Origin of the sequence: Polycladidibacter hongkongensis (genome assembly GCF_001561995.1) — a bacterium.
Lineage (GTDB): Bacteria > Pseudomonadota > Alphaproteobacteria > Rhizobiales > Stappiaceae > Pseudovibrio > Pseudovibrio hongkongensis.
This window is the reverse complement of the sequence record NZ_LLWC01000009.1, coordinates 1-115,343: the sequence shown is the minus strand read 5'-3', so window position 1 is coordinate 115,343 and position 115,343 is coordinate 1. Positions and strand designations below refer to the sequence as shown.

Below are 115,343 nucleotides of genomic sequence, written 5' to 3'. Positions count from 1 at the left end.
TTGCTGTATAAGACCTAATAAATGGATTTGTTGATTTGTGGTTGACACTTCCTTAACGCCCTGCCCCCATTATTTTCTCGGGTTTCATTTTGGGATATTACGGTCAATGACAGTTTCAACAGCGCGCAAATGCACCGGACGCTTCGGGCTATGCCTCATCGCGTTGCTGTTGGGGCTAGCGACCGCTGCACCTGAGGCCCGCGCTTCAGCAAAAAGCGATGCTGTTGCCAAAGAGCAGCAAGCGCTAGAACAAAAAAGGGCTCGGGAAGCAGAGCTGGAAGAGCTCAACCGCTCTATTACGCTTGGGCAAACGCGCCTGCAGGAGATAACTCGCGAAATTCGTGGGCTTGATCGCGACAGAGAAACTCTTAACAGTGAATTAATCCGTGCAGGTGAGCGCATGAAACGTCTGGAGAGCCAGCTGCTTGCCACCGAGGGGCGGTTGGCGCGCCACCGGGTGAACGAAGATGCCGTTCGCGTGTCACTTAACGAGCGACGGGATGTCCTTGCAGAGGTTTTGGGCGCGCTGCAGCGCATTGGTCATCGTCCGCCTCCTGCCCTTGCTGTTCGGCCTCAAGATGCGCTTTCCGCGGTGCGTAGCGCTATCCTACTCAATGCCGTTATGCCAGAAATCCGCGTAGAAGCAGAGGCTTTGGCTAGTGATTTGGCGGAGTTATCGCGATTGCGCGGCGAGATCGAAGCCGAGCGAAACCGTTACAAGCTTGGCGCAACACAACTGGCGGAAGAACAAACCAAAGTTAAACTATTACTTGAGAAAAAAAGGCAGGACCGCGAGCGCAGCGCGACACAGCTGGCCGCAGAAAAAGCCAAGGCAGAAGCGCTTGCCGCCAAAGCAACCTCTTTGAAAGAGTTACTTGCTACACTACAAAGTGAAATCTCCAGTGCCAAGCTGGCAGCGGAGGCTGCGAAAAAGGCGGAGGAGCAGCAGCTGATTAACCCCGCAGCGGGCGATCCCTTTTCTGATCCGGGGCGGCTTGCCCCCAAAGTCGCCTTCGCAAAAGCCAAGGGCTTGCTGCCGCTACCGCTTTCCGGCACGGTGGTGCAAGAGTTTGGTAGCGATGATGGATTTGGCGGGACAACCAAAGGTGCGCTGCTCATTTCGCGGCCCAAGGCGCAAGTCACCTCTCCTGCGGATGGCTGGGTGGCCTTTGCCGGAGAATACCGCTCCTACGGGCAGATGGTTATCCTGAATGTGGGTGATGACTATTTGCTGTTGTTGGCGGGGATGGATGAGATTGATGTAGAATTGGGTCAGTTTGTTCTGGCCGGAGAACCCATTGCCCGCATGGGCGAAAAACGACTAGCCAGTGCTGCGACTTTGAATATTAGCTCGGAGGCGCCAGTGCTCTATTTAGAATTTAGGAAAGACGGCAAGGCTATAGACCCGACCCCATGGTGGGCCAGTGCCGACAACAAAAAGGTTCGTGGATGATGAGAAATCTCATGCTTATGCTTGCAGGTGTGGCCCTTGGAGCACTTGCTGTTATCAGCACCAGCGAGCAACAGGTTCAGATCACTCAGCCGGCGATGGCTGCGCCAGCAGACACTTACAAGCAACTTAACCTGTTTGGTGATGTTTTCGAGCGTGTGCGGGCGGACTATGTTGAAGAGCCGACAGATTCCAAGCTGATCGAAGCCGCAATCAACGGCATGCTGACAGATCTGGACCCACATTCCAGCTACTTGCCGCCTGAGAACTTCAAGGACATGCAGGTGCAGACCCGTGGCGAGTTTGGCGGGCTCGGCATTGAAGTGACTATGGAAGATGGCTTGGTCAAGGTTGTCGCGCCGATTGACGATACACCCGCCTACAAGGCAGGCGTGCAAGCGGGCGATCTTATCACCCACCTTGATGGCGAGCAGGTCATGGGCCTGACGCTGAACGACGCAGTTAAGAAGATGCGCGGTCCAGTTGATACCGACATCGAGATCACTGTGCGTCGCAAAGGCGCGAATGAGCCGCTAAAAATCACCATCACGCGCGACATTATCAAGATCCGCTCGGTCCGTTGGAACTCTGAGGAAGATGTTGGTTATATTCGCATCACTCAGTTTAACGAACAAACCCAAGTGGGCATAGAAAAAGCCATCAGCGAACTGGAAAAGGAAATCGGCAAGGACAAGCTTAAGGGTTTTGTTCTGGATTTGCGGAATAATCCTGGTGGCCTGCTAGATCAAGCCATTGCGGTATCCGATGATTTCCTTAATCGCGGCGAGATTGTCTCCACCCGAGGGCGCGACCCAGAAGAAACCCAGCGCTACAATGCACGCAATGGCGATCTGAGTGATGGGCTACCAATCATTGTGTTGGTAAATGGCGGTTCGGCTTCTGCTTCCGAAATTGTTGCCGGTGCGTTGCAAGATCATCGCCGGGCCACCATTCTTGGGACACGCACGTTCGGCAAGGGGTCGGTACAAACCATCATCCCACTTGGCGCAAATGGCGCAATTCGTCTAACAACCGCGCGCTACTACACCCCATCAGGCACGTCGATCCAAGCAAAAGGCATTAAGCCGGATATCCGTGTGCTGCAGGAGTTGCCTGAGGAGCTAAAGGGCGCATTGGTTGAAACCAAGGGTGAGGCAGGCCTGCGCGGTCACCTAGAGGGCGATCAGGAAGATGAGGATGGCTCCGGTAGTCAAGCCTACGTGCCGCGTGATAAGACCAAAGACACGCAGCTCAATATGGCCTTGGATCTGCTTCGCGGCACAAAGACCGATGAAGCGTTTCCGCCGGTAGACGAAAACCGCGCATCCAAGTAAGACAATAGCTGGAACAGGGCGCTTGCCGTGCCCTGTTCAATTCGCCTTACGGGGCGCTTTTCTTGACGTTTTTGGGGGCAACATGGCTGGGAGCGACTTAACCGCACCTCTAGGCCTTGATAAGGGCAAGCGACTGTTTCGGCTGCCTTACGGGCTGATCGGTATCGCCGTTATTACGCTGTTGGTGACCACTGGCGCAATCTGGGTATCGGTGGTAGATGATCCATTTGGTGGGGAGCCAAGTGCAGAGGTTGCGCTTTCGCAGCATTTGGATGGCATTTCCCAAAAGGATATCGGCGTTGTTGACATGGATATGGCGCAAGCAGATGGCGCAGATCCAAAGGCGCAAGCGACTGAAGCTGCCAACACATTTACTGCGCCAGCATCCTTGCCGAGTGCCCCTATTCCTGCTTTGGCCGAAGCAGGCCGTTATGGTCTTCTCCCGCAGATAGGCGAGGATGGAACGCGGCCGGTAGATGCCTATGCCCGGCCAGTTTCACCGCTTGCAGCCCGTCAAGCGCGTGTGGCCATTGTTTTGTCCGGCGTTGGTCAAAGCGAAGCGGTGTCAAATATGGCTATCGCAGATTTGCCTGCCGACATTACTCTTGCGCTCTCCCCTTATGGCGATGACCTTATCACTTGGATGAAACAGGCGCGCGACGCGGGGCACGAACTGCTTATGCAAGCGCCGCTAGAGCCGTTTGACTATCCCAACAACGATCCGGGGCCACATAGCCTGTTGATTGGCGCATCGGCAGCCGACAATCTGGATAAGTTGGAGTGGGTTCTGGCACAATCAACCAACTATGTTGGCATTGTTAATGCCATGGGTGGCAGGTTTATGGCCAAGCAAAAACCGATGGAAGATTTGCTGGCCGCGTTGCGCGCTCGCGGCTTGATGTTTATGGATGATGGCAGCGCGGCGACATCGATCGCTTCCAAAGCCGCCAAGAACTTCAAGTTGCCGTTTGCAAAGGCTGATCTGGTGGTTGATTCCAAGCTTTCTAGTGAGGCTATCACCGCGCAGCTCATGGAGCTGGAGAGCATTGCGCGCCGCCGCGGATATGCAGTCGCCTCGGCGACAGCATTTCCGCTGACAGTGCGAGAATTAGCCAAGTGGAGTGAGGGGCTCGAAGCACGCGGGCTCGCATTGGTGCCAGTCAGCGCTTTAGCAACCGACCCTAATATTGCAGTGAAATCCCAATGATAGATTTGAGTTTGTATCGTCCCTGCGTGGGGATCATGTTGATCAACAACTCCGGTAAAGTGTGGATTGGCAAACGGTTTGGCGACAAGACCCCTGTTGATGATGCCTTCGCCTGGCAAATGCCGCAGGGAGGGATTGACGAAGGTGAGGATGCGCAAGCAGCTGCACTGCGCGAACTTTTTGAAGAAACCTCTGTTCGCTCCGTCGAGATCCTTGGGCAGAATTCTGGCTGGTTTAGCTATGATTTTCCGCCGGAGGTGCAGTTTAACAGCAAGCGTGGCCGCTACAAGGGACAGAAACAACGCTGGTTTGCCATGCGGTTTACCGGTGCCGACAGCGAGATTAACATCCTGACCCCACCTGATGGGCACGCGCAAGAATTCAGCGAATGGCGATGGGTGGACGCGGACGAGGTGCCCAAACTCATTGTGCCGTTTAAACGAGAAGTCTACCAACAAGTTATTGCTGCGTTTTCGCAGCATACTGCCTAGGCTGTGGCCTGCTGCCACTCTGCCAGAACTGCTGCATCCTGTTCAAATGGTGCATTAGCGAGCTGAAGGCTGCGCAAAGTTTGTGCATCACACAGGCGCGAGAGTGCCCATACAGCTGCACCACGCACAACGGCGTCTGGTTCGCCCAGCTTGCTTGTTACTTGGGGAATGAGGCTGGCATCCTCGCTGTTACCTGCTGCAATTAAGCAATTGCGAATGAAGCGGTTGCGGCCAATGCGCTTTATGGGCGAGCCGGAGAAGAACTTGCGAAACGTCGCATCATCAAAGCTTAGAAATTGTTGCAGCGGCGGGCGCACCAGATCGGTGCGGGCTTGCAGCTTCATTTCCTTGGCGGATTGGGCAAATTTATTCCATGGGCATGCTGCAAGGCAATCATCGCAACCATAGATACGATTGCCCATTGCGGCGCGAAATTCATGGGCGATTGGCCCAGCGTGCTCGATCGTCAGGTAAGAGATGCAACGGCGTGCATCCAGCTGATAAGGTGCAGGGAAGGCATTGGTCGGGCACGCCTCCAAGCACCGCCAACACTTGCCACAATGATCTATTTCTGCCGTATCTTCTGGCAGCTCGGCGCTGGTGAAAATCGTGCCCAGAAAGAACCAGCTGCCCAGTTCTCTTGAAACAAGGTTGGTGTGTTTGCCCTGCCAGCCCGTGCCCGCCAGTTGGGCGATGGGCTTTTCCATGACCGGCGCTGTATCTACAAAAACTTTGACATCCTCACCACCACGCGAGGCTAGCAAGGACGCCACCTCTTTCAGCTTGCCTTTGATGAGGTCATGATAATCGCGATTGCGAGCATAGACCGAAATATTGCCGCTTGATTTGTGCTGAAGATCAGGGCGCGGATCCTCATCAGGGCCGTAATTCATAGCAAGAACGACAATACTGCGGACTTCATTCCAGAGATTTTGCGGGTGAGAGCGGCGCTCCAAGGTCTCGGGCATCCATAGCATCGATCCATGATAGCCTGCCGCCACGTATTGGCGCAGACGGTCGCCAGCCACACTGCCGATATCAGCGGAAGTGACACGGACAAGATCGAATCCCAGCGCTTTTGCGCGCTTGGAAACTTCGTCCTTCAGCTTTTGACCCTTGGTTTTCTGCACTGTTGCCCTTTCTGCTGAGAATCAGCAGGGCTTAGCAAGTTACCCGCTAAAAATCTAGATCAGCATATGTTGGCGAGGGTGGCATACCCAAGACTTTGTCTGTGAGAATCGGGCGGAAGCTCGGGCGGGATTTGATCTTTGCGTACCAGCCTCTCACTGACTCCGCATTTTGCCAGAGGATTTCACCCAAGTAATCGGCGCAGGATATGTGCGCAGCTGCAGCTAGATCAGCAAATGACATGGTGTCCCCCGCCAACCAACGTCGCGTTTCAGCCAGATAGCCCATGAAGCGCAAGTGATTACGCAAATTCGTGCGCGCGGCCCGCAGGGCCTCGGAATTGGGAGCACCGCCGCCATCAGAATGACGCATCTCCTGCTTATAGATCCGCTCATAAACCAGATATCGGGAGACCTCATCCTCAAACTTGTGCAGGAACCAGTCCACCAAACGACGAACCTCTGCCCGCTGACGCGGGTGATCTGGCAGCAATCGCCGATCCGCGCGGGAATACCCCCATGTTTCATCGAGGTATTCCATGATAGTTGTGGCACCGCACACAGGCTTGCCATCATTCTCCAGTAAAACAGGAAGAGTACCAGCCGGATTGAGCATCAAAAACTCGCGGCGGCGCACCCAAGGAAGCTCAACGATGCACTCGAACGGGATGCCATATTCACTAAGAATAAGACGCGTAAAACGAGATGCCGGAGAAAACGGGTGATGGTATAGCTTGAGCATGACACACCGATAGCAGGAACCAGTAACCAAATAGTTGTTTTTTAACCATAACGTGGCGAATTCATGTCTCTTAATTCACCTGGGTAAAAAAAGCGAAAAGACGCGCGCAAGTTTTTGATGCAAACGGGATAATTATGACAAGCGAAACAATTGTGGGAGCGGTGCTGCTGGGCATCATCGAGGGGTTAACCGAGTTTTTGCCGGTTTCCTCCACAGGCCATCTGCTGCTCATTGGGCATTTTCTCGGGTTTGAAAGCACCGGACGTACATTTGAGGTCTTGATACAACTGGGAGCGATCCTTGCGATTCTCTCTGTCTACTTTGGTCGGCTGTGGCAAATTGCGATAACCCTTGGCAGTGAGCCGCGTTCACGCCATCTAACGGCGGGTGTACTGCTGGCTTTTTTGCCTGCAGCTGTTATTGGCGTATTGGCGCACGGGTTTATCAAGAGCGTTCTATTTGAAACTCCCATGCTTGTTTGTGTGGTGCTGGTGCTGGGTGGGTTTGTGATGCTGTGGGTGGACAAGCGAAAGGCTAGCCCCCTCTACACCGATATCGCAGATTACCCGCTAGGGCTTTGCATAAAAATTGGCTTCTGCCAGTGTCTTGCTATGGTGCCCGGCGTATCGCGCAGCGGCGCGACCATTGTAGGCGCTCTGTTGATGGGAACAGACAAGCGCTCTGCGGCAGAGTTTTCGTTCTTCTTGGCCATGCCGACAATGGCAGGGGCCTTCGCCTACGACCTTTACAAGAACATCGACGTACTAAGCAGCGATGATGCAACGCTCATTGCCATTGGGTTTGTTATGTCGTTCCTGGCTGGCGTATTTGTGGTGCGCAGCTTTCTCGACTTTGTTAGCCGCCATGGCTTTGCGCTGTTCGCCTATTGGCGAATTATTGTCGGCGGGGTTGGCATGGCAGCGCTGCTGGTATTTGGCTAGCTTGCCCTGCCTCACGCAGCGCACAAAAGGCCGCGTGCTCCAATGCATCGCGGCCGTTGTCATTTTATTCAGCGTCAACCTGATCTGGGCGACGTACGTCAAATTGCCCATGGGGCATATATTGCTCAAGGTATGACGGCAGGATCGCCTCTAAAGAGTGTGGCGCAATGCCCAAATCGGCGAGTGTGCGCCCTTCTGTTTTAGCGGCCTCGCTAACGACGTTGTCCTGCTTTAACAAATTGATCTGATCCACTGTCAGTAGTGGATTTGGCAAGATCTGCAAGACGCGCGCTTTCAACCGGGCAATGCCAAATGGTATGGTGACGAGTAAACGTTTGCGCTTGATCTGGCGACACAACAACTCTAGGCACTGGCGGAAAGTGCGTACCTGAGGGCCGCCCAGTTCGTAGGTAGTGCCCGGCTTTGCCCGGCCTTCAACCGCCGCCATCACGGCTGCGGCGACATCTCCAACGAAAACGGGTTGCAGCTTTGTGTGACCGCCTCCGATTAGCGGTAGTGCAGGCGAGACCATCGCCATGCGGCCGAATCGATTGAAGAAATCATCTTCTGGACCAAAAATGATGGAGGGACGCAAAATTATGCTTTCTGGAAGGGTTGCCAGTACGGCTTGCTCGCCTGCGGCCTTTGTGCGGCCGTACTCCGCAGCGCTGTCGGCATCAGCTCCAATTGCAGACACATGGATGAACTGACCAACACCAGCTGTTTTCGCCGCTTCAGCAACCGCTTTCGGCCCTTCGGCCTGCACAGCTGCAAAGCTTTGCTTGCCGGTTTCGAACAGGATGCCCACCAGATTAATCGCGATATCCGCCCCTTTTAATGCTGCTGCAATAGACTGAGGATTGCGCAGATTTGCTTGAACAGGCATGATCTGTCCGGGATTGCCTAGTGGCTGCAGGTGCTCTGCCAGATCAGGCCGGCGTACAGCTGCCCTAACCCGATAGCCCTTTTGCGCCAATGCGCGCACCACGTGGCGCCCGACAAATCCGGAAGCGCCAAACACAACGACAAGCTTGCCGGATTGTGTAGTAGACATGCCTAAGTTTCCTCTATGCTATGGCGGTGAAACCGCTGTTGACTTGCCAGCCTCAAAGCAAGGTCGGTCCTCACCGTCCTTCAGGGTGCATTCTTGCCCCTGCCAAACCTGGGTTGTTTGTCATAAACCTATAACTGCAAGCGCCGCGAAATAACAGCCCAACGCTACGACCTTTGCTTGCTCTCCTGCAATGAAACTTGCACCAACAATCATGAATAACATCCTGTTTTATCCATGTTTTTCCGAGCTAATAAGGCGCATTGTGGATTAATTGCCAAAGTTTTTTTATGGGCAATTGACTTTGCTAGCGCGCACGCTTAGAACCCCACCTCACAGATGAAGTGACCAAACTTCCTCTGTGATGTAGAGCGCTTGCTCTAAAAATTCGAGAGATGTGCCCAGGTGGCGGAACTGGTAGACGCGCTAGCTTCAGGTGCTAGTGCCCTTACGGGCGTGGAGGTTCGAGTCCTCTCCTGGGCACCATTCTCGTTTCATTGCGACTTCCCAAAAGATTTTGCGAATGATACGGGCTTTCGATTTTAGTCAATGCCAAATAGCACGGCCTGCAAGCATCTATTAAATGAGAATATGTGCCCAGATGGCGGAACTGGTAGACGCGCTAGCTTCAGGTGCTAGTGCCCTTACGGGCGTGGAGGTTCGAGTCCTCTTCTGGGCACCATTCTCAATTTACCTTCCCTAGAAATTATCAAATATGTATCGTGTGCAAGCCACTGCTTGCAATTGGCGCGTGAGCCTGTAGTTTTGCCACAATTCGATTTACTTTCGCTTGTGGAGCGCCTTCCCCATGACTATTCGCTATCATCTGCACGATTTGCCGGATCTTTCTGCCTATAAAGACGCCAAGGCTGTGGCTGTCGATACAGAAACACTCGGCCTGAACCCGCATCGTGACCGCCTGTGCGTGGTGCAACTTTCTGCGGGAGATGGCAGTGCAGATGTGGTGCAAATTGCAAAAGGTCAGAGCGAGGCTCCCAATCTTAAGGCTTTGTTTGAAGCGCAGGATAAACCCAAGATCTTTCATTTTGCCCGGTTTGATGTCGCAGTCCTGAAGAAGTATCTAGACATCGATGTTAGCCCGGTTTGGTGCACGAAAATCGCTTCTAAACTATGTCGCACCTACACTGATCGGCATGGCTTGAAAGATATTTGCCGGGAGCTGTTGTCCGTCGACCTTTCCAAGCAGCAGCAAAGCTCTGATTGGGCCGCGGACAAGCTGAGCGATGCGCAACTGGCCTATGCAGCCTCCGACGTGCTGCACCTGCATGCACTGCGCGATAAACTGACCTTTATGCTCGAACGCGAGGACAGGTTGGCCATGGCGCAGGCCTGCTTTGATTTCTTGCCCGTGCGGGCACAGCTTGATCTTGCTGGCTGGCCGGAAAACGATATTTTCGCCCATTCGTAATATGAAATTACGCGCTCTGTTTTAGGGGGCATTGCGTCCCCTTTTTCGTTATTTTGCCATGATATAAAGCTAGAAGGCTGGACATATCCGCTAGATTAGCTAAGCACAAAGCAGGATAGCGACATTCCAAGGCCTAAAGATAGGCTTATGGCGGGATGAGACGAAGGCTTTTACACGACCCAATGAACGAGCATAGTGCCCCCCCTCCCCTCTATGGGATGAGCGCAGAAGAGCGTAACGTGTTTGAACGCGCGAAAAAGGCAGCGTGGCGGCATTCTCTTTTTGTCCGTGTATTAAAGGTGCTGCTGCCGCTTGCCGGGGTGGTGACCGCGATTGGCGTGGTCGGGTTTATTTTCCTGCAAAACGTGCTAGCCAACTTCAATATTGGAGAGCTTAGCTTAACCACGGACGGATTGGTTATGTCCAATCCCCATTTGACCGGGAATGACGGCGAGCGTTCTTATTCGGTGAAGGCAAACCGTGCTATTCAACGTATTACTAATCCCCAGATTATTGATTTGGAAGGCATCAGTGCCAATCTGGTTCTCGATCGCGAGCAAAGCGCGACTGTTACTGCCAAAGAGGGCACTTACAATGCACAGGATGAAACGCTAAGCCTGCGACTGGGGGTAAAGATATCCTACAGCCAAGGTTATTCGGCCTTTTTTGAATATCTCGATATTGATATGAATACGGGCAGGTTTGTCACGCAAGACAAAGTCGCTATCCAATCTGACGGCGGGTATATTGATGCGGGCAACATGGCATTTGACCAGAAAAAGAGCGTGCTTAAATTTTCAAACGGGGTGCAGATGAAGCTGTTCCCTTCCATGCTTGAGGACAAGAAATGATTGGCTTGAAGAAGTTTTCTGCGGCAACTAGTCTGCTTGCGCTATTGGTGTTTTGTGGCGCGGCGGCGGCACAGGAGACTTTTTCCGATGCCTTTGCCGGATTTGGTTCCAACTCCAATGAGCCTATTGAGATTGAGGCAAAGGACCTTGAGGTTCGCGACAAGGAAAAAAGTGCGATTTTCTCTGGCAATGTCGTGGTTGTACAAGGCACATCCAAACTAAAGTCAAACCGCTTAGTGGTTTATTATAGCGGTTCGCTAGAAGGCGGTGAAGGGCCTCAGCAGTCCATTTCACGCTTGGAGGCTTCTGGTGATGTGCTGATCTCTGCTGATGACCAGATTGCAACCGGTGACAATGCCAGCTTTGACATGGAAAAAGAGTTCATGGTGATGACCGGCAAGAAAGTCGTTTTAAGCCAAGGCGATAATGTCATTGTCGGCAAGAAAATCACCGTGAACCTTAAAAGTGGTAAGGTAAATATGGATGCCTCCAAGAGTGGACGGGTGAAGCTGTTGCTCCAGCCAAACTCCATGAAAAAGAACTAGGAACGCCGCTTTGTCCCATTCACACCTGCCGCACTCACAAAATGCTCAAGCGCCTATGCAAACCCGAGGGCATGTACGTGTTGCAGCTCCCGCCGGCGAAGCCCGCCTTGTCGTGGAAGGTATCGGCAAAAGCTATAAGCGCCGACAGGTTGTAAAGCATGTAAGCTTAAGTGTGCGACGCGGCGAGGCTGTTGGCCTGCTGGGACCGAACGGGGCTGGAAAAACGACCTGCTTTTACATGATCACTGGCTTGATCCGCCCAGACCATGGCGCAATCCGGCTTGATGGTTTTGACATGACCCGGTTGCCAATGTACCGACGCGCGCGTCTGGGGATTGGATATCTGCCACAAGAGGCATCTATTTTCCGCGGACTGTCTGTTGAGGAAAATATTCGCGCCGTTTTAGAAGTGGTGGAACCGAACCGCAAGAAGCGTGAGCACGAGTTGGATTCGCTGCTAAATGAGTTTGGCGTCACCCACCTGCGCAAATCACCCAGTATTGCGCTTTCCGGTGGTGAGCGGCGGCGTGTGGAGATCGCCCGTGCGCTAGCGAGCCGCCCCTCCTTTATGTTGCTAGATGAACCTTTTGCTGGAATTGACCCTATTGCGGTTGGTGATATTCAACAGCTGGTGCGGCACCTGACACAACGCGGGATCGGCGTACTCATTACAGATCACAATGTGCGTGAAACACTGGGTCTTATTGATCGCGCATACATCATCGCTGCTGGCGAAGTTCTGACTGAAGGCTCTCCTGAGGGGATTGTTGCAAACCCGGATGTGCGCCGCCTTTATCTTGGTGAGCAATTTACCTTGTAAACCAGTGGTTCTTACCGCAAATTTCCACTAGAATGGCGCTGGATTTATATAGCCCGCTGCAATTGCCATGGAGAAAACAAGCTAGAGATGGTGCTCGCCCCGAAGTTAGTTGTCAAACAAAGCCAGCAATTGGCGCTGACACCGCAACTTATGCAGTCCATCAAGCTGTTGCAGTTTTCGTCCCTCGACCTTAGCGCCTATGTGGAAGGTGAGCTGGAACGCAACCCATTTCTTGAAAGAGATGATGGGGAACAGTCCTCCGCACAAGCGGATGCGTCGTCGCGCAATGATGCTAGTGAACATGGCGAGGATGGGTTTGACCGCGATTTGGTGATGAGCCAGATGGAGACCTCACAAGAAGGGCTGGCCAGCCAACTGGATGCTGACCTTTCCAGCGTGTTTACCGAGGAGCGCTCACAAGAACAGCTGGAAGCGCGCTCTGCCAGCAAAGAAGAGCAATGGCAACTGCCAAGCCACGGCATTACCGGCACTGAGAGTGACTATAATCTTGAAGCGTTTGTTGCATCTAATGCCACGCTTGCAGATTATGTCATGGAGCAAGCCGCTTTAGCGCTGCCGGAACCGGTGGATCAGATGATTGCCCAGCACCTGATTGGCTTCCTTGAAGTGACCGGTTATCTGCAGTTTGACGAGATTGAAGTGGCCGAGCTGCTCGGAACTTCGCCCGCGCACGTTTTGCAGGTACTTGCAGTGTTGCAAAGCCTCGAGCCTAGTGGCGTATGCGCACGCTCCCTTAAGGAATGCCTCAGTATTCAACTGCGAGAAAAAGATCGCTTTGACCCCGCGATGCAGGCGCTAGTGGAGAATATCGAGCTTCTGGCCAAACACAAACTCGCAAAACTACAGCAATTGTGCGGCGTAGATCAGGATGATCTGGCGGATATGGTGCGCGAAGTGCGCGACTTGAACCCAAAGCCAGGAAATGCTTTTGGCGGGGAACCAGTTCAGGCTATTGTCCCGGACGCTGTCGTAAAGGAAGCTCCTGATGGCGGCTGGCAGGTGGAGCTGAACACCGATGCCCTACCTAAAGTTCTGGTTAACCAAACCTACTATTCAACCTTGAATAGTAGCAGTCATGACAGGAAGGATGCCGCCTTTTTTACAGATAGTATTCAAACTGCAAACTGGCTGGTGAAAGCATTAGAGCAACGTGCTCATACTATCCTCAAAGTCGCCACTGAAATTGTGCGCCAACAGGATGGTTTTTTTGCCAAGGGCGTGCAGCACCTGCGACCACTTAATCTCAAGGCCGTTGCAGAAGCTATCGAGATGCACGAAAGCACCGTAAGCCGCGTGACTTCTAACAAATATGTTGCCACACCGCGCGGTATTTTTGAGTTAAAATACTTTTTCACCTCCGCAATCGCCTCCTCTGAAGGAGGAGAAGCGCACTCTGCCGAGGCTGTTCGTCACAAGATAAAAACGCTTATAGATGCCGAGGACCCGAAGAAGATCCTATCTGACGATGCCTTAGTGAAGGCTCTCAAACTTGAGGGTATGGACATCGCGCGCCGGACGGTTGCCAAATACCGCGAGGCCATGAACATTCCAAGTTCAGTGCAACGTAGACGCGTCAAGAACAGTGCATTAACTAACTGATATTGCTTAGAACTTATGGTTAGGTTGAGTTTGGCACACTAGCGCGGCTAGTTAAAAACAGCATGGTTGCAGTTTGTCCGCGGCATGTTGGCGAAACCTAAAAGCGATGCTTTCTGCCGCGTTAGAGCCGTGCTATAGTCGAGGCATGGACAATCATTTATGGTTGTTCTGGTTGCCTGAATACGTCCTATAACAAAATATGAGGTTCCCATGACAATTCAAATTTCTGGGCGAAATGTAGACATCGGCGATGCTACCCGCACCCATATTGAGAACCGGATTTCTGAGGCGTTAGAAAAATATTATCCTGGCGCATTTACAGGACATGTTACAATTGGACGTGAAGGAGGCGGTTTTCGCTCAGAATGCATTTTACACCTGAGCACCGGCGTTGTTTTACAGGTTTCCGGCGACAATTCTGATGCTCGTCAAAGTTTTGATATTGCTGCTGAACGTATCGAAAAACGCCTGCGCCGCTATAAACGCAAGCTGAAAGCACATCATAGTACTCCAAATGGTATTGCGTTTGAGGACGTAAACTCTTACGTTCTCGCGGACCCGGAAGCAGAGGAAGAAGTTCCTGCAGATTACAACCCTGTCGTAGTTGCAGAAACGAAAGCCAAGGTTAAAACGCTCACTGTCGGCATGGCAGTGATGGAACTGGACCTCAGCGAAGCTCCTGTGGTGGTTTTCCGCAATGCTGGCAGCGGAGCCGTAAACGTTGTATACCGACGCGATGACGGCAATGTCGGCTGGATTGACCCAGGCATGAACGGTGCCGAGGCTTCTGCCTAAACCCAAGACTTAGAGTCTTGTAAGATACAAAGCCGGTGTACACCGGCTTTGTGATTTTTTATGGGACAACGGATCAAAGATGGATCTGAACGAACTAATTCGCCCGGAAGGCATAATTGCCAACCTGAAAGCGACAAGTAAAAAACAGGTGCTTCAGGAACTTGCTGGGCGTGCTGCAGCAATTTGCGGTCAGAGCGAGCGCGATATCTTCGACACGCTGCTGCAGCGAGAGCGGCTTGGCTCCACAGGTGTTGGTAGTGGCATCGCGATCCCCCACGGCAAGATGGTGAATCTGGATAGCCTTTACGGCCTGTTTGCACGCCTTGAGAAGCCAATCGAGTTTGAAAGCCTTGACGACCAGCCAGTTGATCTTGTGTTCACTTTGCTTGCCCCAGAGGGCGCAGGCGCGGATCATTTGAAAGCGCTGGCGCGGATCGCACGATTGCTACGCAACAGCGATGTCGCAGAAAAACTGCGCGCAACTACCGATGCGGATGCGATTTATGCGCTCATTACGCAGCCAGCTGTCGCGCCGTCGTAGGTTTGAGCAACCCTTTCCGCCCGCCGTGGCTTGGAAGAGAGAATTTTAACAAAAACCCGCCAGCTGTCGCAGGCGGGTTTTTTAGTACATACAAAAGACCCTCAAACAGCAACCTTGAATGAGGGCGGCTCTTAGGACCGGAGTCATGTGGCTGAAGCCACAGCCTTCGTTGATTTGTGACTGTCGAACGAGCGCTTGCTAATGCAGGCTTAGTGCCTGAAGGTCATGCTCAAAAGCTTCGGCCAAAGCAGCTGGCTTATTGTCTGTCAAAATTAGCGGCGTTCCATCTGCCGAGACCAGCGCCCAGTTTGGCAGCTCGACACCTTCCAGCTCAGCGTCTGGAAACAGAGTCACAACATCCTTGTGGCTCATTTCACGAATATACGAGAGCTTGCCAACACCATAGTCTGTAAACAGCTCTTCAGAGGCAAAGTGACATTGCTGGGATGGGTGACGGGGCATGCACAGCTTTCTGTGTTTTGTTATTCCAAGAGGATCGGAGATACCCGAGTCCGTTTGCCGGGTAAATGGCTGCTGGCCAGTTACACCCGCTGCTTGATTTAGATGGTGAATCCTTTCTTAAAATTCACAGGAGCTATGCTAAGCATCTATAGCAAAAGAAAAACCCGCTCCTTCATGGAGCGGGTTGTTAACTAGTCGGCTGAATTAATCTCGATACGCCGGACGATCCTTTCCGGCTCAGGTCGCGCCAAGTCAATTGACAAAAGACCATCACGAAGATCAGCACCGAGGATTTCGATCCCTTCCGCAAGCACAAAAGCTCTTTGAAACTGGCGGGCCGCAATACCGCGATGCAGGTACTGACGTTCCTTGTCATCTTGTTGGCGTCCGCGAATGACGAGCTGGCTTTCCTCAACAGAGACATCGAGTTGATCACGGGTAAACCCTGCGACAGCGAGCGTTATGCGGATGACATCGCCGCCTTTTGCTGCGGCGGGAATTCGCTCGATGTTGTAAGGCGGGTAGCCATCACTGGCGGCTTTGCTTACCCGGTCCATCACTCTTTCAATATCATCAAAGCCCAGCATGAACGGGCTTGAAAACGCAGATACGCGCGTCATGGTCAAAGTCCTTTCCGAAGCGACCTTGGACGGGCCCATAGTGTGGCACCCGTTGCGGCGTTTACACCGCTATTCCTCCAGAATATGGCGATTATCCGCGCCGGTTTCAAGCTGGGCACAGATGATGCGCCCAGCTTCGCATTATTACTGTGGAGAGAGGGCCGCAAAGCGTTCTGCAAGACCTTCAAATTTTTCTAACTGATCCTGTTTAAGACTGCCGTCTTCTTCACGACCAATGAAGATTTTGAGGTAGCAATCACCTTTGGTGTTAAGCAGCATCAAACATGCCGTCTCTTTGCCAAAGAACTGGCGTCGCAGCAGACCGATTTCTGCACATGCGTCCGCTTTTATATGCCCACTAAACCCGTTTGTGCTCTTTAGGTTGTAGAAGCCGCGTGCGGTACTACCCTCTGGAAACGACGTCGCCACTTCGTAGATCATATCAGGCGTTGAGCAAATAATCCGCATTGTCCCCCAGCTGGGCAGCTCTTGCATCAACTCTAAAAAATGCTCACCTTTGGCTGCGCGGTATAGGCCGCTTGGTAGGCAGTGCAACACATCCCGCATACTGGCTTGATGTTCCTCAGCGAGTGTTTCAAGAAAAGCATCTGGTTTCTCAGCAAGTATTTCTTTCAGTTTTGAGGATTTTTCACTCATATTCCGTCCTTTGGTTAATGCAGACTCAAACGGCAATCGCCTGTTTTGCTAGATAGCTGCGAAATGCAGTTTTCATAGCCATCAGCAAGGTGCTATGCCAAAAACAACCTGCCATGGTTAGCTCTGCCTGATTGTTGCTGGTTATTAGGCCGACTTGCCGCCAGTTATCAAGCAAGGGTTGTATGTATTTAGAATAACCATCCCCTGCTGGGTGGCTTTCTTCAATTTTGGCTAGATCAACACGCATGCGCTCAATTGCCGCTGCGATGGCGTTATTGACTGGTGCAAATTTGTTGACTTCTGTGAGCCGGGCCATTGGCTTTTGTCCATCTGCCAGTTTTTCGTAGTAGGTCTTCAAGTTGCGGTCGAGCGAATAGGATTGCCCGTTTAATGTTCCGCCTGCACCTGATCCAAATGCTAATGTGTGTGCGCCAGACTTTATCAGTCTGTTGTAGAGGTTACGCTCACGCGTAGAGGCCCCCCAATGGCTGCTACTCAGCTGCCTCCAGCCCAGTTCACGCAGCGTTTTCCAGCCTTCACCATACATTGCCGCTTGACGCGGTAGATCAGCAGCGCTTTCACATGCACCTTTCTTCACCGCAAGGTCGAGCGGCGTTCCCGGAAACACAGAGAGGGCATAGAGATCAACACCGTCAAGCTCAAGAGATGCGACTGTTTCCAAATCGCGCCGCCAGATCTGATCGTCTTGGTAAGGCAGGCCAAGCATTAAATCGCAAACCACTGCCGCCTGGTTCCGGCTAGTTAATTGATGAAAAAACTCGACAGCGCGTTCACCAGATACTTTCCGACCCATTCGGCGACGTGTTTTGTCATCAAATGATTGCACGCCAATTGAAAATCTATTGGCGCCAGCTTCCAAGCAAGCTGTGATTTTTTCCTCATCAAAATGGTAGATACGCCCTTCAATGGTGATTTCACAATCAGGTGCCAAAGGGTAGAGGCCCCGAATCTCACGGATTATTCTTGCAAGATCGTCAGCTTCAAGCGCAGTTGGCGTACCACCACCAAAATATACAGCGTTTATAGGTGCAGATTGTGCGTGTTTGCCATCTGCCTCCAACCGCAATTCACTAATTAGTGCGTCCGTATAGGTTTTAGATAAGGTGCGATCCCATTTATTGATGTAAAAGCCACAAAAGAGGCAGTGGTTTGCGCAAAAAGGCACGTGTAGGTACATCACAGATGGGCCTATACGCTCTTTTTGTGTTAGCGCTTTCCAGCGTATTCTCATGTGCTCTTGCGGAACCGGCAAGGCAGAGGCGCCGGGCATATGGCCTATGCGTTTATCAAAAGCATCTGTGAGAGGGTTGCCGTCTGTGGAGGCATAAAATTCTTCAAGTTGCAGCACACGTTTTACTCAAGCCAATTTGCAAATGGCTGGCTAAACGTGACACCTATCGTACGGTTGCGTCTGCTGGCTGTTAAATCTTGACGACCACTCTATTAGAAACTCAGGGGCTGTAAAGATAGCAAATTGACGCGGGCATTGAGCACCCGCGCCCCAGCTCAGGCCGCTAAGCAACAACCCTCATTGGTGTAATCTCCATTCTCTTGCCCGTGTTGCCATCAAACAAATGGAGCTTGTCAGGGGTTGCGGTGACATCCAGCTTTGAGCCGATCGCGAATTGGGCTTTGCCCGGCGCGCGCAAGATAACTTCCGGCCCGCCATTTCCCAATGTGCCATGAACATAGCTTTCGGCCCCAACAGGCTCAACAGCACTGACAATGAGGTGCGCTGTCAGCACACCGTGGGAAGTTTGCCCCTGTGGTATTATGTGCAGATCTTCCGGGCGAACGCCAAGTGTTATTTCCTCAGCAGCTACGTCCAGCTCTATCTCCAGCCCCTCACCTTCTTGGAGTTGCCAAGACTGGCCTTGCTTTTGCAACGCAAGCAGGTTCATGGCAGGAGAGCCGATAAAGCTGGCCACAAAAGTTGAGGCCGGTTTCTCGTAGACATCAATAGGGGCACCGATCTGCTCCACCTGACCACCATTGAGCACGACAAGACGGTCGGCCAATGTCATGGCCTCCAGCTGATCGTGCGTTACATAGATACTGGTAGTACCAAGTGATTTCTGCAGTTTCTTGATTTCAATACGCATCTGCACGCGCAACTTGGCATCAAGATTTGAGAGTGGTTCATCAAAAAGGAACGCTGCCGGATCGCGCACAATCGCCCGTCCCATCGCAACACGTTGCCGCTGCCCGCCGGACAAAGCCCGTGGCTTTCGATCCAGATAATCTTCGATCTCCAGGATACGCGCGGCCTCGCGTACGCGGCTTTCAATCTCCGCCTTGGCCGTACCCCGGTTTTTCAATCCGTAGGCCATGTTGTTGTAAACGCTCATATGCGGATAGAGCGCATAGTTTTGGAACACCATGGCGATGTCACGGTCAGCCGGTTCGACATCATTCACAGTACGCGCGCCGATCTGCGCCGTTCCGGAGGTGATTGCCTCAAGGCCTGCCACCATGCGCAGCAAGGTAGACTTGCCGCAGCCGGAGGGCCCCACAAGCACGATAAACTCACCATCTTCAATATCGATGGAGACACCTTTTACCGCCTCAACACCGCCTGCGTAGACTTTGCGAATGTCGTCTAATTTAATTTTTGCCATTGTTACAACTCACTTTTCGCTTTCTACGAGGCCCTTAACGAACCAAGACTGGAAAATCACCACGATAATCACCGGTGGCAGCATTGCCAGAATGGCCAGCGCCATGGCTTGGTTTGTGTCCGGGATTTGCGCGCCAATCCACACCTGCAGGATCTGCTTCATCCCACGCACCAACGTGAAGTACCCCTCATCTGTGGTGATCAAGGTTGGCCAGAGATACTGGTTCCAGCCGTAAACAAACATGATGATAAAGATGGCTGCGACCATCGTTTTTGAAAGGGGAACCAATATGTCGATGAAGAACTTGATTGGCCCGGCGCCATCAATCCGCGCGGCTTCCACGAGTTCATCAGGAACCGATTTGAAGAACTGGCGGAAGTAGAAAGTACCCGTCGCCGACGCGATGAGCGGGATGATGAGGCCTGAATAGGAATTCATCATGCCCAGCCCCTGAACGATTTCGTAGCTTGGCAAAATGCGCACTTCCAATGGCAGTAGCAAAGTAGAGAAGATGATCCAGAAGATGAACGTCCCAAGCGGCAAGCGGAAGTAAACGATGGCGTAGGCCGCCAGCATGGAGATGATGATCTTGCCTATTGCAAAGCCAAGCCCAAGCACCAGCGAATTCCAAGCCATGGTGAGGCCGGTGACTTCTTTTGTGAAGCCCCCTGCTTCTGTCAGGACAGCGGTGTACGTATCAACAAAGTGTCCGCCCGGGGTAAACTGCAAACCATTTTGATAGACCGAGATTGCATCATGGGTCGAGGTAAAAAACGCGAAGCCGACTGGCACCAACATGAACAGGGCACCAAGGATGAGGATGACGTGGTCGAGTAATTTGATCGATTTCATAGCATCCTCACGAGTAGTGCACACGGCGTTCGATCATACGGAATTGCACAATCGTTAGCGCGAAGACCAACACCATCAGTATGACGGATTGGGCGGAGGAGCCCCCAAGATCGTTGCCTCGGAAACCATCCACATACACCTTGTAGACCAAGGTTATGGGGTTATTGCCCGGCTCACCTTTGAGCACGATATCAATAATGCCGAATGTATCGAACAAAGCGTAGGTGATATTGATTATCAGCAGGAAGAAGCCTGTGGGCGCTAGCAATGGAAAGGTAACAGACCAGAAGCGTCGGGTTCCCGAGCGACAATCGATTGCCGCTGCTTCTTGAATAGATTTGGGCACGCCCTGCAAGCCGGAGAGGAAGAAAATGAAATTGACCGGTATCTGCTTCCAAACTGCGATGATCGCCATTACGAACGCCGTATCCCAGTAGTTTACACCCACTTTCATATCCCAGCCGAAGTGGGCAAGGAAGTCTCTCATTGGGCCGACATGCAGATCAAACAACATGATACCGACAAGGCCAGCCACTGGCGGAGCGATGGCATAGACCCACATTAGCAATGTGCGATAGGTGGCCGACCCATGAATAACGGCATCCGCTTTAACGGCCAATAACAAGGCGATGGAAAGCGAGAAGAACGCAACAATCACCGTGTAGAACAGAGTAAACCACGCGGTGCGCATGTATTCAGCGTTGGTCAGGATGTCGGAGAAATTCTCAAGGCCGACAAACGTGGAGCCGAAACCAAAGGGGTCTTCTAGGTAAAACGAGGCACGAATAGCCTCGCCTGCGGGCCACAAGAAGAAAACGGCTACAATGGCGAGCTGTGGCAGCAGCAACATGTAGGGCAGCAGCGGGTGTGAAAACTGGACGCGTTTCATTCCTATTCCTTGCGCGGTTGGTGCTTACGCTCTTTCAGCTGCAATCAACCTTGGTTATGCAGCGGACGGGTAAACAGCAAACCGAAGGCACCTCAAACAAGGCGCCTTCGGCTATGATTATTTGGCAAGTGCCTCTGGCTTAGCCGGAGGTTTTTTCAAAGCGAGCCAGCAACTTGTTGGCTTCTGCCTCGATGGTCTTGAATGCGTCTTCAACAGTGGTTTCACCAGAGAAGATTTTGCCGTACTCACGGTTCATCACATCACGCACCTGAACATAGAAGCCCATGCGGTAGCCTTTGGTGTTGTCTTGTGCAGGCAGAGACAACTGCTGAATGCCAACTTCGGCAGCCGGGAAGCGATCATAGTGACCATCTTTTTTCGCGGTTTCGTAAGCGGCATTGGTTACAGGCACATAACCAGTTTCTTTGTGCCAGGTGTACTGAACATCAGCAGATGTCAGGTACGAGAAGAAGTTGGCAACACAGTCGTTCTGCGCTTTTTCTTTACCGGACATTGCGAAGAGAGCCGCACCACCGATGAAGGTTTGCGCGCCTTCATCAATAACAGATTTCCAGTAGGGCAGCTGGCTGGCAGAGAATTTGAAATCTGTCGATTTCAAGAGGCCACCGAAGGAACCTGAAGAGCCAAGCCACATCGCAACTTTGCCTTCCTGGAATGGCTTTTGGTTGTCGGCCCAACCGGTGCCGTAGAAGCCATAGAGGCCATTATCCAGCCACTCTTTCACTTTGCCGAAGTGCATTTTGATCGCATCGTTGTTAACGAGGATCTTGGTGCCTTTGGCGCCATCGTAACCGTTGTTATTGGTCGCAAATGGCAGGTTGTGGCGAGACATAAAGTTCTCGGTGAAGATCCATGGGCTATGCGACTGAGACAGCGGTACATAACCTGCTGCCTTCAGCTTTGGTGCAATCGCTTCGAACTCTTCCCAAGTGGTTGGCGCTTCTACGCCAGCTTTAGCCAGAGCCTCTTCGTTGTAGTAGAGTATCGGGGTTGAGGAGTTGAACGGCATGCCGATCATCTTGCCTTCGCTATCCGCATAGAAGTAGCGAACACCCGGGATGTAATCTTCAATTTCGAATTTGGTGCCAGAAGCGTTTACAAGGTCTTCGGCAGCAATAACAGCGCCCTTGGCACCGATGATGGTCGCAGAACCGGCATCAAACACCTGTAGGATGTTTGGCTGTTCGCCAGCACGGAATGCAGCGATGCCTGCGGTCAAAGTTTCTTCGTAGGTGCCTTTGAAGACCGGGGTAAGCCGACAAACGTCTTGAGAGGCGTTGTAGTTAGCGGAGATTTCGTTAACGACTTCACCAAGACGGCCGCCCATAGCGTGCCACCATGCAATGTCAGTTGCGGCAAAAGAAACAGTTGTTGAAGTTGCCAGAGTTGCAAGAGCAACTGCACCGGCGGCAGCAAAACGGAAAGACATGTACCAAATTCCCCAGTAGTTAAATAGAGCTTGAAGCGTCTTCTTGCTCGCGACTTATGTATCGCCGCTACGGCGCCCCCCATAAATCGCTCAGCTACAAATCGGTATCACTGATCAAATAAACAAAACAATGACAGTTATTTGAACTTTAGATGAACCTAGAGGAATCGTTAGATTTTTAGCTTTTATCTCAATCTGTTACGTAAACTTGGTTTTTGTCTTTGGCGTTTCTGCTTGTTATAAATCTAAAAAAAGCACCATCAGAAGCGCATTAGGTGCGCCTTATGCGCTTTCAATAAACCGCGTTTATCTTCATTTGAAACCAAAAGCGATTCTGTAGTTTCACTTAATCACTTGCGTTCAAGCCCATATTTGCCTTCAATACTGCATAGGCTTGCAGGGCCGCTTCACGCGAGGCCTTCAGATCGACGATGGGATTGGGATAGGTTTCGCCAAGAACAATACCGGCTTTTTTTAGGATCTGGGCCGGAGCAAGCCATGGGGCAAATAGGTATTTGTCAGGCAGAGCTGCCAGCTCGGGCAGCAGACTTCTCGTGTAAACTCCAGCACTGTCGAATTTTCCGCCTTGGGTAACTGGGTTGAAGATGCGAAAATACGGTGCTGCATCTGCGCCACAGCCCGCGACCCATTGCCAACTGGCCGTATTGTTGGCGAGGTCGGCGTCGAACAATGTCTGCCAAAACCATTTGGCACCATCGCGCCAATCCTGTCGTAGGTTTTTAGTAAGGAAGGAGGCAACAACCATACGAACACGATTGTGCATATAGCCTGTTTGCCAGAGCTCACGCATGCCAGCGTCGACGATAGGAATGCCGGTCTTGCCCCTTTGCCAAGCAGCTAAAGACTCACTATCTTGCTCCCATGTGAAGCCCTGAAAATTCGCCTGAAAATTCTGGTTGGTCATTCGTGGAAAATGAAACAGCAAATAGTAGGAAAACTCGCGCCAACCCAGCTCGCTTAAAAAATGCTCCGTATCCACGCTTGCTGCCTGTTGCCCAACAGCGTGCCAAACCGTGTGCGGTGAGATCAAGCCATGGTGCAGATAAGGAGAAAGGCGCGAGACATTAGCACTTGCAGGTATGTTTCGCCCTGTTTTGTAATCGACAAGCCCCGAAGCCAGAAAAGTATCCAACTGTTCACTGGCACCTATTTCCGAAATCTTCCAATTTTTTGCTGTGGCCGTCTCCCACTCTTTTCCTAGGGTGAGTTCTAAACTTTGCAGTGTATTCGCATTATCCATCTTAGCGGCGAATTGATGCTCGGCTTTGAAGTACGGGTATGAAAGAGGCGACCTTGGCGGCGCAGCACTCTTGCACCCCTTGCGGTAAAATGGCGTGAAAACGCGATATGGCTTGCCATCAGGCTTTGCCACCTGCCAAGGCTCCCACAGTAACGAACCGTTGTGGCTTTGCACAGTTACCCCGCTATCAATCAGCGTTGCTTTGATTTGCGTGTCCTGATCAATCCGCCAAGGCTCATAACATCTATTCCAGTGAACATGTCTTACATTGTGGCGGGCACAAAGGCAGTTAAGCACCTGCAGCGCATCTCCCTTAAAGAATTGAAGATGCCCTTGCAAAGTGTGCTCTAGGCTTGCCAAGGCATGATGCAGCCAGAGAGCTGACGCACCGGAAACTACGTGTTCCCCCGCAGCAGCGGTATCATGAATGTAAATCGGTAAAACGCGTCCCTGCTGCAAGGCAGCATTGAGTGCCGGATTATCCGCGACGCGCAGATCCTGACGAAACCACATAATTGCATCAATCATTACCACTTTTGCCTCTGACATAATCGCACCATTAAAGGACCTCTTTAACCATTGGCGAAAGACCTCCCTCACAACTAGCTAGTTAGGGCCGTCTTTGTGTTTGTCCCGTTCGACCAAACAAAAAGTGGAAACAAGCCATGAAACCCCAAAGAAAGCCCCTCACCGCAACACTTATGTTCAGCCTAGGACTGCTGCTACCTATCTCCAACGCGCTTGCAGCAGATGCAACCTTGCTCACTCCGTCGGTATGCCAAGATACCAACAACCTGCTAACAACAGAGTGGTTGCGCAAGACAGTTGATAGCAACGAGATCTACTATATGGATGAAGGTGGCACCGTTACCAACATCAACAGCCAGTCTCAGGCAAAGTTTGATGACGCGACGTTTGTTTATGTCATAGCGCATGGCGCTGTAAACAAAGTGGGCGATTGGCCGGGTGAAGTGTTCGCCTCATACTTAAAAAAAGCCCATCCAAGCAAAATGGACTTTATCTATGTAACGTCTTGCGAAGCGGCGGGAACCAACGCTGGAACACAAAACAGTGTGCTGCGATCACTCGAAAAGACGATCAACAATAGCAACACACTTTACATGGGCTTTGAAGGATGTTCGTTTCTGGCAACCGATGGCAGCCTCGATATCACGAAGGGGCAACTGACCGATCGTGGCAAATTTCTGCCACAGCAAGAGGCTGCTCCAAACGAAAACGCCATGACCATTGCAAATCTTAAGCCCTATTGGAACACGCTACAGGGCGTAACTCAAACATTGGGCGACCAAACCATGAAAAAATACTGCGAAACTGCGCTTAACAAGGCTGACATGGCGGCTTTGAGCGAATTTATGAAGGCCTTCAACACCGTGTTTATCGACGGTTCTGAACAAATTACCTATCCACCGCACAACTCCTTGCGCGCTGCTAGTTTCTGGAAAGCAGAGGGTGAGCCGGTTACCTGCGGTGGAACGACAAAGTGCCCAAGTAAAAACTAAACGATGGAAAATGGTGGAGCCTAGCGGGATCGAACCGCTGACCTCTTCGCTGCCAGCGAAGCGCTCTCCCAGCTGAGCTAAGGCCCCATTAAAGTAGGAAGCGTGCCTTTTAGAAGGTGGCTTCCAGTGGGAAATGGTGGAGCCTAGCGGGATCGAACCGCTGACCTCTTCGCTGCCAGCGAAGCGCTCTCCCAGCTGAGCTAAGGCCCCATTTCCACTTCAAGATCTCACAGGAGAGGAGATCCGTTGCTGGAGGCGGAACATAGTCCGGCCGCCTCCTTCGCGCAAGTACAAATCTAAATTTTACTCAGACAATTCAAAAGCCTGTGGAAATTTAGTTTTCGTCGTCATCGTGGCTGACAACAATGCCCGGCACGCTCTCGTCGTCGTCATCTTCGTCTTCCAAGAAAACGTCGCCATCATCTTCATCGATATCGCCGGTATCGATATCATCATCGCCGAGATCAGGGATATCTTCGCTGTTTTCTTCGTCAGCGTCTTCCAGAGAAACCAGCTCTACGTTTGCAGGCGTGGTGTCCTCTTCCATTTCCTCTTCTTCGTCTTTAACTGCTTTAGATGCCTTAGCAGTTTTGACGCTCATACCCAGATCGAACATCTCGCCACATTTAGGGCAGATGATTGGATCGCGGTCAAGGTCGTAGTATTTTGCGCCACAGCCGGCACAGGTGCGTTTGGTTCCGAGTTCCGGTCTTGCCACGGTTCTCACCTTTTGTTGCTTCGTTGACCGCCCCATTAGCCTTGGCGGCTGGTCGTGTCAAAATAATTCTTGTTGATCTAACCGAAGAGTTAGCCGCTGTTTCCAATATTCGCAATAGTTCTGTTGTCACAATGGTGACTGAGCGAATGTTACATGCTAGGAGGGACTACTTTTATCCACGCCGCAACCCCGGATTTGCACATGTCCAACAGTTTGACACCACAGAAAATCGCCACCCGAGGAGGCAACGCGCTTAAGGGTACGCTGAAGGTGCCCGGAGACAAATCAATTTCTCACCGCTCGTTGATGTTTGGTGCCCTTGCGATAGGGCAGACCAGAATCCACGGCCTTCTCGAATCGGAAGATGTTATCGGTACCGCTAATGCAATGAATGCAGTTGGCGCAGTTTGCGAGCGCCGCGAAGACGGCAGCTGGACCGTTGACGGTGTCGGGCTTGGCTCCTTGCTTGAGCCAATAGCTCCGATTGACTTTGGCAATGCAGGCACCGGCGCACGTTTGTGCATGGGTATTTTTGCAGCGCACCCGATTTCTGTGATGATGATCGGTGACGCTTCCCTTTCTGGCCGTCCGATGGGCCGCGTTCTGAACCCGCTTAGAGAGATGGGCCTTGAAGTGATCGCACGTCAGGGCGACAGGCTGCCTGCTGCGATCCGCGGTAGCGACGCACCAGCGCCGATGACGTATCGCGTGCCGATGGCTTCTGCGCAGGTGAAGTCTGCCGTTCTTCTGGCTGGATTGAATACACCGGGCACGACAACTGTGATCGAGCCGGTGGCAACACGTGATCACACTGAGAAAATGCTCAAAGGCTTTGGCGCAGATCTTTCTGTCGAGATTAACGAGGCTGGCGAGCGCGTGATCACGCTGCAAGGTCAGCCAAAGTTGTCCGCACAAGAGGTTGTTGTTCCGGGTGACCCCTCTTCAGCCGCCTTCCCTATTGTCGCGGCTTTGATCACACCGGGTTCTGAAATCACCGTCGAGAATGTCTTGCTAAACGAGCACCGCATTGGGCTTATCACCACGCTTCTTGAAATGGGTGCTGACATCTCCATCAGCAACGAGCGCGAAAGCGGCGGCGAGAAAATCGGCGACATCACAGCGCGCCACTCGCAGCTGAAGGGGGTCACCGTTCCTGCCGAACGTGCCCCAGCGATGATCGACGAGTATCCGATTTTGGCGATTGCGGCTGCATTTGCGCAAGGCGAGACTGTCATGCTTGGTCTTGATGAGCTGCGCGTGAAGGAATCGGATCGCTTGGCAGCGGTGGCACGTGGATTGGAAGCAAACAACATCCCTTGCGTTGAGGGCGAGGACACACTCACCGTCACCGGCGGTGCAAACAATATCGGTGGCGGCACCGTTGTAACGCATTTAGATCACCGCATTGCCATGAGCTTTCTCGTGCTCGGGCTAGCCGCACACAAGCCTGTTGCTGTAGATGATGCGGCCCCGATTGCCACCAGCTTTCCGACATTTCTTGAGCTTGTAGGCACGCTCGGAGGCGAAATAAACGATTTATCTGAGGAGGCCGCATGATTATTGCGCTTGACGGCCCTGCCGCATCTGGCAAGGGCACTTTGGCCCGGCAGCTCGCTGAGCATTTTGGACTTAAACATCTAGATACAGGCTTGACATACCGTGCTGTCGCTGCTGCGCTGTTGGCGCGTGGCTTGCCTCTTGGCGATGAAAAACTGGCAATTTCCGTTGCACAAAACCTAGATCTTGGAGCGCTTGACCGCAATCAACTATCTGCACATGAGATCGGGGAAGCGGCTTCTCGCATCGCTGTTTTGTCGGGTTTGCGCGAGGAACTCGTGCGCTTGCAGCGGGCATTTGCCGAATCTGATGAAGGTGCTGTGCTGGATGGTCGCGATATCGGCACTGTCGTTTGCCCTAACGCAACGGCAAAACTGTTTGTAACCGCTGCGCCAGAGGCGCGTGCCAAACGCCGGACAGATGAGCTACAAAGCAAGGGAATACCTGCTGTTTTTGACGAAATCCTTGAGGATTTAAAACGGCGCGACACGCGCGACAGCACGCGCAAAGATTCTCCATTGCTGCCGGCAAGCGATGCACACTTGCTTGACACGACAGAAATGGATATAGAAACGGCATTCAAAGCGGCTGTGGATATTGTCACGCGCGCTGCGGCGGCCTAGTGCCCCCAAAGCTCTGGCGCAGGAGACACCCCAGTCAACTTTGAATTTTCGTGAGATCAGGCACACCGTTTTCGCCGGCCTGCTGCAAAGCAGTAAAAGCCTAGGCGCCGCAAAAGTGCCTTGGCCGGGATGTCTGGTCTCATTTTTTGCAACACTAGCCCGCCGGCGATGGCCAGACATGGCCTAATGGAGTTTTTATGGAAAACGTGAATCTTGCTGAGGATTTTGCATCCCTGCTCGAAGAATCCTTTGCGACCTCCGACCTCTACGAAGGTACCGTTGTAAAAGGCACCATCGTTGCGATCGAAAAAGACCTGGCTGTTATCGACGTAGGTCTTAAGGTTGAAGGCCGCGTTCCTATGAAGGAATTCGGTGCGAAAGGCCGTGCAGGCGAGATGGCTGTTGGCGACGAAGTGGAAGTTTACCTTGAGCGCGTTGAGAACGCGATGGGTGAAGCTGTCCTGTCTCGCGACAAAGCCCGCCGCGAAGAAAGCTGGGTTCGTCTCGAAGTTGCTTTCGAAGCAGGCGAGAAAGTCACCGGCCAGATCTTCAACCAGGTGAAAGGTGGCTTCACCGTTGATCTGGATGGCGCAGTTGCCTTCCTGCCACGTTCTCAGGTTGACATCCGCCCAGTGCGTGACGTTACCCCGCTGATGAACAACCCGCAGCCATTCCAGATCCTGAAAATGGACAAGCGTCGCGGCAACATCGTTGTTTCCCGTCGTACCGTTCTGGAAGAGACCCGCGCAGAGCAGCGTTCCGAGCTGGTTCAGAGCCTTGAAGAGGGTAACACCGTTGAGGGTGTTGTTAAAAACATCACCGATTACGGTGCGTTCGTTGATCTGGGCGGCATCGACGGCCTGCTGCACGTCACCGACATCGCATGGCGTCGTATCAACCACCCAAGCGAAGTTCTGTCCATCGGCCAGACCGTGAAGGTGCAGATCGTACGTGTAAACCAGGAAACACACCGCATTTCACTGGGTATGAAGCAGCTGGAAACCGACCCATGGTCCGGTATCGAAGCAAAATACCCACTGGATGCGAAGTTCTCTGGCCGTGTGACCAACATCACCGACTACGGTGCGTTCGTAGAGCTGGAGCCAGGCATCGAAGGCCTGATCCACGTCTCCGAAATGTCTTGGACCAAGAAGAACGTACATCCTGGCAAAATCGTTTCTACCTCTCAGGAAGTAGAAGTGGTTGTGCTGGAAGTGGACGCTTCCAAGCGCCGCATCTCCCTGGGTCTCAAGCAGACCTTGCAGAACCCATGGGAAGCATTCGCTGAGAAGTACCCTGTTGAAGCTGTTGTTGAAGGCGAAGTTAAGAACAAAACCGAGTTCGGTCTGTTCATTGGCCTTGAAGGCGACGTTGACGGCATGGTGCACCTGTCTGATCTGGACTGGAACCGTCCGGGCGAGCAAGTCATCGAAGAATACAAAAAGGGCGACGTTGTTAAAGCTGTTGTTCTTGATGTTGACGTTGACAAAGAGCGCATCAGCCTTGGTATCAAGCAACTTGAGTCCGATCCGTTTGAAGCCGCTTCCGGCGATGTCCGCAAGGGCTCTGTTGTAACTTGTGAAGTTACAGAAGTGAAAGAAAACGGTCTGGAAGTTAAGCTGGCAGACAGCGACCTGACCTCCTTCGTTCGTCGTGCAGACCTTGCACGTGAGCGTGGTGATCAGGATCCTACCCGCTTCAACGTTGGCGAAACCTTCGAAGCACGCATTACCCAGTTCGACAAGAAAACCCGCCGCGTTGGTGTCTCCATCAAAGCGCTGGAAATTGCCGAAGAAAAAGAAGCTGTTGCACAGTACGGTTCTGCAGATGCAGGCTCTTCTCTGGGCGACATTCTTGGTGCAGCTCTCAAAGCAAAATCCACCGACGACTAAGATTGGCTTTGATAAAGCCTTTCAAGAAACCCGGCTTTCGAGCCGGGTTTTTTTACGCGCTGTTCACCATGGCAACAGACGATGCGTTTGCTCGCAATTTTGGCGGCAATTTTCACTCTTAAGTGACGAAATACCCCTAAGTATAGCATTGAAGACGCGAGGGAAGCCTTGCTAATCAGATCTCTGCAACCCGCCCGAAGTTGCAGAGTGTGGGAGCTCGTTTTTGTAAGCCGTCCTTGCAGCATTCGGCTCAGAGCCTCCCATCTTAAGCGCGGCAAACTACGCCCCTAGTAGCCCGCGCCAAGTAAGAAAGACCGCTGAAAGAGAGGGACAACCTCCAGATAAAGCGGCAGCAAAGACGAATGTCCACCTGGCCCCATTGGTCAAAGACCCCGTCTCGTTCTCAGCTCCCCCCCACCTCCTGATGAACGAGACGGTTTTTTTTGTCTTGTGCGCAACTTTTAGCCTATCATTGATGTTTCTGCCCGCTTGCCCTAGGGATTTTATCAGTTTACCGCATGAGGAAGAAATGAAACGTCCCGCGCAAGATTGCCAGAACATGGCGCAGATCCGAGAACAAATTGACCGGATGGACAAGGAGCTTATTGCTCTGTTTGCAGAACGTTTTAGCTACATCACCCGAGCGGCGGAAATCAAACCTGCGTTAAAGCTGCCTGCGCGCATAGATAGCCGCGTGGAAGAAGTGGTGCGCAATGTGGAAGACGCCGCAAGCGAGGCGGGCCTGAATGGCGCTTTCTACGGAAAGTTGTGGCGACAGCTTATTGACCAAGCTATTGAACACGAAGAAGACCTGATGCCATCACAAGACAAGGCATAACCTTGCCGATACTTCGTTACTGATAGTTCTATTGGTTTGATGTTGATGGTTTCCTAATAGAAAATATTGACCAAACTCGTAAAATCTCCACTTGGCTTTTGAGTGTGGGCGTTTATGCTAGCAACTTAAACACCTTACACCTGCGAGGCGCTGTGAGTTTGGATAGTGATGTTATCATTGAACGCCGCCGTTTGCGACGAAGCCTGAGCTTCTGGCGCGTATGTTTTTTTCTTGTTGCCATCCTAGCAATTGGCGCTCTTGTGTTTCGCGCTAGCAGTATTGGCGATCCTACCTCCGAGGCACACATCGCCCGCGTTGAAGTTAACGGCGTTATCTTGCAAGACAGGGCCATGATCACCCTGCTTGATGATCTGCGCGAAGATGACAGTGTGCGGGGTGTGATCCTCAGCATCAACTCGCCCGGCGGATCCACAAGCGGCGGCGAACGCCTTTACTCTGCCTTGCGCCGCGTGGCCGCAGAGAAGCCTGTTGTCGCCTCTATTGGCACCATGGGTGCCTCGGCCGGCTATATGATCGCCTTGGGTGCCGACGCCATCTATGCCGATTACAACTCCCTGACCGGCTCGATTGGTGTTCTGTTCCAATATGGAAACTTCAGCGAACTTTTAGAAAAAGTTGGTGTGGAATTTGATGCCATCAAGAGCAGCCCTTTGAAGGCCGAACCTGATTTTTATAGTGCACCTAGTATTGACGCAAAAGACGCCATGCGCACTCTTATCATGGATAGTTACGACTGGTTTGTCGGTATTGTAGCGGAGCGACGGAACTTGGACATGGCACGCGCGCTCGAGCTTGCGAATGGTCAAGTCTATACCGGGCATCAAGCGAAAGAATTTGGACTTGTCGATGGCATCGGCGATGAACTCGCCGCGAGAGCATGGCTGATTGACGAAAAGAAACTTAGTAAAGATCTAGAGGTTGTCACGTGGCGTCCAATACGGCCAGATGACAATTTCCCTATTTATTTGAAAGGTTTTTTGGGAATCAGCCCATCTTCTGATAGTGTTCTGGGAAAGATTTTTTCAAGTTTCGCTGGTTTAGCGACAAATACTGGCGAGGTTGAAGGACTGGTGTCGGTTTGGCAGGCACCGTCTGTTGCGAACCAAGGTATAACGGGGGGCAAGGAATGATAAAGTCGGAGTTGGTGCAAACAATCGCGGAGCGTAACCCGCATCTCTATCAACGGGATGTCGAGAACATCGTCAATGCAATACTTGACGAGGTTACCTCAGCGTTGATGCGGGGAGACCGCGTGGAACTGCGTGGGTTTGGAGCGTTTTCTGTTAAGAACCGCCCCGCACGCATCGGCCGCAATCCGCGCACGGGACAAAAAGTGGAAGTAAGCGAAAAGTTCGTACCCTTTTTCAAAACTGGCAAGGAAATGCGCGAGCGCCTAAATGATGGCGTGGACCACGGCGAAGACGATTAACAAAACCCGGAGACTGGTGTGACTCGTTTATTGAAGCGCTTGTTGCTGTTGCCTATTGGCTTGCTCGTTATTGTGTTGGCAGTAGCGAACCGTCACAGTGTTTCGCTGGCGCTCAATCCGTTCGATCCGGCGGATACAATGCTCACGCTATCTATTCCGCTGTTTTGGCTGTTATTTGGTGCAGCTGCTCTTGGGGTGATATTGGGAGGTGTCGCCACTTGGAACAACCAAGGAAAATTTCGCAAGGAAGCCCGTGTAAATCGCCGGGAGGTGAACAAACTGCGAGCCGAGAGTGATCAACTTAAAACCCTCGGCGAAGGGAGCACCCAAACCGCCATATCGCATCACGCTTAAGCTCTAGAGGTTCGAATGCGCATCATCACAACTGGAGAAATTGACAGTGTGGTTGATGCGCGAGACATCGTAGAGGAACTTAGACACAGCTACCGTGGCCGGACGCGAGAAAGCGGCAAGCGGATCACCCTTGTGGGCAGTCCTGGCGGGTCAGGGTGGATTGAAAACACCTCGGCATGGGCAGACTATTTCTCCCAAGAGGGAAAACAACGCGGCTTTCTCGGCAATCGCGTGTCTTGCTCCCCCCCCTGCAATGGCCCGACAACCGATGGCCGCGCTGATAATGCGAGCTCTGTCTACATTCTTTTTTCTGGAAATAGCGGTGCGCCACTTGCATTAATCGATGGCCTCGCCCTTGATTGTTGGCGCCGCGCAGCGGCGGCGGCACTTGCAAGCGGCTACCTCGCGCGCGAGGATGCGAGACATCTGCTGTTACTTGGTGCCTCGATGCAAAATCTGTATTGCACGCTGACCTTGAGCGCCCTGAGGCGGCTTGATCAAGTTCTCGTTTTTGAACCTGAAAAGGGGCGTGCGGATACAACACTTCGCCGCCTGCATGCAGCGGGTCTACGTGCATCCGCGACACGAGATCTGGAAGGAGCACTTGCAGGCGCTGACATAGTGCAACTGGCGCCACACAGACTATCCGGCTTTCATCTAATTGGTGATCAACTTGCGTCTGGTTGCCATGTGAACGTCCTGTTTGATCCCGTCAATATCCGCCAGTGTTTTGACGCTCACGCGCTAAATGAGTGTCGTTTTTTCAGTGACTACATGAGCGGGACGAGCAGGGAGCCCGAATTTGCAGCAAATTTGCAAGAGCTTTGCCAAGGGCAGCTGGCTGGCCGCCGATACTATCAGCAACGCACTGTGTTTGCTTGTGGGGGGACCGCACTGCAAGACCTCTGCTTGGCTCAGTACATTTTCCTGCGCAGTTGATCCCCCTAGTTGGGCGAATTGACTAAGAAAAAGGGCCGGCAGAATGCCGACCCAGTTTATAGGGGGGATGGGATTGCCTTATGCAAGATTATTATTTGGCAATCCATTCCTGAAAACCGGGCTTCGCAACAGCCGCTTTCATGATTTCCATTGCGTCACTGCCACGAAGCGCGAGCGGTGCACGGGCCTGGCCACAATCAACGCCAATGAGCTGCATCGCAGCTTTTACGCCGGGGATCACGCCAACCTTGATGATCGCTTCCACAAAGTCTTGTGAGATTGCTTGTAGTTCGCGCATACGATCAAGATCCCCTGCGATTACAGCTTCATTGATCGCAGTATAGAGATTACCCAGTACGTTGTAAGTTGTGCCGATCCCGCCATCGATGCCAGATGTTGCCGCATAACCATACATTTCATCGAAACCGAAGAAGTAAGTTTTGTCAGGGCAACGCTCCTTAATACGCGAGAGCGCAAACAGATCATTGCTAGTAAACTTGATGCCTTCAACATTAGGAAGATCGAGGATTTCAACAATTTGGTGGGTCGGCGTCGCCCGGCCAGTGCGAATCGGCACTTCATAAACAATCAGAGGAAGGTCAGTGGCCGATGCAATGGCCTTGTAATAATTGAAGATTTCCTCTTGGGTATGTGGGAAAGCATAGGGCGGCAGCGCTGAGAGAGCATCAAAGCCCAGTTCCTTTGCACTTTCTGCAAGAGCAACCGCATCCTTGATACTAGGCATACCCACATGCGCAATTAGTTTGCCTACCCTACCTTTTGCGCTGTCCATAACAATTTTTTGTTGTACCAAAAGCTCATCAACCGACATAGTTGCAGCTTCTGCGCTACTACCCCCAATGTAAAGGCCCGCAACATTCTGCTTTACGGTGTAGCCTATAATGTTTTCTTGGCGTTTTTCGCAGAGTTTGCCATCATCAGAGAAACCTGACATTAGCGCCACGTGCATGCCAGCCAGTTGTTTTTTCATTGTTTTTTGCCCTGTAGTAGGGTGAGCACACCCACGAATGTCGCTTTGCCCACCAAATCCTTCAAACTCGATATTCTCGCACAGTAATATTTCAATTCTTGATTGACAATACATTTTTTTACGCTTACCAAATTGGATATCAGGCAAGCAGTAGTGAGGAATCGGGAGCTTCCCCTGCAAGTGTCCGCTTGGTAAGAGTGGTCAGTTTGTCGTTTGTGGAGGAGCAGCAATGGTTGCTGAAACATTTTCAAAAGCTGAAGCAGGAACGCAGAAAACTGCCATTGATGGTATGCGTGTCTCAGATCAGCTTTGCCAAGCTCTCATAGAAGAAATTAATAGTGGAACGGTACAGGTCGGAGAGCCTCTCCCCACCGAACGTGAGCTTTGCGAGCGCTTCAATGCGTCGCGCCCGACGGTTCGAGAAGCCCTCTCCCTCATGCAAATCAAAGGGTATGTCGATACAGAGCCGGGCAAGCGCCCGAGAGCTGCGAAGCCATCTATCGAGCAGATCGTTCGTTCTGCAGGAGAATTGATCCGCAATCTGCTGAGTGATGACGAAATCGGCGCACATGTAGAGCAGATGCGACAGTTCGTCGAAATCGGTGCTGTCCGCGAAGCGGCAAAACGGGCGACCAATCTGCAAATCGCCCAGATAAAAGCAACACTTGAGGCGAATTTCAAAGCAATTGAATCCGATGATTTTCCTGCAACTGACATTGCCTTTCACCGCTCAATTGTTGCGGTTATCGGCAACCCGCTCATTCTGACGCTGCACGATATGTTTGTTTCATCGATGGTAAAGCTGCGCCCTGCCGAGCGCGACATCATTGAACATAATCAGATGGTCTACGAAGAGCACCGTCAACTCTACGAAGCAATTCTGGCAGGGGATGTAAACGAGGCTGCGATTATCATCGACCGGCATTTGGCAAGGTCTTATCGCTCTCGTCTTGCTCCTCCAGCAAAGGTTGAGGGGCTGCCTTCTCAGCCCTTTTAACGCCTAACCAGTCTTGGGGCTGGTTTGTCTTTCACACCAAGGAGGAATGGAAGTGAAACTTGCAAAAAAACTGATGGTTGCTACTGCAGCTCTATGCATGACCACCGCTGGCGCACTTGCTCAAAAAGAGCTCAGCTTCGGTATGCAGGACAATGAAGCATCTAACGTTTATAAAGGCGCAGTTGCATTTAAAGAGAATTTGGAAAAGGTATCTGGCGGCGAAATGACCGTTAAGATTTTCCCAAGCTCTCAGCTCGGCGCGTTCAAAGCAATGGTTTCCCAAGTTCAGGCAGGCGCTCTGGACATGGTAATGACCGGCTACCCAGACATGAGCTACATCATTCCCGAGCTGAAGCTGATCGGTGCGCCTTACGTCGTATCTGACTATGCTCACCTGAAAGAGCTGATCAACGGCGAGTTCGGTAAGGAAATGGACAAGAAGTTTGGCGAAAAAGGCATCAAGGTCCTTGATGTTTGGTACTACGGTACACGTCAGACCACTTCTAACAAACCGATCAACTCCATTGATGACATGAAGGGCTTGCGCCTGCGCACCCCGAACGTGCCATTCTTGATCGCATATGCAAAGAACACCGGCGCAAGCCCTGCTCCAGTGGCATTTGCAGAGGTTTACCTGGCGCTGCAGACCAACGCAGTAGACGCTGAGGAAAACCCACTTCCAACCATCGAAGCAATGAAATTCTACGAAGTGCAGAAGTACATTGCAATGACCAACCACTTTGTGGCTTCTTCTGCAATCCAGATCGGCACCAAAGCATGGGACGGTCTTTCTGCACAAGAGCAAAAATGGGTTAATGAAGCTGTTCTTGCAGGCGGTAAAGTATCCAACGACCTTACCTTCAAAGCTGAAAAAGAACTGGTTTCCAAGTTCAAAGAGCGTGGCCTGACCATCACCTACCCAGACACCGCTCCATTCCAGGCTGCCATGAAACCTTACTATGACGAGCTGGAAGCAACTTTTGGTGAAGGTTCTGTTACCTCTCTTCTGAAGAAATAATCACCACCCGCCGCGGTCTTAAGGCTGCGGCGGCTTCTTTTTCATCTACCTCTGCCAAAGGGGGGCAGAATGATAAAAAACTGCAAATTCAGCCTAGAAGGCTGTGTTGCCTCTCTCCTTTTCATGTTTCTTATCTGTGTGATTGTGTTGCAGGTACTTGGCCGCACTAGCCTAGTCGAAGCACCGATCTGGACAGAAGAAGCATCTCGCTGGATCTGGGTCTGGATGGCGTTACTCGGCATTGGCGAAGTTGAGCGAACAAACGGGCATCTACGCATGGGCTTTTTGGCGGATATGCTGCCAACGCGCGTGCAGTGGCTTCTCACACTTACAATCGATCTTGTGTACTTTTACGTGGCTGCGCAGCTGCTCTACTACGGTTACTGGCAGGTTCAGTACTCCTGGTACAATGAAGCGGTGACACTACCGTTTACAGATGCCCTAATGTACGCCGCATTCCCGGTTGCCTTCGTTTTTGTCGTGGCACGAATTGGTATGCGCATTTTCCGTAGTCTGTTCACGTCCCAATCTAAAGCTGCGGGGGAGTAGCTTCATGACCCTTCTCATTGTTTGCGTAACATGGTTGGCCATGGTCTTCATTGGTATTCCTATCGGTATTGCCATGATTTTCGTTTCTATGGCTTATCTTGCCACTGTTGGTATGGCGCCTACATTTGCCGTACAAAAGATGGTGGACGGTCTTGATAGCTTCCCGATGCTTGCTGTGCCTTTGTTCCTGCTGGCGGCAGCTATTTTGAACTCTTCGGGCATTACAAACCACTTGTTTGGTTTTGCACGCGCGCTTGTTGGCCGTTTCCCCGGCGGTCTTGGCCATGTGAATGTGCTGGCTTCCCTCTTCTTCTCCGGCATGTCCGGCTCCGCCATCGCCGATGCGGGCGGCCTTGGAAAGATGGAAATCAAAGCGATGCGTGATGCGGGCTATGATGACAGTTTTTCTGGCTCTGTAACCGCTGCATCCTCGATGATCGGCCCTCTCGTTCCCCCAAGCATCACCATGGTGCTGTATGGCGTTGTTTCAAACGCCTCGATTGGGCAGATGTTCCTTGGTGGCATTGTTCCGGGCTTCCTGTGTACAGTTGCTTTGATGGTGATGGTTTATGTCCTTGCCAAGAAACGTAACTACCCCCGCGATCCCGCTTATGGTTTTGGCGAGGTCTTTACACTGTTTGTGAAGTCCTTCCCGGCCTTGCTAACTCCTGCAATTATCGTTGGCGGTATCTTCAGTGGCTATTTTTCCCCAACCGAGGCCGCTGCGGTAACCGTTGTTTATGCGCTGGCGATTGATATCTTTATCTATCGCGAACTGACCTTGAAAAAGTTCTGGAATGCGATCTACGAGACCACATCCACCTCGGCGTCAATTGCAACGATTATTGCCGGTGTAAACCTGCTTGGCTTCGTGCTTGCACGGGAGCAGGCTCCGCAGCAAATCGCCGACATGTTCCTTACGTTGTCTGATAGCCCGATCACGTTCTTGATTGCGGTTAACCTGCTGATCTTCGTATTGGGGGCGTTTATCGAGTCATTGGCAATCCTGTTGATTGTCGTGCCGATCCTTGTGCCGGTTGCGCTTGGCTTTGGTATCGATCCGGTCCACTTTGGTATCATCGTGGTACTTAATCTGATGATCTCTACGCTAACACCGCCTATGGGTATGGCCCTGTTCGTTGTGGCGAAAGTGGGCAACATTCCTTACAGCCATTTGGCAAGAGGTATTGTGCCTTGGCTCGTCCCACCGATTGTGGTGCTGATCCTTGTTTGTGCCTTCCCTATTCTTGCCACTGGCCTGCCGGGCCTGATGCGCTAGCGAGGAATCTCAAGCACATGACTGTTTTATCTAACTTGCAAAACGGGCTGGTGGTTTCCTGCCAGCCCGTTGACGATGGACCGATGGACCGCGTGGACATCGTTGTAGCTATGGCGCAGGCGGCTGTTGCAGGCGGTGCGGATGCGCTGCGGATCGAAGGTGTAGAAAACCTGCGAGCGGTTCGAAAAGCTGTTCAAGTGCCGATTATCGGGCTGGTGAAGCGCGATCTGGAAGACAGCCCAGTTCGCATTACTATCTATAAGCAGGATGCGCTGGATCTCGTTGATGCGGGTGCCGATGTCGTTGCCTATGACGGTACAGACCGGGCTCGCCCAGATGCTGCGGCTGATGTGCTCAAGAGCATTCTAGCGGCTGGCGTTATCGCCATGGCGGATTGTGCAACTTTGGAAGATGGCAAGCGAGCTTTGGCCGGCGGCGCCGGTATTATTGGCACGACAATGTCCGGCTACACAGCGCAAACAGAAGGCCGTGGCAATGGCGGGCCGGATTATGAATTGCTACAGGCGTACGGCGAATTGGACGGCTTTGTCATGGCCGAGGGCAGGTTTAACACCCCTGCACTTGCAGCCTCAGCCTTCGCTAATGGCGCTGATGCTGTGACCGTTGGCAGCGCTATTACGCGGCTGGAGCATATCACTGGCTGGTTCAAAACCGCGATCGAACGCCAACTTGGTTAGGATGCAACAATATGGTGGCAAAAAAGGACATCAACGGTATCGCTGTTGATTTTGGCGGCACGAAAACGGCTGTTGCACGCATTCATGCAGGTGAATTGGTCGCACGCGAGCAGGTCAGCTCTGATGGTGCGATTGGCGTTGAAGAGCAAGTTGCACGCATGGCGCAGCTGATAAAAGAGCTGGAGCCTCGCCAAGATGAATGCATTGGCGTGGCAGCTACCGGACGGATTGACAGCGATGGCAACTGGTATGCGGTTAACACCAGCACTTTGAATGGCATCTCCAAGGTGCCACTTGCACAAATGCTGCACGAGGTGTTAGGGCAGCGTGTGCGCGTGGTGAATGATGCCTTGGCAGGGGCGCTGGGAGAGTACCACATTGGCGCAGGTACCGGGGCGCGATCGCTCGGGTTTATAACCGTTTCGACGGGTGTCGGCGGCGGATTTATCTTGCAGGGTAATCCGCTGATGTCCGCTAACGGGCTGGCCGGTCATGTAGGCTTTACCACAAGTAGGCAACTAACAACCGAATGTGGGTGCGGGCGCCGTTCGACGGTGGAGAGCATCGCCGCTGGTCGTGCTTTGGCCCGCCTCGCGGCGGAACAGGGACACCCGGGGCTTGATGGGCGCGCAGTGTATGAAGCAGCGCTGGCTGGAGAACCTTGGGCGAAGCAACTGGTTGAGCAATCCGCAGCTGTGATTGCCGAGCTTTGCGCAAATACCTGCGCAACGATGGGTCTTGACCGCATTGTACTTGGTGGCAGCGTTGGGCTTGCGCAGGGCTTTCTGGAACTGGTGCGGTCATATCAGGCTCAAGAACCGGAACTGTTCCACTGCGATGTAGTTGCCGGTTCTCTTGGTCAGGATAGTGCGCTATTGGGTGCATTGCTTGCACAGGACATCTAGCAATCAAATTTCGCTAGAGACGATACAAAGGCGGCGGAGTTTACTCCTCTTCGCCTTTCTTTTTGCTCACATGGGTGAGTTTTTCGTCGCTAGGTGTGTAGCTGGGCCAACTCCAGCCATAAGCGATTGCGCCAGCTCGTAGTGTGAACGCAGCAAGCGCCCCGCAGCTAACAGCAATAAACTGCGCATCAAAAATGTAAATCAGCGTGACATAGGTCGTGGCACCTGCAAAAGCAGCTGCGAGGTAGATTTCACGCTGCAAAAGGGCAGAGGGCTGACCCGCGATCACATCACGGGTTATGCCACCAAATGTCGCTGTCGAGACACCCATTAACACTGCGACCGAGGCTGAGTGCCCAAGACTCAACGCTTTGGCGGCGCCCATTACGGTGTAGGCCGAAATGCCAGCAGCATCGAGCCAGCGCAATGGGCGACCACGCGCTTCGACCCATTCGGCCGTGAACCACATAACGGCGGCAACAGCCGTACAAAGTGCGAGGTAAGAGCTGTTTTCCACCCAAAACACCGGCACCCCGAGTAGTAGATCCCGCAATGTTCCACCACCAATACCTGTTATTGCGCAGAAGAACAAAAATGCGATGAAATCCTGACGCAGGCGCGCCGCGACAAGGCCGCCTGTAACAGCGAAAATGATGACACCAAGGTAGTCAAGGTATTGCCAAAGCGGTTGTGAGAAGAGATCTGGGTTTGCAGTCATGTGATCTTACAGGATGGTTTTCGCGGTTGTTATACATCAAGAATTTTACAATTAAAAAAGGGGCTTGCTTGCCCCTTTTGTGTTCTTGATAAAACTTGCAAGAGTTTGCTGTTAGTTGCCGTCACCCTCGACAGGCTTTTCGACTGGGGCCTGTTTTGGGCCGCCTTTGGCAACACCAACCATGGCCGGGCGCAGAACACGCTCGCCAATGATGTAGCCATCCTGAACAACTTGCACCACAGTGTTGTTCGGTACCTCGGTATTTGGAACTTCAAACATCGCCTGATGGAAATTTGGATCGAACTTGTCCCCTTCCGGAGAGAGGCGCTTAACGCCGTGTTTTTCCAGTTGGTTGAGCATATCGCGCTCGACCATCTCCACACCTTCTATCAAGCTTTTCAGGCCTTGATCACCGCTTTCCTTCGCATCATCCGGTAATGCGGAAATGGCGCGGCCCAGATTGTCGGTGATGACAAGCATATCACGAGCGAAGCTGGCGACGGAATAGGCCTTCGCATCGCGCACTTCTTTCTCTGTGCGGCGACGCAGGTTTTCCATCTCGGCCATAGCGCGCAGGGCACGATCTTTCAGTTCAGTGTTCTCTGCCTGCAAGGCTTCCAGAGACAGGCCGGCTGCCGCGCCTTGCTGGTCTTCACCCGCTGTACCCTCAGAACCCGCTGTGGCGGCCTCTTCATAGGCCTTCGCACCTGCTGCAGCTTCAACGTCTGGCGTGTTTTTTTCCTCGCTCATGGATATCCTACTTGCTTAAGGCATATGCGCCTAGGTCTTTCACGTGTTCCCTATTTAGGGGCAAAAGCGCAAAAACAAAAGACCTCCGGCCAATTTATGACCGGAGATCTGTTAATCGCGAGTTTGCTTCATCTATTTGAAAAACAGAGGCCGTGCCTAAGAGGCGTTCTGCTTAATCCATTCGGCAATTTTGCCTTTCGGCTGCGCACCAACCATCATAGCTTTGGCTTCACCGCCTTGGAACAGGATCATGGTTGGAACCGAGCGCACACCGAAATTCATTGCAGATTGCTGGTTATTATCGATGTCCAGCTTAGCAATTTTAATGGAGCCTTCCATTTCCTCGGAGATCTCTTCAAGTGCTGGAGCAATCATCTTACAAGGGCCGCACCATGTTGCCCAGAAGTCCACCAGAACCGGTTTGTCGCTTTCCAGAACGTCAGACTGGAAGGATGCGTCAGTTACTTGAATTGTAGCCATTTTTGCCTCTTGGGTTTTAAGCGCAGTGCTTTTTCATCAGCGATTTCTAATGTAAGAAACTACCTAGTGAACGTCAAGGAAACGGAATTTCAATTTTCCGTCAAAAAGCGAAAGCTGACATTCTTTCAGGCGGAATCTCTAAAAGCCTCGGCTCAGAGGTGTACAATAACATCGCCCTGATGGTCCAGTGCGGATATAGTTCACTGAGTAAGCGGTGATAAACTGCAAGCTGTGCGGCATACTCGTCAGGCACATCAGCGGCGGTTTTGGGCACGATAACATTGGTTTTGTAATCGAGTATAATGGCCTCACCATCCTGCATAATAAGCCGGTCAATGATTCCGAACACCTCTTTTTGCTTGCCATCCTTGCCTGTTATCACACCCTGAATTGGGACTTCCGCCTTGCCCGCTTTGGAGAAAAGCCCTTTTACTTGTGGCATAGCCAACGTGCCAAAAACGGCGCTGAGCAGAGTTTCCTTTTCAGAGGCATACTCTGGCGGCAAAGCCGAACTTAAAAATCGGTCCGCGGCAGCAGCGTGTTCACTCTCTGGCAAGTCCGGAAGCAACTCGAGCAAGCGGTGTACCAACTGGCCTTTTAACAATGCCCAGTTTTGCGGCGATCTGGCGACCTCAAAAGCATCAAGCGCCGTTGGAGCGGTAGGCTCTTGTTTCAACTCCAAATCATCCAGCAATGAAGAAGGGCGTAAGCGAGAGGGCTTCTTAGGTGCGCTAAGCGAGCTATTGATCCACTGCGGTAATGCAGGGTGCGAAGATACCTCCGGCGAAATAGATTGTGCAGCTGGTACCTCATGGGCTTCTAGATCAGCCGTTCGGCCCCCTAGCGTCCATTGCCATGCAGCAATATCGCCTGCGGCATCGATGATCTCTTTGGCATCAGAGGCCAATGCGGCGTGCACCAATTCATACCAACAGCCATGTGAGGGACCGCGCTTGCCTGCCCAGCCACAAACCAACAAGTGATCTTCGGCTCGGGTAAGCGCGACATAGAGAAGCCGTCTATACTCCTGCTCTTGCTCGGCTTTATAGGCCTCGATTGCTGTTATGTGTGCTGGTGTTTGCTCTTTTTGCGCTGGCGCCCAGACCAAGGCTGGTGGTGTCTCTGCTGCCGAATTGATCGTACGAAGCTGTTCTCTTGGCAGCTCCAACAGGGCTGGCACGTGCTGGGCTGTAAACGGAGCGGCACAATTATCCACCAAGATAACAAAGCGGGCCTCTAGCCCTTTCGAGCCGTGCACTGTCATAATGCGCAGAAGGCCTGTGGCAGCATTTAGCTCGCGCTTCACCTCGGTTGGTGATTCTTGTAGCCATGCAACAAAGCCCTCCAACCCGGGAGTGCCTGTCTGCTCATAACTCATTGTGAGCGAGAGAAACTCATCCAGAACGTCATCCACCTCGCTACCAAGGCGGGCACGAAACCGTTGACGCTGGCCATCCGCGCCGAGAATTTTCGCATAGAACTCAAAAGGCGGGACATAATCGGCGCGATCCCGCCATGTCTCCAGCTGTTTGCGCAGCACCTGCCATTTTGGCTGATCTTCACTCTTGCGCAGTAGCATTTGCCAGAGGGTGCCCGGGCGGGTTTGCTCTGGAGTTTCGCGCGCAATTTCAAACAAGTCAGCATCATCAAGGCCAAAGAGCGGGCTTTTTAGCACGCAGGCGAGGGCGAGATCATCTTCCGGTAGCAATATAAAGCGCGCAAGGGCAATAAGATCCTTCACCGCGATGTGATCTGTTAGCACAAACCTGTCGGCACCGGCTGCGGGAATATCCAGCCGCTTGAGCTCGCGGTTAAGCGCTTCCACAAAAGCGCCACGCTTGCGCACCAACACCAGCACATCCCCCGGGGAGGCGATGCCTTGCGCATTCCAATCTCGTATTTGCTCGGCAATGCGGGTGGCCAGTTGCACCATGGCAGAGTTGCTGGCGACCTTGTCAATCGGCACTGCCCAGTCTTCCGGCTCTGTCAGCTCCTGCTCTGCCGCCAAAGGCCAGATCTCCACTTGCCCAACGTGCTTGGCGCGGATGGCTTCATGCACCGGCGCAACATTCTCCTGCGACAAGCCTTGATAGGCATCGGGTTCGGCAAATACTTTGTCAACGGCGGCAAGCACATCCGGCGTAGAGCGAAATGAGAGGTTAAGCTCCACACCGGCGAAAGGCTTGGCTGCTCTTTCAGCACTGCGAGCGAAAAAGCGGCGCATATCAGCGAAGTAAGCTGGCTTGGCCCCTTGGAATGAATAAATAGATTGCTTTTCATCGCCCACGGCGAAAATGGTGGGTTCAGTGCGGCGGGCGCCTTCCCCTGCGAAAAACTCCTCTGCCAGTGCGCGGATAATTTGCCATTGGCGGGGGCTGGTATCTTGCGCTTCATCGACAAGGATATGATCGAGGCCACGATCCAGCTTATACTGTACCCACTGTGCAGCATCAGAGCGGCTGAGCAAGTTTGCCGTGCGCACCACAAGGTCTTCAAAATCCAGATAGCCGCGCCGGGTTTTTTCTGCCTCGTAAAATCCGATCACGGCTTCAGCAAGGCGCACCAAGGCGCCGGTTACCACAACGCTTTGCACCGCGTTTTCTTTCTGGAGAAGCTCCACAAGGCGGGCTTGCTCTTGGCAAAGTTTTTCGTGTATTTGCGGGTAACCGCTTTGAATTTTCTTTGTTGCAAGGCTTTTGCGTGGTTGGCGCGTGCTCGTCAGGAAGATTTCCAGCCAAATCGCGCTCCATCCGGGTTTGCCTATTTCATCTGCTGCGCTATTAAGCCGGGCGGCACGATCACAATCGCTTTTACCGCCCTCCATGAGAGCAGAAGCGGCGGCGCGCATATCTTCGGCGGAGAAAAGGCACTGCCTTTGAATTTGTTCGGCCAAACTTTGCTTTGTCGCACCTTGGGGCGCACCAAATAGAGGATACAGCTCATCCAATGCGTTTTCCAGCGAGCCAGCGGCCACAATCCAATTACGGAAGCTATCCCGCTTGGTGATAAACTCCCCCAAACATTCGGCAAACGCTTTATCCGAGAGATTATCAATCAGCACAGCAAGTGCTTGCCCTTGCTGGCTTTCCGGCTCCATCTCGGCTGAGAACAGAACACGCGCGCGCGCAGCAGCCAGCAGCTCCCCCGCAAGGCGGTCATCCAGCACCGAGAAATGACCCGCCACATTGGCCTCCAGCGGAAACTGATGCAGCAGCGCTTCGCAAAAGGCATGAATTGTCTGGATTTTCAAACCGCCGGGTGTTTCCAGAGCCTTGGCAAACAGCCGACGTGCTGCGGCGATGTGCTCGGCACTTGGGTGCTGCCCCTCGATGCTTTCCAGCTCATTGGCAAGGTCTGCCTCGGGCATTTCTGTCCAGCCTGCCAGCAAATCATAGACACGGGTTGCCATTTCCGAGGCGGCAGCTTTAGTAAACGTCAGGCACAGGATTTTCGCAGGGTCCGTGCCTTTTAACAGCAGGCGCACCACGCGGCGGGCGAGTACGAAGGTTTTGCCCGAGCCTGCGTTAGCACTCACCCAAGCGGAATTCCCCGGATCTGCGGCGCTGCGCTGGCTATCGAGAGTTTTTGCAGGGATCTGCATCAGCTGTCCTCCCCGTTTTCACTTAGAGACCATTCCGCCACACGGGCCAGATGATCATAGCCACTGGCCCATTGCCGTTCTTTCAGTACCCTCGCGCGGGACATGTAGCCATATGCTGGGTTTTCATAGGCACTAACCAGACGCTCCAGCTTTTGCCATGCTTCTTCTGCCAGTTCGGCCACGCTTTGCTCTTTCGGGGTGATAGCAACCAGCTTCAACGCGGGGCGACCACCGGTAAGCTGCATGTAAGACATGTTCGCTACCGGCATATCCGAAGGGACATCCTCAAACGCGCCTCTGCGCAGCATAGCCACTTCTAGCGGCAACTGGGGCGAGAGCAGCGCCTCGACCTGCTTTTGGGTGGGGGGCACACCGGTTTTGTAATCAATCAGCACCAGCTCCCCTGCTTTGCGCTGGTCAATCCTGTCTGCGCGGCCGGTGAGCTCAAATTCATATCCCGGCCGCTGCATTTTCGCGCTGCCAAAGGTTTCGAGGAAGCGATCATAAACATCTGGGGCATTGCCGTGCTCATAGGCGACAAATTCGCGCGCGATGCGCTCAAAGCGGGGCCACCAGATGGCCCGAATTTCCGGGAAAGCCTCAACCGGACCAAACGCGCGGCGACCGGCATCAAGAAGGGCTGCCACGGCACGCTCATCGTAGGGCCCTTCAAAGTGTTCATCGAGGAAGTTTGCAAGTGCCTCGTGAATAATTGTGCCTTTATCTGCTGCGTTGGGCTCGCCGCCAATGGGGTCGACCTCATCCAGCGCAAGCACCTTGCGGGCGTACACCTCGTAGGGATCTCGGATAAGGGTTTCAACCATGGTGACAGAGAGTTGGCGCGGGCGAGCGACAACCGGTGGCTTGGGGTGTGGCCGCTGCGCCGGGCTTACTGCCATAAAGGCGCGGTCAAGCTCTTCTGCCCAATGCAAGTATTTGCTTCCGCGTGCTTGCATTGCTGTTTGCTGCGGGGCGCCTGCAAGTGTGTTGATGCGTTGTAACCAGCGCGAGGCAACCGTTGGCGCGCCATCAACCCGCTGTGCCCGCGAGAGCACAACCTCTGGCGCGCCCAGATTGCTTAAAAAGTCATGGGCGGCGGTGCCGATGCGCCGCTCTGGCGGATCCAGCCCGATTTGCCCTTTCATCGGGCGATTGAGCCATGGGTCATTTCGTGTTTTTTGGGGCCACGTGCCTTCATTCAGCCCCCCAAGCACAACAAGATCATAGGATTGCAGCCGTGCTTCCATCGGCCCCAGCAAATGAATGCGCGGATCTGCTGGCAAGCGCGAGCGCACTGCACTGCCCGCTGTCAATGCAGCAAAAACGCCGGGCCACTCTTCTGCCGGTATTGCAAGGCCAACAGCTTCCGCCTCCAGTAAGCTGGTAAGCGTTACTGCCAAGGCTTGGCCGTTTTCTCCTTTGAAGAGCTCTTGCGTAGAACCATCAGGCTCTTTGGCAACCGCAAGTGTTGCCTCCACATGCGCTTTGACCAAGTCTGCCAGCGGGATATCGCCATGGCGTTGCAACTGCTCTTCCAATGGCGCAAGGGCTTGTTGTAAGCGTGTTACAAGCTGCTCTATAACTTCCCAGTCTTCCTCAAGCACCTTTTTCCAGCGTGGGACATGGGCATTTTCCTGCTGCTGTGCTTTGGCGGCGGCGATGGCGGCCAGCAAGCCACTCGTGCCCGGGCGCGGTTGCGGCCCGCGCAAAACGCCACGCTCCAGAGCCCGGGCAGCCGAGCGGATCTCTTTAGGCTGCATTTCAAGGCGGGCGAGCGGGTGTTTCAGAAGGGCTAACAGCTCCACCGGCGAGAGGCCCTGCAACGCCAGCTTCGCCACCAGCATACAAAGTACCATCGGCGGGGTGTGTTCCAGTGGTCGGCCGGCCGTGTCATCGACAAGGATTGACCAGCGGGTCAGATCAGAGGCGACCCGGCGGGCCAGCGCACGATCGGGTGTAACCAGCGCTACTTGCTTGCCGCCTTCCACAGCCTCACGCAGGCATAGGGCAATCGCAAGTGCCTCTTGTGCCTGAGTTTTTGCAGTTATTTGGCTAATATCCGCGAAGGCAGCCTGTCGACGCAGTGCAAGTGGGGAGGCAAAGAAATTCCGCCACTTCTCCGTCGTCTCCGCAGGGCGCAGCGCTTCACCAACAATTTCAATGCGATCTTGCAGGTTCGCGCTGGCAGCACCATGCTCGCTATTAGGAGAACCGAGTGGATGCACGTCTTTTCGCTCCAAAGCCAAGGCTTGTAACAGCGCGCGAAGGGAGTATTGCGCATGGCCGGAAATGCGCTTGCCGCTTTCTTCTTCCAGCAAGGCCTGCCAGCTTGGTTCGTCCATCTGGTGATCGAGGCCCGGCAGAACCAAAGCACCATTTGGCAGGGCAAGCACGGCTTTCATCAACTCAGCGGTAGCCGGAAAGGAGCCTGTTGCCCCTGCAATGATTACCGGCCCTGATGGCGGGTCCTCTACCAATCGGCGCGCTTCCTTGCGAATTAGGGCTGAGCGGCGATGCTTTGGATCCATCTTTTGGGCCGCTTGTAAAAATGCGGGCCATTGGTCGGTGACAATTTTTAGGAATTCCAGCGTTATTTGCCAGTATTGTGCGTGCTCTGCTGGCACCAACTCTTGCAGGCGATGCCAATCTGCCTCTTCCGTTTGCACCTCATCCATTAAGGTAAGCAAATTGCTTGCTAACCACGCCGCATCTGCGACGCTGGCAGGAATTTGCGAGATCTCATCCTCTGGCAAACCGAGAATTTGGCTGCGCAACCGCCCCTTCCACGCCCAGACAAGACGTGTCATGGCAAGTTTTCGATCCATTTCATCAATAGCCGGTGGTAATGCCTCGGTATCAGGGCGGCCTCGCAGTACCTGTTCGTCTTCCTCCACATCGCCCAGCGGACGAATGCGCGGGAGCAGCGCAACTTGATTGCCCAGCGCCTTGCGCAGAATTTCCGGCAGGACACGCGCAGCCCGGCGGGTCGGTACATAAATTGTAACATCTGCCAGTGCCAAGGGGTGGGCATGGGGATCGAACCCGGGAACCAACTCTCCCGCAAGCAATGCCTCGACCAAAACAGGCAAAAAAGGCTTGTCTGGCGAAATGCTGAAGATATTGGGTGCCCTCATGTGCCCCTCCTCTTGCGCGCACGCGTCTGCGTCTTAGGCTTTGGTGATGGCCTGCTCTGCTTGCTGGATCGCCGCAGGGTCGCCCACATGCAGCCACTGCCCCTGCCCGCGGATCCCAAACAAGCGCCCACCAGCCAAGGCCTTATCGAAAAACTGATTAAATGAAAATGGCGCACAAGGCGCACCTGTGAGAATACGCGGATGCAGCAGCATCGTGCCAGAATAAACAAAAGGAGCGTTGTTTGCATTGCCTCGCCGCGTTAATCGGCCCTGCGAGTCCATAAAGAAATCACCTTGACCGTGGTAGCCAACAGCGGCTTCTTTGCTGGCAAGCAGCAACAGAACATCCATTGCCTCATCTTGCCATGCCTTAGCCAAAGAGCGGAGGTTAGCGCCGCTCTCCGGTGCCCAGAAACTATCGGCATTGGTGGCAAAATAAGGCGCATCGCCCAGTAAATCACGGGCTTTGATATGGGCGCCACCCGTTTCCAATAGCTGCTCACGCTCATCTGAAATTGTGATTGCAAGGCCTTGCGGAGTGGCTAGGTGTGCTTCGATTTGCTCGGCAAAGTAGTGGCAGTTTACCACGGCTTCAGGCACCTCAGCGGCGCGCGGCGCATCTAACACCCATTGCAACAAAGGCCGCCCGGCAACCTTCACCAAAGGTTTGGGCATGGTGTTTGTCAAAGGCGCCATGCGCGTGCCATAGCCTGCGGCAAGAACAAAGATTTTTTGCGGGAAAAGGGCTGTCATTGTTCGCGGAGTCTCGTTCAATCGCTAATGGTTGCCTTGATGAGTTGGCGTAACTGTTCGAGTTGGCCGCATCGGAGGGCCGCCTCCAGATATCGCTCAATTCGAGGCAACATCTCCAGATATTGCGGCTTGCCATAGTCCTGCGCTAGGCGCACAAAACCGCCCAGTATTTTAGCATTGCGCTGTGCGCCGCACAAATGCACTTGCTGCCTAAACACCCCTGCATCGAACGCTGGCTCCGCCGCCTCTTGTAATTCGCAGTAGTAGGCCAGTAGTTTTTCTGTGAGGCCCTCGGGCATATCCACACGTGCATCCCAGATCAACGATGCGACATCGTAAGCCGCGGGGCCACGTACCGCATCCTGAAAGTCAACCAGTGCGAGGCGCTTTAGCCCTTGCTCTTGCGAGCGCCAAACAATGTTTGGGCTGTGATAATCGCGCAGGACACAGGTGGGCGGTGCGACCTCTAGCTTTGCCAGTTGAGTACGCCACTGTGCTTCCAATGCTTCGAATGCCTCTGAGGCTATCACCCCGCCCTGCGTGAAAGGCAGGTAGTATTGCGCAAAAAGGCGCTGCTCTCGAAGAAGTACCTCAGTACTGTAGGGCAGCAGGCTTACACCAGTTTCCGCTTCCAACGCCTGCCAGTCTTTGCCATGTATGGCGCTCAACTGCTCGATAGCGGCCAGATAGCGCGCCTCTTCCGGATCATTGCCTGTGGTGAATGCCTCGCTCCCTAGATCTTCCAGAAGGGCAAAACCATGAGCTGTCTCAGCGGCGAAAACATCGGGCACCGAGATGTTGGCGCGTTGTAGCAGGCGGGTGATATCCAGATATCGCTGTGTATTTTGTGCCAAGTGAACCAGCTGGCTGTATGGCAGCTTGTCTCCTTCTGCCACTGGCTCTCCCGTTCGTGCGGGGTAGTCCATCAACACAGCTGAATGGGGCGCGCTAACAAGGCGCTGAAATGTTCGCTGTGACGCATCCGCCTTCATTCTGGCGCGCTGCGCTGTGTTCCAAGCGGCCTCTTGCAAAAAATGTCGCCTTTTCTCCAAGCGAGCTAGGCGTTGTTGCCATGTAGGATTGTCACTCGCCAGAGTGAAAACGCGCTGTAGCGGATCACTGGTTTCTTCCAGCGTCATTTCTAATGCGCCGGGCCAGTAGGACGAGTCTCCCATTTGTGGCCACTCGATAAGCGCCGCGCCGGTTTGCAGATAATCTTCAAGGCCAAGCTCCTCCAGCTCTTCTGGCTCTTCAAGCCGGTAAAGATCATAGTGTGCGATGGGCAAAGGTTGGAGATCGTAGGTCTGCACGATTGTGAAAGTCGGGCTTGGCACTTCCAGCGCTTGATCTTGCGCCAAGTAACGCAACAAGGCGCGCGAAAAAGTTGATTTTCCCGTCCCCAGATCGCCGTTAAGGGTAATCACATCGCCGCGTTGTAGCAAGTCGGCAATATCTGCGGCAAGCGCCTCGGTTTGTTGTTGGGTATCAAGTTGAATGCGCATGATATTCCGTTATTCGCCAAAGGGGATACAGGCAGAATTGCCAGTGCTATTCGGCAGCGTCAAGCGAGTTTGTGTTAGGCTGCAGGGGGAAGCGGCAAATCACAGTGGTGCCCATGCCTTCTGATGTCTCGATCTCTACCGAACCACCGTGTAACTCGACGAAGCTCTTAACAATTGGCAGACCAAGGCCCGCGCCCTGCTTTCCGCCATCCCCTTCTTGCGAAACAAAGCGGGAAAAGACTTCTTCCACCATGTTTTCTGGGATGCCGCTGCCATGATCGCTCACTTTAATCACCACCCCAGCGCTGAGGCGTTTGCAGCTGATCTCTACCTTACTGCCATTAACAGAGTGGCGGACAGCGTTTGACAAGAGATTAAACAGGATTTGGCGGATCCGCCGAGCATCTGCGCGCATCGAACCCAGATTGGGCGAGAACACTGTTTCTATCTGGATATTGCCTTCAAGCAGTCGATCTTGCAGCCCTTGGACCGCCTCATCAACCGCTGCCTTGATATCAACGTCATCGAGGTCCAGCTTCATGATGCCTGCATCAAGGGTCGCCAGATCAAGAATGTTATTGATTATTGAGAGCAGCGCCTCAGAAGAGCTTTCAATATGGCTAACATATTCACGTTGCTTGTTTGTCAATGCACCGAATATCGGGTCTGCGAGCAATTGGGAAAAGCCGATAATGTTGGTAAGTGGTGAACGTAGCTCATAGTTCACATGCTCGATAAATGCGTTTTTGAGCTGGTCTGCCTTTTGCAAGGCTTCGTTCTTTTCGGTCAGCGCCCGCTGGATGTTTACCGAGGCGGTCACATCAACAAAATTGACGAGAGTTCCACCATCGGGTAGCGGCAGCAATGCATAATCGGTGACGACGCCATCCGTGCGCTCCATCCGACCTTGTGTGTGAGTACGCGTATCGTCAAGGCCTGTAATGCCGCTGGACAAGTGTTCCCACTTATTTGGTTTGGTGAAATGCGGTTTTGCGCGCAAAACCAACGCGCTTATATGCGGCTCGCCCTCTAGGTCTGTTTCCTTCAAGCGTAGCAATGATGCAAAGGCTGGATTAGAGAGGCGCAGGCGACCATTGGAACCAAACACTGCGACTGCCTCACTCAGATTTTCAAGGGTTTCCCCCTGTACACTCATCAAAGCATTGTAGCGGCTTTCCAGATTAAGCCTTTCAGTCACGTTCTCGTAGATATAGGTGACGCCACCCTGCGGGTGGGGACTGACGATTACGCGTAGCGCCTGTCCATCAGGCAGGTACCACCAGTTTTCTTGGGGCTCAAGAGATTGATAGGCTTCCAAATGCTTTGCGCGCCAAAGGCGGTAGTCGGCCTGCTCTGGCAGTTTACGTGCGGCCCGCATGGCATCAAGCAAAGCGCCCTCTTCAGGGCTGGATTGCAGTAGTGCCTCTTCCATTCCAAACAATTGGGCGAACGCTGCATTGTAAAACTGAAGACGTTTGTCAGCACCAAAAACTGCAACTGCTGTTTGCAAAAGATCGAGCGTACGGCGATGCGATTCCAAGGTGCGGCGTAATTGCTGCTGCACGCGCTCCAGTTCGCTGATATCAACAGCGAGCCCCGCGGCACCATCTTCAGACCTCACGTCCGTGATGTCGAATACGCGACGCTCCCCAGCGGCAACGACGGGCATAGGAGCGGAGAACAAACCGCTGGCATCTCGCATAAGGCTAAGACGTTCCCGGCCCTTTGCATCAAGCAGCTCGGTTGCCCCTTCCAGAGTTTGTTTGCGCGTGCGCGCATCAACGGCCTCAACATAAGCCTGATTAACCCAAACAAGCTTTCCGTATCGGTCGCGCTGCCAAGCGGGGCCGGGCATCGCATCGAGTAAGTTACGCAAGCTTGCTTGCTGGTGGCGCAACAAAACGTTGTTTTCGCGTAGGCGAGCACTAAGCTGGCGGTCATCAGTCAAATCCCGCAGACGTAAGACCAGTGCTGCGCCAGCGGTGCGCCCTAACGCCTCCAAATAGGTGCCATCAAGTGTCGTTAGCGTCGCACGGAACGCCTCACCATGACCATGTAAATGGCGCAGATAAGCGCGCAAGGCTTCTGCGGACGTGCCTTCCAACCAATCTTCAAAGGCTATTATCTGACGTGCCTCTATTGGCACCTCGGCATTACGGATTGCATGGCCGAGCAACTTAGGCGCTGCTTGAGGATGATCCCAAACAAGCATAAGGCAATCTTCTGTTTCCAGAAGGCTTTGCAGATAATCGACACTGCTTGAGTGCAAGCGGGCTTCTTTTGTCTGCTGCATTGACTGTTTTGCAAGCTGCGCGCGCAAACGGAGATTGGATCTTGCGACCAAACCAGCAAAGAGCAGCGCGCCGCCCAGCACCGCAAGGGATACCACTAAAAGTGGCGCCGCGCTTGGCTGCGTCTCGGCGGCATGGGCTGGCAAAGAAGTAGCGGCGAGCAGCAGAACCCAGACGCGCTTAAGCGCTTGCCCTGTAGATATCTGTTGCCGAAGCCTCACGAGCTGGGCACAACAAGCGTGCACCCGCCCCTGCCGGTTCAATGGCATTCATGCCCCCAAATTTTCCGCCGCTATAATGACCAGTCTTCTGATCGGGAACGAGCCGCTCTACCGCCAACAATACGACTGATTCAGCGTTAACCATAACGTGATTGAATGCGCGGCTAAAGCCTTCTGATCGATTATCCTCGCGTTTCCCCAGATCGACGGCGAAATGGCAACAAAAAACCGCGGATTTCAGGGCTTGCGCTGCTGATTTCCGCGGCTTGATATTTAGGTTTTTTCTGGGCAACCTTAGTTACTGAAGTTACCCTGCGTCGCTGACCTATTAATATTTATAGTGCTCTGCCTTGAACGGGCCACTCTTCTCGATGCCGAGGTACGAGGCTTGGTCGTCACTAAGCTCTGTGAGCGTCACGCCAAGTTTTTTCAAGTGCAGGCGTGCGACCTTTTCGTCCAACTGCTTAGGCAGCACATAAACTTCATTTTTGTAGTTGTCGCCATTCTTGTAGAGCTCGATTTGGGCAAGCACTTGGTTGGTGAAGCTCGCCGACATAACAAAGGAAGGGTGACCGGTTGCGTTCCCTAGGTTTACAAGGCGACCTTCGGAGAGAAGGATCAAGCGCTTACCATCTGGATACTCGATCATATCCACTTGAGGTTTTACATTGCGCCATTTGTAATTACGCAGGGCAGCAACCTGTATCTCATTGTCAAAATGACCAATGTTACAAACGATTGCCATGTCTTTCATGTCGCGCATGTGGTCGGCGCGAATGACATCTTTGTTGCCTGTTGCGGTGACGAAGATGTCGCCTTCTTTGACAGCTTCTTCCATGGTTTTGACCTCATAGCCATCCATGGATGCTTGCAGCGCACAGATTGGATCGATCTCGGTGACAATAACACGCGCACCAGCACCTTGAAGTGATTGAGCGGAGCCTTTGCCCACATCGCCATAACCAGCAACGACAGCAACTTTACCTGCCATCATCACATCCGTGCCACGGCGGATACCGTCAACCAAGGATTCGCGGCAGCCATAGCGATTATCAAACTTGGATTTGGTCACGCTATCATTAACGTTGATTGCCGGGAAAGGCAGCTCACCATTCTTCTGCATTTCATAAAGGCGCAGCACACCAGTGGTGGTTTCCTCAGAAACGCCTTGGATGTTGCCTTTAACCTTAGAGAAGAAACCCGGATCACGCTCAAGACGGGCCTTGATTGTGTTGAAGAGCGCGATTTCCTCTTCGTTCTGCGGATTGTCAAGAACTGAAGGGTCGTTCTCTGCTTTTGCGCCAAGCAGGATCATCAAGGTCGCGTCGCCACCATCATCAAGGATCATATTGGCAGTTTCGCCATTGCCCCAGTCGAAGATTTTATCAGCGTAAGACCAGTACTCTTCCAAGGTCTCGCCTTTTTCGGCAAAGACTGGAATGCCAGCGGCAGCTATGGCAGCAGCGGCCTGATCCTGCGTTGAGAAAATATTGCAAGACGCCCAGCGAACTTCCGCACCCAGCGCGACCAGTGTCTCAATCAAAACTGCGGTTTGAATGGTCATATGCAAGGAGCCGGCGATGCGTGCGCCTTTCAGCGGTTTGGAGGCGCCAAACTCTTCGCGGCATGCCATCAGGCCGGGCATTTCGGTTTCAGCGATTTCGATCTCGGTGCGGCCCCATTCGGCCAGAGAGATGTCTTTGACGATGTAATCGGATGTGGTGCTCATGACGAGATCCCTTAGGTTGCAGCAGCTGCGAGAAACGAGGAACCATGCGGCGATGCCCGACCCGCTTTTCGCTCTGCCGGTATATAAACCGAAACGCGCCGCAATAGCAAACATGATATAAAGCTATCTTTATATCGCCCGCCAATAGTTGGGGGCTTGGTCCCGCTGACAATGGAGGCACAAAAAAAAGGCGCTAGAAAGCGCCTTAAAATGTCTATTCTAACGAAATGAAACCTAGTCCGTTTCACCAAAACCGTCTTCCACCAAATCGCAAATCGCGGCAAGAGCTTGCTCGCTCTGATTCCCGCATACACTCACCTTGATGGAGCATCCGGGAGATGCGGCAAGCATCATCAGACCCATTATAGAGGTGCCGCCAACAGTTTGGCCATCTTTGGAAACAGAGACGTCGGCATCAAAGGTTTCAACTAGGCGCACAAGTTTTGCAGAAGCACGGGCGTGCAAGCCGCGGCGGTTGACGATTGTCAGATCACGTTCGAGCACAGGCATTCCTTCAGTCTTATCCTTGGCCAGACAGCACTTGGCTGGCAACCGAGATGTATTTTTGTCCTGCAGTGCGGGCTTGTTCTACCGCGTCAGCCAACGACAGATCCGAGCGGATGGACGCCAGTTTGATCAGCATTGGCAGGTTTACCCCGGCCACCACCTCTACTGCACCACCTTCCATCACGGAAATCGCGAGATTGGAGGGCGTCCCACCGAACATGTCGGTTAGCAGGACCACGCCTTTGCCGGTGTTAACCGCAGACACAGAGGAAACGATGTCCTGCCGCCGCTGCTCCATATCATCATCCGGCCCTATGCAAATCGTTGCGATTTGTTCTTGTGGGCCAACGACATGCTCGAGCGCTGCCTTGAATTCTTCGGCCAGACGGCCATGGGTGACGAGGACAAGACCTATCATACGTGACGAGAACCTTATGCGTTTTTCATTCTCTTGTTTGCTGCGGCGCTACTTTCCTAAACAAGGCGAAGAAACGCAAGCAAAATAAGCAGAGGTTCAGATTAACGCATTTTTATCTTGTTCGGCAACGGTGCGAATTGCGGAGCGAGCAAGACGCAAGGCGACTTTGGGATTGTTTTGCGGCACGGGTTGGCGAGCCAAGGTAACATCTTGAATGCTTACAGTTAAATCACAGTGATCTGGCAACCGCTCCATGTCTTCCATCGAGCTAAAATCGAGGCATAGAGAGATTACTGCCTGTGCTAAACTTGGAATAAATAGAATTCCCTGTCCTCTTAACTCAGCCATCCCACGGATTGTTTGGGGCGCAACAGCAAGCAGCCGCCCATGACTTTCGCGTAGGTAGCTTCTATCATCAGAAACGAGGGCACAGAATTCGCCCGATTGATGTGCATCATCAATCAAATCAAAGAGCAGTCCACTCTTTCCGGCACCAGAGGGACCGCGAATCATCACACCTATACCGCCATAAACAAGCGTGGTTGCATGCTCAGCTTGCTTAGTGCCGACATCTAATGAAGATGCAGAGGTAAGGGTCACGCGCTACCCTCCAGCCTTAAGCGCGGGGAGCTTAACAGAGAAACAAGCGCCAAGTGGCTTCTGATTATCATCATCATAGCGGTTGGAAGCGGTAATCGTCCCACGGTGTGCCTCTACAATCTGCTTACAGATGGATAGGCCCAGCCCCGAGTTATTACCAAAGCCCTCGCTTTCAGGGCGATCTGTGTAGAAGCGCTCAAACACGCGCTCCATCACATCTGGCCGCAAGCCCGGCCCCTCATCTTCAACCGTGAACACCACCTGATCTGCTTGTCGGGATAGGTGCAGGGTAACAACTCGATCCGGAGGCGAGAAAGAGCGGGCATTATCAAGCAAATTGTTCAGCACCTGAGACAGGCGCGTATCTGCACCTGCCACCATATACGACGACGCACTCTCGCTTGACTCGTCATCCACTTGTAGCTGGATAAAGGCTGCGCCCTGTTTGCAACGCTCATTGGCGACATCAACCAATGTGGTGATGAGAGTCTTCAGATCAATTTCGCCGGTTTCAGCCCGAGCCATCTCAGCATCGATGCGCGACGCCTCAGAAATATCGGTGATAAGGCGATCAAGCCGGCACACATCATGCTGGATCACTTCTAACAGGCGCTCTCGCGATGCATCGGTTTTTGCAAGCGGCAAGGTTTCTACCGCGCTGCGCAGCGATGTTAATGGGTTTTTCAGCTCGTGTGCAACATCTGCTGCAAAGCTCTCGATGGCATCCATGCGCTCATAGAGCGACTTGGTCATATTACGAAAGGCTCTGGCAAGATCGCCGATTTCATCTCGTCTATCCGGGAAGAGCGGGATTTCCTCGCGGCTGTTAATCGCATTTTGCACGCGCTTTGCCGCTTCCGAGAGGCGGCGCATGGGCCCGGCGATGGTGCCCGCCATTAAAACGGACATCACCATGACAACCACGGCAACAACAACAAAAACCTTGATGATTGCGCTGCGTTCTGCGGCAACGATATCATCGATATCGCCACCTTGCGTCGACAACAGCAATGCGCCAAGCACGCCGCGGAAACGCTGCACCGGAACCGCCACGGATACAATCATCTCGCCTTTGCTCGACAGCCGCACGACAGATGCGGGAGAGCCGGAAAGCGCGGCGGCAACTTCGGGGTAATCTCTGCCTTCAGATCGGCCCAGCTCTTTGTAAACAGGGTATTCGCCGCGACGCATCCATAACTTTAGCTTGTCTCCCCAGCGCGTAAGGAGATTACGCTCGCTTTCATCAGGGGGAGGAAGATCGAAGCGGAAGATCTGATTGTACGAATACAGCTGGCGGGAATCGAGCAGCATGACCCCTTCGGGATCATAGATGCGGGCCCTTGTGCGTGTTGGAGAAATCAGGCGGCGTAGAATTGGCCCCACGAGCTCTGGATTTATGGGAAAATCAAGAGCGCCGATCGCGTTGCGTGGGCTTACGCTTTCGCCCGCTTCAAGGCGCAACAGTTGCTCAGGATCTACCATGAGCGCGTCGTTCTCGGTCGTCGCATTTGCTGCAATCGCACCGGCGATAATTTCCCCTTGTGTGAGCAGCGACTGTACGCGGGCGTCAATAAGCCCGGCGCGAAACTGGTTCAGATACAAAATACCGCTGACCATGACGAGCAGGCCAACGAGATTGAGAACCAAAATGCGCCGTGTCAGGCTGGAGAACACATGCGTGCCGAGCAACCCCACCCAGCGGCCGAAGACATAACGACGCAAGCGCGTGCGCCGCAGCCAGCGCCAGGTTTTTGCTTCTGGCTGCTGCTCTGCACTTGCGGATCTGCCTGCGTTTTTTGCTTGTGGTTCGTCTTCGGACACTGCGCTTGTTCGTCTTTCGCCTTGGGAAACATCTAAAGGATCGTTTAGCCCCTTAGCCTTCTTTAAAGCGATAACCAACGCCATAGAGCGTTTCGATCATATCGAAGTCGTCATCAACCACCTTGAACTTTTTACGCAAGCGTTTGATATGGCTGTCGATTGTCCGGTCATCTACATAGATCTGATCATCATAGGCCGCATCCATAAGCGCATTGCGGCTTTTCACGACACCCGGGCGCTGCGCCAGAGCATAAAGGATAAGAAATTCTGTTACTGTGAGCGTCACCGGTTTTCCCATCCACGTACAAGTATGACGCTCGCGGTCCATGGTGAGCAGGCCGCGTTCCAGAATTTTGCTCGCATCAGTGGCAGCGGCGGTGCCATCTTTGGCTTGGGCGCGGCGCAAAACAGCTTTTGTGCGCTCGACAAGCAGACGCTGGGAGAATGGTTTGCGGATGAAATCGTCTGCCCCCATTTTCAGACCGAACAGCTCATCGATCTCATCGTCTTTGGAGGTAAGGAAGATGACCGGCAGGTCAGTCAGCTGACGCAAGCGGCGCAGCAATTCCATTCCGTCCATACGCGGCATTTTGATATCGAAGATCGCCAAGTCAGGCGGATCACTCTGAAGGCCTTCCAGCGCAGAGGCACCGTCTGTGTAAGTTTGTACACGGTATCCTTCAGCTTCCATCGCGATGGAGACCGAGGTGAGAATATTGCGGTCGTCATCGACCAAAGCAATCGTTGGCATATGGCTTGCCTTTTGTGTTTCGCGCCAAGCGCCTAAAGTTTGATCCTAAGAAATATAGGAAAGACAACAACAGGGCAAATGCGAAGCAAATGGGGCGAAAGCCTGACAATGGCGAGGCTACCACCAGATTTGTAAGAGTGCCGTTAGGGCATTCAATTTTAGTTGGCGGATTGAAACTTAAAATGATTCTATTTTGGCTTGTAGAAATCCCTCTGGCGGCTGGTCGAACCGCCTTACGGAGCCCCTTAACCGGCAAATGAATTTATTCGCCAAAGAAAATAAAAGAAAGTTGGTCTCGATTCACATTTCAATCGTTTTAAAAAATTTTGCCTCTCTTGCCGCCTCCCCCCCCCTCTATTAATTTACCCCCAGAAGGCAGAGAAAAGTATTTTGGCAATAAACGCCAACTAGACTGACCTTCCCAAAGAGTAATAGGCAGATAAGGATTAGAGAAATGAGCGAGCTGGGAGCACTCACTTCCGAAACCAAAAGAGATGCGCTCGAACTTCTGGATCTAAAAGCACTCTATCGCAACTTGTCACCTGCGCAACTCTACGAGTATTCTATCCAGCGCGGGGAATCCAAAATTGCTGACGGAGGGGCACTTGTCGCCTATACTGGTGAACACACCGGAAGATCTCCGAAGGACAAGTTTGTCGTAAAAGATGCGCGCACTGAGAACGCCGTATGGTGGGATAATTCAGGCGCCATGACCCCGCAGCAGTTTAATCTGCTGCTTGAAGACATGCGCACTCACGCAAAGGGCATGGAGCTGTTTTCGCAGGACCTATTCGGTGGTGCGGACACCGGGTCCCGCCTAGCAACACGTGTTTACACTGAGCTTGCTTGGCACTCGCTGTTTATCCGCAACTTGCTGCTGCGCCCAACATCTGCAGAACTGGCAGATTTTGCAGCGGATATGACTATCCTTGATTTGCCGAGCTTCAAGGCAGATCCGGCCCGTCATGGCTGCCGCAGTGAAACTGTGATTGCGTGTGATTTTAGCCGCAAGATCGTGCTTATCGCTGGTACCGCCTATGCAGGTGAGATGAAGAAGTCTGTGTTCACCATGCTGAACTTCTTGCTGCCAGAAGCGAACACAATGCCGATGCATTGTTCTGCAAATACTGGTTCGCAGGGTGATACCGCCGTTTTCTTCGGCCTTTCTGGCACAGGGAAGACAACCCTTTCCGCTGACCCCAACCGCATCCTCATCGGTGATGATGAGCATGGCTGGGGCGAGAATGGGATCTTCAACTTCGAAGGTGGCTGTTACGCCAAGACAATTAACCTTTCTGAGAAAGCCGAGCCAGAGATTTACGCTACGACGCAGCGCTTTGGCACGATCTTGGAAAATGTGGTGCTGGACGAACAGCGCAAGCCGGACTTCAATGACAATTCGCTCACTGAAAACACCCGTTGCGCTTATCCGATCAATTACATTCCTAATGCGAGTGCAAGTGGCCGGGCTAGTCATCCGAAGAATATCATCATGCTCACCGCTGATGCGTTTGGCGTGCTGCCTCCAATTGCGAAGCTCACCGCAAACCAAGCGATGTACCACTTCCTTTCAGGTTACACTGCGAAGGTTGCCGGCACAGAGCGCGGTGTCACAGAGCCGCAAGCGACCTTCTCCACCTGCTTTGGCGCACCATTTATGCCGCGGCACCCCTCTGTTTACGGTGGTCTGTTGAAGAAGTTAATTGAGGCACATGAAGTGGATTGCTGGCTGGTCAACACAGGCTGGACAGGTGGCGCTTATGGCACCGGCAACCGCATGCCAATTGGCGATACCCGCGCACTCCTGAGCGCGGCGCTTAGCGGAGAGTTGAAGCAAAGCGATTTCCGCCGTGACGAAAACTTTGGCTTTGAAGTTCCTGTCACAGTGGCCGGTGTAGATGCGAAACTGCTGGATCCACGTAGCACATGGGCTGAACCTTCTGCATACGATGCGCAAGCCGCTAAGCTTGTAAACATGTTCGCTGAGAACTTCGCGTACTACGCTGCATACGTGGACGCTGATGTTTGCGCTGCTGGGCCATTCCAACAGGTCGCTGCGGAGTAGATTTTAAAGTTTACCTCTCGAAGCTGGGTTTCCAGCTTCGTTCCTTGCAACTTGGCGTCAGCTTAACGGCTGACGCCCTTTTTTTATTTGCAAGTGTTGTATTGGGTTAATTGGCAAGTACACTTACGGCTTAATCGTAGGTTTAGGAGCCAGGCTTGACTCAATCATCGACGCCCCCCTCTTTTCAGGATCCTCTCGGGACCGCCTTAAACTGGCTAATCACTGGCCGGAAGGTTGCACTTGCGACCGTGCTGGAAACTTGGGGCTCCGCGCCGCGGCCAGTGGGATCGCATCTGGTGATTGATGGAGATGGTAACTTTGAGGGCTCTGTCTCCGGCGGTTGCGTTGAGGGAGCTGTGGTGGCAGAGGCCGTCGAAGCTTTAGAGGATTGCAAGCCTCGACGCCTTAGCTTCGGAGTCGAAGATGAAACAGCTTGGCAAGTCGGGCTGTCCTGCGGCGGCAAAATCAGCGTTTTTATTGAACCCTTAGGCACAGGGCAGCACCGCGACATGCTGGCGGCGCATCAAGCTGCAAAGAACGCGCGACAACCAAGCGGCTTTATCATTGATACTACGAGTGGGCAGCGTGCACTCTATGATGCAGCCAAGCACGGCGCGGCGCTAGAAGCCTTTAACAGTGCCTGCAAAAGCGGGCGCAGTGGATATGCGTTCCCAGGCTCCTTTGAGTTTCTTGAAATCCATGTGCCAGAGCCACGGCTTGTAATCATTGGCGCTGTACACATTGCACAAGCGCTGGTTCCAATGGCGCAGGCGGTTGGACTTGACGTGAGCGTTGTCGATCCACGAAGTGCATTTGCCAGTCCGGCACGGTTTGGTGATTGCCAGCTGTTGGCAGCTTGGCCGGAAGACGTGCTTGATACGCTTAAGCTTGATGAATACACCGCCTTGGCTTGCCTTAGTCATGATCCCAAGATCGACGATTTACCCCTCATAGCTGCATTGAAGGCCGGTTGTTTTTATGTGGGCGCCCTTGGAAGCCGCCGTACGCACGCAAAACGGCAAGATCGATTACAGGCAAAAGGTATTGATGCGAAAAACATTGCAGGCATAAAAGCCCCTATTGGCCTAGACATAGGTGCTGCCACTCCGCCTGAAATTGCAGTTGCTGTGATTGCGGAAGTGATCGCAAGCCTACGACAGCAGCCATTACAGGAGGCGTAGAGATGTGGTTTGGTCCGATTGCACTGGATGAAGCAGAAGGGTGTATTCTCGCGCACTCGCTGCAAACCTCGGAGGGCCGCGTGCGAAAGGGTCGCGTGCTCAGCGCGAGCGATATAAGCCTGTTGCGCCGGGCCGGTATTGCGCAGGTTGTTGCCGCAAGGCTTGCTGCGAATGATGTCCACGAAGATGACGCGGCAGAGAGGATCGCACGTGCGGCGGCTGGGGCTCATGTACGCGTGAATGAGCCGTTTACAGGGCGCGCCAACCTCTATGCGCAGACGGCTGGGTTGGTGAAAATCAACAGGGGTCGCGTAGATTCTGGCAATCAGGTCGACCCTGCCATTACGCTTGCTACCAAAGAGCCCTTCACACGCGTAGAAGAAGGAACAATGATCGCTACAGCTAAGATCATTAGCTATGGTGTTTCTAGCGCCGCAATCGAGCGCGCACGCCTTGCCTTTTCCGGGGCGGTAGAAATGTGGCCATTTCATGCAAAACGTGTTGCCCTTGTGGTTACGGCGCTTGAAGATGCAAACGAGAAACTCACGACGAAAAGCCTAAAGGCGCTGGAAGCTCGCTTGGCGCGCTCTGGTTCCATACTCATCGGGGTAAAAGCCTGTCGGCATGATGATGAAGCGCTGAGCGCTGCTCTTAAAGATGACATGATGCGTGTGGCGGACATTATTGTTGTTTTCGGAGTCAGCGCGACAAGTGATATCACAGATATCATTCCTGCTGGCATCTGCGCAGCGGGCGGTGAGATTGTTCACTACGGTATGCCAGTAGACCCCGGCAATCTCCTTGTGCTTGGCAAGCTCAACCAACAGGATGTGATTGGCGCGCCAGGCTGTGCACGCTCTGTTCAGATGAACGGCTTCGATTTTGTGCTCGATCGTCTGCTGTGCAACATTGACGTAAATACTGAAACCATACAGGCGATGGGTGTAGGCGGACTTTTGAAGGAAATTGTTAGCCGACCTCAGCCCCGTAACGCGAGAGCTGAAAGCGTTGATCGCGAACGTGCGGCAGTCGATGGAATCATTTTGGCAGCCGGGGCCTCGCGAAGGAGCGGCGCACATCACAAGCTACTTGCAAAAAAGGATAGTAAGGCAATTATTCGTCTGGTCGTTGAACAGGCTTTGGCAAGCGACTTACGCAGTGTGCACGTAGTAACAGGGAATGAAGACAAAAGGATTCGAACTATATTGAGCGATCTTCCTGTCATCTTGCATCAAAATAGCGCAGCGCAAGAAGGAATCTCATCTTCGATTCGTGTAGGACTAAAAGGCATGATTGCAGAACCTGATGCCTGTGTGCTGCTGCTTGGCGATATGCCAGAGATTACTGCAGAGGATATTAACCGCCTAATTTCCGGCTATGATCCAGCAAATGGACAGCTAATTGGTGTATCCACTTGCGACGGCAAGCGTGGCAACCCAGTCCTTTGGTCATCGCGGTTCTTTTCTGCGCTTAGCCAGCTACAAGGTGATATTGGTGGTAAGCAGTTGATTTCAAAAAGTAAAGAAAGCACTTACTTCTGCGAAATTGGTAAAGGTGCGCACCTTGATCTCGATGATGCGGAAGAACTTAGCCGATATGGCGCTACATTTGGCAGCTATTCAATGAAGACGATTAAAGATTATTAGATCCAATTCTACAGCGCTACTTAAGTTCTGATTAAGAATATTTTTTCATTTGTAGAATTTTTCTCTGGAATTTTCAGAGGTCAGGCTTTAGTCTAGGCGGGTCGACGTGATGCATACATCAAGTATTTTCCACGTTGAACACCCCACGGATTATCAAGGAATTCGCAGAAGCGCAGCGGTTTCGCCGCTTGCTTGCACATTGCGTTATCCTTAGACGACAAAGGAAAAAACAATGCCTGCACCAATGATGCCACGTGCTGGTCAATGCAAATGGACTGAAGGCGATAGTGGCTCCTACTGCTTCCCCTGCACCAACAAAGCCGTTGAAGGTGGTTCTTACTGCGAAGATCACCGCAAGATCGTGTATGAAACACCTGAGCAACGCAAAAAGCGAGCAGAACAAAACAAATTTGTGCCGAATAAACGGCAAATTGCCGCTTAAGGTCCAACACTCCCCCACACAAACAAAAAAGGCCCCGCAAAGCGAGGCCTTTTTGTTTGTGTACATTGCTGCACGCCTATGCAGCCGCAACTGCCTGTTCAACCTCGCGAAGCTGCGAAACGACCAGATCCGCCTTCTGCCGGGTTTCATCTGTTTTAGCATCTGCAGCATCTTCCTCAGCGTTTTTGATCTGCTGAGCCAAAAACTCTGCGTTGATCTCGCTCATAGGAATAGCTTCTTCAGCCAACACAGTTGTGCCAGATGCAGAAACATCAGCAAAACCGCCCCTTACGAAGTATTCGAAGGTTTCCCCATTGTCGCTGAGTGCCTTAACAACACCTGGACGCATGGTAGACAGAAACGGCGAGTGACCGGCACCAACACCGAACTCCCCTTCTGCGCCGGGAAGGACCACGGAGGTCACTTTTTCCGACAACAGCAGGCGCTCTGGCGAGACCAGCTCGAACTGAAATGCTTCAGCCATGTTACTCATCCTCTTAGCGCCAAATCAGGCGGGTGCAGAACACCACGCCCGAGATGCATTGGTGATTAGGCAGCTTCAGCAGCCAGCTTTTCAGCTTTCGCGATGGCTTCGTCAATAGACCCAACCATGTAGAAGGCGGCTTCTGGCAGGTGATCGTACTCACCACGAACCAGACCTTTGAAGCCTTTAATGGTATCTTCCAAGTCAACCAGTTTACCTGGGGAACCGGTGAATACCTCAGCAACGAAGAACGGCTGGGACATGAAGCGCTCGATTTTACGTGCACGTGCCACTGTCAGGCGGTCTTCTTCAGACAGTTCGTCCATACCAAGGATGGCGATGATGTCCTGAAGCGACTTGTAGCGCTGCAGTGTTTCCTGAACCTGCGTCGCAATGTTGTAGTGCTCTTCACCAACAATACGTGGATCAAGCATACGCGAGCTGGAGTCAAGCGGGTCAACAGCTGGATAAATACCCTTTTCAGAGATCGCACGGTTAAGAACCGTCGTCGCATCCAAGTGGGCAAAAGTGGAAGCTGGTGCCGGATCGGTCAAATCATCTGCTGGTACGTATACAGCCTGCACCGAGGTAATAGAACCTTTGGTTGTGGTTGTAATACGTTCCTGCATGGCGCCCATGTCGGTTGCCAGAGTAGGCTGGTAGCCCACAGCAGAAGGAATACGGCCGAGAAGCGCGGACACCTCAGAACCTGCCTGAGTAAAGCGGAAAATGTTGTCCACGAAGAACAGCACGTCCTGACCTTGGTCACGGAAGTGTTCCGCAACGGTCAGACCGGTAAGCGCCACACGTGCGCGGGCCCCTGGGGGTTCGTTCATCTGACCGTAGATCAGTGCAGCTTTAGAACCTTCGCCGCCCTTTTCTTTGTTAACGCCAGATTCGACCATCTCCCAGTAAAGGTCGTTACCCTCACGGGTACGTTCACCAACACCGGCAAATACGGAGTAACCACCGTGGGCTTTCGCCACGTTGTTGATCAGCTCCATAATCAGAACGGTTTTACCAACACCCGCACCACCGAAGAGGCCGATTTTACCGCCCTTTGCGTAAGGCGCGATAAGGTCAACCACTTTAATGCCGGTCACCAGAATTTCAGCCTCAGTGGACTGTTCGGTGAAGGCAGGAGCGTCCTGGTGAATTTCGCGGGTTGCTTCATGAACAATCGGGCCAGCCTCATCAACAGGCTCACCGACTACGTTCATGATGCGGCCCAGAGTACCGTCACCTACTGGCACAGCAATGGCGGCGCCGGTGTCACGGACTTCCTGACCACGAACCAGACCTTCGGTCCCGTCCATCGCAATGGTACGTACTGTGTCTTCACCCAAATGCTGGGCAACTTCCAGAACCAGACGGTTACTACCGTTTTCTGTTTCCAGAGCGTTCAGAATAGCAGGCAGGTGGCCGTCGAACTCAACGTCGACAACAGCACCGATAACCTGCTTGATCTTCCCGACTTTCATGTCAGCCATCGCTTAACATCCTCGTCTCAAATCGGTCAGAGCGCTTCAGCGCCCGAGATAATTTCGATCAGTTCCTTGGTGATCTGGGCCTGACGCTGGCGGTTGTAGCTCAGGGTCAGTTTATCGATCATCTCACCTGCGTTGCGGGTCGCGTTATCCATTGCGGACATACGCGCGCCCTGCTCAGAGGCAGCGTTTTCAAGGATTGCGCTGTAGATCTGAACCGCGATATTGCGTGGCAGCAGAGTCTCGAGGATCTCCTGCTCGCCGGGCTCATATTCGTACAGTGCGTTATCAGCGCCCTCTTCAGCCACTTCTTCTTGCGCCTCAAAGTGCGCTGGAACAAGTTGCTTTGCGGTAGGGATCTGACTGATCACTGATTTAAACTGCGCATAGAACAATGTGCAGACATCGAACTTCTCGTCTTCGAACATTTTCAAGACAAGTTCGCCGACTGCCTTTGTGTCTTTGAACTCAATGTTCTTTAGACCGCGCAGCTCGATTTTCTCAATAATGTGCTGTGCAAACTCGCGCTTGAGAGCATCATAGCCTTTCTTGCCGACAGTAATGATTTTTACATCTTTGCCTTCAGCAAGCAGCTTGTTGGCATGCTCACGCGCTAGTTTAACAATTGACGAGTTGAAGCCACCGCAGAGACCACGCTCTGCTGTGCAAACGAGGAGCAGGTGCACCTGCTCCTTGCCGGTACCCGTCATCAGCTTCGGCGCATCATCTCGACCTTGTACTCCGGCTGCCAGATTGCCAAGCACCGTCCCCATGCGCTGAGCATAGGGACGGGAAGCTTCAGCGGCCTCCTGAGCACGACGCAGTTTCGCCGCGGCCACCATTTGCATGGCCTTGGTGATTTTCTGCGTCGCTTTGACCGAAGCGATGCGGTTTTTTAGGTCCTTAAGGCTCGCCATGGGCGCCCCCGTTCCTTATCCGTTGCTTCGATTAACCGAGGGTCTTGACGTATGCGTCCAGAACAGCTTTCAGCTTTTCTGTCAGGTCTGCGTCCAGAGCTTTCTTCTCCCAGATAGCAGAGAGAAGATCGGCGTGTTCATTACGCACAAAGCGCAGCAGGCCATCTTCAAATTCACGCACGCGGTCTACTGGACGGTCGTCCAGATAGCCGTTAACGCCTGCGAAGATAACGACAACTTGCTCTTCAGTTTTCAAAGGAGAGAACTGAGGCTGCTTCAGCAACTCTGTCAAGCGGGAGCCACGATTCAACAGTTTTTGAGTGGTCGCATCAAGATCGGAACCGAACTGAGCAAACGCAGCCATTTCGCGGTACTGAGCAAGTTCACCCTTAATTGGGCCTGCTACTTGTTTCATCGCCTTGATCTGCGCGGAAGAACCAACGCGAGAAACCGACAGACCTACGTTCACAGCTGGGCGGATACCTTGGAAGAACAAGTCTGTTTCCAAGAAGATCTGACCGTCGGTGATGGAGATCACGTTGGTTGGAATGTAGGCGGAGACGTCGTTTGCCTGGGTTTCGATCACTGGCAGCGCGGTCAAAGAACCGGAACCGTGGTCTTCGTTCAGTTTAGCAGAACGTTCCAGCAGACGAGAGTGCAGATAGAACACGTCACCTGGGTATGCTTCACGCCCTGGTGGGCGACGAAGAAGCAGAGACATCTGACGGTAAGAAACGGCCTGTTTGGACAGGTCATCATAACCGATCACAGCATGCATGCCGTTGTCGCGGAAGAACTCACCCATGGTGGTACCCACGAACGGTGCAATGTACTGCAGAGGTGCTGCGTCAGAAGCTGTTGCGGCGATAACTATGGAGTATTCCAACGCGCCGGCGTCTTCCAATTTCTTAACGAACTGAGCAACTGTAGAGCGTTTCTGACCAACAGCAACGTAGATACAATAGATCTTGTCTTGCTCGTTGTTAGAAGCGTGCAGCGGCTTCTGGTTCAAGAAGGTGTCGAGGATGATCGCGGTTTTACCGGTCTGACGGTCACCAATTACCAGCTCGCGCTGACCGCGGCCGATTGGGATCATCGCATCGATGGCCTTAAGGCCTGTCGACATAGGCTCATGAACAGACTTACGAGGCAAAATGCCTGGAGCCTTCACGTCCACGCGACGCATTTCAGAACCTTCAATCGGGCCTTTGCCGTCGATTGGGTTACCGAGCGCGTCTACAACACGACCGAGCAAGCCTTTACCAACTGGCACCTCTACGATGTTGCCGGTACGCTTTACTGTGTCACCTTCAACAATGCCTTTATCGCTACCAAAAATAACGACACCGACGTTGTCACTTTCAAGGTTGAGTGCCATCCCCTGGATGCCACCAGGGAACTCAACCATTTCACCCGCCTGGACGTTGTCCAGACCGTAAACGCGGGCAATGCCGTCGCCTACAGAAAGAACCTGACCAACTTCGGAGACAGAAGCCTCCTGGCCGAAGCCTTTGATCTGGTCCTTGAGGATGGCGGAAATCTCCGCGGCCCGAATATCCATCAGCCGACCTCTTTCATCGCGAACTTAAGAGAGTTAAGCTTCGTGCGCAGCGATGTGTCCACCATGCGGGAGCCGATCTTAACGATCAGACCACCAATCAAGGATGGATCAACTTTTGCTGCGATATTCACGTTCTTACCTGTTGAAGCGTTCAATGCTTCTTTCAGGGCTGCAATATGCTCACCGGATAGTTCCGACGCACTGGTTACTTCAGCAGTAACTTCACCGCGACGCGCAGCGAGCTGCGCACGGAAACCGGCAATCATACTTGCAATCGCAAAGAGCCGCCGGTTAGTGGCGACAAGCTTTACAAAATTTGCGGTCAGGCCAGTGATACCGGCCTTGTCCATTATTGCGGAAATGGCTTTTGTTTGCACTTCCGCGCTGAATACGGGGCTCTTGACGAGACGGTCTAGATCTTCACTCTCCTTAAGAAGAGCTTCTAATTGATTAAGGCCAGTCTCAACTTCAGCCAAAGCGCCCTGCTCTTCAGCAAGGTCGATAAGGGCAGAAGCATAGCGCAAGGCCACGCCTGAAATGAGAGATACGTTGTCAGTCACAGGATCCGTGCTCTCCGGCGCACTCAAGTGTTCAAGGCAAGCTATTGACCCACCCCCAACGACCTGAAAAGTCGCGTCTAATTCAATGTGGAAGACACAGCCAGAACAGCTGTATCCATAAAGCCGCGCTCCGCATAGCACAGCGATAAGACGCTTGCAATACGGACTAAGTACGCCCTCATGCAAGTTAAGCCGTCAAATAAGAGCAAATGACTACAAGAAACTCTGGGGATCGATATCTACCTGTACGCGCAAGCCCCGAGTTGGTGGCGGTGCAGATTGCAACCAGCTACGCAGAAACCCTTGCAAATCAAAGGCTCTACGGGTCATTACTAACAATCTAAAACGGAAGCGACCACGCACTTGTGCCATTGCGGCCTCTGCCGGGCCTAGAATTGTAACTTGCTCACAAGCGGGTGCAGATTGTGCAAGAACTCTTGAATATTTTTCCGCCCACAGCCTGTCTTCTGCCGAAATAATAAGCGCTGCAAGGCGTCCGAATGGCGGTAATGCTGCATTTTTTCTCGACTCAGTTTCTACGGCGTAAAATGATTCTGGGTTTCCGCTCAATAATGCACGTATGACAGGCTGTTCTGGATTATAGGTTTGCAAAATACCGACACCCTTGCCGTGGATTCGCCCCGCACGGCCAGTAACCTGCGCCATCAGCTGATAGGTTTTCTCTGCAGCTCGCGGATCGCCATTGGCGAGGCCGAGATCCGCATCAATCACGCCGACAAGTGTCAGCTGAGGGAAGTTGTGCCCCTTGGCAACTAGTTGCGTGCCAATAACGATATCAACCTCGCCATCTTCTACCAGCTTCATTTCTTTGGCTATGCGCTCGGCTCCGCCGCCCATGTCAGACGATAGAACGAGCACCCGCGCCTCTGGAAAGGCATCTATAACCTCTTCTGCCACGCGCTCAACACCCGGACCGCAGGCAACAAGCGAGTCTGCTCGCCCGCACTCGGGGCAGGCCGGGGGTGTTGGTTGTGAATAGCCGCAGTGATGACAGACCAATTTGCCTTTAAAGCGGTGCTCTACGAGCCATGCCGAGCAGTTTTCGCAGTGGAAGCGGTGCCCACATGTTCGGCAGAGTGTTAAAGGGGCATAGCCACGCCGGTTTAGGAACAACAGGGCCTGATCGCCATTTGCCAATGTTTCCCGCAGGCGGGTCATAAGTTGCGGTGCAATCCACTTGCCGCGCTCTGGCCCATCGACCCGCATATCAATGCTTGTCAAAGTTGGCAGGGCAGCTCCGGACGCTCGCTCTGGCAGGCTCAGCAGTCGATATCGACCCATTTCGACATTAATTCGCGATTCAACTGTCGGCGTTGCGCTGGCAAGGACAACGGGAAAGGCACTGATATGGCCAAGGACAACTGCCATGTCACGCGCATTATAGGGAACGCGGTCATCTTGCTTGTAGGCGCCATCGTGCTCTTCATCAACCACAATAAAGCCGAGCTGTTTAAATGGTAAGAAGAGAGCTGAACGGGCTCCGATGACAACTTTTACCTCGCTGCTTGCGACGCCGCGCCATGTCTGCGCTCGGCGACGACCTGGCACTTTTGAGTGCCACTCTGCAGGCTTGGTACCGAACCGCTCCTCGAAGCGTTCCAAGAGTTGGGCAGTGAGCGCGATTTCCGGCAAGAGAATAAGGGCCTGTTGCCCTTGCCGCAGCGCTTCAGCTATGGCCTCGAAGTACACCTCGGTTTTTCCAGATCCGGTGACACCATCTAGCAAGAAGGCCGTGAACCCCTGACCTATCTGCTGTGTAAGAATGCTGGACACCTCTCGCTGCTGCTCGGTTAGCTGTTTGCCCGGCCGCGTTGGGTCAGGCACCGGCAGCGGCTTACTTGCTATTTCAATGTCCTGCAGCACCCCTTGCTTGCGCAAACCGTCGACAACAGAGGTGCTTACGCCAGCGGCTTCTGCGAGCGCGGCCTTTGTCCACCCCATACGGTTCGCAGCGATTTCAAGAACGGCTTTGCGCGCAGCAGTGATACGATCTGGTTCGCTCTCGCCATCCCAAAGAACGCCTGGAACCGGTCTTTCTGGCTCAAGAGCTTCTTCAGACCTAAGTACCATGCGCAGTACCATACCCGGTGGGCTCAGGGTCCATGCCGCAACCCAATCAACAAAACGGCGTATGTTCTCACTCAGTGGCGGGCAGTCATAAACATGGATGATTTCGCGTAGTTTTTTCGGGTCTAACGAAGTATCTGCTTCGCCCTCCCAAACGGCACCAATAACCAACTGTCCACCTAGTGGAACTTTGACAACTGTACCGGGCTCAAGATGAAAGCCTTGAGGCACCTTATAGGAATAGGTTTTGTCGACAGCAACGGGCACCATTACCGGCACAATTTGCGCCCGATGTTGCGACGCGCCTGCGCCGTTTTCTACCTCGAAGATGTCTGCCTGCTCCATCTACACGTGTTCCTTATGTGCGCAACCGCAGTTTGGGGCTGTCTCATTGTGCGGTACTGAGCTAAACATTGATCAACAAAACCAATTGGGTGCTAAAATCTAGCGCCATTCCAGAGTGTAGGCAGCAAAAACAGGAGCCGACAAGATGAAATTCTTCGTTGATACCGCCGATACCGCCGAGATCAAAGAGCTTGCAGCAACCGGCCTTTTGGATGGGGTGACCACCAACCCATCCCTTATTAAAAAGTCCGGCCGTGACATGAAAGAGGTTATCGCAGAGATTTGCGCTCTTGTGGATGGCCCTGTGTCCGCTGAAGTCGTAGCTATGGACTACGAAGGGATGCTGAAAGAAGCGGACGAGCTGATTAAAATTGCCGATAATATCTGCATCAAGTTGCCACTTACGTTTGAAGGCTTGAAAGCTTGCCGCGCGCTGGCTGACAAAGGCGTGCAGACCAACGTGACGCTTTGCTTCTCCGCAAACCAGGCACTGTTGGCAGCAAAAGCCGGGGCAACTTTCATCTCGCCATTCATCGGCCGCTTGGATGACATCAACATCGAAGGCATGGACCTGATCGCTGAAATCCGTCAGATCTTTGATAATTATGGCTTTGGCACCGAAATTCTCGCAGCGTCGATCCGCACCGCAAATCACGTAAAAGATTGTGCGCTGGTTGGCGCGGATGTGGCAACAATTCCGCCATCAACTCTCAAGGGGCTGGTGAAGCACCCGCTGACAGACAAAGGTCTTGAAGCCTTTATGCAAGATTGGGCTGCAACTGGACAAAAGATCGTCTAGGCGCTTTACATAGAAATCAGCGCTTTAAGCGTCGAACTACTTACTCCTAAAAGGCTGGCTTTTGTCAGCCTTTTTTGATGCAATGCTCATAACATCACCCTCACACTGAAACTTTATTCACATTTTTATCATTAATTTCAAATAGTTATAGATATTTCCTTAGATCGACGCAAACTTTTGTAGATTCGTGTTTTTGGCTGGATTGCGTTTATTTTCGATAAGCAGCAATAATTTGTGATCCCGCTCTGGACATGTGTTGACGCATTTATTCGACATATTGAATTTGCGTTAGATTTTCTTTTAGTTTCCTGCGTTATCTGCCAATCAGTTTTCCGTGCGCTCAGCGTCGTGGGGATCTTTGCGCTTGGCGCAAGGCCGGCCTGTCACAACGCGGAGGCAACGATAAAAACACCCATGACATGCTGGACCACGTTTTGAAGCATATTTACCGCCTTCTTGCCTATCTCTTCGCTTTGACCATTGTTGGCAGCAGCTCCGGCAGTTATGCCCAACAGAAGTCGATCAGCTTCAGTGGTGCAAAGCGCTTACTTGAACAGCGTGTCTATGCCGATGCATCGGTGCGCCACAGCTTTTACTGTGCTTGTGCTTTTGACTCAGATAAGCAAGTTGCACCTCAGCAGTGCGGCTATGAATCACGTAAGAATGAGAAACGCGGCAAGCGCATAGAGTGGGAGCACATTGTGCCAGCTTCCCGCTTTGGCCAACCGCTCAGCTGCTGGCGCGAGGGGCATGATGACTGTGTCAGCCGCTCGGGCCGTAGCTACAAGGGGCGTCGTTGCTGCGCAAAAGTAAATGCCAGCTTCCAGCGAATGGAAGCGGATATGCATAATCTGGTTCCCGCCGTGGGCGAACTAAATGGCGATCGGTCGAACCGGCCACTTGGCGAAGTGGCCGGTGAGCAGCGCAGTTATGGTGCCTGTGATTTTGAGGTCGACTTTGCAACAGATGTAGCCGAGCCACGCGCGGCGGTGCGCGGCGAGGTGGCGAGGGCTTACCTTTATATGCGCGCAACTTATGGTTTGGCGCTTACAGATGCTGAAGCTGCTCTTTATGAAAGCTGGTCTGCTGCCGATCCAGTTTCGCCGGAAGAGCTGCGCCGAAACCGTTTAATCTTCGAGCTACAGGGCAATATTAATCCGTTTATCGCACCGGGTTTTTAGGGACTTGGCGCTGCCCAGCCGACTGGAAGAGAGCCACAGCAATCACCACCATTGCAGCTGAAAAGGGAAACGCCGCTGGCATGGCCTCTCCAAATGCGGCGACTGCAATGACAGTGCCAACGAGCGCGGCAACCGAGCCTATTTGGCTGAGATACACAGCACCAGCGAGCTTTTGCAGCGCGAAGTAAGCGAGGTAGAGCGCGCTATAGGCTGCAAACTGGAGCACAAACAAGAACAACACTGGTTTTGTCGCAATGCCTTGGAGCTGTCCGGCATCTAAGCGCAGAAGCGCAAGTGGTGCCATCAGCACACCTCCAAAGAAGAGCATAGCACCAGCAAGCGAGATAGGGCTACGACCTTGCGGCCAGCGCAAACTCCGATAAATATTTCCAAATGCAATCAGAATAGGTGCTATGGCAGCAACTATAGCCCACTGCGCATTTTGTGGGACGAGCGCTGCTTTTGATGCTACCAACATAGTGCCTGCTACTAGCCCCAGCGTAACCGCGCTGGCACGGCGCGCAGAAAAACGCTCGATCTTGAACAGCAGCGCCAATACATAGGTCAGCAAAATTGGGAAGGCGAGCGTGAAGGAAATATAACCGACGCCCACGTGTGAGACTGCAAGAAAGCTCAGCATATTTGGCAGGACAAACAATGCGCCTGCGCAGAAACCATACTCGAGAAAACGCCGATCCGGGCGTAACTTTCCCTGTTGCAAACGCGATAACAAAAGCAGAAACGCACCCGAGCTGGTAATTGCCAGAAAGAGTGTGATGAGAGGATCAATGCCGTTTGCAATTGTCATTTTGCCAAGAATGACAGTTAGTGCGATCATTGATCCGACAAAAAGCAACAGCACGAAAGGAATTATTCTTGCAAAAGCAGGCGCTGGCTCTCCCGCTGCATGCAAGTTTTGATTTATGGTCATACTGATATCTCGTTATGTTTCACAGAGAGCACTATCTAGATATCAAGTATCTTAATGTCAAGATAAATAGGTGAACCTTGAGCCGAGCAAGCAATGCAGTCAAACAATGGACCCGTGAAAAGCCAGAGGCAGAATTGCTGCCGATGGAGACAATTGGCCTGCTGAGTGAAGCATTTACGCTCATCGTCCGTGGCAGAATTGAAAGGTTGTTTGCCCAGCATAAACTGAAGTCTGGTGAATTTGATGTGCTGGCAACATTGCGCCGCGCTGGCGCGCCATTCACACTAACGCCAACGCAGCTTTACGATACCCTTATGATTTCCTCGGGCGGAATGACAAATCGGCTCGACCGACTTGAGAAAGCAGGGTATCTGCGCCGCGAACCTAATCCAGAAGATCGTCGTGGAACACTGGTCGCGCTTACTGATGTAGGCCTTGCTTTGATAGAACATTTGTTTGATCTGCACCTAGCGAACGAACAACAAGCCCTAACAGCACTGAGCGAGGATGAGCAAAGGCAACTGGCCGGTTTGCTACATAAGCTTGTCGAGGCACAGGGGAATGAGTGAATCTACGGTTCTCATCACCCATAGGCCTGATGTTGGCGCTGCACTGGATGATTGGCTTACGCATTTGGGCAGTGAGCGCAGGCTTTCAGATCGCACATTGATCGCTTATGAGCGCGATGCGCGGCAGTTTCTCGGCTTTCTTGCCGAGCATTTGGCGGCGCCCGTCCGCCTGATAGATTTGGAAACACTAAAGCCGGCAGACTTTCGCGGCTTTCTCGCAAGGCGTAGACAAGCGGGTACGCAGACACGCTCGCTAGCGCGCAACCTCGCTGGTGTGCGTTCTTTTCTGTCGTTTCTCGAGCAGCAAGGGCTGGCAAATGCTGCAGGTGCCTCTGCTGTTCGGACACCGCGACTGCCGCGTAGCCTCCCAAAGCCGCTAGGCATCGAAGAAGCACGGGCCGTGGTGAGTCAAGACCTGAACTTTGAGAATAGCGAGTGGGTCGGCGCGCGCAACGCAGCAGTGTTTACGCTGCTGTATGGCTGCGGATTGCGCATTTCTGAAGCGCTATCGCTCACACGGGAACAGGCACCGCTGCCGACGGCAAAGTCCATGCGCATCCTTGGAAAAGGCAACAAGGAACGTGTGGTGCCACTATTGCCCGTGGTTGGTGAGGCCGTTGACCACTACATTCTGCTATGCCCACACCATCTGGAGGCAAATGCCCCCCTATTTCGCGGTGTTCGCGGCGGCAAACTAAACCCACGTTTGATCCAGCTTGCCATGCAAAAGTTGCGCAGCGCTTTGGGGCTGCCTGATACAGCGACACCGCATGCGCTGCGTCATTCTTTTGCGACGCACTTGCTTGTCGGCGGCGGAGATCTGCGCTCCATTCAGGAGTTGCTTGGGCATGCCAGTCTTTCTTCCACGCAGATTTATACCGAAGTCAATGCCGCGCAGATTCTCGATGTCTACGACAAGGCGCAACGACGCAAGTAGCATAAGCGCTCCCTCGATATATGTGCGTTGCGGATTCTTTCCGAGATAGACCGCTTGCACGTTTTTATAAAGCCGCCTAGCCTGCTTTTGTGACACGGGGTGCCCTCCTGATGGGGAGTGGCTGAGACTATACTCGTAAAACCTGATCTGGATAATGCCAGCGAAGGGAGCGCTCACACTGCATCGGCTGTGCTTGCCGGTGTGATAGATGCTTGCTCCCCGCATGGGCGGAGGACACTATGAACTTAATTGACAACGCCAGTCAAACCCTTGCCGAGCTGCGCAAGGCAGCGCCTCTCATTCACAATATGACCAATATTGTTGTGGCCAATACCACAGCAAATGCGCTGCTTGCCATTGGTGCATCGCCCGCAATGGTGGATGATCATGAAGAGGCACCGGAGTTGGCCCGTGTATCAGGCGCGTTGGTGGTAAATGTGGGCACTGTTTCCCGTTCCCAGGCAGAAGCAATGAAGCTTGCCGTTGCAGTGGCAAAGGAAGCTAGCGTGCCATGGGTGCTTGATCCTGTTGCCGTTGGCGCGCTGAGCTTCCGCACCCAACTGGCCAAAGAACTGCTGGAGCATAAGCCTTCGGTTATTCGCGGGAATGCCTCTGAAATAATGGCGCTTGCCGGTGTTGCCGTTGGCGGCAAAGGCGTAGATTCCACCAATAGCTCTGATGAGGCGCTAGCAAGTGCAAAAGCATTGGCGGCAAACAGCGGCGCTGTTATTGCAATCTCGGGTCCGACTGATTTTGTCTGTGATGGGGAGCGAACCGTAGCCATTAAGAATGGTGATGCGATGATGCCTTATGTGACCGGCCTTGGCTGCACTGCAACAGCGCTTACCGGCGCAACACTTGCTGTGTGCAAAGACCCGCTGTTGGCGGCAGCCTATGCGCTACTTTATCTTGGCATTGCCGGCGAAGTGGCTGCGCAGGATTGCAGCGGCCCGGCAAGCCTGCAACTCGACATCATAGATGCTCTTTACCATTTGGATGAAACCATCTTGCATGAGAAAGGGGAGGCTTGCTTTGTCAGCTAATCCTATTGATCTTTCCGTTTACCTTGTGATTGGCCCGCAGGATTGCGGGTCACGCTCTCCGCTGGATATTGTCGGCGAGGCAGTACAGGGCGGAGCGAGTGTGGTGCAGCTGCGCGACAAATCTGGCAGCACGCGTCAACAGATTGAGTTGGCGCACGCGCTGCTAAATCTAACTCGCCCTGCTGGTGTTCCCCTGATCATCAATGACAGGCTGGACGTGGCGTTAGCGGTAGATGCTGATGGCCTGCATGTCGGGCAAGAGGATATGGAGGCGGCTCAGGCACGCGCCTTGCTGGGGCCCAAAAAGTTGCTTGGGCTTTCCGTTTCATCACAAGAACAACTAGATGAGGCCCCGATGGGCATGCTCGATTATCTAGGTATCGGCGCTTGTTATGCAACTGGGAGCAAAGATAATGCTGTTGCGCTCGGGCTTGATGGTTTTGCCAAGTTGACCGAACAAAGCACCCTACCAGTGGTAGGAATTGGCGGGATCAGTATCGAGCGTGCCAGAGATGTCATCGCCAAAGGCGGGCAAGGCGTTGCGGTTATTTCTGCTATCTGTGCGGCTCCCTCTCCATTGCAAGCGACACGCGCAATGGCGGAAAAAGTGCGCAAGCTCTAACGCCCCCTATATATTGTTGGTTTTTCCCTGCGGATCCGCTAGGCTTTTGGCAGATCCGCAGGGGAGTTACTGGTGAGGGGCTGATGAGGATTGCTTTCAAACACGTATGCATTGCTGCTGTGCCTGTGGTTCAGGGGATGTTTCTGGCATTGGCAACGCTTCCTGTAGACGCCGCACCCTGCCCACCTTTTGAGGCTGGCACTTGGATTAACAAGGCCGCCGATGCAAAAGAGCCAGCACGCGTAGAAATCGAAGTCGATTGCAGCATCAAGCCAGTGGAACTAAAAGCACGCGTCTTTACACGTTGCGCGCCGCGTGATTGCAAATGGGGCTGGACATCGGCGTACAGACGACCAGACGGCGTGTTAACGGCTGAGTTTTCGGGCTTTTTTTCGCGCAAGGAATTAACAATGCGGCCTCTTGGCAACCGCCTAGAGATATCTGTTTACACGCATTTTGAAGACGGGAAACGCCCTAGCGCGTATCGCAGCTATAAACTGGAGCGCGACTAACTGGCAGCACGATCCCCATTGGCGAGCACCTGCAAGATCTGCTGGGAAGCAGTGCCATCACCATATGGATTTTTCGCCTGTGCCATGGCTTTATATGCTCCCATATCACTCAACAAATGATTGACCTCGGAAACGATGTTTTCGGTGTTATTGCCAAGCAGCTTTGCGCAGCCTGCCGCGATGCCTTCAGGTCGCTCGGTTACATGTCGCAGGACAAGGATGGGCTTGCCCAGGCTGGGCGCTTCTTCCTGCACTCCACCTGAATCCGTAAGCAGAAAATGGCAGCTACTCATCAATTTGACAAAGGGTTGATAGTCCAATGGCCCCGTTAGTAAGACATTGCCGAGGCCAGAAAGATTGCTTTCTACCACGTCTTTGACGTTGGGATTCATATGAACCGGTAGAATGAAACCGAGCTGGGGATACTGTTCAGCCAGCTGCTTTAGCGCGGCGCAAATGCTGTTTATGCCGTCGCCATGATTCTCCCGTCGGTGCACTGTAACCAGCACATACTGGGGAAAGCTTTCTAAAAACAACTGAATTGGATGTGCCAGCAAGCTCTCGTTGTTTCTAACCTTTTGCACTGTGAGGAGTAGCGCGTCGATACCGGTATTGCCGCATGTCGTGATGTTGTTGGCGGAGACACCTTCACGCAAGAGGTGATCTCTGGCCAAAGTGGTTGGAGCGAAATGATAATCCGCCACAAGGGACAGGACTCTACGGTTGAACTCTTCCGGGAAGGGTTCGTGAATTGTATTGGTTCGCAAGCCTGCCTCGACATGCGCCACTTTGATGCCTCGGTAAAACGCTGCGACCCCACCCACCAAAGCGGTGGTCGTGTCACCTTGCACAACAACAATGTCTGGCTGGTGCTTTTCAAAGTATTGGTCAAGGGCAGAAAATAGCGCGCCGCTAAGCGAGCCAAGTGTTTGGCCTGCACGCATGAGCGCCAAGTCATCATCGGGTGTGATTGCGAAATCGGCAAGAGCTTTATCCAGCATCTGCCGGTGCTGTCCGGTTGACAGAAAACGACACTTAAAATGGGGGCTTTGCTTCGCCGCAAGGTATAACGGCGCCAGCTTAATACACTCTGGCCGTGTGCCTGCGATGATAAGGAGCTTCTGCAAGGTTTACGATCTCTATTTTATTATTGTTTCGTTGGATCTCCAGTTTGATGAGTGCTCGAGATGTAGAGCTCGTTAAATACAGGCATAGTACGCGCGCTTCTGCCCTTGGGCATTAAAACTAAGCGAATGAAAAGTAACCGCAATTCAGAGAATTCGGACCATTGTAATTCGCCATTAAGCTTTTAAGGGGGCCGTGCATGCAGCGACTTTTTCTAAGGCTGGACAAGAAAAAAGGGAGCCAATGGCTCCCTTTTCTTTTTATTCGTATCAACCAATCTCACATGTGAATTGGTTTGGCAAATGTTGCCAGTGCCGCTTCTTTTACGGCTTCCGACATGGTCGGGTGTGCATGGCAGGTGCGGCCCAGATCTTCCGAAGAACCGCCGAATTCCTTCAGCACGCATGCTTCGTGGATCATTTCGCCAGCACCATGGCCCACGATGTGAACTCCGAGCACGCGATCAGTTTCTTTGTCTGCGAGCACTTTGACAAAACCGTCCGCTTTCAGCATCGCTTTCGCGCGGCCATTGGCCGAGAATGGGAACTTGCCAGCTTTATAGGCAATGCCCTCAGCTTTTAGCTCTTCCTCGGTTTTGCCAACGGAGGCAACCTCTGGCGAAGTGTAAACGACGCCCGGGATCACTTCGTAGTTCACATGCCCAGCTTGACCGGAAAGGATTTCCGCCAGAGCCACGCCTTCGTCTTCGGCTTTGTGCGCCAACATTGGGCCTTTGATTACATCGCCGATTGCGTAGATACCATCTACATTTGTCTTGTAGTGGGCATCGGTTTCAATACGGCCACGCTCATCAAGCTTTACACCCGCTTCTGCAAGGCCGAGGCCTTCTGTGTAAGGACGGCGGCCAATGGCAACCAGCACAACATCAGCTTCCATTGTTTCAGCCGCAGCTTCGCCGGCGGCGGGTTCTACGGTGACTTCAAGGGCCTTACCTTTTTTGCCAACGCCCGTTACTTTGGATGAAAGCTTGAACTCCATGCCTTGTTTTTTCAGCATACGCTGGAACTGCTTGGAAACATCTCCGTCCATTGGGCCGAGGATTTTATCCATGAACTCAACAACGGTAACCTTAGAGCCAAGACGCTGGTAGACAGAACCAAGCTCAAGGCCAATTACGCCAGCGCCAACGACCAACAGGCGGCCCGGCACTTTATCCAGCTCGAGTGCGCCAGTGGAGGAGACAACGGTTTTCTCATCAATCTCGATGCCCGGCAGCGGCATCACATCAGAGCCAGTAGCAATGACGATGTTCTTGCACTCGACAATCTGGCTGGACTTGTCTTCGCCCATAACTTCGACCTTGCCTTGTGCAAGGACGCGGCCCGTACCAGTGAAGACGTCAATCTTGTTCTTCTTAAACAAGTAATCGATACCGGCGGTGTTGCCTTCAATTACTTTGTCTTTGTGGGCCTGCATGCCCTTCCAATCAACCTTCGGCTTGCCGATTTTAATGCCGAGAGATTCGAAGGAATGATTGGCTTCCTCAAACATTTCAGAGGCGTGCAGCAGCGCTTTGGAAGGAATGCAACCAACATTCAGGCAGGTGCCGCCATGGCTCTTACGTTTTTCAACAACGGCAACTTTCATACCGAGCTGGGCAGCTTTTACAGCGCACACATAACCACCCGGGCCAGTACCGATTACAACGAGATCGTAGGACATTTTATCCTCAATAGCTTCTTAAGGGCGCCGCTCGCATTGTGCGCCAGATATTAAAGAGTTTGTGCCCGACGCGTGGCGCCGGGCACTGATGCTTTCTTAAAGATCCAGAACCAGACGCTGCGGATCTTCCAGGCTCTCTTTTACGCGAACAAGGAAGGTTACAGCCTCTTTGCCGTCAACGATGCGGTGATCGTAGGACAGCGCCAGATACATCATTGGGCGGATAACGACCTGACCATTGATTGCAACCGGGCGTTCCTGAATCTTGTGCATGCCAAGAATACCGGATTGAGGCGCGTTCAGGATTGGCGAGGACATCAGCGAGCCATAGACACCACCGTTGGAAATGGTGAAGGTGCCGCCCTGCATGTCAGCCATAGACAATTTGCCATCACGGCCCTTACGGCCGAGGTTACCGATTTCTTTTTCGATATCCGCAATGGACATTTGGTCTGCATCGCGGACAACCGGCACAACGAGGCCTTTAGGCGTCCCAACTGCCACACCAATATGCGCGAAATCCTTATAGATGATGTCGGTGCCATCGATCTCAGCATTTACGGCCGGGATTTCTTTCAAAGCGTGGGTAACCGCTTTGGTGAAGAAGCCCATGAAGCCCAGCTTGACGCCGTGTTTCTTCTCAAAGATGTCTTTGTACTGCTTGCGCAGGTCCATGATCGGCTTCATGTCCACTTCGTTGTAAGTGGTCAGCATAGCCGCTGTGTTCTGGGCATCCTTCAGACGGCGCGCAATAGTCTGGCGCAGCTTGGTCATGCGTACACGCTCTTCGCGTGCTTCATCCGCAGGCGCAGAAGGTGCACGAACAGAAACAGGAGCGGCGGCAGCTTGTGGAGCAGCAGTTGCGCCAGCTGCAACAGCAGCAATCACATCGCCTTTCAGCACCTGACCGCGCTTCCCAGAACCGGCAACTTGATCAGCAGAGAGGCCTTTTTCTGCCATCATTTTGGCAGCAGAAGGAGCCGCTGGCATGGAAGAAGCAGGAGCAACAACAGCTGCTTGTGGGGCAGGAGCCGCAGCAACAGGGGCTGCGGCTGCGCCTTCACCTGCCGCAATCTTACACAGCACCATGCCCGGGTTAACAGTGGCGCCGGTGGCTTGCAAAACTTCAACAATTTTACCAGCAACAGGGCTTGGCACCTCCTGCGCGGCCTTGTCTGTTTCCAGCTCAACAAGAATGTCGTCGGCTTTAACACTGTCACCAACTTTAACAGACCATTCGCCAACTTCAGCTTCGGTCACGCTTTCACCAGCGGTTGGGACAACCACTTCAACAAGTTCAGCAGCTGGCGCTTCCGCTTTCGCAGCTGGTGCGGCGGTAGGAGCAGCGGCGGCAGCGCCTTCTGTCAGACTGCCCAACAGCGCACCAACTTCTACGGTATCACCTTCTTTCACCACAACCTCGGCAAGAGTGCCAGCAGCGGGTGCAGGCACTTCTACGGTTACTTTATCGGTTTCCAGCTCAACGAGCGGCTCGTCGGCGTTTACGGCGTCACCCGGCTTTTTAAACCACTGCGCAATGGTTGCCTCGGTCACGGATTCGCCCAGGGTGGGTACTCTGATTTCCGTTGCCATTTTGTATTTCTTTCCAGTTTGGGTGGCTCCCCGAAACAACGAGGAGTCGTTGAACCTAGCGGTTGCTATCTTTGACTATTTGGAGAATGCATCGTCCAAGAAGGCTTGCAGCTGGGCAAGGTGCTTGCTCATCAGGCCGGTTGCAGTTGCGGCGGCAGCAGGGCGGCCCACATAGCGCGGACGATCAACCTTGGCACCAACATGCTCAAGCACCCATTCGATGTATTGCTGAACAAAGAACCAAGACCCCATGTTCTTTGGTTCTTCCTGACACCAGACAACATCCGCATTCTTGAAGCGCGCCATTTCGACACAAAGCGACTTGGTCGGGAATGGATAGAGCTGCTCAACACGCAAGATGTAAACATCTTCGATGCCGCGCTTTTCACGCTCTTCCAATAGATCGTAGTAGACTTTACCCGAACAGAGGATCACGCGACGGATCTCTTCATCCTTCTTCAACGTGACAGTTGAACCCGGCTTGGTTTCAGCATCATCATGCAACAAGCGGTGGAAAGAAGAGTTTGCCGCGAAGTCTTCCAGATTGGACACTGCACGCTTGTGGCGCAGCAAGGACTTTGGCGTCATCAACACCAATGGCTTACGAATATCACGCAGCAACTGCCGACGTAGAATGTGGAAGTAGTTTGCAGGCGTTGTACAGTTGGCAACTTGCATGTTGTCCTCTGCACACATCTGCAAATAACGCTCTAGGCGCGCGGAAGAGTGTTCTGGCCCCTGCCCTTCATAGCCATGCGGCAACAGACAAACGAGGCCTGACATGCGCAACCACTTACGTTCACCTGAAGAGATGAACTGATCGAACAGAACCTGCGCGCCGTTAGCGAAGTCACCGAACTGCGCTTCCCACATGGTCAGTGCATTTGGCTCGGCCAAAGAGTAGCCATATTCAAAGCCAAGCACCGCTTCTTCAGAAAGCATGGAGTTGATCACTTCGTAGCGACCCTGCTTTTCTGCAATGTGATTGAGCGGAATATAGCGGTTCTCATCTTCCTGATCATAAAGAACAGAGTGGCGCTGTGAGAAGGTACCGCGCTCACAATCCTGACCGGAAAGGCGAACCGGATGGCCCTCTTTTACCAAGGCCGCAAAAGCGAGTGCTTCACCCATAGCCCAATCAATGCCCTGACCTGATGAGATCATTTTGGCGCGATTGTCCATAAATCGGCGGATGGTCCGGTGCGCGTTAAAGCCCTCAGGCACCGCGGAAAGCTTCTCACCGAGTTCTTTCAGCTCTGCCAAAGGAACACCGGTGGTACCACGGCGCGGTTCGTCGGCTTCTTTTGCAGCTTTCAGGCCAGCCCATTTACCATCTAGCCAGTCAGCTTTATTTGGACGGAATTCGTTGCCAGCGCCGAACTCACGGTCCAGGTGGGCGCGCCAATCGGCCTTTGCCTGATCGACTTCTTCAGCAGTGAGCAGACCCTCTTTTACCAGCTTGTTCGCATAGATTTGCAGAGTGGTCTCGTGCTTGCGAATTTTGCGGTACATGATCGGCTGCGTGAAGGCAGGCTCATCGCCTTCGTTGTGGCCGAAACGGCGGTAGCAGATGATGTCAATCACCACCGGACGACCAAACTTCTGACGGTACTCCGCTGCAATTTTCGCAGCAAATGTCACAGCTTCCGGGTCATCACCATTACAGTGCAGGATCGGCGCTTCGATAACCTTTGCCACATCAGATGGATATGGAGAAGAACGCGAGAAGCGTGGATTAGTAGTAAAGCCAATCTGGTTGTTAATGATTACATGGATAGAGCCGCCGGTACGGTGACCGCGAAGCGCGGACAATCCAAAACACTCAGCAACAACGCCCTGACCTGCAAATGCGGCATCGCCGTGCAACAACAGTGGCAAGACTGTTTCTCGGTCAATCTCGGTGGTTTCTGTCCAATCACCGAGCTGATCCTGCTTCGCACGCGCCTTACCCAGCACAACCGGGTTCACAATCTCGAGGTGCGACGGATTCGCCGTTAGCGAGAGGTGCACGTTATTACCATCAAATGAGCGGTCAGAGGACGCGCCAAGGTGGTACTTCACATCACCGGAGCCTTCCACATCATCGGGCGCGTAGGAGCCGCCTTTAAACTCGTGGAAGATCGCGCGGTGTGGTTTCCCCATCACCTGAGAAAGAACGTTCAAGCGGCCGCGGTGGGCCATGCCGAAGACGATCTCTTTAACGCCAAGCGCACCGCCGCGCTTGATGATCTGCTCAAGTGCAGGAATGAGAGCTTCACCGCCATCAAGGCCAAAACGCTTGGTACCCGTGTACTTCACGTCCAAAAACTTCTCAAAGCCTTCTGCCTCGATCAACTTGTTCAAAATCGCTTTCTTCCCTTCCGGGGTAAAAGCAACTTGCTTGTCCGGCCCTTCGATGCGTTCCTGAATCCACGCTTTCGCAGCGGGATCCGAAATATGCATAAATTCCACACCGAGAGTGGAGCAATAGGTGCGCTTCAGGATTTCCAGCATCTCGCGGATGCTGGCGTATTCCATGCCCAACACGTTGTCGAGGAAAATCTTGCGATCCCAATCGCTTTCCTTAAAGCCATAGGTCGCTGGATGCAGCTCCTCGTGATCACCCGGTGTTGCCAAACGAAGCGGATCCAGATCGGCATGCAAATGCCCACGCATACGATAAGCGCGGATCATCATTAGCGCGCGCACACTGTCGCGTGTTGCCTGCAGCACATCCACATCAGAAAGCTTCTGACCTTTGGACTGCGCGTTTTTCTGGATTTTCTTGGAAACCGCTGCTTCAGATGGCCAATCGCCATCGAGCGCGGAGATTAACTCTCCGTTTGCACTGACAGGCCAATCCTGACGTTGCCAAGATGCGCCCTGCGCGCCCTTGATAATGTCCTGCGGATTGTCTTGGAGAGAGCTGAAAAACTCCTGCCACTGCTCTTCTACAGAGCTAGGGTTTTCCTGAAACCGAGCATAAAGCTCTTCGATATAGGAAGCGTTGGCGCCGTAAAGGAACGACGTCAGCGCGAAGACATTGTTCGCGTCCTGCCGTGCCATCTTCTTTTCAGCGGGTTTTTGGCCCGCCTCTTTGTTTTGGGCTGGCAGATGCCAAAACCCGGGTCTGCAATGTGCGACGAAACCACTTTCGCCACGTTACAACTAGGGCAACTCTTCAACTGGAATCACTACCCTAGATTTCTTATGGGCGGTGTAGCCTTTACAGAAGGTTACGCCGCCTATTCAAAATTACTTAGAACTTAGGCTTTCGCCAGCAGCTCCACAAGTGTTTTACCGAGTTTGGCAGGAGAAGGCGAAACTGCAATACCGGCAGCTTCCATCGCTGCGATTTTGTCTTCTGCGCCGCCCTTACCGCCTGATATCACAGCACCCGCGTGACCCATGGTGCGGCCTGGAGGGGCTGTACGGCCAGCGATGAAGCCAACCATTGGCTTCTTGCGGCCTTTGGCAGCCTGTTCTTTGAGCCATTCCGCAGCTTCTTCTTCTGCAGAGCCACCGATTTCACCAATCATGATGATGGTTTCGGTTGCCGGATCATCAAGGAACTGGTCAAGCACATCGATAAACTCGGTGCCTTTTACCGGGTCGCCGCCGATACCAACAGCAGTGGTTTGGCCGAGGCCTTCCTGCGTGGTTTGGAACACAGCTTCGTAAGTGAGCGTGCCAGAGCGGGAAACGATGCCAACAGAACCCTTTTTAAAGATAGAGCCCGGCATAATGCCGATCTTGCACTCTTCCGGGGTCAAAATGCCAGGACAGTTCGGTCCAAGCAGGCGAGAATTGGACTTCTCTAGGCGAGCTTTCACCTTCACCATGTCGGCAACCGGAATACCCTCGGTAATGCAGACGATGAACGGGATTTCAGCTTCGATCGCTTCGATGATCGCGGCGCCAGCGCCTGCAGGCGGCACGTAAACAACAGATGCATTTGCGCCAGTTGCTTCTTTTGCTTCTTTAACAGAGGCGTAGATTGGCAGAGACTTTTCTTCGCCAGCAACAGTGCCAGTCCAGTTGGTGCCACCTTTTTTCGGGTGGACGCCAGCTACCATCTGGGTGCCGTAGTATGCCAAAGCCTGTTCCGTGTGGAAGGTGCCGGTTTTACCGGTGAGGCCCTGAACGATAATTTTGGTGTCTTTATTGACGATGATAGACATTATGCAGCCTCCTTCACAGCAGCTACGATCTTCTGAGCTGCATCATCGAGGTCGTCCGCCGGAATTACATTCAGGCCGCTTTCATTTATGATCTTCTTGCCAAGCTCCACGTTGGTACCTTCAAGACGAACAACGAGTGGTACTTGCAAGCCAACTTCTTTCACAGCTGCCAGTACGCCTTCAGCGATCACATCACAGCGCATGATGCCGCCGAAGATGTTGACAAGAATGCCTTTTACGTTTGGATCAGACGTGATGATCTTGAATGCTGCGGTTACTTTCTCGGTGGTGGCACCGCCGCCCACGTCGAGGAAGTTTGCAGGCTCGGCGCCATACAGCTTGATGATGTCCATGGTTGCCATGGCAAGGCCAGCACCATTCACCATGCAGCCGATGCTACCATCAAGAGCGACGTAAGCCAGATCGTGCTTGGAAGCTTCAATCTCTTTTGCGTCTTCTTCGGTTTTGTCGCGCAGGGCAACAATGTCTTCATGACGGAACAGGGCGTTGCCATCGAAGGATACTTTCGAATCCAGGACACGCAGGCGGCCATTTTCCATGACGATCAGCGGGTTGATCTCCAGCAGAGCCATGTCTTTTTCAACAAAGGCTTTGTAGAGGATCGGGAACAGCTTCATACCGTCTTCGCGGGCTTCGCCTTCCAGCTTCAGCGTATCGCAAAGGGTGCTTGCTTTTCCAGCAGTTACGCCTTCAACCGGATCGATCGGCAGGGTGAGGATTTTCTCTGGAGTTGCGTGTGCAACTTCTTCGATATCCATGCCACCTTCTGTGGAAGCAACAAAAGCAACCTGACCACAGGTACGGTCTACCAGCAAGGAGAGGTAGAGTTCGCGATCAATGTCAGCGCCATCTTCGATGTAGAGACGGTTTACAACCTTGCCTGCATCACCGGTCTGTGCGGTAACGAGAGTGTTGCCCAGCATTTCTTTTGCGTGGGAGGTCACTTCGTCAAGGTTGAACGCCAGACGAACGCCGCCTTTTGCATCTGCAGGCAGCTCTTTGAACTTGCCTTTACCGCGGCCACCTGCGTGGATCTGCGATTTAACAACCCACAGCGGGCCTGGTAGGGATTTTGCTGCGGCTTCAGCTTCGTCAGCCGAAAAGATTGCGACGCCTTCAGCAACGGGAGCGCCGTACTCTTTCAAAACGGCTTTCGCCTGATATTCATGAATGTTCATCTGATCTGCCTGTTGTAACGGAAGATGGCTGGCACATTGGTGCGCCAGCCTTTCAGAGTTGGGTTTCAGCCGTCGTCTTAAGCGAGCGCTGGCTGGATTTTCTTACATGCTGCGACAAGACCGTTTACAGAGTCTACGGACTTATCAAACATAGCTTTTTCAGCGCTGTTCAGCTCGATCTCAACAATGCGCTCGATGCCGTTTTCACCAATGACAGTTGGTACGCCAACATACATGTCTTTCTGGCCGTACTGGCCATCAAGGTATGCCGCACAAGGCAGAACGCGTTTCTTGTCTTTGAGGTAGCTTTCCGCCATTGCAATTGCGGATGACGCTGGTGCGTAGAAAGCGGAGCCGGTTTTCAGCAGGGAGACGATCTCCGCGCCGCCATCACGGGTGCGCTGTACGATTTCTTCCAGACGCTCTGCGGTGATCCAACCCATTTTCACCAGATCGGTGAGAGGCACGCCTGCAACTGTGGAGTAGCGGGTCAGCGGCACCATGGTGTCACCATGACCGCCAAGAACGAATGCGGTGACATCTTCAACGGAAACGTTGAATTCGTCAGCGAGGAAGTAACGGAAACGGGCGCTATCAAGAACACCAGCCATACCGACAACTTTATTCGCTGGAAGGCCAGAGAATTTCTGCAGAGCCCACACCATCGCATCAAGCGGGTTAGTGATGCAGATTACGAACGCGTTTGGTGCGTATTTTTTGATGCCCGCACCAACCTGCTCCATCACCTTCAAGTTAATTTCGAGAAGGTCGTCGCGGCTCATGCCCGGCTTGCGAGGAACACCGGCAGTTACGATAACGACATCTGCGCCTTCGATGGCCTCATATGTGTTGGTGCCGGAAAGTTTGGAATCGAAACCATCAACCGGAGAAGATTCAGCCAGATCCAGCGCCTTACCTTGAGGCATACCTTCTGCGATATCAAAGAGAACGATGTCGCCAAGCTCTTTCAAGCCAGCCAGATGAGCCAGTGTACCCCCGATTTGGCCGGAACCAATAAGAGCAATCTTGTTGCGTGCCATGAGCAGCTCCCCTTTACGTAAACCAGGCAAGAGATCGTGCCTATTTGTCGCAGTGGAGTAGCGTTTTTACGCATTTTGCGCAAGCAAAATGCGCCTTGAGCCAGCCAATTAGTTCATTTTTCGGTGATATCTCGCAAAAAGTCGACTTTAGAACAATTCGCGGAACTGAAAAATTTTGATTTTTTTCAATTTCACAAATCTTTGCGACTCAGTAAGTACTCCCGAGAACGCATCTCAATCAATCTAGAGGCGGTTCGATCAAACTCAAAGGCCTCGGTTCCCCCCTCGGAAATATAGAGCTGGGTCGGCTCCGCCGCGGCACATATGACTAGCTGTCGATGATTGTCATAAAGCGTATCAATTAGATTGATAAACCGCTTCGCTTCGTTGCGGCGCTTTTTGCTGAGCACAGGTACGCCTGATAGGAATATCGTGTGATAGGCTCGGCATATACGTAAGTAATCTGATGCACCGAGTGGTTGCACGCACAACTCGTCAAATGTAAACCACGCTACTGCAGAACAGGTTTTAATTACAGGAATCACGCGCCCTTTATTGTGCAGCTCTTCACGATGTAGTGGGAGGCCCATCGTGATCTCTTCCCATAGCTGCTGCATTTTTTCATCCGCTTGCGGGCCGCACGGTGCGATATAGGTCTCAGCTTTTCCTAGTTTTTCAAGGCGATAATCGGTGGGTGAATCCAGACAGATCGTTGTTGTCCGCTCTTTAAGCAAAGCGATGAAAGGCAAGATGTGATTGCGGTTTAGTCCGTCCTTGTAAAGATTATCGGGAACCACGTTGGAGGTGACAACAATCACCACGCCTTTCTCAAAGAGGCGCGTGAACAGACGCCCTAGCAACATCGCATCTGCAATGTCTGTTACCGTAAACTCGTCAAAGCACAGCAAGCTTACATTATTCGCAATCTCATCTGCGACGGGCAGTATGGGGTCGCCGTCCTTTAGCTCTCCGCTGCTGATTTTCTGCCGCACCGCATAAACGCGATTATGCACATCCTCCATGAACTCATGAAAATGTGAGCGCTGCTTTTTTAGTTCCCTGGCGCCTTCAAAGAAAAGGTCCATCAGCATAGTTTTCCCGCGCCCTACTGAGCCCCAAATATAGAGCCCTTTTGGGGAGGCTTGCTTCGCCTTTCCCCCAGAAAAAAGACGTGACAAAAAGCCCTGCCTCTCACTGGCGGCCTGCCGCGTCGCTAGTGCCTCGTCCAACTCATCCAGCAAGCGGACGACCTGCAACTGTGCGGCGTCCTCGCTTATCGACGCAGCGCTTACCAACTCTTGATAGCGCGCCATTACGGATTGAGTTCCTGAGACAATGTAAGTCATTCGCATTCCCTAAAACTAGAAAATCTGTCGCCCTTGCAATAACGGAGGCGAGTGTTGCAGAGCAAGAAAAAAGCGCCCCCAAGCAAAAGGGGGCGCGGATACATAAAGCTGCATCTAGCAGAGCTGGACTGGACTAGCGCTGGAACGAGATCGGTTCACCAGAAGACGTCTGACCGGAGAAAGTGGCGCCACCGCCTGAGAGAGTCGCAATGTCGCCCCCAGAAGCATCTTTGAGCACAACTGTATTGCCATTCAAATTCCATGCTGCGATGCGAGACAAGTTACCATCATCACATCCACGTGTATTGGCGCGGTACCCCCCGCTCCATGTGGTCAGCGTCATAAAGAGCTTACAGCTAGAAGCACCAGAGGATACATTCCAACCACCCAGAAGCTCGCTACGTCCAACGGCGCCTGTCCCTGCGGTTGCGGAATTCGCGGCTATTACAGTTGTGCCACCTTGGTCAGAGCCCTGACCACCAAGTGCGGACTGGTCAACTGGCTGTGCATTTGGGTCGACCGGATCAAGCTGACCGCCTTCAACCTGCTGCACTGGCGTGGCCGGAAGGCTCGAGACATAGCTGCGTGTGTACGATGTGCGCATGCAGCCGGCCGTCAGCAGCGCGAGCGCTGTTGCGATAACAAGTTTGCTGTTTAAGTTCATAGGTTCGGTTCCCACCTGTTGCGCGAGGCAATCACGAAAAACATGGGTTACGCCGAATTTGCCCCGAAAATAAAGAATGGCGCTCGTATGCCGAGTTAAATCTGAAAAAACACTTGCAGATTCTGGGGGGAATTGCAATTGACTTGCCTAAAAAACGGGGGGCATCCCAACCCGCTTTTCCTCATGCAGATGCTTTAAGCTTTGGATTTTCCTGTCCAAAGGCGCCAGCCTCTAACGCTCGATCGATCGCCGCCGCGAGGGTGTCAAAAGCTTTCTTTCGGCGTGCACCAGCGCTCATTTGCGATGTTGGCAGGGAAATCTGCCAGTGCATTTGCTTTGGCGCTCTTAGCCACTGAGGTTGCTGTGCGAGTCTTGGATCTCGCTGCAGCTGGATGACGTAGTCTGGCTGCGGCGCATGGGGCAGTGCGAATATATCCCATGATTTCGGTTCTAGCCCTGCATCTGATAGCCCATTTTCAAATAGAGCCTTTTTCAATTGCGGGCTTAACTTTCCCGCCGGAGCGGGGCCCGCCGAAAACGCGTGCAACCCCGCACTTGCATGTTGATTTAAGTAGGCTTCGGCCAACAGGGATAGATACGCATTGTCTGAACACAGAAACAGGACATTTGTTCTTTGCATTAGCCTGATCTCCTCAGAAATTCTGGCCAAGTGTCTTTAAAGGCCGTTCTTCGACGCGTGATAGCATCATGATAATGGCGACTACATGACAGCCGCATTATCAATTTGGGTAAAACACTTCGATGCCGTAAGTTACATGTAAGGTTTGTCGGATTGATTTTATTCGGATGCAACCGCAGTCTTTCTGCGGTATCTGGAGACGTCTCCTATCATTTTCGAAGAGGAATAACTTATGTCTTTTGCTATATGGTCTCTTCTCATCGCTGCGCTTCTTCCTCTTGTTGCAATTGGCCCAGCAAAACTAAACCGCTCTTATAACAATGCTTATCCACGCGATCCCGAATACTGGCGCAAAGGGTTCAGAGCCCGCGCACAGGGGGCACACCAAAACAGCTATGAAGCTTTCCCCTTTTATGCCGTCGCCGTACTTGTCGCACTTTGGCAGCAGGGCGACCCTTATTGGATCAATCAGCTCTGCGGCTTGTATATCGCCATGCGTTTGATTTACATTTTCTGCTACTGGACAAACCGCCCATCGCTGCGCAGCACCAGCTGGGCTGTTGGGCTCATCGCTGCGCTGGCAATCTTTACATCGCCGGTGTGGTCATAGCGGCATGCGATGACAAGTGCTACCCTTGAAGATGTAGGGGGTTACTGAATGCAAAGGAGGTGCGTCTACTTCGCTACTGCCCACTTTAGAAAGAAGCGATCCGCATTGCCAAGCTCGGTGCGTGTCATCGTACGCTTGCGGCGGGTTTCTATCGCCGGTCCTGCCTCAATTTCCGCAAGAACGAGATCCGCAATAGCGGAAGGTATCTTCATCAAATCGCGCAGGTTACCTTCACTTTGTCTTTGCAGCAGTTCGTCAATCTCACCCCTAAGGACTGGGCGTAAAAAAACATCTTCCAATAGCTGCGGCAAGGTTGCCGGTGGCAAACCTGTTAAGCGGTTTTGAGAGTACCAGCGCAGAGAAAGTGCGGGGCGCAACAATTCTATGAGACGTTCTGGAACTATTTCAGCTTTCGCCCCCCCATCAAATCTGCGGCGCTGGCGGGTTAGTCTTTTTAAATGCCATGAAGCAAAACGAACAGGATCGCCGTTCTCCAATGCAAAATCGACGAGTTGCTCGGCGAAGGAGCCGATCTTTAACTGTGCGATTGGAGTACGAAGCAGATCCAAATATGTCGTATTGCCTTGTAGGCACTGAATGATTACCGACTTGATGTCTTGCCCTGAAATATCGAGTGGATCACAATCAGCCAACTCGATATCGCCATCCTGCGGAAAGAGCGACAAGTAGTGATCTATTGAGCGGACAAAAACAAACTGGCTTCTATTGTTTTCAAGCCTGTTCGGATTTCCTAACAGCAGCAATGAGGGGTCACCTGCATGAAGAACCCGAAGCCCGCGCGCGTCTTCAAGATCATGCAGATGCTGCATAATTTCTTTTCCGTTTTGCTGCGATCTTTTTGATAGCTGGAAAACGGCCTTATGTGCTGTTGATGCGGTCACCCTGTTCGCCCGAGTGCTAAGTGTTTTTTATGCACTTACCCTCGTTATGTGAGTGACGCAAGGCAGCCACGGTTAAATGAGTGGGCAAAGCCGAAGGGGAGTGCCGACTTTACCCGCCATCCCACTGATTTTACTTGGACAGCTCATCAAATGCAGAAAGTGCCTCAGCACCGTACATTAAGGACGGCCCGCCCCCCATATAGACCGCAACAGAAATCGTCTCGATTACCTCTTCGCGAGTCGCACCGTATTTAATGGCTGCCTTTGCGTGGTAGCCAAGGCATGCATCGCAGCGCGCAGCGATACCAATAGCTAGGGCCATGAGTTCTTTGGTTTTGGAATCAAGCGCACCAGGCGTGATCGCGCTCTTGGCCATTTCCCCAAAACCCTTCATGGTGCCCGGCATTCCGGGACGCAGCTCACTCAGTCGACCATCCGTTTGCCTTAAAAAATCATTCCAGTCTCTAACTGCCATCGTTAATCACCTATACTTTAGTTGTAACTAATATTCGTAGGCACAATTTTTGATGCTGGCTATTGGGAATAGCCCGTATCTGATGAAGCTTTGAGCTAGATTGGGTTGACGCATAGGTTATACCCAGAATACCTTAGAGCACCCTTGCTCTTAGGCGCGCAACATGCTTTGAAATTTATTGAAATTTTTCAGAAACTGCATTGGAAGCACCATGTCATTGGAGGAAGCTCTTACTGCCCGAGGCCGGGCCGCGGATGTGCTCGTGGCAGCGCGAGAGACCTTTCTTTCGTCTGGCTATGGCAAGAGTTCTGTGGCGCTGATCGCGGAAAACTCTGGCATATCAATGGCGCACATCTACAACTTCTACCGCAACAAGCTTGAGCTTGGTTGCGCTGTAGTTGCTGCGGAAATGGCCAAGCACCTTGCAAGACTAGAAAACACAGTGGACCCAAATGCCAGCCCAAGCATGCGGTTTCAGGCCCTGATGATGGCTGAGTTTGAAGATTCCTACGATCTACTTAGCGATAACCCCGGCTTGGTGAGTTGCTTTGAAGTCATCATTGCCAAGAGACCAGAGCTGATTTCTACTCATCTACGTGCCCTTCGCTCACCACTGAAGGCTATTCTCCATTCTGGCGTTATGGCGGAGGAATTCGACATCGTGCCGATTGATCGAACTGCGCGGGCACTGCAAGATGCCACTGTAAAGTTTCGCTTCCCACAGCTGCAAGGATACCACGATCGCCAAAAACTAAAGGACGAGTGCAAGGCAGTTTTGCAGCTGCTTCTCAAAGGAATTGAATATCGATAATTGTAGCACTGTTCTTTAATTCCAACTTCTTTTCACGGATGCGCCTTTAGGTGTTTATCAATTGATTTGAATTGAAATGGCCCTCGAAACCGTATGGAGAGCGCTCCATGTTTAGCATGAAGCGATAGTACAGAGTCATGGGGGGCTTCCATGGATAGAATTCGATTAATCGCAGTCTTAAGCGCTGGATTTAGTTTATTGGCCGCACCCGCCTATGCGCAAGAAGAGGTTGGCGCGGGCTACGAGCAGCGCGTCAGCTTTTATGATGTGAGCCAGACCGAGTGGGATGGCTTTTACATTGGTGCTCAAGGCGGATATGCGCATGTTACCGGCGATGACCGCTTTGAAAGCAATACCGGCTTTGATGGTGGGATTGGCGGCATTTACGGCGGCTATAACTATGTCTATCGCAATGCCTTTGTTGGAGTTGAAGTGGAGGGAAACTTCGCTAATACCAACAACACCGCCTCTTCCGGATTAGAGCTCTCAATGAATTCTATGGCTGCTGCAAAGCTGCGCGGCGGCATCACCTATGGCTTTGCGTTGGCTTACGCAAATGTCGGCATCGCGACTGCAAGCATCACAGCGCGCAATGCCACCTTAGGGACCAACTCTGACAATGCGCAGGTCGTAGGATGGATTATCGGCGGCGGGGCGGAAGCATTTGTTAGCAAGAATCTTGCAATCCGGCTCGACTATCAGCATCTGGCGTTTTCTGACGAGGCCTACAACATTGGCTCAACGCGTTTTCAAGAGGATATGAGCGCTGACATCGTACGGCTGGGGCTGACCTACAGGTTCGAGACATATTAGAGCGTTTTGGAGATTGCGCCGTACCCTCCTCCCAAATCCGGCGCAGCTGCGGAATGGCGAAGCCCTCCTCCTCTTCGCCACCGCAAACAAAAAGCCGCCTCGTTTAACCGGGGCGGCTTCTTTTTTCGTTACGATGGATGGGCCGCCTATACGCGACGCTCGATCATCATCTTTTTGATCTCCGCAATTGCCTTAGCCGGGTTCAAGCCCTTCGGACAAGTTTGGGTACAGTTCATAATCGTGTGACAGCGATAAAGGCGGAAAGGGTCTTCCAGATTATCCAGACGCTCGCCGGTGGCTTCATCGCGACTATCAATCAACCAGCGGTAAGCCTGCAGCAGGATAGCAGGACCGAGGTAGCGATCACCGTTCCACCAATAACTCGGGCAGGATGTGGAGCAGCACGCACACAGGATGCACTCGTAAAGCCCGTCAAGCTTCTCCCGGTCTTCACGGGACTGCAGCCACTCTTTTTCCGGAGCCGGCGTAGATGTTTTCAAATATGGCTCGATTGAACGGTGCTGGGTGTAGAATCGTGTCAAATCCGGCACCAGATCTTTCACCACTGGCATGTGAGGCAGTGGATAGATCTTCACGATCTCGCCAGATACCTCATCACTGCCCTTGGTACAGGCCAGTGTGTTGGTGCCATCGATATTCATCGCACAGGAGCCGCAAATACCTTCACGGCATGAACGACGGAAAGTAAGTGTCGGATCGACACTGTTTTTAATATAGATCAGCGCATCGAGCACCATTGGCCCGCAGTCATCTTGATCCACATAGTATGTGTCTACGCGTGGGTTACGGCCATCATCTGGCGACCAGCGGTAGATACGGTATTCGCGCAGGTTGGTCGCGCCTTCCGGCTTAGGCCAGACCTTGCCTTTTCCCATCCGGGAATTTTTAGGTAGCGTCAGCTGAACCATGTTTCTTGCTCCGCGTCTAACTCTTCAAGAAATCACCATTTTGAAGTTTCTTGAGACAGGCGTTTCCCCCTGCCATGTGTGTGTTGCCAACTGCCGGGCTCTCTCCCTAAAGCCTAGGGTGCTTTACCCTAAAGGCCAGTTGCCGGCAGGTGCAGCAGCGGCGCCAGCTTGACTGACACCGCTACGGCTGTTAGTAGACGCGCGCTTTCGGCGCGATCTTTTTCATATCGATTCCACCTTCATCGAAAGTGGTAAGCGGCTCAAGAACCACCGGACGATAGCTGAGCGACACTTTACCGTTCTCATCAACATGCGAGATGGTGTGCTTGCGCCATTCATCATCGTTACGACCACCCAGAGGACCATCCTTGTAGTCCTCGCGTGCGTGGGCGCCACGGCTTTCTTTACGCGCCTCTGCGCCGACCACCGTGGTGATTGCGTTTGCCATCAGGTTGCCGAGTTCTAGTGTTTCGACAAGATCCGAGTTCCAAACCATCGAGCGATCTGTAACCTTGATGTCTTTCTGCTCATCCCAGATTTTGGCCATGCGCTCACAGCCCTGCTCAAGGCTTTCCTGCGTACGGAATACGGCAGCGTCTTCTTGCATGGTCTTCTGCATTTTGAGGCGAAGGTCGGCCGTTGGCACAGCACCATCAGCGTAGCGAAGGCCATCGAAGCGCTCCATGATCTTCTGGCTTGCAGCCTCATTAGGCGTTGGGATTGCCGCTTCGCGGTCAATCACCTCGCCTGCACGAATTGCAGCTGCACGGCCGAATACAACAAGGTCGATCAGCGAGTTCGAGCCAAGACGGTTCGCACCATGAACAGAGGCACACCCTGCTTCACCTACAGCCATCAAGCCTGGAACAATTGCGTTTGGATCGTCTTTGGTCGGGTTCAGCGCTTCACCCCAATAGTTTGTTGGAATGCCGCCCATGTTGTAGTGAACGGTTGGCAGCACCGGAATTGGTGCTTTTGTTACATCAACGCCTGCGAAGATGCGCGCGGATTCCGAGATACCTGGCAGACGTTCGGCCAAAAGATCTGGATCCAAGTGATCAAGATGCAGGAAGATGTGATCTTTGTTTTTGCCAACACCGCGCCCTTCGCGGATTTCCATGGTCATACACCGGGAAACCACATCGCGTGAGGCCAGGTCTTTGGCTGAAGGGGCATAGCGCTCCATGAAGCGCTCGCCTTCGGAGTTAACCAGATAACCGCCCTCACCGCGAGCACCTTCGGTGATCAAACAGCCCGAGCCATAGATGCCCGTTGGGTGAAACTGAACAAACTCCATATCCTGCAGGGCAAGGCCTGCACGGGCAACCATACCGCCGCCATCACCTGTACAGGTATGCGCAGATGTCGCCGAGAAGAAGGCACGACCGTAGCCGCCTGTCGCCAGCACAACCATTTTCGCATTGAAGCGATGGATGGTGCCGTCATCAAGGTTCCAAGCGATCAGGCCTTGGCACTGGCCATCATCAGACATGATGAGATCCAGCGCAAAATACTCGATAAAGAACTCAGCATTATTGCGCAGGGATTGGCCGTAGAGAGTGTGCAAAATAGCGTGGCCGGTGCGGTCTGCTGCGGCACAAGTGCGCTGCACAGGCGGGCCATCACCATAATTCTGCATGTGGCCGCCGAATGGGCGCTGGTAGATCTTACCATCTTCTGTACGGGAAAACGGCACACCGTAGTGCTCCAGCTCGTATACCGCCTTTGGCGCTTCACGAGCAAGGTATTCCATTGCATCGGTATCACCGAGCCAGTCAGAGCCCTTAACCGTATCGTACATATGCCACTGCCAGCAGTCTGGCGTCATATTTTGCAGGGATGCGGCGATGCCACCTTGTGCAGCAACAGTGTGCGAACGGGTTGGGAAAACCTTTGAGATACAAGCGGTTTTTAAACCTTGCTCAGCCATACCGAGCGTGGCACGCAGCCCGGCACCACCGGCACCAACGACAATCACATCGAAATTGTGATCAATAAACTCATAGGCGCGGCCATTGATGTTCGCTGCTGATTTTTGAGTTTGTTCAGCCATCTGGATCAGGCTCCAAAGCTAATTTTCAGCACTGCAACAACAGAAGCAAGCGCGATGAATGATGAGAAGAAGATATTACCGATTACAGCGAAAATTTTTGCTGCTTCATTATGAACGTAATCTTCAATGATGATCTGCATGCCGAGTTTCATGTGGAAGCAACCAACCAGAATAACCAGTAGCATCAATACAGAAACAAGCGGATTTTGCATGGTATCGATAAAGGTTGCGTAGTCTGCCCCTTGCAGGGAAATCACCAAAATGATGAAGAAGGACAGCAAAAACACGTTTGCAACCGATGAAACACGCTGATGCCAGAAATGGCCGGTACCATCCTTAGCTGAACCTAAACCGCGAACTTTCGATAGAGGGGTGCGCATATCGCTCATGACGTACTCCTAACGAACCATGTAACCGATGATCCAAAGGATCACTGTTACAGAAACCGACGCAACAACCGTTGCCCGTGCCATGAATGTTGAGGTTTCTTTGGCAAGGCCATAACCGAAATCCCAAATGAAGTGCCGCAGACCGCCAAACATGTGGTGCACCAGCGCCCATGTAAAGCCGAAGAGTACCAATCGGCCCAGCAGTGAACCGAAGACCTCGTTGGCAAACGCATACCACTCAGGCCCGGCAGCGGCGCACGCCAACCAAAAGACCATGAGGACCGTGCCAAAATAGAGGCCAGCGCCGGTGATGCGGTGGATGATCGACATCATCATCGTGATGATGAGCTTATAAACTTGAAGATGGGGCGATAACGGCCGGTTGGCCTTATTACTCGCGTTCGCCATGATGATCTCTCCCGTCCCTTGACAAGATTACGCTCGCGTAAACGTAAGGTGACCAAGGTTGTTCCTAGGCTTTTCATAGCCTCAAGAAGTGAATGCGTCAAAGCATCCTAGCATTCAGATAGAGATTTCTGCATAGGAAATATGGGAAAACGCCTATTTAAATAGATTCACTTAGGACTTTGGTCGTGAGCGAGCCACACGAATGTTGGAAAACTGCTCTTACCTGAATTTGATAGTCATATTTAAAAGTGAGAATTTGCGTTTTTTTTCAGAATCGCAAGAACCTTACGCTTTAGTAATTCTAGTTTTGTGAGTGCCACAAGAGATATGCCACTTCTTTGCCCGCACCTTTCAGTTGCGCAAAGCCGATCTGCTTAAAGCCGAGCCGCTGGTGAAACAGCATGGATTCAGGATTAGGTGGGATCGTGTTCACCTCACACACGACATAGCTGTGTCCTTGTTCCTTCGCAAATGAAAACAGATCATCGTAGAGCGCAGTAGCTACGCCCTGCCCTCTCGCCTTTTCCTCTACAACGACACGATCAATGTAGAGGAATGTTTCATATCGCTGTTTGAACCATTGATAGTTTTGCGAGGCATACTGCGCCGCATGGTCAAACGCAATCAGGAAGCCCATGTGCGGTCGGACTTGCTTCGCGTAGTGCGCGGTTGCCACCAACTGTGCAAATCCATCGGCTGAAAGTGACGACAATTCGGCTGCATGCTGTTCGTTGAGTTGATGGGCCCAAGGCAACTGACAGGCTTCTAGATTGCTTATTCTCATTGGAGTTTTTTAGAGCGATTTGCCGTGCAGGCGCTTGTAGACATGAACCATGTAGATCGTAGCAAAAATAGGGGTGATGAGGTTTAGTATCGGGATCGAGAGCACAACGGCGATCAAGAGGCCCGCAGTGAAGACTTGCTTGCTATGGAATTCACGCAGCAGCTTGGCATCTTTTACCTTGAGATAGCGCGTCGCGGCGAACTCGAAGAATTCCCGGCCGAGCAAGTAGCCATTGATAAGAAAAAACGCTACGAGATTTACGCCCGGCACAAGAAGCAATAGCAGCGCAACGATGTTAGCAAGCAACACGATGCCAGCAAAACGCAGCGCCGAGAGCAAGGCTTGGTCAAATGGCAATGGCCGCCCTACAGGATGCGCAGGGTAATCATCCCGCTCTACAATTTCTGCGATGCTATCTTGGTAAAACGCAACAACAATTGCGCAAACTGGTGCCAGCAGATAGCCGAGCGCGATAAAGACCCCAACTCCGGTAAATGCCCCGACAACCCAATCAACCCACCCAGGCAGATCTGAAAAGTTGCTCAACAGCACTTGCACACCAGCGTTGATTGCCAGCCACATCGCGATGAGCACCACAATAGTTGCAAGCAGTGACCGTATCAGTATCTTACGAAAGTGAGGCTCAAAAACCTGAGAAAATGCGCGCAGAGCTAATGTAAACATATTGGGCCTTAAAGCATAAAACACTCCCTTGCAAATAGGTTCAATAAAGACCCATTGCAAGAGAGTGCTTTTAATTTCTCAAGGTGTTACGCGGATATGTTACGCTGCCTAGAGACGCTCCTCAGTTTGCGCGTGGAATAGCGAAGCCTTTGATGGATCAAATCCAATCTCGAGCGTGTCTCCAACCTTGAGCTCTGACTGGCCGTCAACACGAACGCGGAAGTGCTGACCGCAAAGCTGTGTCCAGACGAGAGTGTCAGAACCCATTGGCTCCACAACCTCCACCTCTACGGAATGATGAGCAACACTTGCCTCCGCCTCAGCACCAATTACAACATGTTCTGGGCGCACGCCCAAATAGGCTTCTGCCTCTTCTGGCACAGGACCGTCAAACTCATAACCATTTAATGGAAACTTGCTATCCTCAACGATGAAGTATGGTTGATCTCCACCGTGTAAAATACCTTTGAGGAAGTTCATCGCCGGAGAGCCAATAAACCCTGCTATATATTTATTGACCGGCTTATTATAGAGCTCCGTTGGCGGAGCTAACTGAACGATTTTCCCGCCGCGCATCACCGCAATGCGATCAGCAAGCGTCATTGCTTCAATCTGGTCGTGCGTCACATAAATCATGGTGTTGCCGAGCCTTTGGTGCAGCCGCTTGATTTCCACCCGCAGATCCGTCCTCAATTTTGCATCAAGGTTGGACAAGGGTTCATCAAATAAAAACACCTCAGCATCTCGCACCAATGCGCGGCCAATCGCAACACGTTGACGTTGACCACCTGAAAGAGCGGCGGGCTTGCGATCTAGCAATTGCTCGATCTGCAACATCTCGGAGGCCTTGCTGATGCGCTTTTCGATTTCAGCTTTCGGCACTCCTGCGTTCTTCAGTCCGAATGACAGATTGCCACGAACCGACATTTGCGGATACAGCGCATAAGACTGGAACACCATGCCGATGCCGCGGTCCTTCGGTTCTTCCCACGTAACATTGCGATCTTTAATATGGATCTGCCCTTCGCTCAGCTCCAGCAGGCCCGCGATGCAATTCAACAGTGTTGACTTGCCACAGCCGGAGGAGCCGAGAAGCACGAGAAATTCACCGTCATGAATATCCAGATTTAGGTTTTTTAGTACTTCCACTTCGCCAAAGCGCAGGCCGAGTTTTTTGATTTCAATAGAGTTCATGGGGTTACCCTTTCACTGCACCGGCGGCGATGCCACGCACAAAATATTTACCTGAAAGAACGTAGATGCAAAGCGGCACAGCCCCAGTCAAAATTGTAGAAGCCATATTCACATTGTATTCTTTAACGCCTTGAGTCGTGTTGACGATGTTGTTGAGCTGCACGGTCATCGGGAAGTTTTTGATACCAGCGAAGATGGTGCCAAAGAGGAAGTCGTTCCAGATACCGGTAATCTGCATAATCACCGCAACCATGAAAATTGGAACGGACATGGGAATCAAGATCTTGAAGAAGATCCCCCAAAACCCAGCGCCATCAACTCGTGCAGCGCTTAATAGCTCAGGTGGCAGTGAGGCAAAGTAATTCCTAAACAGCAGCGTCAGGATCGGCATCCCAAAGATTGTATGAACGAAAACGACAGCGCTTAGAGAGCCAAAAATGCCGAGCTCACGTGTAATAATTACCAAGGGATAAAGCATAACCTGATATGGGATAAAGGACCCAAAAATCAGGATGGTAAAAAACACTTCTGATCCCTTAAAGCGCCAATGAGAGAGGGCGTAGCCATTCACCGAGGCGATGGCGATCGACATAATCACGCTCGGAACTGTGATTTTCACAGAATTCCAGAAGCCGACCTTTAAGCCTTCGCAATAAAGGCCTGTGCAAGCGCTATCCCACGCCTTCACCCAGTGCTGGAATGTGATTTCCATAGGTGGAGAAAAAATGTTGCCCATGCGGATTTCAGGCAGCCCCTTCATGGAGGTCATCACCATAACATAAAGTGGCAATAGGTAATAAACAGCAGCAACAAACAGCACCGAATACAGGATAATCCGACCAGGATCTAAATAGCGTGTCGGCCGGGAGCCTGATGGCTCTACACTGCGAGCTTTTTTTGCAGTCGCTTTTTCTGGCGTAGATTCATATGCAAGAACGCTCATGGTCTCCCCCTCTAACTCTTCTGCTTCTTATTGCCGTACTCAAGGTAGATCCAAGGGATCAGGATGATCAGAACTGTTGTCAGCATAATGGTGGAAGCGGCGAGGCCTTGGCCAAGATTGGCGCGCGCGAACATGAAATCATAGACGTACTTTGCCGGGACTTCCGAGGCGATACCGGGTCCACCGTTGGTCATCGCGACAACGAGATCATATAGTTTCACGATGCCAGCTGCGATTATCACCAGTGTGGTGACCATCACGCCGCGCATCATCGGAATGACGACAAAGAGGTAGGTCTTCCAAGTGGGAATACCATCGATGCGGGAAGCTTTCCAGATTTCCCCATCAATACCGCGGATACCTGCCAGCATGAGCACCATAGCAAAGCCGGTCCCTTGCCATAACCCTGCTATCAGCAAAGCAAAAATAACAAGGTCTCGATCCGCGATTAGGTCTAGCTGGAAGCTTTCCCAACCCAGCGCTTGCATGGAATGCTGGATACCTAGTGTCGGATCCAAGATCCACTGCCACACGACGCCGGTGACGATAAAGGAAAGCGCGAAAGGATAGAGTATGATTGTTCGGAAAGTGTTTTCGAAACGGATCTTCTGATCAATCAATGCGGCGAGTGTGAAACCGATGACAAACGTCAGAATGAGAGAGAAGATACCGTAGATTGCGATGTTTTCTAGCGAGATAAGCCATCGCGATGTCTTGAATAATCGCTCGTACTGATAAAAGCCAACAAACTCCTCAAGAGGAAGTGCGCGTGACTTTGTAAATGAATAGACGACGGTCCAGATTGAGCACCCGAGGAAGACGATCAACGTTACCGCGATCATCGGTATTGCTGCGATTTTTGCTTGTAAATTCTTAAAAAGCGGGTTGGGACGCTTGGCCGCTTGCATATCAGTACTCCGACTAGAAGAAACGTGCAGGCCGACCAGTGGTCGACCTGCGTTATTCCCCTCACTGTGGGCTGTTTTGGGCTTAGTCAGCCATTTCGATGATCTCAACGAAGCGAGCTTGAGCATCTTCAACGCTCAGGCTTGGGTCATTGAAGAACTCAACCCAGAGGTCTTCCAGCTGGCCTTGTGTATCAGAAGAGAAGGCTTGTTCGTCGGAAGGCAGAATGTTTTCTGCATGCTCCAGAATAGCCAGACCTTTTTTCATACACGCGTTGGCGCTCTCCAGATCAACGTCACCCCGTACTGGCAAGGAGCCTTTTTTGAGGTTGAAGTCGACCTGCACTTCTTTTGAAACTAGCAGAGATGCCATTTCTTTCTGGGCGGCAACAATCTCAGGATTGTCGTCTGCAGGTTTCGGGAAGAAGAAAGCATCACCGCCGGTGTCAAGTACCGGATGAACACCGAGGCCCGGCAAGCAGTCGTAGTCTACGCCGGCGGTTTGATTGGCAACGGAGAATTCCCCCTGTGCCCAGTCACCCATAATTTGGGCTGCGGCTTTACCAGTAATAACCATGCCTGTTGCATCGTTCCATGCGCGTCCCACATAACCATTGTCAACCATGCCGCGCGCAGCTGCAATAGCCTCAAACACTTTGGTCATCTCTGCGCTTGCCGCCAATTTTGCGTCTTTAGCCTGCAGACCACGGTAGAGCTCGACACCACCCAGCGCGACTTGAAAGACGTTTGCCATGCCAGACAGCTGCCAAGTTTCACCACCCACTGCGAGTGGTGTAACGCCAGCTTCTTTCATCTTCGGCGCAGAAGCAGCAAACTCTTCCCAGTTGGTTGGAACTGCCATGCCATTGGCTTCATACACTTTGCGGTTCAACCACATCCACTGGAAGGAGTGGATATTGACTGGCACGCAATAGATGCGGCCTTCATAGCGACATGCATCAAGAAGCTTTGCGGGGCGGATAATGTCTGCCCAGCCTTCTTTTTCGGCCACATCGGTCAGGTCTGTCATCAGGCCAGCTTTGATCAGGTCCTCGGCATCCCGGCCAGTGTTCAGCTGGGTCGCGGCCATTGGATCACCGCCAGAAATACGGCTGATAATCATTGGGCGCGCATTACCACCACCTGCGATTGCACCATCTACCCAAGTATGGCCGGATTTGTTGACAGCATCAGCCATAACTTTCACTGCGGCAGCTTCACCACCTGAAGTCCACCAGTGAGTAACTTCAAGATCAACTGCGCCCGCAACACAAGTAGACGAAAGCAAAAGAGTAGACGCAATAGCGCTTGTAAATTTATTCATTCCCAAATCCTCCCTTGGGCTCCCAAAATACTTGCAGTACATTTCCCGGATGCACCGCAAATGTAACCGATTACACTTGTCTATCTTATTGTTTGTAATCAATTACCCATAGACTGAAATGGGAGAGGTGCGGAGTCAAGAACTAAATTTGAAAGAAAGATCGCTTTACTTAGTCAAAAAATGTTTATCTAAAATATTTTCAATCATTATTCCAAGTATATCAGCACCTTAGTTTGACATCTGCGTAATATTTCGGAGTTACTATGAATGATGAATTTATTCAGTTATCAAAATAAATTTTTCAAGGCAGCTATTGCCCACTTTGCCGATGCAGCTTTAGCGGGCAATACCAGAGCCTTTTAGGTGGTGACGATTCACGGTTAACTGGTCGTATTCATCACAGTTTAGCTACCAGTTCGTCGACCAATTCAGGCAGACCGGCAATCGTATCGGTTACAGTCCGCTCCCGCTTCGTAGCTTGGTTGCGTGTTGTCTAAGGTCATCAACCTTTGCTGCTGATAAGGCAGCAAGCTCAGCTGGAGTTTTACCTACGGCGTTGCCAGAGAACACAACACCAACAGTAACACCACCGGCGATCTTTCCCTCCTGAATACCGGGAGCCGTTTCATCAATCTTCAAGATTGCCTAAAGCGGATAAACCGCTAGACCGACCATAGTTTGATAGATACCAAGCATCGCCTCTTTGACCATTGCTGAAGTCGTAAGGGGCCCGGGTGTGCGCAGGTAGGGTTCCCCCAGCTTTGGCGCAGGTAGTAGCATTTTACATGCTCCTTGTTTGTGCAATTTGCACTGGGTTTTAGCCGTTTGCGTTGTTGAACAGAACGTTTTGGGAAACCAGCGTGTCATTTGCCGCGCGCATGCGCTCTTGCAGCATACTTTGAAGAAGAGGCGATGCCATCCGCTTTCCATCCTCAGTCTCCCAAAGATTGCGGCAGCAATCCGGATCGGCCTGTAGATCGAAGAGAACCGGCGGAAGGGATGGTGAATACGCAAAGAGGTGATTGTCGCACATCCGCACCATCAACTGGTGATCTTCTGGAAGGACGCACTTTTCTAACTGCAGATTTTGCTGAAGGTGGCGGAAATCGAACTCCCAAATAACCGAGTCGCGCCAGTTTTCCGGCTTTTCACCCTTGAGGAATGGCAGAAGCGATTGCCCGTTCACGTCATTTTCCGGGGTTAACTGCATAAGGTCGAGTAGCGTTGGGAACAGATCTACCGCGCTGGTTTTGGCGTGTGTTGCTGGCTGTGGCCCGCAATAAGGTAGCTTCATGATAAGTGGGACGTGTTGGCTTTGCGGATAAAATCCGCCTTTGCCAAGCATTGCGTGGTCTCCCATCATCTCCCCATGATCCGAGGTGAACACAATAAATGTGTTCTCCCAAGCTCCGCTCGCTTTCAAGTGATCAAAAATGTGCCCTAGCTGCGCATCAACTTCCGAGATAAGGCCGTAGTACACGCCCTTGATCCGTTGGAAGTCGTGGGCTGAAAACTCCGCGACGCTCCCTTCTATGCCGGGCACAAAGCTGCTCGCATCAGACTGTTCTCGCAGAAGCTTGACCAGCGGGTGCCGATCAAAAACCTCGTCGGCAGCATCTCCGCCCTTCAAAGGGGGTACGGCATCAGGCGCGTACATATCGTTAAATGGGGCAGGCGCAACGAAGGGTGGATGCGGGTGAATAAGTGAAAGGTGCGCAAACCAAGGTCGCTCTGTGCATTGCTCGTCAAACCAATCCAAAAAACGTCCCGCCAGATACGCTGTTTGGGTTTCCTCTTCACCAAAGGCTGCTGCGCTTGTTGGAACAACTTCTCCATCTGGTGGCGGCAGTAAGTAAGGGTCTTTGAGTGTTGCTAGCGTATGCCCGCGCTTGCGTAGCCAGTTTTTCCAAGGCGCCGCATTTTCAAAAAGGCTTTGGCCGACATCAAAGCCGGGCAGCACCCCCTCATATGTTCTTGCAGCAGGATCATTCGGAGCGTGCTCACGCGGATCAGCCGCGATATCTGTGTAGCCAAAGAGGGTCGGAGTGTAGCCTGCCCGACGCGCGGCACGGGCCATGTTATCAAAGCTGCCCGCCAGCGGCGTACCATTGGTGGTGACGCGATTGTTCATTTGGTAGAGACCAGTATACATAGCGGCCCGCGCTGGTGAGCAGGGCGCGGCCGCAGCGTAGTGCTGCAAGAATGCCACTCCTTCAGCTGCCAAGCTGTCGATATTCTGTGTTTTGACAATCTTGTTACCAGCGTACGCGACAGTATCGCCACGCCATTGATCAGCGGTGATAAAAAGAATATTCGGTAAATCTTGTTTCATTTTCATTCTACAACTGCGGGAAACTAAACTGCTTGAAGTGCGGCGTCAACGTGATGGCAGGCCACTTTGTGTCCACCTGAACCTTGCAGCACTGGCTCTTCGAAGCGGCACCGCTCGGTCGCCGACGGACAGCGCGTGTGGAACTTACAGCCAGATGGCAGGTTAACCGGGCTGGGGATTTCGCCCCGCAAAGCCATTGGTTTGGTCTTGTGATCTGGATCGAGAGAAGGGATCGCCGATAGTAAAGCCTGCGTGTAGGGGTGTTGCGGCGAGGCAAAGAGTTCGCGTGGACGGGCAACCTCAACCAAGGACCCAAGATACATGACAGCCACATGATCGCAGGTGTGAGCAACAACGGAAAGGTCGTGGCTGATGAACAGAAAAGTCAGCCCCAAATCACACTGCAACGATTTTAAAAGATTAAGGATGTCGGCTTGAATCGAGACATCAAGCGCGGCGACACTTTCATCGGCCACAATGTAGGACGGGTTGGTAACCAGAGCCCGTGCAATGGAAATCCGCTGGCGTTGCCCGCCCGAAAACGCGTGGGGAAAGCGGCGCAAATGCTCGACGTTTAGTCGACATTTGGCTGCAATCTCTCTGACCAATTCATCTGTTTCTGCCCGCGATTTTGTAAGCTTCATCACCTCTAATGGTTCGGCAATTATGTCGCGTACTGTCATGCGCGGGCTCAAAGCGGCGTAGGGGTCTTGAAAAATGAGTTGTGCCCGGTGACGAAAGGATCGCTCTTCCTTGCTGCCCAGCTCGGCCAGCGCGAAGGCTCGGTCTTCTCTATCCCGAAAAGTAATCGCGCCTTGCGAAATCGGCGCTGCTTTTAGCGTAGCACGACCAAGTGTGGTTTTCCCAGAACCGGATTCTCCTACCAAGCCGAAGAAGCTGCCACGTGGGATTTCCAGAGAAACATCTCTAACCGCCGTTAGGTACTCAGCTTTGCCCAGCATCGATTTGCTGATGGGAAATCGAACTGTAAGGTTCTTGATCGAGACCGCGCTGGTCTTAGTGACCATGGGGGAAGACTTAATCATGCCGGTACCCCTTGATTATGCTCGGCGGAGGCCAGTGTACTGGCAAGGGCCTCTTCATGAAGATGGCAGGCGGAAAAATGCTCATTCCCGACCAGATGTTGCGGAGGAATTGCGTGTTCACAGGTTCCTTTTGAAAACTGAGGGCAGCGGGTATGGAACACACAACCTGCTGGACGCTCCAGCGGGCTGGGTATATCTCCCGGCACGGGTGTCAACTGAGCCTCAAGGTCTTCCAGCTTCGGAAGGGCATTTATGAGGCCACGCGTGTATGGATGTGCTGGATTGTGAAGCACCTCGCGTACAGGGCCGCTTTCGACAATCTTGCCAAGATACATGACCGCGACTCTGTCTGCAGTTTGGGCAATGACTCCCAGATCGTGCGTAATGAAGATGATACCCATGCCAAAGTCGCGTGCTATCTCCTTCATCAAATCAATAACTTGCGCCTGAATGGTAACATCCAGCGCCGTTGTTGGCTCGTCTGCGATAAGCAAACTGGGTTTTGTCGAAAGAGCCATGGCTATCATAGCTCGTTGGCGCATCCCCCCCGACAACTCAAAGGCATATTGGTCAAACCGACGAGCGGCATCAGATATGCCTACCCGGGAAAGCAGTTGAATTGACAGGTCCTTTGCCTCGGGGCGCCGCAGTCCGCGATGAAGCTTCAACTGCTCGCACATCTGGCTTCCGATTGTCAGCGCCGGTGCAAAGCTTGCCATTGGCTCTTGGAAGATCATCGAAACGAGATCCCCGCGAACCTTGCGCCTTTGCCGCTCGCTCTTAAGCGCAAGAATGTCGACGCTTTCGCCGGGTGTTTCCAACAGGAGCTTAGAGTTCTCACCGTAGGTGGTATTGCTCGCGTTTAGTTGCATTAGGGCGCGGGCCGTAACCGATTTCCCTGACCCGCTTTCCCCGACCAATCCCAAGACCTCGCCGGGATTGACTTCAAATGAGACATGATCCACCGCGGTGATTTCGCCTTCGGGAGTGGAGAACTTTATTTGCAAATCTTGCACGCGAAGCAGGGTCATTTGCGATGCTCCGAGTAAGGGTCCGCGGCGTCGCGCAGTCCATCGCCAACAAAAACAAAAGCGAGCACGATCGCTACAAAAATCGGGACTGGAATGAAGTACCATTGGTAATTGAGCAAGACGTCAACTTTGGTGACATTTTGCAGGAGTACACCAAGCGAGTTGACCGGATCTTTTAGACCAAGACCTATAAAGCTGAGCGATGTTTCCGCCAAAACCATGTATGGAAACGAGATCACAAGATCGACAATTATATAGCTGGTAAAGCTGGGCAGAAGGTGGCGCATAATAATGTGGGCTGGCTTTGCGGCGCAGAGCTTTGCCGCCAGTACATAATCTGCGTTTCTTTCTGCCAACACATGAGTGCGGATTCTACGGGCCAATGTGCCCCAACCCAGCAGCCCAAGGATGATCGAGATAAATGTAAAGCGTGCTTCGGCTGACCATTCATCGGGGATGAATGCTGCCAGTGCCATAAATAGCGGAATAGTCGGGGTTGTTTTGACTGTGTCCATTAGCGCTTGCAGCACAGTGTCTACCCAACCACCGAAATATCCCGCAACGCCGCCGATCACCAAGGCCAGAACAAAGGATATCAGCACCCCCACCGTTCCCACAGCTAGGCTAATGCCGATTGCATGTAAGGTGCGGGAGAAAATGTCTTTGCCTGTTGCGTCTGTTCCAAACAGGTGAATGAACCCCTCTTCGACACCAAAAAGGCGATGTGAAAGCGGGATACCTAGCATGGTGTAGGGCTTCGATTTTGGCAGCAGCACAATGTAGTTGCGCTTATCCGTTTGCTTGGTCACCCATCTAAAGTTGGTCTCTACTCCTCGGTGCCTTTCGACCTTGTGAATGAACGGACGCGCCGAGCACCCTTTCGCATCGCAAAACTGCGGGATTTGCGGCGCACCATTTGTATAATCCTGATTTCGCCCCGCCGCAGTTGGGGCGTAGGGGCTCAAAAACGGCGCAAAAACGCCTGAAAGAACAAAAAAGAGCAAACAAAAGGCGGCGATTAGCGCACTTTTCTTCTTTTTAAAGCGTGCCCATACAAGCTGTAGCTGAGAAGCGGTGTAGTAGTCTTCTTTTTTGATCGGTTTTGCGGCGAATAGTGCCATTAGAAAAACCCCTTGCGTACGCGTGGGTCGATAAAGGCGAGGAGAATATCAGTCAGAAAATTCAAGGCGACGATGGTTGCCGTCATGGCTAGAATAATCGCGCCGGCGAGCTGCTGGTCATTTGATTTCGCCAAGGCTTCGAGTAGCAGTGCGCCAGCATCGGTCAATGCAAGAACTGCCGCGACTATTGGCAAGTCATTGAAGATGCGATTCAGATCGAAGCCGATTGAATTGATGACTGGTCCAAGCGCATGACGAGCGGGGTAGCACATGAGCAAGCGCATCCCTGTAATTCCTCGTGCTTTTGCCGCTGTCACATACAGCTTGCCTTGCTCATCTGACATCAGTGCACGAACAGTTTGCAGCTGGATCGCAGTCGCCGACCACCCCAATATTAGGATTGGCAACCATGCGTGAGAGAGCATGTCGCCCAGTTTTGCCATACTCCATGGTACATCCCGGTATTCATCCGAGAACAGCCCCGTCAAGGTATCTCCAAAGAAGACGGTGGAGACGAGCATGATACCAAGGGCAAGGAGGAAGTTTGGCAACGCAAGGCCCAAGTAACTGGCAACGCGTAGAGAGCTGTCTAAAACACCGTCGCGCATGCTGGCGGAGAGGATGCCGACGGGGATCGCAATTACATAGGTCAGCATTAATGCTGCGAAACTAAGCCCAAGCGAAATTCCAAGCTTGTCACCTATAAGTTGGGTAACATCGACACGCCAGAGGCAGCTTTCACCCAAGTCAAACCTGAAAATGGCGCTGCTTACCCATTTAACCCAGCGCTCGATATAGGGACGGTCAAGCCCCATCCGCACTTCTTCCGCGCGGATGTCGGCTTCAGTGATCAACTGACCCTGTGTCGTTTTGTAGGCAATGTAGCGCTCGGCACAATTCCCGGGCACGAGCTCCATCAGGGTAAAAACGATAAACGATACAAGCAGCATTGTGGCAAATGCCGCCGCAAAACGCACCGCTATAAACTTAAGGAATGACGCCATTTCGCCTGCTTTCTACTGCCTTAAAGGCAAAAAGTGAGGGCGATGAACCGCCCTCACTGGTCTTACGTTTCCTGCAACTAGTTGGTTAGGAACCACTGTTGAGGGCGGTAAGGGTAGACACGATAAAAATCGTAGGATGATGTTTTTGGCGTAGAGAAGTTTTTGAGTTTGTTGGAATGATAGATTGGCGCCGGCGCTTTCACGGTGCCAATCATCAGGAATTGCTCCTGAACATCTGCCACCAACTCGTGGCCCAACTTGTTTGAAGCGTCTGTACCAGGAACGAGGGACTGCCACTTTTGAATTTTTGCAGCCAGTTCTTTGGTCCAAACTGGTGGCTCCATGCCTTCCGCGCCATTAGTATCTACATACTGGACCCAAGGCATCCCGACGCGCAGCCCGAAGAAATCATCATATGGCGGAACGAAGTCTTTTGCTGAACCCTGAATGACCGGCAGTGGCTGGCCCTTGTTCCAAGCAAGCACATCAAGCTCATTAGCCGATTGAGCCGCTCGGTACTCATCAGATGTAACTTCTTTGATGACTGTCTGAATACCCGCGTTTGACCAGTCTTGGGCCACAAGCTCGGCCACTGTTGTTGGCAAGCCCTGAGTGGAGAACTGCAAATTCAACGTGAGCTTTTTACCAGAGGGCAAATCACGCCAGCCATCGCCGTCAATATCCTTCAAGCCGACCTTATCGAGCAGCCGCGATGCTTTTTCTGCATCAAACGCAATTGCGTAATTTTTCTGCTCATCTGTGATAAATGAAGGCGCGGGATCAAAAGCGGTGTAGGCGCTTGGCTGACCTAAGTCGAAGTAAGCAGCGGAATTGATCTCGCCACGATTAATGGCGTGGGACATCGCCAAGCGGAAATCTTTATTGGCAAAAATGCTACGCTTTTCTTCGTCGTTTGCAGTAACATTGAAGGCGAAAGATGCTAGACCAATGGTTGGGCGCAGATCTACCGCGTAATTGCCTTTTTCCTGACCGTCCAAAAGGGTTGGTGCGTCGGGAAGGGAAACGGACTGGGATTTGTAGTCAATCTCACCATTGACCATTTTGAGCACGCGCACTTCGTTTTCCGGAACATAGGTTTCGCGAATCTCATTGATATATGGCAGCTGGTTACCCGCAGTGTCGACCATATGGAAGTAAGGGTTTGCAACAACGCGACGCCCTTCAGTTGTGTCTTCAACAACCACGTGACTTTCTAGCGTTGGAACAACAGCCGCTGGCAATTTTGCGATCTTGGATGCATCCTTCAGCAGCGGGGATGGCACATCTTTCCAGTCCGAGCCGCCATAGTAAAAGCCGATGACATCATAGCCGCTCTCAAAACCGGCCGCCTTCGCCAGCTCATCTGCTTTGGGATTAATTTGCGGGTGATACTGGCCGAGGAAGTGCTTCGGCTGAAAAGGTTGCGCGTAGTTTGTTGCCAAAGCTGAAAGCAAGCCCGGCTTTGGTGCCTTCATAGAAAACTCAACGGTTTGAGCATCAACAGCTGTGACAACAATTGGCTCACCACCAGCGGACCACATGTCCTTCGGCTTCTCCACCACTTTAGGATCACGGGTCATATTGTCGTACCAGAAGACAATATCGGCAGAGGTAAATGGCGCGCCGTCAGACCATTTATGGCCCTTACGGAGAGTGAACGTCAGCTTGGTATAATCGTCATTCCACTTATAGTCTTTTGCAATGTTTGGTACGATGGTCTCAAGATCATCTGCAAAACGAACCAGATTAACGTGCCGGACTGACAAAAGGTCCGATGTTCCCGCTTCTGTTGCATTAGACATGCCATCTAGCACGCCGCCATAAACCCCAACCGCTTCGTATGGCGCAACAACCAGAGGCTCAGATGGCAAGCGCTCTGTAACGCTTCCAAGCGCCTTATTGCCGATAATCAGGGCATTAAGCTTTTCAATCTCAGGGTTTTGACTAAAAGTGACTTTACAATTTGTTGCCTCTTGAAACTCAAGCAATTCATATTGCTGAGGATACTTACCAGCCATTTTTCCGGCTGTTTCTACGGTAAATTCAGAACAAGGGGAAGCAACTGCAACAGCAGTTGAGGCGAGTAAAATACTTGCAGATGCGAATAACTTCATAGCGGGAATGCTCCTAACGAAATAGCTTGCAACCGCTTCTTTAGTAAATTATTACAAAATCCCTGTGACATGTATTATGTAGCATTTATTTTCATAATCTGACCTTAAGTTGAGAGGGCGAATTTTTATGAATGGCGCAAATCGGCCGACATTACGCCAACTACAAGCCTTCGTTGCGGTAGTTGATGGCAACGGAATAACAAGTGCGGCGAGAACACTTGGAATTAGCCAACCAGCTGTCACAAATTTGATAAGAACCTTTGAAAAAGAATTTGAAGTTCCCATTTTTCGCCGTGTTGGGCGCAGGTTATTGCTCACAACCGCCGGTGAACATGTCGTAGCTGTGGCCCGTGATACCCTCAACGAAACCAATAGAATGCTGGACACTATCCGCTATGCAACCGGAAATTCGGTTGCGCCGTTAAAGATTGGATATACAGCCCCTCAGCTCGTACTGAGTGCTGCAAAGCGCTTTCGCGCCGCTGAACCACTCGTACCACTTGAATTCCAACAGGCGAACTCTTCAAGGCTTTTCACTATGCTTGATGACTTCCATCTGGATCTCATTAGCATAGGTTTGAGTGAGCCTATCAATAAGTACCACTGCCAACAGTTTGCGATCCAATCCCTTCAGCTCCTTGTTCCCAAAACCGCGCCGATTGCCAGCCAAGCGTCGCTTAGCATTAACAGCTTAGCTGGGTTGCCAATGATCATGCGAGAAAAAGGCTCCTACACCCGCCAATTGGCATTTGAACACTGCCAAAAAGCAGGTTTTAAGCCAAATGTTGTACTGGAGATATTCGGACGTGAGTCTGTGCGGGAAGCTGTCGCGCTAGGTTTCGGCTTCACCATTATCCTGGACCGGGAGGCTGGATGCGATGAACGCCTCTGCGCTATTCGGATTGATGGCTGTGAAGAGGTTGCCCATGAATATTTGGTCTGCCGAAAGGGTTCATTGGGTTACGCCCCGCTTATGGAGTTTTTCTCGTTAAATATTTGATTTTGGTCGTGGTGTTATGCGCGGTCGTGGAGTTTTGTGCGTGCGGGTGATCTGCGCGGGTGCGGATGCTGTTTAGCGCGCACTTAGACAACGATGCGCGCATGCTGCCGTTTGTACGTGCGTTGCTGAATGAAGCTAGTTTGTATTTTGGGAGGTTTTTTATGTGTTTGTTTGAATTTGAAGTGTGTGTGTGTGAGGTTATCATGTCCGGCGGCGCCCTACTCTCCCGCGTCTTAAGACGAAGTACCATTGGCGCAGGGGCGTTTCACTTCC

The 115,343-nt window shown here is 52.5% G+C and carries 107 protein-coding genes, 4 tRNA genes and 1 riboswitch; of the genes, 44 read left to right on the top strand and 67 right to left on the bottom strand.

What is annotated here, in order from left to right; genetic code table 11:
* Positions 1-106: 106 nt before the first annotated feature.
* The 4 genes from AYK82_RS03830 (at position 107) to AYK82_RS03815 (ending at position 4,482) form a co-directional block, all read left to right on the top strand.
* Positions 107-1,453, top strand: coding sequence for a murein hydrolase activator EnvC family protein (locus tag AYK82_RS03830; RefSeq protein WP_068311539.1), 1,347 nt, complete (start codon positions 107-109; stop codon positions 1,451-1,453).
* On the top strand, positions 1,450-2,784 hold the full coding sequence (locus AYK82_RS03825) for a S41 family peptidase (RefSeq protein WP_068311537.1): 1,335 nt from the start codon (positions 1,450-1,452) through the stop codon (positions 2,782-2,784). The genes AYK82_RS03830 and AYK82_RS03825 overlap by 4 nt, the downstream gene beginning before the upstream one ends.
* 82 nt (positions 2,785-2,866) lie before the next feature.
* A complete protein-coding gene (locus AYK82_RS03820; protein WP_068311535.1) occupies positions 2,867-3,991 on the top strand; it encodes a divergent polysaccharide deacetylase family protein in 1,125 nt (374 codons plus the stop codon).
* Positions 3,988-4,482: an RNA pyrophosphohydrolase gene (locus AYK82_RS03815; protein ID WP_068311532.1), complete on the top strand. Its 495-nt coding sequence runs from the start codon at positions 3,988-3,990 to the stop codon at positions 4,480-4,482. Before AYK82_RS03820 ends, AYK82_RS03815 begins: the two co-directional genes overlap by 4 nt.
* Here AYK82_RS03815 and queG read toward each other — a convergent pair.
* Both queG and AYK82_RS03805 read right to left on the bottom strand, forming a co-directional pair.
* On the bottom strand, positions 4,479-5,612 hold the full coding sequence (queG, locus tag AYK82_RS03810; protein ID WP_068311530.1) for a tRNA epoxyqueuosine(34) reductase QueG: 1,134 nt from the start codon (positions 5,610-5,612) through the stop codon (positions 4,479-4,481). The two genes, AYK82_RS03815 and queG, sit on opposite strands and share 4 nt — an antisense overlap.
* A gap of 46 nt (positions 5,613-5,658) precedes the next feature.
* Positions 5,659-6,351, bottom strand: a complete 693-nt coding sequence (locus AYK82_RS03805) for a glutathione S-transferase family protein (RefSeq protein ID WP_068311528.1) — start codon at positions 6,349-6,351, stop codon at positions 5,659-5,661.
* A 134-nt stretch (positions 6,352-6,485) separates the two neighbouring features.
* Here AYK82_RS03805 and AYK82_RS03800 point away from each other — a divergent pair, with 134 nt between their 5' ends.
* A complete protein-coding gene (locus AYK82_RS03800) occupies positions 6,486-7,292 on the top strand; it encodes an undecaprenyl-diphosphate phosphatase (protein WP_068311526.1) in 807 nt (268 codons plus the stop codon).
* Positions 7,293-7,356: 64 nt separating this feature from the next.
* Here AYK82_RS03800 and AYK82_RS03795 read toward each other — a convergent pair whose 3' ends face one another.
* Entirely contained in the window at positions 7,357-8,346 is a 990-nt protein-coding gene (locus AYK82_RS03795; RefSeq protein ID WP_068311524.1) for a complex I NDUFA9 subunit family protein, read from the bottom strand.
* A gap of 396 nt (positions 8,347-8,742) precedes the next feature.
* On the opposite strand from AYK82_RS03795, the gene AYK82_RS03790 reads away from it, so the two are divergent.
* The 9 genes from AYK82_RS03790 to ptsN all read left to right on the top strand — a co-directional run bounded on the left by AYK82_RS03790 (position 8,743) and on the right by ptsN (position 14,944).
* A tRNA-Leu gene (locus tag AYK82_RS03790) sits at positions 8,743-8,829 on the top strand.
* A 109-nt stretch (positions 8,830-8,938) separates the two neighbouring features.
* A tRNA-Leu gene (locus AYK82_RS03785) sits at positions 8,939-9,025 on the top strand.
* 126 nt (positions 9,026-9,151) lie between these two features.
* Positions 9,152-9,772, top strand: coding sequence for a ribonuclease D (locus tag AYK82_RS03780; protein ID WP_068311522.1), 621 nt, complete (start codon positions 9,152-9,154; stop codon positions 9,770-9,772).
* 239 nt (positions 9,773-10,011) lie between these two features.
* Entirely contained in the window at positions 10,012-10,623 is a 612-nt protein-coding gene (gene lptC, locus AYK82_RS03775) for an LPS export ABC transporter periplasmic protein LptC (protein WP_208976371.1), read from the top strand.
* Entirely contained in the window at positions 10,620-11,168 is a 549-nt protein-coding gene (gene lptA, locus AYK82_RS03770; protein WP_068311518.1) for a lipopolysaccharide transport periplasmic protein LptA, read from the top strand. The genes lptC and lptA overlap by 4 nt, the downstream gene beginning before the upstream one ends.
* Positions 11,169-11,223: 55 nt before the next feature.
* A complete protein-coding gene (gene lptB / locus AYK82_RS03765; RefSeq protein ID WP_068311516.1) occupies positions 11,224-11,988 on the top strand; it encodes an LPS export ABC transporter ATP-binding protein in 765 nt (254 codons plus the stop codon).
* Between the two features lie 87 nt (positions 11,989-12,075).
* Positions 12,076-13,608 carry an RNA polymerase factor sigma-54 gene (rpoN, locus tag AYK82_RS03760; RefSeq protein ID WP_068311514.1) on the top strand — a complete coding sequence of 511 codons (1,533 nt, stop codon included), beginning with the start codon at positions 12,076-12,078 and terminating at the stop codon, positions 13,606-13,608.
* A gap of 210 nt (positions 13,609-13,818) precedes the next feature.
* A complete protein-coding gene (gene hpf / locus AYK82_RS03755; protein WP_068311512.1) occupies positions 13,819-14,403 on the top strand; it encodes a ribosome hibernation-promoting factor, HPF/YfiA family in 585 nt (194 codons plus the stop codon).
* 79 nt (positions 14,404-14,482) lie between these two features.
* Positions 14,483-14,944 (top strand): PTS IIA-like nitrogen regulatory protein PtsN, encoded by a 462-nt coding sequence (gene ptsN, locus AYK82_RS03750; protein ID WP_068311510.1) that lies wholly within the window; start codon positions 14,483-14,485, stop codon positions 14,942-14,944.
* Positions 14,945-15,142: 198 nt separating this feature from the next.
* On the opposite strand, the gene AYK82_RS03745 is transcribed toward ptsN, so the two are convergent.
* The 9 genes from AYK82_RS03745 to AYK82_RS03705 form a co-directional block, all read right to left on the bottom strand.
* On the bottom strand, positions 15,143-15,406 hold the full coding sequence (locus AYK82_RS03745; RefSeq protein WP_068311508.1) for a BQ00720 family protein: 264 nt from the start codon (positions 15,404-15,406) through the stop codon (positions 15,143-15,145).
* Between the two features lie 191 nt (positions 15,407-15,597).
* On the bottom strand, positions 15,598-16,026 hold the full coding sequence (locus tag AYK82_RS03740; protein WP_068311506.1) for an Hsp20 family protein: 429 nt from the start codon (positions 16,024-16,026) through the stop codon (positions 15,598-15,600).
* A 144-nt stretch (positions 16,027-16,170) separates the two neighbouring features.
* A complete protein-coding gene (gene hutX / locus AYK82_RS03735) occupies positions 16,171-16,683 on the bottom strand; it encodes a heme utilization cystosolic carrier protein HutX (protein ID WP_068311504.1) in 513 nt (170 codons plus the stop codon).
* Positions 16,684-16,708: 25 nt separating this feature from the next.
* Positions 16,709-18,052, bottom strand: coding sequence for a heme anaerobic degradation radical SAM methyltransferase ChuW/HutW (gene hutW / locus AYK82_RS03730; RefSeq protein ID WP_068311503.1), 1,344 nt, complete (start codon positions 18,050-18,052; stop codon positions 16,709-16,711).
* Positions 18,053-18,218: 166 nt separating this feature from the next.
* Positions 18,219-19,322, bottom strand: a complete 1,104-nt coding sequence (locus tag AYK82_RS03725) for a sn-glycerol-3-phosphate import ATP-binding protein UgpC (RefSeq protein ID WP_068311501.1) — start codon at positions 19,320-19,322, stop codon at positions 18,219-18,221.
* A 9-nt stretch (positions 19,323-19,331) separates the two neighbouring features.
* Positions 19,332-20,174, bottom strand: coding sequence for a sn-glycerol-3-phosphate ABC transporter permease UgpE (ugpE, locus tag AYK82_RS03720; protein WP_068311499.1), 843 nt, complete (start codon positions 20,172-20,174; stop codon positions 19,332-19,334).
* Between the two features lie 7 nt (positions 20,175-20,181).
* Positions 20,182-21,063 (bottom strand): ABC transporter permease subunit, encoded by an 882-nt coding sequence (locus AYK82_RS03715; RefSeq protein WP_068311497.1) that lies wholly within the window; start codon positions 21,061-21,063, stop codon positions 20,182-20,184.
* Positions 21,064-21,202: 139 nt separating this feature from the next.
* Entirely contained in the window at positions 21,203-22,513 is a 1,311-nt protein-coding gene (locus AYK82_RS03710) for an extracellular solute-binding protein (protein ID WP_068311495.1), read from the bottom strand.
* Positions 22,514-22,859: 346 nt separating this feature from the next.
* On the bottom strand, positions 22,860-24,323 hold the full coding sequence (locus tag AYK82_RS03705) for a cryptochrome/photolyase family protein (RefSeq protein WP_208976370.1): 1,464 nt from the start codon (positions 24,321-24,323) through the stop codon (positions 22,860-22,862).
* Between the two features lie 116 nt (positions 24,324-24,439).
* Between AYK82_RS03705 and AYK82_RS03700 the strand changes: the two genes are divergently transcribed.
* Positions 24,440-25,294 (top strand): hypothetical protein, encoded by an 855-nt coding sequence (locus AYK82_RS03700; protein WP_068311493.1) that lies wholly within the window; start codon positions 24,440-24,442, stop codon positions 25,292-25,294.
* An 11-nt stretch (positions 25,295-25,305) separates the two neighbouring features.
* Here AYK82_RS03700 and AYK82_RS03695 read toward each other — a convergent pair.
* The 3 genes from AYK82_RS03695 to AYK82_RS03685 form a co-directional block, all read right to left on the bottom strand.
* Positions 25,306-25,381, bottom strand: a tRNA-Ala gene (locus AYK82_RS03695).
* 47 nt (positions 25,382-25,428) lie between these two features.
* Positions 25,429-25,504 (bottom strand) — tRNA-Ala (locus tag AYK82_RS03690).
* Positions 25,505-25,628: 124 nt separating this feature from the next.
* Complete coding sequence (locus AYK82_RS03685) at positions 25,629-26,012, bottom strand: TIGR02300 family protein (RefSeq protein WP_068312002.1); 384 nt, start codon at positions 26,010-26,012, stop codon at positions 25,629-25,631.
* A 201-nt stretch (positions 26,013-26,213) separates the two neighbouring features.
* On the opposite strand from AYK82_RS03685, the gene aroA reads away from it, so the two are divergent.
* The 8 genes from aroA (at position 26,214) to AYK82_RS03645 (ending at position 33,665) form a co-directional block, all read left to right on the top strand.
* The gene (aroA, locus tag AYK82_RS03680) at positions 26,214-27,569 is read left to right on the top strand and encodes a 3-phosphoshikimate 1-carboxyvinyltransferase (RefSeq protein WP_068311491.1); all 1,356 of its coding nucleotides are present in this window, start codon (positions 26,214-26,216) and stop codon (positions 27,567-27,569) included.
* Complete coding sequence (cmk, locus tag AYK82_RS03675) at positions 27,566-28,192, top strand: (d)CMP kinase (RefSeq protein ID WP_068311488.1); 627 nt, start codon at positions 27,566-27,568, stop codon at positions 28,190-28,192. Before aroA ends, cmk begins: the two co-directional genes overlap by 4 nt.
* A 197-nt stretch (positions 28,193-28,389) precedes the next feature.
* Positions 28,390-30,084, top strand: coding sequence for a 30S ribosomal protein S1 (gene rpsA, locus AYK82_RS03670; protein WP_068311486.1), 1,695 nt, complete (start codon positions 28,390-28,392; stop codon positions 30,082-30,084).
* Between the two features lie 529 nt (positions 30,085-30,613).
* Complete coding sequence (locus AYK82_RS03665) at positions 30,614-30,922, top strand: chorismate mutase (protein WP_068311485.1); 309 nt, start codon at positions 30,614-30,616, stop codon at positions 30,920-30,922.
* 152 nt (positions 30,923-31,074) lie between these two features.
* The gene (sppA, locus tag AYK82_RS03660) at positions 31,075-32,073 is read left to right on the top strand and encodes a signal peptide peptidase SppA (RefSeq protein WP_068311484.1); all 999 of its coding nucleotides are present in this window, start codon (positions 31,075-31,077) and stop codon (positions 32,071-32,073) included.
* Positions 32,070-32,372: an integration host factor subunit beta gene (locus AYK82_RS03655; protein ID WP_068311483.1), complete on the top strand. Its 303-nt coding sequence runs from the start codon at positions 32,070-32,072 to the stop codon at positions 32,370-32,372. Before sppA ends, AYK82_RS03655 begins: the two co-directional genes overlap by 4 nt.
* Positions 32,373-32,390: 18 nt before the next feature.
* Positions 32,391-32,726: a LapA family protein gene (locus tag AYK82_RS03650; protein ID WP_068311477.1), complete on the top strand. Its 336-nt coding sequence runs from the start codon at positions 32,391-32,393 to the stop codon at positions 32,724-32,726.
* Between the two features lie 15 nt (positions 32,727-32,741).
* Positions 32,742-33,665, top strand: a complete 924-nt coding sequence (locus AYK82_RS03645) for a hypothetical protein (protein ID WP_068311475.1) — start codon at positions 32,742-32,744, stop codon at positions 33,663-33,665.
* Between the two features lie 91 nt (positions 33,666-33,756).
* Here the strand turns inward: AYK82_RS03645 and AYK82_RS03640 are convergent, their stop codons facing one another.
* Positions 33,757-34,656 (bottom strand): dihydrodipicolinate synthase family protein, encoded by a 900-nt coding sequence (locus tag AYK82_RS03640; RefSeq protein WP_068311473.1) that lies wholly within the window; start codon positions 34,654-34,656, stop codon positions 33,757-33,759.
* A gap of 229 nt (positions 34,657-34,885) precedes the next feature.
* Here AYK82_RS03640 and AYK82_RS03635 point away from each other — a divergent pair, with 229 nt between their 5' ends.
* The 6 genes from AYK82_RS03635 (at position 34,886) to AYK82_RS03610 (ending at position 40,102) form a co-directional block, all read left to right on the top strand.
* A complete protein-coding gene (locus AYK82_RS03635; protein ID WP_208976369.1) occupies positions 34,886-35,653 on the top strand; it encodes an FCD domain-containing protein in 768 nt (255 codons plus the stop codon).
* A 52-nt stretch (positions 35,654-35,705) separates the two neighbouring features.
* On the top strand, positions 35,706-36,671 hold the full coding sequence (locus AYK82_RS03630; protein WP_068311995.1) for a sialic acid TRAP transporter substrate-binding protein SiaP: 966 nt from the start codon (positions 35,706-35,708) through the stop codon (positions 36,669-36,671).
* Positions 36,672-36,740: 69 nt separating this feature from the next.
* Positions 36,741-37,220 carry a TRAP transporter small permease gene (locus AYK82_RS03625; RefSeq protein WP_068311471.1) on the top strand — a complete coding sequence of 160 codons (480 nt, stop codon included), beginning with the start codon at positions 36,741-36,743 and terminating at the stop codon, positions 37,218-37,220.
* A 4-nt stretch (positions 37,221-37,224) separates the two neighbouring features.
* On the top strand, positions 37,225-38,499 hold the full coding sequence (locus AYK82_RS03620) for a TRAP transporter large permease (RefSeq protein WP_068311469.1): 1,275 nt from the start codon (positions 37,225-37,227) through the stop codon (positions 38,497-38,499).
* A gap of 17 nt (positions 38,500-38,516) precedes the next feature.
* Positions 38,517-39,197, top strand: a complete 681-nt coding sequence (locus AYK82_RS03615; RefSeq protein WP_068311467.1) for an N-acetylmannosamine-6-phosphate 2-epimerase — start codon at positions 38,517-38,519, stop codon at positions 39,195-39,197.
* A gap of 11 nt (positions 39,198-39,208) precedes the next feature.
* Entirely contained in the window at positions 39,209-40,102 is an 894-nt protein-coding gene (locus AYK82_RS03610) for an ROK family protein (RefSeq protein ID WP_068311465.1), read from the top strand.
* A gap of 40 nt (positions 40,103-40,142) precedes the next feature.
* Here the strand turns inward: AYK82_RS03610 and AYK82_RS03605 are convergent, their stop codons facing one another.
* From AYK82_RS03605 to AYK82_RS03540, 14 genes are all read right to left on the bottom strand, one after another.
* Positions 40,143-40,820, bottom strand: coding sequence for a trimeric intracellular cation channel family protein (locus tag AYK82_RS03605; RefSeq protein WP_068311463.1), 678 nt, complete (start codon positions 40,818-40,820; stop codon positions 40,143-40,145).
* A 111-nt stretch (positions 40,821-40,931) separates the two neighbouring features.
* Positions 40,932-41,570: a nucleotide exchange factor GrpE gene (gene grpE / locus AYK82_RS03600; protein ID WP_068311461.1), complete on the bottom strand. Its 639-nt coding sequence runs from the start codon at positions 41,568-41,570 to the stop codon at positions 40,932-40,934.
* 156 nt (positions 41,571-41,726) lie between these two features.
* Positions 41,727-42,050 carry a thioredoxin gene (gene trxA / locus AYK82_RS03595; protein ID WP_068311459.1) on the bottom strand — a complete coding sequence of 108 codons (324 nt, stop codon included), beginning with the start codon at positions 42,048-42,050 and terminating at the stop codon, positions 41,727-41,729.
* A gap of 100 nt (positions 42,051-42,150) precedes the next feature.
* Positions 42,151-45,651: a double-strand break repair helicase AddA gene (addA, locus tag AYK82_RS03590; protein ID WP_068311457.1), complete on the bottom strand. Its 3,501-nt coding sequence runs from the start codon at positions 45,649-45,651 to the stop codon at positions 42,151-42,153.
* On the bottom strand, positions 45,651-48,785 hold the full coding sequence (addB, locus tag AYK82_RS03585; protein WP_068311455.1) for a double-strand break repair protein AddB: 3,135 nt from the start codon (positions 48,783-48,785) through the stop codon (positions 45,651-45,653). The genes addA and addB overlap by 1 nt, the downstream gene beginning before the upstream one ends.
* A 33-nt stretch (positions 48,786-48,818) precedes the next feature.
* The gene (locus tag AYK82_RS03580) at positions 48,819-49,538 is read right to left on the bottom strand and encodes a nucleotidyltransferase family protein (protein WP_068311453.1); all 720 of its coding nucleotides are present in this window, start codon (positions 49,536-49,538) and stop codon (positions 48,819-48,821) included.
* Positions 49,539-49,555: 17 nt separating this feature from the next.
* Positions 49,556-51,040 (bottom strand): tRNA (adenosine(37)-N6)-threonylcarbamoyltransferase complex ATPase subunit type 1 TsaE, encoded by a 1,485-nt coding sequence (gene tsaE, locus AYK82_RS03575; protein WP_068311451.1) that lies wholly within the window; start codon positions 51,038-51,040, stop codon positions 49,556-49,558.
* A 46-nt stretch (positions 51,041-51,086) separates the two neighbouring features.
* A complete protein-coding gene (locus AYK82_RS03570) occupies positions 51,087-53,600 on the bottom strand; it encodes a PAS domain-containing sensor histidine kinase (protein WP_082733719.1) in 2,514 nt (837 codons plus the stop codon).
* 280 nt (positions 53,601-53,880) lie between these two features.
* Positions 53,881-55,281 carry an adenosylhomocysteinase gene (ahcY, locus tag AYK82_RS03565; RefSeq protein WP_068311449.1) on the bottom strand — a complete coding sequence of 467 codons (1,401 nt, stop codon included), beginning with the start codon at positions 55,279-55,281 and terminating at the stop codon, positions 53,881-53,883.
* Between the two features lie 234 nt (positions 55,282-55,515).
* The gene (locus tag AYK82_RS03560; RefSeq protein WP_068311447.1) at positions 55,516-55,791 is read right to left on the bottom strand and encodes an HPr family phosphocarrier protein; all 276 of its coding nucleotides are present in this window, start codon (positions 55,789-55,791) and stop codon (positions 55,516-55,518) included.
* 10 nt (positions 55,792-55,801) lie between these two features.
* Positions 55,802-56,206 carry a PTS sugar transporter subunit IIA gene (locus tag AYK82_RS03555; RefSeq protein ID WP_068311442.1) on the bottom strand — a complete coding sequence of 135 codons (405 nt, stop codon included), beginning with the start codon at positions 56,204-56,206 and terminating at the stop codon, positions 55,802-55,804.
* Positions 56,207-56,302: 96 nt separating this feature from the next.
* On the bottom strand, positions 56,303-56,806 hold the full coding sequence (locus AYK82_RS03550) for an HPr kinase/phosphorylase (protein ID WP_068311441.1): 504 nt from the start codon (positions 56,804-56,806) through the stop codon (positions 56,303-56,305).
* A 3-nt stretch (positions 56,807-56,809) separates the two neighbouring features.
* Positions 56,810-58,711 (bottom strand): stimulus-sensing domain-containing protein, encoded by a 1,902-nt coding sequence (locus tag AYK82_RS03545; protein WP_082733718.1) that lies wholly within the window; start codon positions 58,709-58,711, stop codon positions 56,810-56,812.
* Entirely contained in the window at positions 58,680-59,378 is a 699-nt protein-coding gene (locus tag AYK82_RS03540) for a response regulator transcription factor (RefSeq protein ID WP_068311439.1), read from the bottom strand. Before AYK82_RS03540 ends, AYK82_RS03545 begins: the two co-directional genes overlap by 32 nt.
* A gap of 454 nt (positions 59,379-59,832) precedes the next feature.
* Here AYK82_RS03540 and AYK82_RS03530 point away from each other — a divergent pair, with 454 nt between their 5' ends.
* From AYK82_RS03530 to AYK82_RS03515, 4 genes are all read left to right on the top strand, one after another.
* Entirely contained in the window at positions 59,833-61,443 is a 1,611-nt protein-coding gene (locus tag AYK82_RS03530) for a phosphoenolpyruvate carboxykinase (protein ID WP_068311434.1), read from the top strand.
* A gap of 155 nt (positions 61,444-61,598) precedes the next feature.
* A complete protein-coding gene (locus tag AYK82_RS03525; RefSeq protein ID WP_068311433.1) occupies positions 61,599-62,624 on the top strand; it encodes an XdhC family protein in 1,026 nt (341 codons plus the stop codon).
* A 2-nt stretch (positions 62,625-62,626) separates the two neighbouring features.
* A complete protein-coding gene (locus AYK82_RS03520) occupies positions 62,627-64,270 on the top strand; it encodes an NTP transferase domain-containing protein (protein ID WP_068311432.1) in 1,644 nt (547 codons plus the stop codon).
* A gap of 232 nt (positions 64,271-64,502) precedes the next feature.
* Entirely contained in the window at positions 64,503-64,712 is a 210-nt protein-coding gene (locus tag AYK82_RS03515; RefSeq protein WP_068311431.1) for a hypothetical protein, read from the top strand.
* Between the two features lie 76 nt (positions 64,713-64,788).
* On the opposite strand, the gene AYK82_RS03510 is transcribed toward AYK82_RS03515, so the two are convergent.
* The 6 genes from AYK82_RS03510 to AYK82_RS03485 all read right to left on the bottom strand — a co-directional run bounded on the left by AYK82_RS03510 (position 64,789) and on the right by AYK82_RS03485 (position 72,154).
* Positions 64,789-65,196, bottom strand: coding sequence for a F0F1 ATP synthase subunit epsilon (locus tag AYK82_RS03510; RefSeq protein ID WP_068311430.1), 408 nt, complete (start codon positions 65,194-65,196; stop codon positions 64,789-64,791).
* Positions 65,197-65,261: 65 nt separating this feature from the next.
* Positions 65,262-66,686 carry a F0F1 ATP synthase subunit beta gene (gene atpD / locus AYK82_RS03505; protein WP_068311428.1) on the bottom strand — a complete coding sequence of 475 codons (1,425 nt, stop codon included), beginning with the start codon at positions 66,684-66,686 and terminating at the stop codon, positions 65,262-65,264.
* A 26-nt stretch (positions 66,687-66,712) separates the two neighbouring features.
* Positions 66,713-67,600, bottom strand: coding sequence for a F0F1 ATP synthase subunit gamma (locus AYK82_RS03500; protein WP_068311426.1), 888 nt, complete (start codon positions 67,598-67,600; stop codon positions 66,713-66,715).
* A gap of 31 nt (positions 67,601-67,631) precedes the next feature.
* Positions 67,632-69,161: a F0F1 ATP synthase subunit alpha gene (atpA, locus tag AYK82_RS03495; protein WP_068311421.1), complete on the bottom strand. Its 1,530-nt coding sequence runs from the start codon at positions 69,159-69,161 to the stop codon at positions 67,632-67,634.
* On the bottom strand, positions 69,161-69,721 hold the full coding sequence (locus AYK82_RS03490) for a F0F1 ATP synthase subunit delta (protein WP_082733744.1): 561 nt from the start codon (positions 69,719-69,721) through the stop codon (positions 69,161-69,163). Before AYK82_RS03490 ends, atpA begins: the two co-directional genes overlap by 1 nt.
* A gap of 213 nt (positions 69,722-69,934) precedes the next feature.
* Positions 69,935-72,154, bottom strand: a complete 2,220-nt coding sequence (locus AYK82_RS03485) for a primosomal protein N' (RefSeq protein ID WP_082733717.1) — start codon at positions 72,152-72,154, stop codon at positions 69,935-69,937.
* 145 nt (positions 72,155-72,299) lie between these two features.
* Here AYK82_RS03485 and fsa point away from each other — a divergent pair, with 145 nt between their 5' ends.
* Together fsa and AYK82_RS03475 are read left to right on the top strand one after the other, a co-directional pair.
* Complete coding sequence (gene fsa / locus AYK82_RS03480; RefSeq protein ID WP_068311417.1) at positions 72,300-72,953, top strand: fructose-6-phosphate aldolase; 654 nt, start codon at positions 72,300-72,302, stop codon at positions 72,951-72,953.
* A gap of 434 nt (positions 72,954-73,387) precedes the next feature.
* Positions 73,388-74,134 carry an endonuclease gene (locus AYK82_RS03475; RefSeq protein ID WP_208976368.1) on the top strand — a complete coding sequence of 249 codons (747 nt, stop codon included), beginning with the start codon at positions 73,388-73,390 and terminating at the stop codon, positions 74,132-74,134.
* Here the strand turns inward: AYK82_RS03475 and AYK82_RS03470 are convergent.
* The gene (locus tag AYK82_RS03470) at positions 74,115-75,065 is read right to left on the bottom strand and encodes a DMT family transporter (RefSeq protein WP_068311415.1); all 951 of its coding nucleotides are present in this window, start codon (positions 75,063-75,065) and stop codon (positions 74,115-74,117) included. The two genes, AYK82_RS03475 and AYK82_RS03470, sit on opposite strands and share 20 nt — an antisense overlap.
* 77 nt (positions 75,066-75,142) lie before the next feature.
* Between AYK82_RS03470 and AYK82_RS03465 the strand changes: the two genes are divergently transcribed.
* The 5 genes from AYK82_RS03465 to AYK82_RS03445 all read left to right on the top strand — a co-directional run bounded on the left by AYK82_RS03465 (position 75,143) and on the right by AYK82_RS03445 (position 78,748).
* Entirely contained in the window at positions 75,143-75,634 is a 492-nt protein-coding gene (locus AYK82_RS03465) for a MarR family winged helix-turn-helix transcriptional regulator (RefSeq protein WP_068311413.1), read from the top strand.
* Positions 75,627-76,571, top strand: a complete 945-nt coding sequence (locus AYK82_RS03460; protein ID WP_068311411.1) for a tyrosine recombinase XerC — start codon at positions 75,627-75,629, stop codon at positions 76,569-76,571. Before AYK82_RS03465 ends, AYK82_RS03460 begins: the two co-directional genes overlap by 8 nt.
* A gap of 85 nt (positions 76,572-76,656) precedes the next feature.
* A riboswitch (TPP riboswitch) is annotated at positions 76,657-76,758 on the top strand.
* A gap of 52 nt (positions 76,759-76,810) precedes the next feature.
* Positions 76,811-77,614 (top strand): hydroxyethylthiazole kinase, encoded by an 804-nt coding sequence (gene thiM, locus AYK82_RS03455; RefSeq protein WP_068311409.1) that lies wholly within the window; start codon positions 76,811-76,813, stop codon positions 77,612-77,614.
* Positions 77,604-78,236, top strand: a complete 633-nt coding sequence (thiE, locus tag AYK82_RS03450) for a thiamine phosphate synthase (protein ID WP_244265708.1) — start codon at positions 77,604-77,606, stop codon at positions 78,234-78,236. The genes thiM and thiE overlap by 11 nt, the downstream gene beginning before the upstream one ends.
* 83 nt (positions 78,237-78,319) lie before the next feature.
* Complete coding sequence (locus AYK82_RS03445) at positions 78,320-78,748, top strand: hypothetical protein (RefSeq protein ID WP_068311403.1); 429 nt, start codon at positions 78,320-78,322, stop codon at positions 78,746-78,748.
* Here AYK82_RS03445 and wecB read toward each other — a convergent pair.
* The 10 genes from wecB to AYK82_RS03395 form a co-directional block, all read right to left on the bottom strand.
* The gene (gene wecB / locus AYK82_RS03440; protein WP_068311401.1) at positions 78,745-79,875 is read right to left on the bottom strand and encodes a non-hydrolyzing UDP-N-acetylglucosamine 2-epimerase; all 1,131 of its coding nucleotides are present in this window, start codon (positions 79,873-79,875) and stop codon (positions 78,745-78,747) included. The two genes, AYK82_RS03445 and wecB, sit on opposite strands and share 4 nt — an antisense overlap.
* Before the next feature lie 277 nt (positions 79,876-80,152).
* Positions 80,153-81,556, bottom strand: a complete 1,404-nt coding sequence (gene lpdA / locus AYK82_RS03435) for a dihydrolipoyl dehydrogenase (protein WP_068311399.1) — start codon at positions 81,554-81,556, stop codon at positions 80,153-80,155.
* Positions 81,557-81,652: 96 nt separating this feature from the next.
* Positions 81,653-83,149 (bottom strand): 2-oxoglutarate dehydrogenase complex dihydrolipoyllysine-residue succinyltransferase, encoded by a 1,497-nt coding sequence (gene odhB, locus AYK82_RS03430; RefSeq protein ID WP_068311397.1) that lies wholly within the window; start codon positions 83,147-83,149, stop codon positions 81,653-81,655.
* Between the two features lie 75 nt (positions 83,150-83,224).
* The gene (locus AYK82_RS03425) at positions 83,225-86,194 is read right to left on the bottom strand and encodes a 2-oxoglutarate dehydrogenase E1 component (RefSeq protein WP_068311395.1); all 2,970 of its coding nucleotides are present in this window, start codon (positions 86,192-86,194) and stop codon (positions 83,225-83,227) included.
* A 200-nt stretch (positions 86,195-86,394) separates the two neighbouring features.
* Positions 86,395-87,309: a succinate--CoA ligase subunit alpha gene (gene sucD / locus AYK82_RS03420; protein WP_068311393.1), complete on the bottom strand. Its 915-nt coding sequence runs from the start codon at positions 87,307-87,309 to the stop codon at positions 86,395-86,397.
* A complete protein-coding gene (sucC, locus tag AYK82_RS03415; RefSeq protein WP_068311392.1) occupies positions 87,309-88,508 on the bottom strand; it encodes an ADP-forming succinate--CoA ligase subunit beta in 1,200 nt (399 codons plus the stop codon). The genes sucD and sucC overlap by 1 nt, the downstream gene beginning before the upstream one ends.
* A gap of 77 nt (positions 88,509-88,585) precedes the next feature.
* Positions 88,586-89,548 carry a malate dehydrogenase gene (mdh, locus tag AYK82_RS03410; protein WP_068311391.1) on the bottom strand — a complete coding sequence of 321 codons (963 nt, stop codon included), beginning with the start codon at positions 89,546-89,548 and terminating at the stop codon, positions 88,586-88,588.
* A 191-nt stretch (positions 89,549-89,739) separates the two neighbouring features.
* Positions 89,740-90,894: a cell division protein ZapE gene (zapE, locus tag AYK82_RS03405; protein WP_068311390.1), complete on the bottom strand. Its 1,155-nt coding sequence runs from the start codon at positions 90,892-90,894 to the stop codon at positions 89,740-89,742.
* A gap of 133 nt (positions 90,895-91,027) precedes the next feature.
* Complete coding sequence (locus AYK82_RS03400; RefSeq protein WP_068311388.1) at positions 91,028-91,558, bottom strand: AprI/Inh family metalloprotease inhibitor; 531 nt, start codon at positions 91,556-91,558, stop codon at positions 91,028-91,030.
* Between the two features lie 181 nt (positions 91,559-91,739).
* Positions 91,740-92,198 carry an arsenate-mycothiol transferase ArsC gene (locus AYK82_RS03395; protein ID WP_068311386.1) on the bottom strand — a complete coding sequence of 153 codons (459 nt, stop codon included), beginning with the start codon at positions 92,196-92,198 and terminating at the stop codon, positions 91,740-91,742.
* Positions 92,199-92,430: 232 nt separating this feature from the next.
* Between AYK82_RS03395 and AYK82_RS03390 the strand changes: the two genes are divergently transcribed.
* The gene (locus tag AYK82_RS03390; protein WP_068311384.1) at positions 92,431-92,808 is read left to right on the top strand and encodes an MAPEG family protein; all 378 of its coding nucleotides are present in this window, start codon (positions 92,431-92,433) and stop codon (positions 92,806-92,808) included.
* Between the two features lie 65 nt (positions 92,809-92,873).
* Here the strand turns inward: AYK82_RS03390 and AYK82_RS03385 are convergent, their stop codons facing one another.
* Together AYK82_RS03385 and AYK82_RS03380 are read right to left on the bottom strand one after the other, a co-directional pair.
* Positions 92,874-93,638: a DNA polymerase beta superfamily protein gene (locus AYK82_RS03385; RefSeq protein ID WP_068311382.1), complete on the bottom strand. Its 765-nt coding sequence runs from the start codon at positions 93,636-93,638 to the stop codon at positions 92,874-92,876.
* A 202-nt stretch (positions 93,639-93,840) separates the two neighbouring features.
* On the bottom strand, positions 93,841-94,185 hold the full coding sequence (locus AYK82_RS03380) for a carboxymuconolactone decarboxylase family protein (protein ID WP_068311381.1): 345 nt from the start codon (positions 94,183-94,185) through the stop codon (positions 93,841-93,843).
* 211 nt (positions 94,186-94,396) lie between these two features.
* Here AYK82_RS03380 and AYK82_RS03375 point away from each other — a divergent pair, with 211 nt between their 5' ends.
* Both AYK82_RS03375 and AYK82_RS03370 read left to right on the top strand, forming a co-directional pair.
* The gene (locus tag AYK82_RS03375; protein WP_068311378.1) at positions 94,397-94,996 is read left to right on the top strand and encodes a TetR/AcrR family transcriptional regulator; all 600 of its coding nucleotides are present in this window, start codon (positions 94,397-94,399) and stop codon (positions 94,994-94,996) included.
* Between the two features lie 150 nt (positions 94,997-95,146).
* Positions 95,147-95,809, top strand: coding sequence for an outer membrane protein (locus tag AYK82_RS03370; RefSeq protein WP_068311377.1), 663 nt, complete (start codon positions 95,147-95,149; stop codon positions 95,807-95,809).
* Between the two features lie 146 nt (positions 95,810-95,955).
* Here the strand turns inward: AYK82_RS03370 and AYK82_RS03365 are convergent, their stop codons facing one another.
* The 18 genes from AYK82_RS03365 to AYK82_RS03285 all read right to left on the bottom strand — a co-directional run bounded on the left by AYK82_RS03365 (position 95,956) and on the right by AYK82_RS03285 (position 114,070).
* Positions 95,956-96,738, bottom strand: coding sequence for a succinate dehydrogenase iron-sulfur subunit (locus AYK82_RS03365; protein ID WP_068311376.1), 783 nt, complete (start codon positions 96,736-96,738; stop codon positions 95,956-95,958).
* Between the two features lie 190 nt (positions 96,739-96,928).
* The gene (gene sdhA / locus AYK82_RS03360; RefSeq protein ID WP_068311372.1) at positions 96,929-98,791 is read right to left on the bottom strand and encodes a succinate dehydrogenase flavoprotein subunit; all 1,863 of its coding nucleotides are present in this window, start codon (positions 98,789-98,791) and stop codon (positions 96,929-96,931) included.
* A gap of 5 nt (positions 98,792-98,796) precedes the next feature.
* Entirely contained in the window at positions 98,797-99,180 is a 384-nt protein-coding gene (gene sdhD / locus AYK82_RS03355) for a succinate dehydrogenase, hydrophobic membrane anchor protein (RefSeq protein ID WP_068311370.1), read from the bottom strand.
* Between the two features lie 9 nt (positions 99,181-99,189).
* Positions 99,190-99,588, bottom strand: a complete 399-nt coding sequence (gene sdhC, locus AYK82_RS03350) for a succinate dehydrogenase, cytochrome b556 subunit (RefSeq protein ID WP_068311368.1) — start codon at positions 99,586-99,588, stop codon at positions 99,190-99,192.
* A gap of 301 nt (positions 99,589-99,889) precedes the next feature.
* Positions 99,890-100,372, bottom strand: coding sequence for a GNAT family N-acetyltransferase (locus AYK82_RS03345; protein WP_068311365.1), 483 nt, complete (start codon positions 100,370-100,372; stop codon positions 99,890-99,892).
* Between the two features lie 9 nt (positions 100,373-100,381).
* Complete coding sequence (locus AYK82_RS03340; protein WP_068311364.1) at positions 100,382-101,056, bottom strand: sulfate transporter family protein; 675 nt, start codon at positions 101,054-101,056, stop codon at positions 100,382-100,384.
* 108 nt (positions 101,057-101,164) lie between these two features.
* Positions 101,165-102,250 (bottom strand): ABC transporter ATP-binding protein, encoded by a 1,086-nt coding sequence (locus tag AYK82_RS03335; protein ID WP_068311363.1) that lies wholly within the window; start codon positions 102,248-102,250, stop codon positions 101,165-101,167.
* A gap of 4 nt (positions 102,251-102,254) precedes the next feature.
* Positions 102,255-103,193, bottom strand: coding sequence for a carbohydrate ABC transporter permease (locus tag AYK82_RS03330; RefSeq protein ID WP_068311361.1), 939 nt, complete (start codon positions 103,191-103,193; stop codon positions 102,255-102,257).
* 11 nt (positions 103,194-103,204) lie between these two features.
* Positions 103,205-104,101, bottom strand: coding sequence for a carbohydrate ABC transporter permease (locus tag AYK82_RS03325; protein WP_068311359.1), 897 nt, complete (start codon positions 104,099-104,101; stop codon positions 103,205-103,207).
* Positions 104,102-104,183: 82 nt separating this feature from the next.
* Entirely contained in the window at positions 104,184-105,422 is a 1,239-nt protein-coding gene (locus AYK82_RS03320) for an ABC transporter substrate-binding protein (RefSeq protein ID WP_068311357.1), read from the bottom strand.
* 453 nt (positions 105,423-105,875) lie between these two features.
* Complete coding sequence (locus AYK82_RS03315; protein WP_068311356.1) at positions 105,876-106,061, bottom strand: hypothetical protein; 186 nt, start codon at positions 106,059-106,061, stop codon at positions 105,876-105,878.
* A 6-nt stretch (positions 106,062-106,067) separates the two neighbouring features.
* Positions 106,068-106,202, bottom strand: coding sequence for a hypothetical protein (locus tag AYK82_RS18465; protein ID WP_279626407.1), 135 nt, complete (start codon positions 106,200-106,202; stop codon positions 106,068-106,070).
* Between the two features lie 37 nt (positions 106,203-106,239).
* Positions 106,240-107,754, bottom strand: coding sequence for a sulfatase-like hydrolase/transferase (locus tag AYK82_RS03310; RefSeq protein WP_068311354.1), 1,515 nt, complete (start codon positions 107,752-107,754; stop codon positions 106,240-106,242).
* A 23-nt stretch (positions 107,755-107,777) separates the two neighbouring features.
* Complete coding sequence (locus AYK82_RS03305; RefSeq protein ID WP_244265707.1) at positions 107,778-108,800, bottom strand: ABC transporter ATP-binding protein; 1,023 nt, start codon at positions 108,798-108,800, stop codon at positions 107,778-107,780.
* Positions 108,797-109,831, bottom strand: a complete 1,035-nt coding sequence (locus AYK82_RS03300; protein ID WP_068311352.1) for an ABC transporter ATP-binding protein — start codon at positions 109,829-109,831, stop codon at positions 108,797-108,799. Before AYK82_RS03300 ends, AYK82_RS03305 begins: the two co-directional genes overlap by 4 nt.
* The gene (locus AYK82_RS03295; protein WP_068311350.1) at positions 109,828-110,952 is read right to left on the bottom strand and encodes an ABC transporter permease; all 1,125 of its coding nucleotides are present in this window, start codon (positions 110,950-110,952) and stop codon (positions 109,828-109,830) included. The genes AYK82_RS03300 and AYK82_RS03295 overlap by 4 nt, the downstream gene beginning before the upstream one ends.
* Positions 110,952-111,956 (bottom strand): ABC transporter permease, encoded by a 1,005-nt coding sequence (locus AYK82_RS03290; RefSeq protein ID WP_068311348.1) that lies wholly within the window; start codon positions 111,954-111,956, stop codon positions 110,952-110,954. The genes AYK82_RS03295 and AYK82_RS03290 overlap by 1 nt, the downstream gene beginning before the upstream one ends.
* 77 nt (positions 111,957-112,033) lie before the next feature.
* The gene (locus AYK82_RS03285; protein ID WP_068311346.1) at positions 112,034-114,070 is read right to left on the bottom strand and encodes an ABC transporter substrate-binding protein; all 2,037 of its coding nucleotides are present in this window, start codon (positions 114,068-114,070) and stop codon (positions 112,034-112,036) included.
* A 127-nt stretch (positions 114,071-114,197) separates the two neighbouring features.
* On the opposite strand from AYK82_RS03285, the gene AYK82_RS03280 reads away from it, so the two are divergent.
* Positions 114,198-115,070 (top strand): LysR substrate-binding domain-containing protein, encoded by an 873-nt coding sequence (locus tag AYK82_RS03280; RefSeq protein WP_068311344.1) that lies wholly within the window; start codon positions 114,198-114,200, stop codon positions 115,068-115,070.
* Positions 115,071-115,343 lie beyond the last annotated feature (273 nt).

Bases quoted from the DNA above. Each gene is read 5' to 3' on its own strand.
- AYK82_RS03830 (WP_068311539.1), top strand. From the start codon at position 107: ATGACAGTTTCAACAGCGCGCAAATGCACCGGACGCTTCGGGCTATGC.
- AYK82_RS03825 (WP_068311537.1), top strand. From the start codon at position 1,450: ATGATGAGAAATCTCATGCTTATGCTTGCAGGTGTGGCCCTTGGAGCA.
- AYK82_RS03820 (WP_068311535.1), top strand. From the start codon at position 2,867: ATGGCTGGGAGCGACTTAACCGCACCTCTAGGCCTTGATAAGGGCAAG.
- AYK82_RS03815 (WP_068311532.1), top strand. From the start codon at position 3,988: ATGATAGATTTGAGTTTGTATCGTCCCTGCGTGGGGATCATGTTGATC.
- AYK82_RS03805 (WP_068311528.1), bottom strand. From the start codon at position 6,351: ATGCTCAAGCTATACCATCACCCGTTTTCTCCGGCATCTCGTTTTACG.
- AYK82_RS03800 (WP_068311526.1), top strand. From the start codon at position 6,486: ATGACAAGCGAAACAATTGTGGGAGCGGTGCTGCTGGGCATCATCGAG.
- AYK82_RS03795 (WP_068311524.1), bottom strand. From the start codon at position 8,346: ATGTCTACTACACAATCCGGCAAGCTTGTCGTTGTGTTTGGCGCTTCC.
- AYK82_RS03780 (WP_068311522.1), top strand. From the start codon at position 9,152: ATGACTATTCGCTATCATCTGCACGATTTGCCGGATCTTTCTGCCTAT.
- lptA (WP_068311518.1), top strand. From the start codon at position 10,620: ATGATTGGCTTGAAGAAGTTTTCTGCGGCAACTAGTCTGCTTGCGCTA.
- lptB (WP_068311516.1), top strand. From the start codon at position 11,224: ATGCAAACCCGAGGGCATGTACGTGTTGCAGCTCCCGCCGGCGAAGCC.
- rpoN (WP_068311514.1), top strand. From the start codon at position 12,076: ATGGTGCTCGCCCCGAAGTTAGTTGTCAAACAAAGCCAGCAATTGGCG.
- hpf (WP_068311512.1), top strand. From the start codon at position 13,819: ATGACAATTCAAATTTCTGGGCGAAATGTAGACATCGGCGATGCTACC.
- ptsN (WP_068311510.1), top strand. From the start codon at position 14,483: ATGGATCTGAACGAACTAATTCGCCCGGAAGGCATAATTGCCAACCTG.
- AYK82_RS03745 (WP_068311508.1), bottom strand. From the start codon at position 15,406: ATGCCCCGTCACCCATCCCAGCAATGTCACTTTGCCTCTGAAGAGCTG.
- AYK82_RS03740 (WP_068311506.1), bottom strand. From the start codon at position 16,026: ATGACGCGCGTATCTGCGTTTTCAAGCCCGTTCATGCTGGGCTTTGAT.
- hutX (WP_068311504.1), bottom strand. From the start codon at position 16,683: ATGAGTGAAAAATCCTCAAAACTGAAAGAAATACTTGCTGAGAAACCA.
- AYK82_RS03725 (WP_068311501.1), bottom strand. From the start codon at position 19,322: ATGGCAAAAATTAAATTAGACGACATTCGCAAAGTCTACGCAGGCGGT.
- ugpE (WP_068311499.1), bottom strand. From the start codon at position 20,174: ATGAAATCGATCAAATTACTCGACCACGTCATCCTCATCCTTGGTGCC.
- AYK82_RS03715 (WP_068311497.1), bottom strand. From the start codon at position 21,063: ATGAAACGCGTCCAGTTTTCACACCCGCTGCTGCCCTACATGTTGCTG.
- AYK82_RS03710 (WP_068311495.1), bottom strand. From the start codon at position 22,513: ATGTCTTTCCGTTTTGCTGCCGCCGGTGCAGTTGCTCTTGCAACTCTG.
- AYK82_RS03705 (WP_208976370.1), bottom strand. From the start codon at position 24,323: ATGTCAGAGGCAAAAGTGGTAATGATTGATGCAATTATGTGGTTTCGT.
- AYK82_RS03700 (WP_068311493.1), top strand. From the start codon at position 24,440: ATGAAACCCCAAAGAAAGCCCCTCACCGCAACACTTATGTTCAGCCTA.
- aroA (WP_068311491.1), top strand. From the start codon at position 26,214: ATGTCCAACAGTTTGACACCACAGAAAATCGCCACCCGAGGAGGCAAC.
- cmk (WP_068311488.1), top strand. From the start codon at position 27,566: ATGATTATTGCGCTTGACGGCCCTGCCGCATCTGGCAAGGGCACTTTG.
- rpsA (WP_068311486.1), top strand. From the start codon at position 28,390: ATGGAAAACGTGAATCTTGCTGAGGATTTTGCATCCCTGCTCGAAGAA.
- AYK82_RS03665 (WP_068311485.1), top strand. From the start codon at position 30,614: ATGAAACGTCCCGCGCAAGATTGCCAGAACATGGCGCAGATCCGAGAA.
- AYK82_RS03655 (WP_068311483.1), top strand. From the start codon at position 32,070: ATGATAAAGTCGGAGTTGGTGCAAACAATCGCGGAGCGTAACCCGCAT.
- AYK82_RS03645 (WP_068311475.1), top strand. From the start codon at position 32,742: ATGCGCATCATCACAACTGGAGAAATTGACAGTGTGGTTGATGCGCGA.
- AYK82_RS03640 (WP_068311473.1), bottom strand. From the start codon at position 34,656: ATGAAAAAACAACTGGCTGGCATGCACGTGGCGCTAATGTCAGGTTTC.
- AYK82_RS03635 (WP_208976369.1), top strand. From the start codon at position 34,886: ATGGTTGCTGAAACATTTTCAAAAGCTGAAGCAGGAACGCAGAAAACT.
- AYK82_RS03625 (WP_068311471.1), top strand. From the start codon at position 36,741: ATGATAAAAAACTGCAAATTCAGCCTAGAAGGCTGTGTTGCCTCTCTC.
- AYK82_RS03620 (WP_068311469.1), top strand. From the start codon at position 37,225: ATGACCCTTCTCATTGTTTGCGTAACATGGTTGGCCATGGTCTTCATT.
- AYK82_RS03615 (WP_068311467.1), top strand. From the start codon at position 38,517: ATGACTGTTTTATCTAACTTGCAAAACGGGCTGGTGGTTTCCTGCCAG.
- AYK82_RS03610 (WP_068311465.1), top strand. From the start codon at position 39,209: ATGGTGGCAAAAAAGGACATCAACGGTATCGCTGTTGATTTTGGCGGC.
- AYK82_RS03605 (WP_068311463.1), bottom strand. From the start codon at position 40,820: ATGACTGCAAACCCAGATCTCTTCTCACAACCGCTTTGGCAATACCTT.
- grpE (WP_068311461.1), bottom strand. From the start codon at position 41,570: ATGAGCGAGGAAAAAAACACGCCAGACGTTGAAGCTGCAGCAGGTGCG.
- trxA (WP_068311459.1), bottom strand. From the start codon at position 42,050: ATGGCTACAATTCAAGTAACTGACGCATCCTTCCAGTCTGACGTTCTG.
- addA (WP_068311457.1), bottom strand. From the start codon at position 45,651: ATGCAGATCCCTGCAAAAACTCTCGATAGCCAGCGCAGCGCCGCAGAT.
- addB (WP_068311455.1), bottom strand. From the start codon at position 48,785: ATGAGGGCACCCAATATCTTCAGCATTTCGCCAGACAAGCCTTTTTTG.
- AYK82_RS03580 (WP_068311453.1), bottom strand. From the start codon at position 49,538: ATGACAGCCCTTTTCCCGCAAAAAATCTTTGTTCTTGCCGCAGGCTAT.
- tsaE (WP_068311451.1), bottom strand. From the start codon at position 51,040: ATGCGCATTCAACTTGATACCCAACAACAAACCGAGGCGCTTGCCGCA.
- AYK82_RS03570 (WP_082733719.1), bottom strand. From the start codon at position 53,600: ATGCCATTGAACCGGCAGGGGCGGGTGCACGCTTGTTGTGCCCAGCTC.
- ahcY (WP_068311449.1), bottom strand. From the start codon at position 55,281: ATGAGCACCACATCCGATTACATCGTCAAAGACATCTCTCTGGCCGAA.
- AYK82_RS03560 (WP_068311447.1), bottom strand. From the start codon at position 55,791: ATGCCTGTGCTCGAACGTGATCTGACAATCGTCAACCGCCGCGGCTTG.
- AYK82_RS03555 (WP_068311442.1), bottom strand. From the start codon at position 56,206: ATGATAGGTCTTGTCCTCGTCACCCATGGCCGTCTGGCCGAAGAATTC.
- AYK82_RS03545 (WP_082733718.1), bottom strand. From the start codon at position 58,711: ATGGCGTTGGTTATCGCTTTAAAGAAGGCTAAGGGGCTAAACGATCCT.
- AYK82_RS03540 (WP_068311439.1), bottom strand. From the start codon at position 59,378: ATGCCAACGATTGCTTTGGTCGATGACGACCGCAATATTCTCACCTCG.
- AYK82_RS03530 (WP_068311434.1), top strand. From the start codon at position 59,833: ATGAGCGAGCTGGGAGCACTCACTTCCGAAACCAAAAGAGATGCGCTC.
- AYK82_RS03520 (WP_068311432.1), top strand. From the start codon at position 62,627: ATGTGGTTTGGTCCGATTGCACTGGATGAAGCAGAAGGGTGTATTCTC.
- AYK82_RS03515 (WP_068311431.1), top strand. From the start codon at position 64,503: ATGCCTGCACCAATGATGCCACGTGCTGGTCAATGCAAATGGACTGAA.
- AYK82_RS03510 (WP_068311430.1), bottom strand. From the start codon at position 65,196: ATGGCTGAAGCATTTCAGTTCGAGCTGGTCTCGCCAGAGCGCCTGCTG.
- atpD (WP_068311428.1), bottom strand. From the start codon at position 66,686: ATGGCTGACATGAAAGTCGGGAAGATCAAGCAGGTTATCGGTGCTGTT.
- AYK82_RS03500 (WP_068311426.1), bottom strand. From the start codon at position 67,600: ATGGCGAGCCTTAAGGACCTAAAAAACCGCATCGCTTCGGTCAAAGCG.
- atpA (WP_068311421.1), bottom strand. From the start codon at position 69,161: ATGGATATTCGGGCCGCGGAGATTTCCGCCATCCTCAAGGACCAGATC.
- AYK82_RS03485 (WP_082733717.1), bottom strand. From the start codon at position 72,154: ATGGAGCAGGCAGACATCTTCGAGGTAGAAAACGGCGCAGGCGCGTCG.
- fsa (WP_068311417.1), top strand. From the start codon at position 72,300: ATGAAATTCTTCGTTGATACCGCCGATACCGCCGAGATCAAAGAGCTT.
- AYK82_RS03470 (WP_068311415.1), bottom strand. From the start codon at position 75,065: ATGACCATAAATCAAAACTTGCATGCAGCGGGAGAGCCAGCGCCTGCT.
- AYK82_RS03460 (WP_068311411.1), top strand. From the start codon at position 75,627: ATGAGTGAATCTACGGTTCTCATCACCCATAGGCCTGATGTTGGCGCT.
- thiM (WP_068311409.1), top strand. From the start codon at position 76,811: ATGAACTTAATTGACAACGCCAGTCAAACCCTTGCCGAGCTGCGCAAG.
- AYK82_RS03445 (WP_068311403.1), top strand. From the start codon at position 78,320: ATGAGGATTGCTTTCAAACACGTATGCATTGCTGCTGTGCCTGTGGTT.
- lpdA (WP_068311399.1), bottom strand. From the start codon at position 81,556: ATGTCCTACGATCTCGTTGTAATCGGTACTGGCCCGGGTGGTTATGTG.
- odhB (WP_068311397.1), bottom strand. From the start codon at position 83,149: ATGGCAACGGAAATCAGAGTACCCACCCTGGGCGAATCCGTGACCGAG.
- AYK82_RS03425 (WP_068311395.1), bottom strand. From the start codon at position 86,194: ATGGCACGGCAGGACGCGAACAATGTCTTCGCGCTGACGTCGTTCCTT.
- sucD (WP_068311393.1), bottom strand. From the start codon at position 87,309: ATGTCTATCATCGTCAATAAAGACACCAAAATTATCGTTCAGGGCCTC.
- sucC (WP_068311392.1), bottom strand. From the start codon at position 88,508: ATGAACATTCATGAATATCAGGCGAAAGCCGTTTTGAAAGAGTACGGC.
- mdh (WP_068311391.1), bottom strand. From the start codon at position 89,548: ATGGCACGCAACAAGATTGCTCTTATTGGTTCCGGCCAAATCGGGGGT.
- zapE (WP_068311390.1), bottom strand. From the start codon at position 90,894: ATGACTTACATTGTCTCAGGAACTCAATCCGTAATGGCGCGCTATCAA.
- AYK82_RS03400 (WP_068311388.1), bottom strand. From the start codon at position 91,558: ATGAACTTAAACAGCAAACTTGTTATCGCAACAGCGCTCGCGCTGCTG.
- AYK82_RS03395 (WP_068311386.1), bottom strand. From the start codon at position 92,198: ATGCAAAGAACAAATGTCCTGTTTCTGTGTTCAGACAATGCGTATCTA.
- AYK82_RS03390 (WP_068311384.1), top strand. From the start codon at position 92,431: ATGTCTTTTGCTATATGGTCTCTTCTCATCGCTGCGCTTCTTCCTCTT.
- AYK82_RS03385 (WP_068311382.1), bottom strand. From the start codon at position 93,638: ATGCAGCATCTGCATGATCTTGAAGACGCGCGCGGGCTTCGGGTTCTT.
- AYK82_RS03380 (WP_068311381.1), bottom strand. From the start codon at position 94,185: ATGGCAGTTAGAGACTGGAATGATTTTTTAAGGCAAACGGATGGTCGA.
- AYK82_RS03375 (WP_068311378.1), top strand. From the start codon at position 94,397: ATGTCATTGGAGGAAGCTCTTACTGCCCGAGGCCGGGCCGCGGATGTG.
- AYK82_RS03370 (WP_068311377.1), top strand. From the start codon at position 95,147: ATGGATAGAATTCGATTAATCGCAGTCTTAAGCGCTGGATTTAGTTTA.
- AYK82_RS03365 (WP_068311376.1), bottom strand. From the start codon at position 96,738: ATGGTTCAGCTGACGCTACCTAAAAATTCCCGGATGGGAAAAGGCAAG.
- sdhA (WP_068311372.1), bottom strand. From the start codon at position 98,791: ATGGCTGAACAAACTCAAAAATCAGCAGCGAACATCAATGGCCGCGCC.
- sdhD (WP_068311370.1), bottom strand. From the start codon at position 99,180: ATGAGCGATATGCGCACCCCTCTATCGAAAGTTCGCGGTTTAGGTTCA.
- sdhC (WP_068311368.1), bottom strand. From the start codon at position 99,588: ATGGCGAACGCGAGTAATAAGGCCAACCGGCCGTTATCGCCCCATCTT.
- AYK82_RS03345 (WP_068311365.1), bottom strand. From the start codon at position 100,372: ATGAGAATAAGCAATCTAGAAGCCTGTCAGTTGCCTTGGGCCCATCAA.
- AYK82_RS03340 (WP_068311364.1), bottom strand. From the start codon at position 101,056: ATGTTTACATTAGCTCTGCGCGCATTTTCTCAGGTTTTTGAGCCTCAC.
- AYK82_RS03335 (WP_068311363.1), bottom strand. From the start codon at position 102,250: ATGAACTCTATTGAAATCAAAAAACTCGGCCTGCGCTTTGGCGAAGTG.
- AYK82_RS03330 (WP_068311361.1), bottom strand. From the start codon at position 103,193: ATGAGCGTTCTTGCATATGAATCTACGCCAGAAAAAGCGACTGCAAAA.
- AYK82_RS03325 (WP_068311359.1), bottom strand. From the start codon at position 104,101: ATGCAAGCGGCCAAGCGTCCCAACCCGCTTTTTAAGAATTTACAAGCA.
- AYK82_RS03320 (WP_068311357.1), bottom strand. From the start codon at position 105,422: ATGAATAAATTTACAAGCGCTATTGCGTCTACTCTTTTGCTTTCGTCT.
- AYK82_RS18465 (WP_279626407.1), bottom strand. From the start codon at position 106,202: ATGCTACTACCTGCGCCAAAGCTGGGGGAACCCTACCTGCGCACACCC.
- AYK82_RS03310 (WP_068311354.1), bottom strand. From the start codon at position 107,754: ATGAAACAAGATTTACCGAATATTCTTTTTATCACCGCTGATCAATGG.
- AYK82_RS03305 (WP_244265707.1), bottom strand. From the start codon at position 108,800: ATGATTAAGTCTTCCCCCATGGTCACTAAGACCAGCGCGGTCTCGATC.
- AYK82_RS03300 (WP_068311352.1), bottom strand. From the start codon at position 109,831: ATGACCCTGCTTCGCGTGCAAGATTTGCAAATAAAGTTCTCCACTCCC.
- AYK82_RS03295 (WP_068311350.1), bottom strand. From the start codon at position 110,952: ATGGCACTATTCGCCGCAAAACCGATCAAAAAAGAAGACTACTACACC.
- AYK82_RS03290 (WP_068311348.1), bottom strand. From the start codon at position 111,956: ATGGCGTCATTCCTTAAGTTTATAGCGGTGCGTTTTGCGGCGGCATTT.
- AYK82_RS03285 (WP_068311346.1), bottom strand. From the start codon at position 114,070: ATGAAGTTATTCGCATCTGCAAGTATTTTACTCGCCTCAACTGCTGTT.
- AYK82_RS03280 (WP_068311344.1), top strand. From the start codon at position 114,198: ATGAATGGCGCAAATCGGCCGACATTACGCCAACTACAAGCCTTCGTT.